At 40.2% G+C, this 115,343-nt stretch carries 101 protein-coding genes, 1 other RNA gene and 3 pseudogenes (2 of these 105 running past the window's edge); 34 read left to right on the forward strand and 71 right to left on the reverse strand.

Features of this window, described 5'->3' with window-relative positions:
* Both CVS89_RS05305 and pbpC read right to left on the reverse strand, forming a co-directional pair.
* A protein-coding gene (locus CVS89_RS05305) for an alpha-2-macroglobulin family protein (RefSeq protein WP_107847905.1) crosses the window boundary here: on the reverse strand, nucleotides 1-549 show its start. Its footprint begins 4,575 nt before the window's first position; only the first 549 of its 5,124 coding nucleotides appear in the window; its start codon is at nucleotides 547-549; its stop codon lies off the left edge, out of view.
* Between the two features lies 1 nt (nucleotide 550).
* A complete protein-coding gene (gene pbpC, locus CVS89_RS05310; protein ID WP_107847906.1) occupies nucleotides 551-2,719 on the reverse strand; it encodes a penicillin-binding protein 1C in 2,169 nt (722 codons plus the stop codon).
* Nucleotides 2,720-2,784: 65 nt separating this feature from the next.
* On the opposite strand from pbpC, the gene CVS89_RS05315 reads away from it, so the two are divergent.
* From CVS89_RS05315 to CVS89_RS05335, 5 genes are read left to right on the forward strand one after another with little or no spacing between them, the layout of a single operon-like run.
* On the forward strand, nucleotides 2,785-4,818 hold the full coding sequence (locus CVS89_RS05315; RefSeq protein ID WP_103586094.1) for an ATP-dependent helicase: 2,034 nt from the start codon (nucleotides 2,785-2,787) through the stop codon (nucleotides 4,816-4,818).
* Between the two features lie 53 nt (nucleotides 4,819-4,871).
* Nucleotides 4,872-6,068, forward strand: coding sequence for an efflux RND transporter periplasmic adaptor subunit (locus CVS89_RS05320; RefSeq protein ID WP_107847907.1), 1,197 nt, complete (start codon nucleotides 4,872-4,874; stop codon nucleotides 6,066-6,068).
* Nucleotides 6,069-7,997, forward strand: a complete 1,929-nt coding sequence (locus CVS89_RS05325; protein WP_103649623.1) for a MacB family efflux pump subunit — start codon at nucleotides 6,069-6,071, stop codon at nucleotides 7,995-7,997.
* Between the two features lies 1 nt (nucleotide 7,998).
* Nucleotides 7,999-9,345, forward strand: a complete 1,347-nt coding sequence (locus tag CVS89_RS05330; protein WP_107847908.1) for a TolC family protein — start codon at nucleotides 7,999-8,001, stop codon at nucleotides 9,343-9,345.
* Between the two features lie 4 nt (nucleotides 9,346-9,349).
* Nucleotides 9,350-9,841 carry a flagellar protein gene (locus tag CVS89_RS05335; protein WP_103606570.1) on the forward strand — a complete coding sequence of 164 codons (492 nt, stop codon included), beginning with the start codon at nucleotides 9,350-9,352 and terminating at the stop codon, nucleotides 9,839-9,841.
* Between the two features lie 814 nt (nucleotides 9,842-10,655).
* On the opposite strand, the gene CVS89_RS05340 is transcribed toward CVS89_RS05335, so the two are convergent.
* Both CVS89_RS05340 and CVS89_RS05345 read right to left on the reverse strand, forming a co-directional pair.
* The gene (locus tag CVS89_RS05340) at nucleotides 10,656-11,087 is read right to left on the reverse strand and encodes a GatB/YqeY domain-containing protein (protein ID WP_107847910.1); all 432 of its coding nucleotides are present in this window, start codon (nucleotides 11,085-11,087) and stop codon (nucleotides 10,656-10,658) included.
* Between the two features lie 30 nt (nucleotides 11,088-11,117).
* Complete coding sequence (locus tag CVS89_RS05345) at nucleotides 11,118-12,020, reverse strand: disulfide bond formation protein DsbA (protein WP_107847911.1); 903 nt, start codon at nucleotides 12,018-12,020, stop codon at nucleotides 11,118-11,120.
* A gap of 130 nt (nucleotides 12,021-12,150) precedes the next feature.
* Here CVS89_RS05345 and CVS89_RS05350 point away from each other — a divergent pair, with 130 nt between their 5' ends.
* A complete protein-coding gene (locus CVS89_RS05350) occupies nucleotides 12,151-13,689 on the forward strand; it encodes an inorganic phosphate transporter (protein WP_107847912.1) in 1,539 nt (512 codons plus the stop codon).
* A gap of 104 nt (nucleotides 13,690-13,793) precedes the next feature.
* Here CVS89_RS05350 and CVS89_RS05355 read toward each other — a convergent pair whose 3' ends face one another.
* Nucleotides 13,794-16,367, reverse strand: a complete 2,574-nt coding sequence (locus CVS89_RS05355) for an ATP-dependent Clp protease ATP-binding subunit (protein ID WP_107847913.1) — start codon at nucleotides 16,365-16,367, stop codon at nucleotides 13,794-13,796.
* A gap of 252 nt (nucleotides 16,368-16,619) precedes the next feature.
* Between CVS89_RS05355 and CVS89_RS05360 the strand changes: the two genes are divergently transcribed.
* Genes CVS89_RS05360 through CVS89_RS05385 form a run of 6 tightly spaced genes read left to right on the forward strand, consistent with a single transcriptional unit; the run spans nucleotide 16,620 to nucleotide 21,484 of the window.
* Entirely contained in the window at nucleotides 16,620-17,894 is a 1,275-nt protein-coding gene (locus CVS89_RS05360; protein WP_223227319.1) for a S41 family peptidase, read from the forward strand.
* Nucleotides 17,895-17,910: 16 nt separating this feature from the next.
* Nucleotides 17,911-18,621, forward strand: coding sequence for a phosphoribosylaminoimidazolesuccinocarboxamide synthase (gene purC, locus CVS89_RS05365; protein ID WP_009293856.1), 711 nt, complete (start codon nucleotides 17,911-17,913; stop codon nucleotides 18,619-18,621).
* 8 nt (nucleotides 18,622-18,629) lie between these two features.
* Nucleotides 18,630-18,866 (forward strand): phosphoribosylformylglycinamidine synthase subunit PurS, encoded by a 237-nt coding sequence (purS, locus tag CVS89_RS05370; RefSeq protein WP_009293857.1) that lies wholly within the window; start codon nucleotides 18,630-18,632, stop codon nucleotides 18,864-18,866.
* Nucleotides 18,863-19,528 (forward strand): phosphoribosylformylglycinamidine synthase I, encoded by a 666-nt coding sequence (gene purQ, locus CVS89_RS05375; RefSeq protein WP_107847914.1) that lies wholly within the window; start codon nucleotides 18,863-18,865, stop codon nucleotides 19,526-19,528. Before purS ends, purQ begins: the two co-directional genes overlap by 4 nt.
* On the forward strand, nucleotides 19,522-20,829 hold the full coding sequence (locus CVS89_RS05380; protein ID WP_107847915.1) for an SH3 domain-containing protein: 1,308 nt from the start codon (nucleotides 19,522-19,524) through the stop codon (nucleotides 20,827-20,829). The genes purQ and CVS89_RS05380 overlap by 7 nt, the downstream gene beginning before the upstream one ends.
* A complete protein-coding gene (locus CVS89_RS05385; protein ID WP_009293860.1) occupies nucleotides 20,816-21,484 on the forward strand; it encodes a lysophospholipid acyltransferase family protein in 669 nt (222 codons plus the stop codon). The genes CVS89_RS05380 and CVS89_RS05385 overlap by 14 nt, the downstream gene beginning before the upstream one ends.
* Before the next feature lie 143 nt (nucleotides 21,485-21,627).
* Here CVS89_RS05385 and CVS89_RS10300 read toward each other — a convergent pair whose 3' ends face one another.
* Both CVS89_RS10300 and CVS89_RS10305 read right to left on the reverse strand, forming a co-directional pair.
* Nucleotides 21,628-22,332, reverse strand: a complete 705-nt coding sequence (locus CVS89_RS10300; protein WP_430393992.1) for a methyl-accepting chemotaxis protein — start codon at nucleotides 22,330-22,332, stop codon at nucleotides 21,628-21,630.
* Between the two features lie 153 nt (nucleotides 22,333-22,485).
* Nucleotides 22,486-23,598: pseudogene (locus CVS89_RS10305) on the reverse strand (Cache 3/Cache 2 fusion domain-containing protein); the annotation flags it as partial.
* Nucleotides 23,599-23,838: 240 nt separating this feature from the next.
* Here CVS89_RS10305 and htpG point away from each other — a divergent pair.
* Entirely contained in the window at nucleotides 23,839-25,695 is a 1,857-nt protein-coding gene (htpG, locus tag CVS89_RS05395) for a molecular chaperone HtpG (protein WP_103644249.1), read from the forward strand.
* Between the two features lie 53 nt (nucleotides 25,696-25,748).
* Here htpG and CVS89_RS05400 read toward each other — a convergent pair whose 3' ends face one another.
* From CVS89_RS05400 to mltG, 12 genes are all read right to left on the reverse strand, one after another.
* Nucleotides 25,749-30,452, reverse strand: coding sequence for a hypothetical protein (locus CVS89_RS05400; RefSeq protein ID WP_107848413.1), 4,704 nt, complete (start codon nucleotides 30,450-30,452; stop codon nucleotides 25,749-25,751).
* 319 nt (nucleotides 30,453-30,771) lie between these two features.
* Nucleotides 30,772-31,629, reverse strand: a complete 858-nt coding sequence (sdhE, locus tag CVS89_RS05405; protein WP_103574011.1) for an 8-methylmenaquinol:fumarate reductase membrane anchor subunit — start codon at nucleotides 31,627-31,629, stop codon at nucleotides 30,772-30,774.
* A gap of 2 nt (nucleotides 31,630-31,631) precedes the next feature.
* Nucleotides 31,632-32,597: an 8-methylmenaquinol:fumarate reductase iron-sulfur subunit gene (sdhB, locus tag CVS89_RS05410; RefSeq protein ID WP_107848414.1), complete on the reverse strand. Its 966-nt coding sequence runs from the start codon at nucleotides 32,595-32,597 to the stop codon at nucleotides 31,632-31,634.
* A gap of 9 nt (nucleotides 32,598-32,606) precedes the next feature.
* Nucleotides 32,607-34,469 carry an 8-methylmenaquinol:fumarate reductase flavoprotein subunit gene (gene sdhA / locus CVS89_RS05415; protein ID WP_107848415.1) on the reverse strand — a complete coding sequence of 621 codons (1,863 nt, stop codon included), beginning with the start codon at nucleotides 34,467-34,469 and terminating at the stop codon, nucleotides 32,607-32,609.
* Nucleotides 34,470-34,899: 430 nt separating this feature from the next.
* The gene (locus CVS89_RS05420; RefSeq protein WP_107848416.1) at nucleotides 34,900-35,322 is read right to left on the reverse strand and encodes a heat-shock protein; all 423 of its coding nucleotides are present in this window, start codon (nucleotides 35,320-35,322) and stop codon (nucleotides 34,900-34,902) included.
* 39 nt (nucleotides 35,323-35,361) lie between these two features.
* Nucleotides 35,362-35,913 carry a 2-oxoacid:acceptor oxidoreductase family protein gene (locus CVS89_RS05425; RefSeq protein WP_021085834.1) on the reverse strand — a complete coding sequence of 184 codons (552 nt, stop codon included), beginning with the start codon at nucleotides 35,911-35,913 and terminating at the stop codon, nucleotides 35,362-35,364.
* A complete protein-coding gene (locus CVS89_RS05430) occupies nucleotides 35,910-36,755 on the reverse strand; it encodes a 2-oxoglutarate ferredoxin oxidoreductase subunit beta (RefSeq protein ID WP_021091283.1) in 846 nt (281 codons plus the stop codon). Before CVS89_RS05430 ends, CVS89_RS05425 begins: the two co-directional genes overlap by 4 nt.
* Nucleotides 36,745-37,875: a 2-oxoglutarate synthase subunit alpha gene (locus CVS89_RS05435; protein WP_021087604.1), complete on the reverse strand. Its 1,131-nt coding sequence runs from the start codon at nucleotides 37,873-37,875 to the stop codon at nucleotides 36,745-36,747. The genes CVS89_RS05430 and CVS89_RS05435 overlap by 11 nt, the downstream gene beginning before the upstream one ends.
* Nucleotides 37,872-38,183, reverse strand: coding sequence for a 4Fe-4S binding protein (locus tag CVS89_RS05440; protein ID WP_107848417.1), 312 nt, complete (start codon nucleotides 38,181-38,183; stop codon nucleotides 37,872-37,874). The genes CVS89_RS05435 and CVS89_RS05440 overlap by 4 nt, the downstream gene beginning before the upstream one ends.
* Before the next feature lie 8 nt (nucleotides 38,184-38,191).
* Complete coding sequence (locus CVS89_RS05445; protein WP_103570403.1) at nucleotides 38,192-39,085, reverse strand: lactate/malate family dehydrogenase; 894 nt, start codon at nucleotides 39,083-39,085, stop codon at nucleotides 38,192-38,194.
* Between the two features lie 3 nt (nucleotides 39,086-39,088).
* Nucleotides 39,089-41,263 (reverse strand): NADP-dependent isocitrate dehydrogenase, encoded by a 2,175-nt coding sequence (locus CVS89_RS05450; protein WP_107848418.1) that lies wholly within the window; start codon nucleotides 41,261-41,263, stop codon nucleotides 39,089-39,091.
* A gap of 63 nt (nucleotides 41,264-41,326) precedes the next feature.
* Complete coding sequence (mltG, locus tag CVS89_RS05455; protein ID WP_107848419.1) at nucleotides 41,327-42,271, reverse strand: endolytic transglycosylase MltG; 945 nt, start codon at nucleotides 42,269-42,271, stop codon at nucleotides 41,327-41,329.
* Between the two features lie 73 nt (nucleotides 42,272-42,344).
* On the opposite strand from mltG, the gene CVS89_RS05460 reads away from it, so the two are divergent.
* A complete protein-coding gene (locus tag CVS89_RS05460; protein ID WP_107848449.1) occupies nucleotides 42,345-44,810 on the forward strand; it encodes an AsmA-like C-terminal domain-containing protein in 2,466 nt (821 codons plus the stop codon).
* Between the two features lie 223 nt (nucleotides 44,811-45,033).
* Here CVS89_RS05460 and hypA read toward each other — a convergent pair whose 3' ends face one another.
* The 15 genes from hypA to flgH form a co-directional block, all read right to left on the reverse strand.
* A complete protein-coding gene (gene hypA / locus CVS89_RS05465; RefSeq protein ID WP_021085088.1) occupies nucleotides 45,034-45,375 on the reverse strand; it encodes a hydrogenase maturation nickel metallochaperone HypA in 342 nt (113 codons plus the stop codon).
* Nucleotides 45,375-46,367: a hydrogenase expression/formation protein HypE gene (hypE, locus tag CVS89_RS05470; RefSeq protein ID WP_107848420.1), complete on the reverse strand. Its 993-nt coding sequence runs from the start codon at nucleotides 46,365-46,367 to the stop codon at nucleotides 45,375-45,377. Before hypE ends, hypA begins: the two co-directional genes overlap by 1 nt.
* 8 nt (nucleotides 46,368-46,375) lie before the next feature.
* The gene (gene hypD, locus CVS89_RS05475) at nucleotides 46,376-47,464 is read right to left on the reverse strand and encodes a hydrogenase formation protein HypD (protein WP_107848421.1); all 1,089 of its coding nucleotides are present in this window, start codon (nucleotides 47,462-47,464) and stop codon (nucleotides 46,376-46,378) included.
* The gene (locus CVS89_RS05480; RefSeq protein WP_009293878.1) at nucleotides 47,464-47,703 is read right to left on the reverse strand and encodes a HypC/HybG/HupF family hydrogenase formation chaperone; all 240 of its coding nucleotides are present in this window, start codon (nucleotides 47,701-47,703) and stop codon (nucleotides 47,464-47,466) included. Before CVS89_RS05480 ends, hypD begins: the two co-directional genes overlap by 1 nt.
* On the reverse strand, nucleotides 47,703-48,515 hold the full coding sequence (gene hypB / locus CVS89_RS05485) for a hydrogenase nickel incorporation protein HypB (RefSeq protein ID WP_107848422.1): 813 nt from the start codon (nucleotides 48,513-48,515) through the stop codon (nucleotides 47,703-47,705). Before hypB ends, CVS89_RS05480 begins: the two co-directional genes overlap by 1 nt.
* 124 nt (nucleotides 48,516-48,639) lie before the next feature.
* Nucleotides 48,640-49,263 carry a GDYXXLXY domain-containing protein gene (locus CVS89_RS05490; protein ID WP_107848423.1) on the reverse strand — a complete coding sequence of 208 codons (624 nt, stop codon included), beginning with the start codon at nucleotides 49,261-49,263 and terminating at the stop codon, nucleotides 48,640-48,642.
* Entirely contained in the window at nucleotides 49,260-50,525 is a 1,266-nt protein-coding gene (locus tag CVS89_RS05495) for a DUF2157 domain-containing protein (RefSeq protein WP_107848424.1), read from the reverse strand. The genes CVS89_RS05490 and CVS89_RS05495 overlap by 4 nt, the downstream gene beginning before the upstream one ends.
* Nucleotides 50,526-50,886: 361 nt before the next feature.
* Nucleotides 50,887-51,300, reverse strand: a complete 414-nt coding sequence (nikR, locus tag CVS89_RS05500; RefSeq protein WP_107848426.1) for a nickel-responsive transcriptional regulator NikR — start codon at nucleotides 51,298-51,300, stop codon at nucleotides 50,887-50,889.
* Nucleotides 51,301-51,345: 45 nt separating this feature from the next.
* A complete protein-coding gene (gene hypF, locus CVS89_RS05505) occupies nucleotides 51,346-53,571 on the reverse strand; it encodes a carbamoyltransferase HypF (RefSeq protein ID WP_107848427.1) in 2,226 nt (741 codons plus the stop codon).
* Complete coding sequence (locus CVS89_RS05510; protein ID WP_107848428.1) at nucleotides 53,555-55,027, reverse strand: hypothetical protein; 1,473 nt, start codon at nucleotides 55,025-55,027, stop codon at nucleotides 53,555-53,557. The genes hypF and CVS89_RS05510 overlap by 17 nt, the downstream gene beginning before the upstream one ends.
* Entirely contained in the window at nucleotides 55,024-55,566 is a 543-nt protein-coding gene (locus CVS89_RS05515) for a HyaD/HybD family hydrogenase maturation endopeptidase (protein WP_021093168.1), read from the reverse strand. The genes CVS89_RS05510 and CVS89_RS05515 overlap by 4 nt, the downstream gene beginning before the upstream one ends.
* Nucleotides 55,566-56,246 (reverse strand): Ni/Fe-hydrogenase, b-type cytochrome subunit, encoded by a 681-nt coding sequence (gene cybH, locus CVS89_RS05520; RefSeq protein ID WP_103597678.1) that lies wholly within the window; start codon nucleotides 56,244-56,246, stop codon nucleotides 55,566-55,568. Before cybH ends, CVS89_RS05515 begins: the two co-directional genes overlap by 1 nt.
* 9 nt (nucleotides 56,247-56,255) lie before the next feature.
* A complete protein-coding gene (locus CVS89_RS05525) occupies nucleotides 56,256-57,974 on the reverse strand; it encodes a nickel-dependent hydrogenase large subunit (RefSeq protein WP_107848429.1) in 1,719 nt (572 codons plus the stop codon).
* Nucleotides 57,975-57,983: 9 nt separating this feature from the next.
* Nucleotides 57,984-59,129 carry a hydrogenase small subunit gene (locus CVS89_RS05530; protein WP_021085837.1) on the reverse strand — a complete coding sequence of 382 codons (1,146 nt, stop codon included), beginning with the start codon at nucleotides 59,127-59,129 and terminating at the stop codon, nucleotides 57,984-57,986.
* A gap of 347 nt (nucleotides 59,130-59,476) precedes the next feature.
* Nucleotides 59,477-60,184 (reverse strand): flagellar basal body L-ring protein FlgH, encoded by a 708-nt coding sequence (gene flgH / locus CVS89_RS05535; RefSeq protein ID WP_002940928.1) that lies wholly within the window; start codon nucleotides 60,182-60,184, stop codon nucleotides 59,477-59,479.
* 66 nt (nucleotides 60,185-60,250) lie between these two features.
* On the opposite strand from flgH, the gene pta reads away from it, so the two are divergent.
* Both pta and CVS89_RS05545 read left to right on the forward strand, forming a co-directional pair.
* Nucleotides 60,251-61,618, forward strand: a complete 1,368-nt coding sequence (gene pta / locus CVS89_RS05540) for a phosphate acetyltransferase (RefSeq protein WP_107848430.1) — start codon at nucleotides 60,251-60,253, stop codon at nucleotides 61,616-61,618.
* 1 nt (nucleotide 61,619) lies between these two features.
* Nucleotides 61,620-62,816, forward strand: coding sequence for an acetate kinase (locus tag CVS89_RS05545; protein ID WP_107848431.1), 1,197 nt, complete (start codon nucleotides 61,620-61,622; stop codon nucleotides 62,814-62,816).
* 79 nt (nucleotides 62,817-62,895) lie between these two features.
* Here the strand turns inward: CVS89_RS05545 and lpxD are convergent, their stop codons facing one another.
* The 13 genes from lpxD to CVS89_RS05610 form a co-directional block, all read right to left on the reverse strand.
* Nucleotides 62,896-63,849: a UDP-3-O-(3-hydroxymyristoyl)glucosamine N-acyltransferase gene (gene lpxD / locus CVS89_RS05550; protein ID WP_103634176.1), complete on the reverse strand. Its 954-nt coding sequence runs from the start codon at nucleotides 63,847-63,849 to the stop codon at nucleotides 62,896-62,898.
* Nucleotides 63,849-64,310, reverse strand: a complete 462-nt coding sequence (gene ilvN / locus CVS89_RS05555) for an acetolactate synthase small subunit (RefSeq protein ID WP_223227413.1) — start codon at nucleotides 64,308-64,310, stop codon at nucleotides 63,849-63,851. The genes lpxD and ilvN overlap by 1 nt, the downstream gene beginning before the upstream one ends.
* A 2-nt stretch (nucleotides 64,311-64,312) precedes the next feature.
* Nucleotides 64,313-66,007 (reverse strand): acetolactate synthase large subunit, encoded by a 1,695-nt coding sequence (locus CVS89_RS05560; protein ID WP_233091271.1) that lies wholly within the window; start codon nucleotides 66,005-66,007, stop codon nucleotides 64,313-64,315.
* 144 nt (nucleotides 66,008-66,151) lie between these two features.
* A complete protein-coding gene (locus CVS89_RS05565; protein WP_196376802.1) occupies nucleotides 66,152-66,661 on the reverse strand; it encodes a hypothetical protein in 510 nt (169 codons plus the stop codon).
* Between the two features lie 195 nt (nucleotides 66,662-66,856).
* On the reverse strand, nucleotides 66,857-67,864 hold the full coding sequence (gene mnmH / locus CVS89_RS05570; protein WP_107848433.1) for a tRNA 2-selenouridine(34) synthase MnmH: 1,008 nt from the start codon (nucleotides 67,862-67,864) through the stop codon (nucleotides 66,857-66,859).
* A complete protein-coding gene (locus tag CVS89_RS05575; RefSeq protein ID WP_087582184.1) occupies nucleotides 67,851-68,336 on the reverse strand; it encodes an HIT family protein in 486 nt (161 codons plus the stop codon). Before CVS89_RS05575 ends, mnmH begins: the two co-directional genes overlap by 14 nt.
* Nucleotides 68,336-69,121 carry an indole-3-glycerol phosphate synthase TrpC gene (gene trpC / locus CVS89_RS05580; protein ID WP_107848434.1) on the reverse strand — a complete coding sequence of 262 codons (786 nt, stop codon included), beginning with the start codon at nucleotides 69,119-69,121 and terminating at the stop codon, nucleotides 68,336-68,338. Before trpC ends, CVS89_RS05575 begins: the two co-directional genes overlap by 1 nt.
* Nucleotides 69,118-70,380, reverse strand: a complete 1,263-nt coding sequence (locus CVS89_RS05585) for a tetratricopeptide repeat protein (protein ID WP_103570478.1) — start codon at nucleotides 70,378-70,380, stop codon at nucleotides 69,118-69,120. Before CVS89_RS05585 ends, trpC begins: the two co-directional genes overlap by 4 nt.
* Nucleotides 70,359-70,724 carry a YkgJ family cysteine cluster protein gene (locus CVS89_RS05590; RefSeq protein WP_107848435.1) on the reverse strand — a complete coding sequence of 122 codons (366 nt, stop codon included), beginning with the start codon at nucleotides 70,722-70,724 and terminating at the stop codon, nucleotides 70,359-70,361. The genes CVS89_RS05585 and CVS89_RS05590 overlap by 22 nt, the downstream gene beginning before the upstream one ends.
* Entirely contained in the window at nucleotides 70,721-71,428 is a 708-nt protein-coding gene (locus CVS89_RS05595) for a tRNA1(Val) (adenine(37)-N6)-methyltransferase (RefSeq protein WP_107848436.1), read from the reverse strand. The genes CVS89_RS05590 and CVS89_RS05595 overlap by 4 nt, the downstream gene beginning before the upstream one ends.
* Entirely contained in the window at nucleotides 71,425-73,677 is a 2,253-nt protein-coding gene (locus CVS89_RS05600) for a vesicular transport factor Uso1p (protein ID WP_107848437.1), read from the reverse strand. The genes CVS89_RS05595 and CVS89_RS05600 overlap by 4 nt, the downstream gene beginning before the upstream one ends.
* Entirely contained in the window at nucleotides 73,674-74,636 is a 963-nt protein-coding gene (locus CVS89_RS05605; protein ID WP_002942343.1) for an NAD(P)/FAD-dependent oxidoreductase, read from the reverse strand. The genes CVS89_RS05600 and CVS89_RS05605 overlap by 4 nt, the downstream gene beginning before the upstream one ends.
* 24 nt (nucleotides 74,637-74,660) lie before the next feature.
* On the reverse strand, nucleotides 74,661-76,001 hold the full coding sequence (locus CVS89_RS05610) for a class II 3-deoxy-7-phosphoheptulonate synthase (protein ID WP_107848438.1): 1,341 nt from the start codon (nucleotides 75,999-76,001) through the stop codon (nucleotides 74,661-74,663).
* 142 nt (nucleotides 76,002-76,143) lie between these two features.
* Between CVS89_RS05610 and rarD (CVS89_RS05615) the strand changes: the two genes are divergently transcribed.
* Genes rarD (CVS89_RS05615) through CVS89_RS05635 form a run of 5 tightly spaced genes read left to right on the forward strand, consistent with a single transcriptional unit; the run spans nucleotide 76,144 to nucleotide 81,294 of the window.
* Nucleotides 76,144-77,031, forward strand: a complete 888-nt coding sequence (gene rarD / locus CVS89_RS05615; protein WP_009293763.1) for an EamA family transporter RarD — start codon at nucleotides 76,144-76,146, stop codon at nucleotides 77,029-77,031.
* A 16-nt stretch (nucleotides 77,032-77,047) separates the two neighbouring features.
* Nucleotides 77,048-77,902 carry an EamA family transporter RarD gene (rarD, locus tag CVS89_RS05620; RefSeq protein WP_265094334.1) on the forward strand — a complete coding sequence of 285 codons (855 nt, stop codon included), beginning with the start codon at nucleotides 77,048-77,050 and terminating at the stop codon, nucleotides 77,900-77,902.
* The gene (locus tag CVS89_RS05625; RefSeq protein WP_107848440.1) at nucleotides 77,895-78,347 is read left to right on the forward strand and encodes an aryl-sulfate sulfotransferase; all 453 of its coding nucleotides are present in this window, start codon (nucleotides 77,895-77,897) and stop codon (nucleotides 78,345-78,347) included. The genes rarD (CVS89_RS05620) and CVS89_RS05625 overlap by 8 nt, the downstream gene beginning before the upstream one ends.
* 39 nt (nucleotides 78,348-78,386) lie before the next feature.
* Complete coding sequence (locus CVS89_RS05630; protein WP_232523956.1) at nucleotides 78,387-80,129, forward strand: AAA family ATPase; 1,743 nt, start codon at nucleotides 78,387-78,389, stop codon at nucleotides 80,127-80,129.
* A complete protein-coding gene (locus tag CVS89_RS05635; protein ID WP_107848441.1) occupies nucleotides 80,101-81,294 on the forward strand; it encodes an McrC family protein in 1,194 nt (397 codons plus the stop codon). Before CVS89_RS05630 ends, CVS89_RS05635 begins: the two co-directional genes overlap by 29 nt.
* A 15-nt stretch (nucleotides 81,295-81,309) precedes the next feature.
* Here the strand turns inward: CVS89_RS05635 and CVS89_RS05640 are convergent, their stop codons facing one another.
* The 14 genes from CVS89_RS05640 to CVS89_RS05705 all read right to left on the reverse strand — a co-directional run bounded on the left by CVS89_RS05640 (nucleotide 81,310) and on the right by CVS89_RS05705 (nucleotide 92,772).
* A complete protein-coding gene (locus CVS89_RS05640; protein ID WP_107848442.1) occupies nucleotides 81,310-82,365 on the reverse strand; it encodes a glycoside hydrolase family 3 N-terminal domain-containing protein in 1,056 nt (351 codons plus the stop codon).
* Nucleotides 82,362-83,252, reverse strand: a complete 891-nt coding sequence (locus CVS89_RS05645) for an NAD(P)H-dependent glycerol-3-phosphate dehydrogenase (RefSeq protein WP_103613839.1) — start codon at nucleotides 83,250-83,252, stop codon at nucleotides 82,362-82,364. The genes CVS89_RS05640 and CVS89_RS05645 overlap by 4 nt, the downstream gene beginning before the upstream one ends.
* A gap of 12 nt (nucleotides 83,253-83,264) precedes the next feature.
* Complete coding sequence (gene gatB, locus CVS89_RS05650; RefSeq protein WP_103613838.1) at nucleotides 83,265-84,686, reverse strand: Asp-tRNA(Asn)/Glu-tRNA(Gln) amidotransferase subunit GatB; 1,422 nt, start codon at nucleotides 84,684-84,686, stop codon at nucleotides 83,265-83,267.
* Between the two features lie 164 nt (nucleotides 84,687-84,850).
* Nucleotides 84,851-85,534, reverse strand: coding sequence for a F0F1 ATP synthase subunit A (locus CVS89_RS05655; protein ID WP_002942300.1), 684 nt, complete (start codon nucleotides 85,532-85,534; stop codon nucleotides 84,851-84,853).
* A gap of 65 nt (nucleotides 85,535-85,599) precedes the next feature.
* Complete coding sequence (locus CVS89_RS05660; RefSeq protein ID WP_107848443.1) at nucleotides 85,600-86,361, reverse strand: TSUP family transporter; 762 nt, start codon at nucleotides 86,359-86,361, stop codon at nucleotides 85,600-85,602.
* Nucleotides 86,362-86,504: 143 nt separating this feature from the next.
* The gene (locus CVS89_RS05665; protein ID WP_107848444.1) at nucleotides 86,505-87,041 is read right to left on the reverse strand and encodes a superoxide dismutase family protein; all 537 of its coding nucleotides are present in this window, start codon (nucleotides 87,039-87,041) and stop codon (nucleotides 86,505-86,507) included.
* A gap of 66 nt (nucleotides 87,042-87,107) precedes the next feature.
* The gene (locus tag CVS89_RS05670) at nucleotides 87,108-87,875 is read right to left on the reverse strand and encodes a TIGR02757 family protein (RefSeq protein WP_107848445.1); all 768 of its coding nucleotides are present in this window, start codon (nucleotides 87,873-87,875) and stop codon (nucleotides 87,108-87,110) included.
* Complete coding sequence (gene flgK / locus CVS89_RS05675) at nucleotides 87,872-89,743, reverse strand: flagellar hook-associated protein FlgK (RefSeq protein ID WP_103571899.1); 1,872 nt, start codon at nucleotides 89,741-89,743, stop codon at nucleotides 87,872-87,874. The genes CVS89_RS05670 and flgK overlap by 4 nt, the downstream gene beginning before the upstream one ends.
* A gap of 3 nt (nucleotides 89,744-89,746) precedes the next feature.
* Entirely contained in the window at nucleotides 89,747-90,178 is a 432-nt protein-coding gene (locus CVS89_RS05680) for a flagellar export chaperone FlgN (RefSeq protein WP_012001657.1), read from the reverse strand.
* A 16-nt stretch (nucleotides 90,179-90,194) separates the two neighbouring features.
* On the reverse strand, nucleotides 90,195-90,398 hold the full coding sequence (locus CVS89_RS05685) for a flagellar biosynthesis anti-sigma factor FlgM (RefSeq protein WP_196088125.1): 204 nt from the start codon (nucleotides 90,396-90,398) through the stop codon (nucleotides 90,195-90,197).
* A gap of 58 nt (nucleotides 90,399-90,456) precedes the next feature.
* Complete coding sequence (locus CVS89_RS05690; RefSeq protein ID WP_002942304.1) at nucleotides 90,457-90,756, reverse strand: rod-binding protein; 300 nt, start codon at nucleotides 90,754-90,756, stop codon at nucleotides 90,457-90,459.
* Entirely contained in the window at nucleotides 90,756-91,808 is a 1,053-nt protein-coding gene (locus CVS89_RS05695) for a flagellar basal body P-ring protein FlgI (protein WP_107848446.1), read from the reverse strand. Before CVS89_RS05695 ends, CVS89_RS05690 begins: the two co-directional genes overlap by 1 nt.
* Before the next feature lie 56 nt (nucleotides 91,809-91,864).
* Nucleotides 91,865-92,431 carry a 16S rRNA (guanine(966)-N(2))-methyltransferase RsmD gene (gene rsmD, locus CVS89_RS05700; protein ID WP_103609121.1) on the reverse strand — a complete coding sequence of 189 codons (567 nt, stop codon included), beginning with the start codon at nucleotides 92,429-92,431 and terminating at the stop codon, nucleotides 91,865-91,867.
* Nucleotides 92,428-92,772 (reverse strand): hypothetical protein, encoded by a 345-nt coding sequence (locus CVS89_RS05705; RefSeq protein ID WP_021089777.1) that lies wholly within the window; start codon nucleotides 92,770-92,772, stop codon nucleotides 92,428-92,430. Before CVS89_RS05705 ends, rsmD begins: the two co-directional genes overlap by 4 nt.
* Nucleotides 92,773-92,891: 119 nt before the next feature.
* On the opposite strand from CVS89_RS05705, the gene CVS89_RS05710 reads away from it, so the two are divergent.
* Genes CVS89_RS05710 through CVS89_RS05725 form a run of 4 tightly spaced genes read left to right on the forward strand, consistent with a single transcriptional unit; the run spans nucleotide 92,892 to nucleotide 95,651 of the window.
* Entirely contained in the window at nucleotides 92,892-93,287 is a 396-nt protein-coding gene (locus CVS89_RS05710; RefSeq protein ID WP_103602454.1) for a FlaG family protein, read from the forward strand.
* A 2-nt stretch (nucleotides 93,288-93,289) separates the two neighbouring features.
* Nucleotides 93,290-95,050: a flagellar filament capping protein FliD gene (gene fliD, locus CVS89_RS05715; protein WP_107848447.1), complete on the forward strand. Its 1,761-nt coding sequence runs from the start codon at nucleotides 93,290-93,292 to the stop codon at nucleotides 95,048-95,050.
* Nucleotides 95,051-95,059: 9 nt separating this feature from the next.
* Nucleotides 95,060-95,431 carry a flagellar export chaperone FliS gene (gene fliS / locus CVS89_RS05720; protein WP_009293744.1) on the forward strand — a complete coding sequence of 124 codons (372 nt, stop codon included), beginning with the start codon at nucleotides 95,060-95,062 and terminating at the stop codon, nucleotides 95,429-95,431.
* Nucleotides 95,424-95,651: a hypothetical protein gene (locus tag CVS89_RS05725; RefSeq protein ID WP_107848448.1), complete on the forward strand. Its 228-nt coding sequence runs from the start codon at nucleotides 95,424-95,426 to the stop codon at nucleotides 95,649-95,651. The genes fliS and CVS89_RS05725 overlap by 8 nt, the downstream gene beginning before the upstream one ends.
* A 100-nt stretch (nucleotides 95,652-95,751) precedes the next feature.
* On the opposite strand, the gene rnpB is transcribed toward CVS89_RS05725, so the two are convergent.
* Nucleotides 95,752-96,078: RNase P RNA component class A (rnpB, locus tag CVS89_RS05730), an RNA gene on the reverse strand.
* 570 nt (nucleotides 96,079-96,648) lie between these two features.
* On the opposite strand from rnpB, the pseudogene CVS89_RS10310 reads away from it, so the two are divergent.
* The 3 genes and pseudogenes from CVS89_RS10310 to CVS89_RS05740 all read left to right on the forward strand — a co-directional run.
* Nucleotides 96,649-97,476: pseudogene (locus tag CVS89_RS10310) on the forward strand (Cache 3/Cache 2 fusion domain-containing protein); the annotation flags it as partial.
* Nucleotides 97,477-97,503: 27 nt separating this feature from the next.
* Nucleotides 97,504-98,556, forward strand: a pseudogene (locus CVS89_RS10315) (methyl-accepting chemotaxis protein); the annotation flags it as partial.
* Nucleotides 98,557-99,014: 458 nt separating this feature from the next.
* On the forward strand, nucleotides 99,015-99,635 hold the full coding sequence (locus CVS89_RS05740; protein ID WP_107848524.1) for a Type 1 glutamine amidotransferase-like domain-containing protein: 621 nt from the start codon (nucleotides 99,015-99,017) through the stop codon (nucleotides 99,633-99,635).
* A 233-nt stretch (nucleotides 99,636-99,868) separates the two neighbouring features.
* On the opposite strand, the gene truD is transcribed toward CVS89_RS05740, so the two are convergent.
* Both truD and CVS89_RS05750 read right to left on the reverse strand, forming a co-directional pair.
* Nucleotides 99,869-100,993, reverse strand: a complete 1,125-nt coding sequence (gene truD / locus CVS89_RS05745; protein WP_107848525.1) for a tRNA pseudouridine(13) synthase TruD — start codon at nucleotides 100,991-100,993, stop codon at nucleotides 99,869-99,871.
* On the reverse strand, nucleotides 100,971-101,792 hold the full coding sequence (locus CVS89_RS05750) for a thiamine-phosphate kinase (RefSeq protein ID WP_107848526.1): 822 nt from the start codon (nucleotides 101,790-101,792) through the stop codon (nucleotides 100,971-100,973). The genes truD and CVS89_RS05750 overlap by 23 nt, the downstream gene beginning before the upstream one ends.
* A gap of 63 nt (nucleotides 101,793-101,855) precedes the next feature.
* On the opposite strand from CVS89_RS05750, the gene CVS89_RS05755 reads away from it, so the two are divergent.
* A complete protein-coding gene (locus tag CVS89_RS05755) occupies nucleotides 101,856-102,869 on the forward strand; it encodes a hypothetical protein (RefSeq protein ID WP_107848527.1) in 1,014 nt (337 codons plus the stop codon).
* A 48-nt stretch (nucleotides 102,870-102,917) separates the two neighbouring features.
* On the opposite strand, the gene CVS89_RS05760 is transcribed toward CVS89_RS05755, so the two are convergent.
* The 7 genes from CVS89_RS05760 to CVS89_RS05790 all read right to left on the reverse strand — a co-directional run bounded on the left by CVS89_RS05760 (nucleotide 102,918) and on the right by CVS89_RS05790 (nucleotide 109,392).
* Entirely contained in the window at nucleotides 102,918-103,367 is a 450-nt protein-coding gene (locus CVS89_RS05760; RefSeq protein ID WP_107848528.1) for a hypothetical protein, read from the reverse strand.
* A complete protein-coding gene (locus CVS89_RS05765; protein WP_107848529.1) occupies nucleotides 103,364-104,788 on the reverse strand; it encodes a Mur ligase family protein in 1,425 nt (474 codons plus the stop codon). The genes CVS89_RS05760 and CVS89_RS05765 overlap by 4 nt, the downstream gene beginning before the upstream one ends.
* The gene (locus CVS89_RS05770) at nucleotides 104,785-105,570 is read right to left on the reverse strand and encodes an alpha/beta fold hydrolase (protein ID WP_107848530.1); all 786 of its coding nucleotides are present in this window, start codon (nucleotides 105,568-105,570) and stop codon (nucleotides 104,785-104,787) included. The genes CVS89_RS05765 and CVS89_RS05770 overlap by 4 nt, the downstream gene beginning before the upstream one ends.
* Entirely contained in the window at nucleotides 105,560-105,790 is a 231-nt protein-coding gene (locus CVS89_RS05775; protein WP_002942153.1) for a type II toxin-antitoxin system Phd/YefM family antitoxin, read from the reverse strand. Before CVS89_RS05775 ends, CVS89_RS05770 begins: the two co-directional genes overlap by 11 nt.
* 64 nt (nucleotides 105,791-105,854) lie before the next feature.
* Nucleotides 105,855-106,895: a D-alanine--D-alanine ligase gene (locus CVS89_RS05780; protein WP_107848531.1), complete on the reverse strand. Its 1,041-nt coding sequence runs from the start codon at nucleotides 106,893-106,895 to the stop codon at nucleotides 105,855-105,857.
* Between the two features lie 11 nt (nucleotides 106,896-106,906).
* Nucleotides 106,907-107,461, reverse strand: coding sequence for a Holliday junction branch migration protein RuvA (gene ruvA, locus CVS89_RS05785; protein ID WP_103607897.1), 555 nt, complete (start codon nucleotides 107,459-107,461; stop codon nucleotides 106,907-106,909).
* Nucleotides 107,461-109,392 carry a flagellar assembly protein A gene (locus tag CVS89_RS05790; protein WP_107848532.1) on the reverse strand — a complete coding sequence of 644 codons (1,932 nt, stop codon included), beginning with the start codon at nucleotides 109,390-109,392 and terminating at the stop codon, nucleotides 107,461-107,463. The genes ruvA and CVS89_RS05790 overlap by 1 nt, the downstream gene beginning before the upstream one ends.
* A gap of 122 nt (nucleotides 109,393-109,514) precedes the next feature.
* On the opposite strand from CVS89_RS05790, the gene murJ reads away from it, so the two are divergent.
* The 5 genes in view from murJ to CVS89_RS05815 are tightly spaced (at most 53 nt apart) and all read left to right on the forward strand, a layout consistent with a single transcriptional unit that may run on beyond the window.
* The gene (gene murJ, locus CVS89_RS05795) at nucleotides 109,515-110,915 is read left to right on the forward strand and encodes a murein biosynthesis integral membrane protein MurJ (RefSeq protein WP_103570419.1); all 1,401 of its coding nucleotides are present in this window, start codon (nucleotides 109,515-109,517) and stop codon (nucleotides 110,913-110,915) included.
* Complete coding sequence (cysS, locus tag CVS89_RS05800) at nucleotides 110,902-112,296, forward strand: cysteine--tRNA ligase (RefSeq protein WP_107848533.1); 1,395 nt, start codon at nucleotides 110,902-110,904, stop codon at nucleotides 112,294-112,296. The genes murJ and cysS overlap by 14 nt, the downstream gene beginning before the upstream one ends.
* Nucleotides 112,289-114,013 (forward strand): ABC transporter ATP-binding protein, encoded by a 1,725-nt coding sequence (locus tag CVS89_RS05805; protein ID WP_107848534.1) that lies wholly within the window; start codon nucleotides 112,289-112,291, stop codon nucleotides 114,011-114,013. The genes cysS and CVS89_RS05805 overlap by 8 nt, the downstream gene beginning before the upstream one ends.
* 53 nt (nucleotides 114,014-114,066) lie before the next feature.
* Nucleotides 114,067-115,140, forward strand: a complete 1,074-nt coding sequence (locus CVS89_RS05810; protein WP_107848535.1) for a quinone-dependent dihydroorotate dehydrogenase — start codon at nucleotides 114,067-114,069, stop codon at nucleotides 115,138-115,140.
* An 11-nt stretch (nucleotides 115,141-115,151) separates the two neighbouring features.
* On the forward strand, nucleotides 115,152-115,343 hold the 5' portion of the coding sequence (locus tag CVS89_RS05815) for a M16 family metallopeptidase (protein ID WP_107848536.1). It continues 1,050 nt past the right edge of the window; 192 of the gene's 1,242 nt are visible here — the first part of the coding sequence; it begins with the start codon at nucleotides 115,152-115,154; its stop codon lies beyond the right edge, outside the window.

A 115,343-nucleotide genomic window follows, 5' to 3' on the forward strand; every position in this document is an offset into this window, starting at 1 on the left:
AAATTTAATCGCGCCATCGCCTGCTAGCTTAGCGCCAAATTTACTCTCAAAATTTTCTCCAAGATCAAAAGTAGGCTCGCTTATATTTTTATCAAGATCAAGCTCAAAGCTGTTTTGAGAGAGCTGCAAGGCATTAAAGCTTGCACCTTTTACGGCTATTTTTTTTACAAGCTCGTCACTAACTTCGTCATTAAATTTAAGGACAAATTTGCTATCAGAGAGCTTTTCTATCTTCTCAAGTGCAAATTCTTTCGTCTCAAAGCTAGCGCTGCTGCCATTTTCTAATTTGCAGTTATACTCGGTGCCTGCGTGCATATCTTTTGTAAAGAGTGTAAGGCTTTGAGCGTTAAATTTCACCGTGCCACTTAGCGCTGGCTCGCACGAGATAAGCTTTTTCTCGCTTAGCGTGCCTATGAGATTTTTGCTAACATCATCTTCTAGTCCAAATTCCACGCTTAAAGGTGACTTTACCTCGGCGGTGCCATTTAGACTTAAAGCATATAAATTTACTGCTCCTAAAAGTGCTAGAAGTAGCGCTTTTTGCTGCATTTTATCTCCTTAGTTTTATTGTTATTTCACTTTGATTTGAGTTTTGATCAAGGCATTTTAAAGTGTGCTCGCCAAGAGTTAGATCTAGCCTTTTTTCACTTGCATTTTCTGTCTTAGAAAAGTTCAAATCATCCACTTTCAGGTAAATTTCATCACCTAAAAACGCGTAGCATTTTAGCACAATTTGTGTTACATTTTCATCTGTCACGATCTCTTCGCCGTCATACGGATAGGCAAAAACTGGTTTTTTATCTTTAAAAACTTCAGCACAAGGGCTATTTTTGACCTCGTCTTTGTCTAAAAAGCCATTTTTTATCAAGAACTCAAGCTCTTCGCCTCTTAAACTCTCGCACTTATCTTGCAGTTTAACTCCAACTATCCTATCATCAAGCGCCGTTTTTTTGCATGTTTCATAACTAAAAGCATCAAGGCAGGTTGGCACTTTCTCAATGCCCTCTGGCTCGCTCATAAAGCTTAAATTTCTTTTTTGAGCGATAAGTTTAAACATATCAAAAACGATCTTTGAAACGTCATTTAGCCCAGTTAGTTTGTCAGTTTTTTCGGCGTTAAAGTTGCCCACCCAGACGGCTATTGTGTAGTCCTCATCAACTCCTATGGCGTAAAGATCGCGTGAGTTTGCACTTGTGCCTGTTTTAAAGGCGATCTTTGGCGTGTTTTGCGCATATTGCCAAGCATTTTTTAGATATGACCTTGAGGCCTCGCTCATCATTTTGGCGGTTAGATATGCGCTTTGAGGCGAGATGAGGGTTATGTTTTTGTCTTCATTTTTGTAGTTTTTGCCCGCAAACTCAAGTGGCCTATAAACCCCGCCATTTGCGTATATCGTATAAAGATGCGCAAGATCAATCAGGCTCATCTCAGCGCTACCTAAAACTATCGAAGAGCCGTAAAATTCCTTGTTTTCATCAACTAAATTTACCTTTTCAAGTAGCTCATAAAGCGAGTTATCTTTTAGCTTTAAGTCTAAATTTATAACTGGGATATTGAGGCTAAAATTTAGAGCGTCCTTTGCGCTTACAAGCCCCAAAAAGTCGTTACTAAAGTTCTTTGGTACATATTCATTCAGATAAATTTGCGTGTCTATCAGCTGCGAGCTTGGCGTGATAAGCCCGCTATCAAGCGCTAGCGAGTAGATAAAAGGCTTTAGCGTGCTGCCGGTGTTTCGCTTCATATTTAGGGCTGAGTTTTTGCCGTCGCGTGCGCGCTCATCGTGCGAGCCTATGAAAGCAACAACGCTCATTTTTTTATTATCAATAACCACGGCTGCGGCATTGTTTGCGTTTTTAGCCTTTAGCGAAAACATCGCATCTTTTAAAATTTTAAGCATATCTTTTTGTAAATTTAGATCCAAACTCGCCTTTAAAATTTGGTTTTTAAAAGCGACATTTGCGTAGTCGCTAGCATTTACGACGGCTCTTATCCTTACATTTTTAAATGGCTCAGCCTGCGCTCTTTTAAAGGCGCTAAGATCGATTAAATTTGCCTTATAAAGCATCTTTATGACCCTGTTTTTTAGCGCGTTTATGTTTGAGACGCGGTCAAGTCTATTTTTATTTGGATTTTTAGGGATCGTGCTTAAAAGTGCGGCCTGAGCGTAGCTAAGCTCGTTTAGCTCCTTGCCAAAGTAAAAGAAGCTTGCCGCCTTTGCACCCTCGATATTGCCACCATATGGGGCTAAATTTAGGTATAAATTTAAAATTTCATCCTTGCTAAAGTGCAGTTCAAGCTGAAATGCTCTAAAAATTTCTCTTATCTTATTTTTATAGCTTCTATCACTTGGCTCAAGCATCCTAGCTACTTGCATCGTGATAGTGCTAGCGCCTATGCGGTTGTCGCTTCTTAGGTTGTGAAAAAATGCTCTAAAAATGGAGGCAAAATTTACGCCAAAATGGTAGTAAAAGTACCTATCTTCAAAGAGTACGACGCATTGTTTTAGTGAGTTTGGGAAGCTTTGCTCGTGAAATCTCCAAATTCCGTCGCTACTAAGCTTCATATTTATGATCTCGCCATTTTTATCAAGCAAAATTTTGGCTTCATCTTTTTTGAGCGCATCTAAATTTAGTGGATAAATTTGATCAAGTATCAAAAAAATAGCGACTAATAGAGCCAAAAATAGGGCAAGGAATTTTAAAAATTTAAACTTTTTCATCGGCGTGATTATAGCTGTTAAAGTTTAAGTAGCTATAATTAGACCTTTTTAAAAAAGAGGAAACAATGCCCTTATCTAGGTTAAACAAAGAACAATACACCGCCGCAACTGCGCCATTTGGACACAATCTCATCATCGCTTCAGCTGGCACTGGCAAGACTAGCACGATTGTCGCTCGCATCGCACATCTTTTAAATTTAGGCGTAAAGCCAGAGAAAATTTTGCTTCTAACATTTACCAACAAAGCAGCCAGCGAAATGATAGAGCGCTTAAATAGGTATTTTGACAAACAAATCACCTCCAAAATCACTGCAGGCACCTTCCACTCGGTCTCATTTTCGCTTTTAAAAAGCCTTGATAAAGGCGTCACGCTAAAGCAGCCAAGCGAGCTAAAGACGCTTTTAAAAAGTCTTGTTGAGAGGCGTAAATTTTACCACTTAAGCGACGTCAAGCCTTACGGCGGAGCCTATCTATACGACCTTTACTCGCTCTTTCAAAACAGCGAACAAGGCACCACTTTTGGCAAATGGATAAGCGATAAGAGCGAAGAGCAGGGCGTTTATGCTGAAATTTATGAAGATGTCTTAGAGGAGTTTGAGGCCGAAAAGGCTAAATTTTCTTACGCTGATTTTAACGATCTTCTCATAAAAATGCGCGACGAGCTAAAAAATGGGGCAAATTTAGCTTATGATGAAATTTTGATCGACGAGTATCAAGACACAAACACGCTTCAAGGCAGCCTAATAGACGCATTTAAGACAAAGAGCCTCTTTTGCGTGGGCGATTTTGACCAGAGCATCTACGCATTTAACGGCGCAAATATCGAGATCATAGGCTCATTTAAAGATCGCTTCCCAAACGCAAATATCTACGCTTTAAATGTAAATTACCGATCAAGCTCAAGCATACTTGCCCTTGCAAACAAGGTGATAAACAATAACCCAAGGCTTTATGAAAAGCACCTAACAGTTAGCCGCGAGGGAAATTTCAAGCCTCCAAGGCTGCTTGTCTATAACGAGCTTTTTGATCAGTATCAAAATATCGCTGATATCATCTCGCTCTCGCCATTTAATAGAGAAAATATCGCCATAATTTTTAGAAATAACTCATCAGCCGACGGCATCGAGGTCGCGCTAAAAGAGCGAGGCATCGGCTCAAAGCGAAAGGGCGGGGTGAGCTTTTTTGAGAGCCGTGAGATCAAGGCACTCATCGACATTATGGGAATTTATGTCAATCCAAAAGATATAATGGCATTTATCCACATCTGCGAATACGCAAAGGGCGTTGGCAGCGCAGTTAGCAAAGAAATTTTTGACGCACTGCTTAAGCTTGGGCATGGAAATTTGATAAAAGGGATAGTTGAGCCAGATGAGAGCGTAAATATCTCATCAAACAAGAGGCGAAACTACCAGCTAGGCCTTTTTGACGACCTTGACGAATTTGCCGAGGTTTCGAGGTTTTCTAAGCTTGGCTTTAGCGATAAATTTCTGGGCCACCCTGTGCTAAAACTACAAAAGCTAAGCGAGAGTGGAGCGCAATTTTTATATGAAATTTACAACTTTTTAAGAGGTATGAGAAATATCTCAAAGCCAGCCACGATGATAAACGAGATAAAAACTAGCAAAATTTACTCACTAATCGTTGAAAACATCAGCACAAAAAGGGCAACTCTAAAAAACGGCAACGTCGATCTGGCACTCAAAGAAGAGGTCAAAGAGCGCATAATGGCAAAGAGCGTGGTGCTAAGCGAGCTAGCTAAAAAATATCAAGATATCAGTAAATTTTATAACTTTTTAGCCCTTGGAAGCAACGAGATGAGCGAAGGGCAGGGCGTTAGCTTGCTTAGCGTGCATGCGAGCAAAGGGCTTGAATTTGACCAAGTTTTCATCGTCGATCTCGCACAAAATCGCTTTCCAAATTTAAAGCTAATGAGCATGGGTGGCAGCCTTGAAGAGGAGAGGCGTCTCTTTTACGTAGCAGTAACAAGGGCTAAAGACGAGCTTTATCTTAGCTACGCAAAATACGACAAGATAAAGAAGGTGACCTACCAACCAAGTAGGTTTTTGATAGAGGCTGGCATGGCAAAAGAGGAAGCTTAAAGAGTATTTACTCTTGTGAAGTAGAATTTACCAATTTTTTACAAAGAGAAGCGATGAAAAAATCTAAAATTTTAATAATCCTGCTTATTTTAGGCGTCGGTGGATACTTCGTCTATGATAAATTTTTTAATATAAAAGATGAAAAGGTGGAGTTTATCACCAAAAAGGCAAAGAAGGGCTCATTTAGCAAAAAGGTCGATGCGACTGGAGAGATTTTCGCCACCGAGCTAATCGACGTGGGAGCTCAGGTGAGCGGTCAGATAAAAAAGCTATATGTTAAGCTTGGAGATCAGGTAAAAAAAGGCGATATGATCGCAAGTATCGATAGCTCGACCCAGCAAAATAGCATAGATAATAAAGAGGCTCAACTTGCCATCTACAAGGCTCAGCTTGAAAGCGCAAAAGTGGCTCTAAATATCGCCAAAACGCAGTTTGATAGAGAAAACGCGCTCTTTTCTAAAAACGCCACCTCAAAGCAAGAATTTGAAAGCGCAAAAAACACATATAGTGCAAATAGCGCAAAGATAAAAGAGCTTGAAGCTCAGATCAAGCAGACAAATATCGAGCTAAGCACCGCTAAGATAAATTTAGGCTACACAAAGATCACCGCTCCAAGAGATGGCACGGTTGTAAGCGTGCAGGTTGAGGAGGGCCAGACTGTAAATGCCAACCAAACTACGCCAACTATCGTAAATATCGCTGATCTTAGCCATGTAAAGATGAAGATGCAAATAGCAGAGGGCGATATCACAAAGATCAAAGTCGGCACGCCAGTTGAGTACTCGATCCTCTCTGAGCCAACGAAGAAATTTCAAACGACTGTTAGCTCGATCGATCCTGGGCTTACCACACTAAGTGATGGCAGCTACGGCTCAAGCAGCAGCAGTAAGTCTTCATATTCGAGTAGCTCTAGCAGCAGCTCGGCGGTTTATTACTACGCGCAAAGCATCGTTGATAATAAAGATGGAATTTTAAGAATAGGCATGACCACACAAAACGAGCTTTTAATAGCAAACGTCGAGGGCGCCATCATCGTGCCAAGCATCGGCATCAAAAAAGATGAAAACGGCACTTTTGTCTATGTGCTAAAAGATGGTAAGCCAGTAAAAACAGCGGTCAAAACTGGCATAAAAGACAACCTCGATACGCAGATCATTAGCGGCATAAACGAGAATGACGAGATCATCACATCTCAAGGCTCATCAAGCGAGATCGCCAAGATGATCGCAAAAGAACATAAGAAGTTTTAAGTGATAAGCCTAAAAAACATCACCAAAAGCTTTAAGCTAGGTGACAATGAGATAGAGATCCTGCATGGCATAAATTTAGAGATAAAAAAGGGCGAATTTATAGCCATCATCGGTCAGTCTGGCTCTGGTAAATCAACCCTGATGAACATCCTTGGCTGCTTAGACAGCCCAAGTGGCGGGCAGTACCTGCTAGATGGCAAAGATATATCAAAATTTGATAGCGACGCACTTGCTAAGCTTAGAAGGGATAAATTTGGCTTTATCTTTCAAAGATATAACCTGCTTAGCACGATGAATGCCCTTGAAAACGTAGCGCTGCCAAGCATCTACGCAGGTGCAAACAAGAGCGAGCGAGAGAAAAGAGCTAATGAGCTTCTTGGCTCACTTGGACTTAGTGAAAAGGCGAAAAATTTACCAAACAAACTTTCAGGCGGACAGCAGCAAAGGGTCTCCATAGCAAGGGCTCTGATGAATGGCGGCGAGATCATTTTAGCAGACGAGCCAACTGGCGCGCTTGATAGCAAAAGTGGGCTTAGGGTGATGGAAATTTTAGTTGATCTTTACAAAAAAGGCCACACCATTATCATCGTCACGCACGACCCAAAGATCGCAGAGTATGCGAGTAGGGTGATCGAGATAAAAGATGGCAACATCGTAAGTGACAATGTAAAAAATAGCAAAATTTATGAAGCTAGCAAGCAAACTCAGCCAGAAAAGAGTAAATTTACCTACTATAAAGACCAGCTAATAGAGAGCTTTAAAATGTCGGTAAATGCGATGCTAGCGCACAAACTAAGATCGCTTTTAACGATGCTTGGCATTATCATTGGCATTACAGCGGTCATTAGCGTCGTAGCTCTTGGCAAAGGCTCGCAGGAGCAAATTTTAGCTGGTATCAGAAAGATCGGCACAAACACGATCGACATCATGCCAGGTAAAGGCTTTGGCGATATGCTCTCAGGCAAGGTAAAAACGCTCTCCATAAGCGACGCAAACATGCTTGCTAAGCAGTCCTTTTTAGACTCAGTCACGCCAAATACAAGCACTTCAGGCGTGCTAACATATGAAAATATCTCGCTAAGTGCGAGCTTAAAAGGCGGTGGAGTAGGGAGCTTTGATGTAAATGGGCTAAAGCTAGAAGAGGGCAGAATTTACGATGATGACGAGGTTTTAAACTCCGCTTCAGTCGCACTAATCGATCAAAACACCAAAAATAGCATCTTTAAAAATGAAGATCCTATCGGGAAGATCATACTTTTTAACAAAAAGCCACTTCGCATTATCGGCGTTTTGCAAAAGGATGATTTTAAGATGGGCGACTCAAGCACGCTTAAAATTTACGCCCCATACACGACCGTGCTAAACAAGGTCACAGGGGATAAATTTATAAGCTCGGTCACAGCTAAAGTAAATGAAGGTGTCAATGCGCAAATCGCCGAAAAAACACTAACTGAGCTTTTAGAGATCAAGCACGGCAAAAAAGACTTTTTTACAAGAAACTCAGACAGCATCAAGCAAACTATCGAAGAGACCATCTCAACCATGCGCCTTCTCATCTCAAGCATCGCCGTCGTCTCGCTCGTAGTTGGGGGCATAGGCGTCATGAACATCATGCTAGTATCAGTCACCGAGCGCACCAAAGAGATAGGCATAAAAATGGCGATCGGAGCTAGACAGAGCAACATCTTGCAGCAGTTTTTGATAGAGGCGGTGCTACTTTGCCTTATCGGCGGAGCTATCGGCATCGTCCTATCCTACGCCATTGGCTACATCTTTAACAACTTTTTAAACGGCTTTAGCATGATCTTTTCAAACGGCTCGATCGTGCTTGCACTTGTCACGTCGATGGCGATTGGCATCATCTTTGGCTACATGCCAGCTAAAAACGCCTCAAAACTAAATCCAATAGATGCGCTTTCAAGGGAGTAATATGAAATTTCTAAGCCTAGCTTTAGTGCTCGTTTTAAGCGGCTGCGCTGTTAAAAATATAGATGAAAACTACAAACAAATTTTACTTGAAGATAACGCCAGCGGCGAGCTAAATTTAGACACCTCTTGGTGGAAGCAGTATCAGCAAAGCTACCTTGATGAGCTTGTAGAACTTGCTCTTAAAAACAACACCGACCTTGCAAAAGCTGCGATAAATGTAAATAAAGCGCTCGCTCAAGCTGGCGTTTTGCAGGCAAATCTCATCCCAAGCTTTAACGCTGGCATCGAGGCAACAAGTAGCAAAAACATAAAAGAGGGCGGCGCGGTCACTAGAAGCTTTGGCTCAAGCATAGGGCTTAGCTATGAGCTTGATCTTTGGCAAAAGCTAGCAAACAGCAAAGATGCAGCGATGTTTGAAGCAGATGCTACTAAATTTGATCTGGAGGCTAGCAAACTAAGCGTGATAAACTCCGTGGCAGACGCTTATTTTCAAATTTTATATCTAAACGAGAGCATCAAAACTTATGAGCAAATTTTAGAAATTTATAACAAGCTAAATGAGATAGTTGGGCTTAAATTTAAGCTTGGCAAAGAGGAGGCGCTAAGCCTAAAACAGATAAACTCACAGCTTTTAAACGCTCAAAATAAGATAGAAAGTGCCAAAAAAGAGCTAGTGAGTGCTAAAAAAACGCTTAGGATTTTGCTAAATGAGAGGCCAGAATTTGAGCTTAAATTTGAAGGCCTCACGCTAAGTCCCGTTAAAAGAGTGGGCGTTGATCTAGATGTGCCAACAAGCGCCATAGCAAACCGCCCCGATCTAAGAGCGGCCATTTACCGCATAGAAGAGGGCATCTTAAACTACAAAGCGAGCCAAAAAGAGTTTTATCCAAGCATCACGCTAGGAGCCAGCCTCAAAAACAGCACCGACAAAAAAGAGGAAGCGTTTAGCCTTAAATTTCTAAATGGCAACATCGCTCTAAATTTACCATTTTTAAACTACCACAAACTAAAGTCAAATTTAAAAGTTAGTGAGGCAAATTTCGAGCTTGCAAAGCTAAACTACATAAGCACTCTAAATAGCGCATTAAACGAGATAGACGCATTTTACAAAGGCTACTTAAACGACGAAGCACTACTTGCAAACTACCAAGAGCAGATAAAAAACTACGAGGAGATTTCAAAAATTTACGAGCTAAAATACTCTTACGGTAAGGTTGAGCTAAAGCAGTTTTTAGAGGCTAAAAATAGCGAACTAGAGGCCAAAATAGGGCTACTAAAAGCAAAATACACACTTTTACAAGATGAGCTAAATATCTACAAAGCCATGGCTGGCAAATTTAATAGGTAAATTTATGAGCTCGGCTTGGGACTACGAGGCAAATGCGTGTAGCAGTGATGGCAAATTTAGCGCCAAATTTGAAGGCTGCGAGGTAGCTATGGGCGCTCCAACCCTTGGAGAGCTACGACTTTTTATAAATAGCAAGCACTGTCTAAATTTAAAAAATGAGCCTTCAAACCACGCAAAAAGACTATCAAATTTGGATCAAAATTTAGTTAAAGATGGCAGCACCCATCAAATTTTACTTAGTGAGAGAGCAACAGCTTGCTTTTTATTTTCAGACGACTCCAAATTTCTAGCTTTTTCTGAATGGACGGCAGATAAAATGCAGATCATAAAAATAGTGCGCCTAGCTGATATGAGCATAAAAACTGATAATAGGCGCAAAAGAGTAGTGGAATTTCTCTCATTTGATGATGGCTTGCTTGAAATTTTAGACTCACCGATCTTTATGCCTAAAAACTACACACTGGATATCCGCACACTTTTTAACGATAAAATTTAATTACGCACTTTAGCTTGAAAAATAGTTTTCATGCGTGTTTTCACAGCAAATTTAACTGCTAGATCTTAAATTTAGCACGTAGGATCGCTTAAATCTAAAATTTAACACAAATTTTGGTTTTATAGTTGCCTTTGAATGCTAAATTTAACACCTTGCTTCAAAATTTAACGCACAAGATAACTTTTTGGCACTCAAAAACAAATATCACGCATTTATTCTATTTTATGCTGCTCTTAAATTTTACATGCATAAGATCGCCTTATTAGCTTTTAAAAAGCACTTGCTTTGGATTAAATTTGCATCCAAAAATGCCATATCTCAAGCAAGTACTTTATTTACATTTATCGCCGCTTTTGCAAGATCGGTGCTCTGCGTTTAAAAGCAAAAACCACAAACTCCAAAGATAGCTCTTACTCAATTTTTCAAAATAGTGTAGATTAAATCTTAAGTTATATATAAGCTAGATGCAAATTTCACAATTTTTGAAAAGTGTAAAATTTAACTAATTTTCTTACAAATATTTTTACGCCAAATTTAATGGATAAATTTAGATCACACAAAAGATAAAATCCAAAACATAGCCAAATATAGCCATTTAAAACTCTCAAAAGAGCAGAATAAAGATTTTAAAATATCAATTTGAAAATTACAGTTTTCAATACAAAATATATAAAATACCTTGCATTTTACCTTTTGTCATATTATAGATGTTTTTGCTACTGTAATATTTTTTTAAAATAAACAATTAAGAAAAAGCTTATGTGACCAATAGACACACAAGCTCTATTTATTATAAGGAATAGGAATTTGCAGATTATGCCAAAAGCTCTTTTGCGATCATGCTTATGCGTTTTGCTTCAGCGCTCGCTCCGATCTCATCTTTTGCCGTTTTCATCACAGCGCCTAAATTTTTACCAACCTTTTCAATTATGCTTTTTATCTTCTCTTTTAACTCATCATCACTTAGCTGAGCTGGCAGATATGTCTTGATAAGCTCGATCTCGCTCTGCTCTTTTTTGGCTAGATCCTCTCTTGCTCCCTTTAGATAGAGTTCAACCGAGTCAGCTCTCTTTTTGATCTCTTTTTGAAGTAGCGGGAGCACGACCTCGTCGGTCATCTCGATCCTTTGATCGACTTCAACCTGCTTAAGTGCCGCATTTAGCGTCCTTAAAGCGTCTCTTTTAAACTCATCTTTTGCTTTCATAGCCTCTTTTATGTCGGCTAAAATTTGCTCTCTTATGCTCATTTTTTCTCCTTTAAATTTTTGAAATAATAACTAAAATTTTGTGATAATTTCTTGAAATATGCCCTTTAGATAAGCCTCCCCAACGCCCTCTCTAAGCCCATCATCGATAACTATAAATTTCGCTTCTTGCCCGTTTAGTAGCTCCTTTAAAAGCAGCGTTCCAGCGATGAGCGGATACTTTCTACTTCTTCCAACCGCCACATCAGCGCTTTTGTCATCCATCTTTAAAAGCTCATTTATAAACCAAGCAAGATCGTCATTTTTAAGCTCATATCCGCTCACTTTTTTTGGATCGTAGCTTTCGTAGTTTAGCCCAAGCTTTAGTGTTGCGATAGTGGTCGGCACGCCAGAAGTTAGCACGATAAGCCTGTTGTTAAGGCTTGTTAAAAATTCCCTTGCCTCTTTTGTATAAATTTTTGCATTTTCTTGCATCAGATCAAGCATTTTAAACCTCTCGTAAAAGGTGATGATGCCAAATTTAAAGCTTATAAATTTTCCATCTTCGCCTATCTCTGAGCTTGCACCACCGATGTCGATCAGGCTAAATTTATCATTTATGCCAAGCTTTTTTAAGGCATTTTGCACGCCTAAAAATGTAAGTTTTGCTTCAGCTTGCCCGTCAATGATATGAAAATTTATGCCAAATTTCTCTCTTATCTCGCTAAAAATTTCTTCGCTATTTGACGCCACTCTAAAAGCCTCGGTCGCGACTGCCACGCATTTAAATTTAGTAAAGTCAAATTTGCTTTTAGCCTCCGATATCGCTTCAAAAAGCCTATTTTTAGCCTCCAAGCCTATCTTGCCACTTTCGTTTAAGCCCCTTGCAGCTCCAACTATCTTTTCATAAATTTGCTCGTTACTAAAGCCATTTTGCTCTTTTTTTATAAGTGCCACACGAAAGGTGTTTGAGCCAAGATCGATCGCTATAACCAAAATTTATCCTTAATATTTTTGCCAAATTCTAACATATGATAATTTAGTATCATTTAAAGTGAGAAAATTCTAAAAACTTTAATAATTTTCAAGATATAATTTTGCCAAAAACTCTTACAAGGGGGCTTGATTGCTTCGAGATAACTTCTTGGCGTTAGTTATTTTTGCGATTTGCAGCGTTGGATTTTTCGTTTGGGGCTATCAATACATCCCGACAAATAACTACTTTTTATTCTTGATCGCTGGCATGTTTGGCCTTTTTATGGCGTTTAATATCGGCGGAAATGACGTTGCAAACAGCTTTGGCACAAGCGTTGGCGCAAAAACACTCACACTAAAACAAGCTCTTGTAATCGCCGCCATTTTTGAGCTTAGCGGTGCGATATTTGCAGGATCTGAGGTTACAAATACCATTAGAAACGAGATCGTGAAATTTCCAAGCGATCTAAGCCCGATGAAATTTGTCATCATCATGATCTCAGCCCTTCTTAGCTCTGGTCTTTGGCTATTTTATGCGTCCAAAAAAGGTCTGCCAGTCTCGACCACTCACTCGATAGTTGGTGGCATCGTTGGCGCAGGACTTGCTATGGGATTTATGATAAAAGATCCTGAGCCATTTAACATGGTCTCTTGGGGCGAGATCGGCAGGATCGCCGTTAGCTGGGTCATCTCGCCACTGCTTGGCGGCGTGATGTCTTACATTATATTTGGCTATGTAAAAAGCAAAATAATCGAGCCAACGCACGAGCTAAAGACAAATTTAAAAGCGTTAAAAGCTGAGAGAAAAGCTTATAAAGAAAGCTTCATAAAAGCGCTTAAAACAAAGCCAGCTGAGGAGCAGATAGCCACTCTTTCAAAGATCGCAGTTATCGATGAGGACGAGATCGAAACCACTGAATACAGCGAATACCGCTCAAAAATTCGCATCATGAAAGATAGCGAAAAAGAGATAGATACCTTTAAGGCGATGAAAAAGCACATCCCGATCATCGCTGGATTTGCCGCAATGGTCATCTCATCAATGATGCTTTTTAAAGGGCTTGAGCATATAAATTTAGCCTTTAGCATCATCCAAACAGTCTGGATCATCTTCGTCATCGGAGCTCTAGCGTATCTTGCAAGCCTTGCTATCATAAACGTTATGAGTAAAAACGATAGCGAAAAGAGCATCAATAGAATTTTCTCATGGTTTCAAATTTTTACCGCTTCATCTTTTGCATTTTCACACGGCGCAAACGACATTGCAAACGCAGTTGGACCATTTGCTGCTGTGCTTGATGTGCTAAAGACTGGCTCTATAAATGAAAGCTCACCCATACCAAGCATCGCAATGGTAACCTTTGGCATCTCGCTTGTCGTCGGACTTTGGTTTTTAGGCAAAGAGGTGATCACTACTATTGGCTCAAAACTAGCTGAAATTTTACCTACTACTGGCTTTAGCGCGGAGCTTGCCTCAAGTATCGTCATACTTCTAGCTACAAAGCTTGGTATACCAGTTAGCTCGACGCATATCCTAATAGGCGCGGTTTTGGGCATAGGCATCGTAAATAAAAACGCAAACTGGAAAATGGTAAGACCTATCATCCTAGCTTGGCTCATCACGCTTCCAGCAGCTGCTATCTCATCGGCTATATTTTATTTTGCCCTTGCTAAATTACTAGGCGTTTAGTCATATTTTTAAATAGCTAAATCACCCTATTCTTTTGATGTTTTTTGTATAAATTTTATATGAAAGCTTGGCAGGTTGGATCAACCTGCCAAGTAAATTTGAAGTTATTTTTTATTAATGACGATCTTCTCGCCGTCGCTATCAATGGTGATCTCATCGCCACTTTCAAGCTCATCTTTCAAGATCATATCAGCGATCTTATCTTCAACTAGCTCATAAAGCGCTCTTCTAAGAGGTCTTGCGCCATAAACTATGTCAAAGCCAGCTTTTGCGATAAATTTCTTAGCCTCTTCGCTTAAAACTACCTTTATGCCGCGGTTATGAAGAGTTTTTTCAAGCTCTTTAAACATGATCTCAACGATAGATATCAAGCCTTGCTCGTTTAGAGGATTAAAGATGATAGTATCATCAAGCCTATTTAAAAACTCAGGCTTAAAGTAGTTTTTAAGCTCGTTTTTAACAGCCACGTCACGGTCTTCACCCTTTAGCTCCATTATGAAATTTGAAGCGATGTTTGAAGTTAAAATGATGATCGTGTTTTTAAAATCAACCGTTACGCCTTTGTTATCAGTCGCGCGTCCATCATCTAAAATGCCAAGAAGTATGTTAAATACATCCTTGTGAGCCTTTTCAACCTCGTCAAAAAGTATGACTGAGTAAGGTCTTCTGCGAACTGCCTCTGTTAGCTGACCGCCCTCATCGTAGCCTACATATCCTGGAGGCGCACCAAGAAGCCTGCTCACGCTATGTTTTTCCATATATTCGCTCATATCAAAGCGGATAAGTGCCTTCTCATCGTCAAACAAGAATTTAGCCAAAGCCTTAGCTGACTGAGTTTTACCAACGCCTGTTGGTCCAAGAAATAAAAATGAACCAATCGGCCTTTGACCCTCATTTAGCCCAGCCTTATTTCTCTTAACAGCACGTGCAAGTGCGTGTAGTGCGTCATCTTGACCGACAACGCTCTCTCTTAGATGCTCTTCGATGCGCAGATATTTCTCTTTTTCGCTTGTTAGCATCTTTTTAACTGAAATTCCAGTCCATTTGCTCAAAATTTCAGCTACAAGCTCTTCATCGACCTGATTTTTAAGAAGCACGCCCTCTTTTTTCATGTGTTCCCATTTTTCTTCAAGCTCGTGTTTGTGCTTTTTAGCGTCTGCTATTTTGCCGTATTCTATCTCGGCAGCTTTTTGAAGATCGCCATTTCTTTTTGCTATCTCGGCTTGTGATTTTAAGCTATCGATCTCTTTTGTTGCTTTTGAAATTCCGCCAAAAACGGCCTTTTCATTTTCAAATTTAGTATCAAGCGCTAGCTTTTTCTCATTTAGATCAGCTATCTCTTTTTCGATCTCGCCAAGTCTCTCTTTATTTTTATCCGCATCCTCCATCTTTAGTGCTTCTTTTTCTACTTGAAGCGTTACGATCTCGCGTTTTATCTTTGAAAGCTCGTATGGCTCGCTCTCTATTTGCATCTTAAGCTCAGCTGCTGCCTCATCTATAAGATCTATCGCCTTATCTGGCAAGAAGCGGTTTGCGATATATCGGTCGCTTAGCCTTGCAGCGGCAACTAGCGCGCTATCTGTTATCGTGATGCCGTGATGAACTTCAAGGCGCTCTTTTATACCACGTAAAATTTGCAATGCCTCATTTACACTTGGCTCTTTAACGTCTATAGGCTGAAAACGTCTTTGAAGCGCTGCATCTTTTTCAAAGTATTTTCTATACTCTTTTAATGTTGTCGCACCAACAGCGTGAAGCTCTCCACGTGCAAGAGCTGGTTTTAGGATATTTGCAGCGTCCATTCCGCCCTCGCTCGCACCAGCTCCAACTATGGTGTGAATTTCATCTATAAAAAGTATGATATTGCCAGCTTTTTTGACCTCGTCAATGACAGCTTTTAGCCTATCTTCAAACTCGCCTCTATACTTTGCTCCAGCTACAACTGCGCTCATATCAAGCGCGATGACACGCTTGTTTGCAAGGCTTGTTGGCACGTCGCGAGCAACTATCTTTTGAGCTAGGCCCTCAACGATGGCTGTTTTACCAACGCCTGGTTCGCCAAGCAAGATAGGGTTGTTTTTGCTCTTTCTTATTAAAATTTGCATCATTCTAGTGATCTCTTCATCACGACCGATGACTGGATCAAGCTCTTTATTTAGCGCTTTTTGCGTTAGATCGATACCAAATTTCTCTAAGCTATCAAGAGTATCATCGCCGGTTTGGCTATCTATCTTTTTACCACCTCTTATGCTCTCAAGGTTCTTTTTGATCTCTAAGATATCGCAAAATTTGCTCAAAATTTGTTTGATCTCACTAAGCTCAAGAGCCGAGATGATCCATGTATCAACAGCTATGTAGCTATCGCCCATGCTTACCATTAAAGCTTTTGCATTTTCAAGCGAATTTATAAGCTCTCTTGAAACTGAAACGTTATCTTTTGTGACGTTTGAACTGCTTGGGAGTGACGAGATCTTGCTTTTTATCTCAAGCTCGACTGCGTCTTTGCTTATGTTCATCTTATTAAATACTTGATTTAAAATAGAATTACTATCAGCAAGCAAAGCCCAAAAGACATGAAGTGGCACAACTTGTGGATTTTTAGAAAAGATCGCTAAGCTAACGCCTTTTTCAAGTGTCTCTTGCATCTGCGCTGTTAAATTTTCTGTTATGTCAGCCATTAAAGCTCCTTAAGTTATTTTATAATGGCGGCATTATATAACTTTAGTCTTATATTGTCAAGTATTTTTATAACATTTGTCACTCTTTTTATTTAATTGCTAAAATTTGCTGTTATAAATTTGTGTTAAAAATAGACAAAAGCTAAAAATATAAGGCTAAATTTATGCTTTTTTTAGCCAAATGTTAATAAAATTGAGCCAAAAAATATAGGAGATATTTTGAACAAATTTACTAGATCTTTTGCGCTAAAAATAACAGGCGCCCTACTCATCTCAAGCGTAGCAGTAAATGCGCTTTTTGCTAAAACTGAAGATGAGGCGAGTGCGAAACTTGAAGCACTTTCAAAACTTACAAAAACCATCTCAACCGTTGAAAAATACTACGTTGATGACATTAAATTTAAAGAGATAATTGACAAAGCCATCGCTGGTTTGATGCAAAATTTGGACGCTCACTCAAGCTTTTTAAATGAAAAAGCATATAAAGATATGCAGGTGCAAACAAGCGGCGAATTTGGCGGACTTGGCATAACAGTTGGCATGAAAGATAGCGCACTAACCGTTATCTCGCCTATCGAGGACACTCCAGCTGATAAAGCAGGCATAAAAGCCGGCGATATCATTTTAAGGATCGATGGCAACTCAACTATCGGCACAACGATAGATGAAGCTGTGAATAAGATGCGCGGCAAGCCAAAAACTCCGATAACAATTACGATCTTAAGAAAAGGCGAGCAAAAGCCATTTGACGTAAAAATCATAAGAGATCTTATAAAGGTTGAGTCTGTCTATGCAAAAATGATAGAAAATGAAAACATCCTTTATATACGTGTCACAAATTTTGACAAAAACGTCGTCACAAAGGTAAAAGATGCGATCAAAGAGCATCCTAAAGCAAATGGCATCATACTTGATCTTAGAAACAACCCTGGCGGTCTTTTAAATCAAGCTGTTGATCTAGTGGATCTTTTCGTAGATAACGGCATCATCGTCTCTCAAAAAGGTCGTGAGGCATCTGAAAATGTAGAGTATAAAGCAAGCGCTAGCAAAACCTTATCAAAGCTCCCACTTGTAGTGCTGGTAAATGGCGGAAGTGCAAGCGCTAGCGAGATCGTAAGCGGTTCATTACAAGATCATAAGCGTGCGGTGATAATCGGCGAAAACACATTTGGTAAAGGCAGCGTTCAGGTGATCTTACCAATAGACGATACAGAAGCGCTAAGACTAACCATCGCAAGATACTACTTGCCAAGTGGCAGAACCATCCAAGCTGTTGGCGTAACGCCTGATGTAGTTGTGCATCCTGGCAAAGTACCACAAAGTGATGATAGCGCATTTAGCATCAAAGAGAGCGAACTAAAAGCGCACCTAAAGAGCGAGCTAAACAAGATAAATCCAACAAGCGAGGGTAATAAAACTGAAGCAAAAGATGATAAAAATATAATCACACAGAAAAAAGTCGATGAGGATATTCAGTTAAAAACAGCGATTGATACGATCAAAATTTTAAAGATAAAACAACAATAATCTAAAGGAGAACAACATGCAAAAAAGAGAGCTTATCTACGAGGGAAAAGGCAAGAAAATGTACGCCACAGACGATCCAAATCTACTTGTGGCTGAATTTAAAGACGATCTAACAGCGTTTGATGCTCAAAAAAGAGGCAACGAAGCTGGCAAAGGCGCACTAAATAACAAAATCTCTACTCAGCTTTTTAAACTACTAGAGAGCAAAGGTATCGTCACTGACCTTGTTGAGACCATCAGCGACACTGAGCAAGTGGTCAAAAAATGCGAGATCATACCTCTTGAAGTTGTTGTGAGAAATATCGCAACTGGCTCACTTAGCAAAAGGCTTGGCATAAAAGAAGGCACAGTTCTACCTTTTACACTTGTTGAGTTCTACTACAAAAACGACGATTTGCACGATCCGCTAGTTACTGACGAGCACTGCATCATCATGGGTCTAGTAAAGAGCGAAAAAGATCTTCAAACCCTAAGACACACAGCAAGAGAGATCAACTCTATATTATTTAAATTCTTTGCAGAGAGAAATTTAAAACTAGTTGATTTCAAAGTCGAATTTGGTATCGACAAAGATGGCAACATCATCTTAGCTGACGAGATAAGCCCTGATAGCTGCAGATTTTGGGATGCAACAACAAACGAAAAACTTGACAAAGATAGATTTAGACAAGACCTTGGTAGCGTAAAAGTAGCTTACGAAGAAGTTTTAAGAAGAATTCTTTCTTAAGGACAAAGATGAAAGCTGTCGTAAATATAGCATTAAGAAGTGGGGTCTTAGACCCTGCTGGTAAGGCAGTGGAACATGCGCTAAATTCACTTGGATTTAGCGGTGTTTCAAATGTCAGGATAGGCAAACAAATCGTTTTAGATATCGACGAGAGCGATAAAAATAAAGCAAAAGAGCAGCTAAAAGTTATGTGTGAAGAGCTTCTAGCAAACACTGTCATCGAAGACTACGAGATCGTGCTATGAAAGTAGCCATCATACTTTTTCCTGGCACAAACTGCGAAGAAGACACAGCTCACGCTTTTAAGCTACTTGGCTGCCAAACGCATATCATCTGGCACAAAGAGGATAAGATCGATGCTGATCTAGTCGTTTTACCTGGTGGTTTTAGCTATGGCGACTATCTAAGAACGGCTGCGATAGCTAAATTTAGCCCAGCTATGCAGGCTGTAAAAGAGCATGCGAAAAAAGGTGGCTACATCTTGGGAATTTGCAATGGCTTTCAGATGCTTCTTGAACTTGGACTTTTAAAAGGTGCGATGAGAAGAAATGAAAATTTAAATTTTGTCTCAAAATATCACCATCTAAAAGTGATCTCAAATAACAATAAATTCCTAGCAAATTTAGCTAAAGACGAAGTGGTAAATATACCTATCGCTCACGGCGAGGGCAACTACTACACCGACGAAGATACGCTAAAAAGCCTATATGATAACGAGCAAGTCCTGCTAAAGTACTGCAACAGCCACGGCAATGAGATAAATCCAAATGGTTCAGTTGATAGCATAGCTGGGATTTGCGATGAGAGCAAGAGGATCTTTGGTCTTATGCCTCACCCAGAGCGCGCTTGCGAGAAAATTTTAGGCACAGATGATGGCATGAAGATGTTAAAAGGGCTAGTTTGGTAAAACGAACACTTTTTATCGCCCTACTCGCGTTAAATTTATTTGCTGCAAACACTGATGAAGTCAGCGTTTTTGACATGATGAATGAGGCAAGAGAGGATAAATTTGTAAATAGCCCAAGTTCAAAGCCACAAACAAAGACTCCAAGCGAAGAAGAAATATCAAGAAAGCTCGTATCTCCACGCTCTATCGCCCCACAGCCAGAGCGTATCACTCCAGAGCAGATGCGAAATATCGTGCCGACAAACGAACCAGACATCAGCGTCCCTGATAATCAAGTCTATGACAAGATAAAAATAAAAGACCTCCTTTTAAAAGCGACAAATATCCCTAAAAATGTCGTCGTAGGAGAAATTTTTAGCGTTGAGATCGTAGCTGATACGCAAAGCGACCTTGAGTTTGAGTTTGAGACACAGCTTGATGAGACAAATATCAAATGGCTAAATAAGAAGAATTTTCAATGGGTAAAAGGTGAAGAAAACAAATATATCGGCACTTTCTACCTTGAAGCAACAAGCATTGATGCAAAGACTTTACGAGTTAGCTTGGATCTAAAAAGAAATGGCGAGAACTATCAAAACTCAAACATAAACATCTTTTTACCAAAGCTAAAAGAGCTTAGAAGTGACGAGAACTACAATCACATCGTCGCTGACAACCTTGAGGTAAAGAAATTTAAAACGACTAAATTTGATGATATAAACAACATCATGGTCGTTGAAATTTACGGCAACAATGTCGATCTAAGCGCCTTTAATATCGAAAACAAAACGATCCTAAAGCAAGGCGTAGATACGATAAACGGCGACTTTAACTCACAAAGTGCATATTATTTTGCGGTATTTAAGCCAAACAAAAAGACACTTGACTTTAACTACTACAACCTAAAAAAAGCTAAATTTGAGAGCTTTTCACTGCCTGTGAGCGTCGAAGAAGACGAGGTTAGCACGCAAATCGGTCTAAATCCAAAACAAAGTGAATTTAGCACTTACAAAGATATCACGATCTACTCTTTGGTCGCTATCTTTATCTTACTAGCGATCTGGCGAAGAAAGCTAAGCTACTTCTTTGTGGCAGCTGTTTTTATCGCACTTGGGATTTACACTTACAATCCTTTTGGCAAAGCAGTGCTTAAGCCAGATGTGAGCGTCACTATCTTGCCGACTAAAAATTCAACCGTTTTTTATGCATCTCGTAAAAACGAAAATGTTGAAATTTTAGACACAAAAGACGACTACTCAAAAATTTTATTCGCAGATGGCAAAATCGGCTGGGTAAGGAAGGGTGATCTTGTCAAAAATTAGAGCTTTTTTCTTTTCTATTGAATTTGTGATAAGTGTCGTTATTGTCGTATTTTTTATGTGGCTCTTTAACTCTAAAAATAGAGCCATAAGAAAATTTTGGGGCAGATCGCAGAGATTTTTTGGCGGATATAAGCTAGAAGTTATCGGTAAATTTAGCGACGAAGCAAATATCTTGCTGATAAATCACCAAAGCATGCTTGATATCATCGTGCTTGAAGAGATCCACCCTAAAAATATCTGCTGGATCGCAAAGGCGCAAATAGGCAAGATCCCGATCATCGGTAAAATTTTGAGCCTCCCAAAGATGATAGCAGTTGAGCGAGAAAACAAACACTCGCTAATAAAACTTTTAAGCGAAGCAAAAGACAGAGTAGAAAATGGCCGTGTTTTAGCGATATTTCCTGAAGGCACAAGGTCTCAAACTAAAGAGCTCTTGCCATTTAAAGGTGGCGCAAAACTGCTAGTTGAAAAGCTAAATTTAAAGGTTCAGCCTATCGTAATCGTCGGAAGCGATGCGATGAAGGTGAAAGAATTTAGCTTTAAAAAAGCTGACATCAAGCTCTTTTGTCTTGATCTAGTCGATACATCAAAACAAAACTGGCTAGAGGCGACTAGAGAGAGCATGCAAAAAGTCCTAGACGAAAACAGAAAATAAATTTAGCTTTGTAAATTTACAAAGCCCTACTCTATTATTATTTATAAATTTTTTGTTTTATATACGAGAAATTTTTGTCCATAAATTTAAAAAGGTCTAGCTCTCGCCAGACCTAAAAACATTAAATTTTAAGAGGTAAAAACTTAAGTTCTAAAGACGCTTAGTTTTGTATTTAGTGCATCTGTCATCTTATTTAGATGTTCAGCCGCAGAAGCTATCTCTTCGACGCTTCTCGCATTTTCAGATGAAATTTGATTGATCTCTGAGATACCATCCATGATCTCATTTACGTTTTTACCAGTTGCGATGTAGTCTTGCATAGTCTTATCAGACATCGCTATGGCGTTATTCATCGTTTCGCTCATATTATTTATAGTCTTTTCAACGTCACTTGCCACATGGGTTAGCTCTTGAATTTGTTTAGAGTTGATGCCCATTTGCTCGCTGCTATCATTGATCGCTTGAACGATAACGTTGATAGTTGCATTTATCTCTGTTAGAGATTTTTGAGTTCTCTCAGCTAGCTGTCTAACCTCGTCGGCTACGACTGCAAAGCCACGTCCATGCTCGCCAGCACGTGCCGCTTCGATAGCTGCGTTAAGAGCTAGTAGGTTTGTCTGATCAGCGATGTCATTGATAACAACAAGGACTGATTTAACCTGCTCAGCATCACGGCTAAGCTGCTCGATCTTACCAGCCATTTGATTTTCAACATTAGCAGAATCAACTATCTGAGACGATAGAGATTTAATAGCTTCAGTAGCTGTTTTTATATGAGTGCTTGCCTTTTGAAGGTCATCTTTACCAGCTTGAGCAACTGCTAGTGACTCTTTCATATTCTCTTGCATTACTTTACATCTTTGATTTGTCTCTTCAACGATCTGGGTTGATTCTTCTACGCGTTTGCCTGTTTGAAGAGATGTAGAGCTTAGCTCATTTGCAACTGAGCTGTTTTCATTTGAAAGATTTTTAGTGTCGCTTATAAGTACTCTTATTCTCTCTATAAAATCATTTATATCATTGCTTATCTTAGCAATCTCATCTTTGCCGTAGATTGGGATTTTAAGCGTAAAGTCAGATGTTATAGCATTTAAATTTGCTCCTAATCTATCAATAGGATTTGCAACCATCTTTTTAAGTAGTAATATAGATACTATTATAAGAAGCAATGTAACTATAATGCTTGCAATAATGAAGTTTTTACTAACCACTTTTAGAGGTGTTAAAAAATCATCTGTAATAGCTGAACCAAGTAAAATCCAGTCTAGTTTGTCAAATGGTTTAAATGCCGCTATTCTTTCAACTCCATCAGCTACAACAAGCTTGGCACCTTCTCTCTCTTTTGTGATGTTATCCATAGTAGCTTTTAGCTCACTGCTTAGCTCTTTGCCAGCTTGAGTTGGGTGGATATCAAATTTATTAGTCTTTGTATTAAAGATAGAGAAGTATCCATGCTCACCTAGCTTCATAGAAGCAAATGTCTTTTTAAGATCCTCTAGACCGTTTGTGAAGTCGTAACCTATAAATAAAACTGCTACAACCTCGCCATCTTGAATGACTGGTTCGTAAACACACATATAGTTTCTGCCAAAAATGTTTATAGCTCCTATATATGTCTCTTTATTCATCATCTTTGGATATATCGTTTTGTTTAATGCTCCAAGCGCTCTACTGCCATCATCTAGCAAAAGTGAAGTAGAAACAGCAACAAAGTCATTGCCAGATTTAGCAAAAATTGTTGGTACTCCGCCATTTGTTAGCTTTTTGATCTTATCAGATACTTCATGATCATTATTTAATATGCCCATTTTTTCTGAGATAAGCTCTACAGCATTGTCATTTTCTGTCTTTATGGTTTGGCCATTGGTTCTTATATTGCCTAGGCTTTCTTTTAAGATATGCATAGAGAAAACGGCGCTTTTGTAGTTGTCATCATTAAATAGCTTAACCGTATCCATTGCAAGTGCGACATTTTGTTTAACGGTAGTTACTACTCCATCCTTGATCTCACGCTCTAAGACGTGTGACGTGTAGAAAACAAAACAAGCCATACAGACCGCCAAGACTACAGCAATCGTTGCTGAAACTTTTACCAAAATACTTCGTAAATTCATTTGATTCCCTCCTATGGATTTATGGCTTGATTATACTACTATTTTAAATGAAAACTATACAAATAGCCATAATTAATAATAATTTTTAAATATGTATTATTATTTTATTTATAAAATATAACTCTTTTAGAATATTTTATAAAATTTATAAAAAAACTTGATAGCACTACTATCAAGGTTAAGTATATTTTTATCACTTTGTGTTATAATCTGCCAAAAATTTTAAAAAAGGAAAAGAAAATGGCAGATAAATTTGAATTTCAGACCGAGGTCAATGACCTTTTAAATTTAATGATCCACTCTCTTTACTCAAACAAAGAGATATTTTTAAGAGAGCTCATATCAAACTCAAACGATGCACTTGACAAGCTAAACTACCTATGTTTGACCGATGAAAAGTATAAAAGCTTAAGCTACACTCCAAGGATAGATATCAAAGTAGATGAAAAAGCTAAGACTTTAACCATCAGCGACAATGGTATCGGCATGGATAAAGATGAGCTCATCGCAAATTTAGGCACCATTGCAAGAAGCGGCACAAAGGGCTTTATGCAAAGCTTAAGTGGTGACGCAAAGAAAGATAGCTCGCTGATCGGCCAGTTTGGCGTGGGCTTTTACTCAGCATTTATGGTGGCAAACAAGATCGAAGTCATAAGCAAACGAGCACTAAGCGAGAAGGCCTATAAATGGACATCTGATGCAAAAAGCTACGAGATCGAAGATGCTAAAAAAGATGGCTTTGGTACGGATATAATCCTTCATTTAAATGACGATGAATTTGCAAATTCTTGGCGCATCGAAGAGATAGTCAAAAAATACTCAAACCACATCCCTTATCCTATTTTTATGGATAAAGAGAGCTACGTCGCACCAAAAGAAGGCGAAAAAGAGGGCACTTATGAGACCAAAAACGAGCAGATCAACAAGGCAAATGCGCTTTGGAGGCTAAATAAAGCCAGCTTAAAAGAGCAAGACTACAACGACTTTTATAAGCAAATTTCACATGACAGCAGCGATCCGCTACTTTATATCCACACAAAGGCCGAGGGCAAGATCGAGTACTCGACACTATTTTATGTGCCAAGCACTGAGCCGTTTGATCTCTTTAGAGTTGATTATCAAAGTGGCGTGAAGCTCTATGTGAAGAGGGTTTTTATAACTGACGATGCAAAAGAGCTTTTGCCGCCATATCTAAGATTTATCAAAGGTGTGATCGACGTTGAGGATCTGCCGCTAAACGTTAGCCGCGAAATTTTACAAGAAAATGCGATCATGCGAACCGTTAAAGAGCAGAGCGTGAAGAAAATTTTAAGCGAACTTGCAAAAGTAAAAGATAATGACCGCGAAAAATACATAAAATTTTACAAACTATTTGGCAAGGTTTTAAAAGAGGGACTTTACGGCTTTAACGCTGAAAAAGAGCAAATTTTGGATCTTTGCCTATTTAAAAGTTCAAAAAGAGACGGACTTATCAGCCTAAAAGAGTATAAGGAAGCGATGAAAGAGGATCAAAAGTCGATATACTACATCAGCGGCAACAACGAAAATATGCTAAGAAATTCGCCGCTTCTTGAGAGCTTTAAGAAAAACGACATCGAAGTGTTAATAATGGACGAAGAGATCGACACGATCGTAATGCCAATGGTTAATGAATTTGAAAAAACACCTCTAAAATCAGTCTCACACGCTGATATAAATGACGAGATCAAAAACGATGAGAAGGTCGATGAGAGCAAGATTGCAAACACGCTTGTTAAGATGAAAGAGATCTTAAAAGACGAGGTAAAAGATGTTAGGCTAAGCTCAAGGCTCTCAAGCTCGGCTGCGGTGCTAATATATGATAAAAACGACCCTGACTACGCTATGCAAGAGATGTTAAAACAGATGGGACAAGGCGCAAATGCTCCAAAAGTTAAGCCGATCTTGGAGATAAATGCTGATCATGAAATTTTCGCAAAACTTGAGAAAAATGAGGCGATGGTTTATGACATAGCACCTTTGCTTCTTGATATGGCAAGGCTAAATGAAGGCATGAGCCTAGAAAATCCAGCTAAATTTTCAGAGCTTCTAACAAAAGTGATAATAAAAGCTATATAAAATTTGTAAGCCCAAAGAAATTTGGGCTTTACCTTTTTAATAAATTTAAATTTCTATAACAGATCAACTTGCACGCCGTCTTGGATCTCGATAAAAACAGTGTGTGTTGATGGTATCAGTCTTCCATTGATGGTTTCTTGACGATCAAAAGTCGCTTTGTAGACTTGATTTACCGCGTCTCCATCACTTGTAACATCTACTTTGTTATAAGTATCGCCAACAACGCTATGTTTATTATTTAGCGTGGTGATATCTGCTTTTGTGGCTTTTACAAAATCATGCGTAAGCTGTACTAAATCTTTGCTGTCGCCTATAACCTTTAGCACGGTATTTACACTCTCGCTGGCCGCACTGTTGCTCGCATCTCTTGTATTTCTACTATCTACGATGTCAAAGATGCCATTTGGGCTAAATTTTATAGAAACAGCCTGATCTGCACTACCAAGTTGTACTTTTTCAAAGTTATTTATCTTTTTAACATTGTCTAAATTTGAAAAATCCACATCATCAACTACTATAAGCGTATCTACTCCGCCTTTGCCGTCTATCGCCCTGCCCTTACTATAAACAAAAGCATCATCTAGGTTACCGCCTTTTACGTCGCCTTCTTGTTTTAGATAGATTGGGTCTCCAAAATTTGCCTCGCTATATTTGCTTGTATTTATCTCGTAAGAATTTGTAGCTCCTATTTTTTTAATAAAATCATTTTGAATGAGCGCTTCAACATAGTTATTGCTAAAGAGGCGAGTACCACTATGCTCTGATCCTACTAAAGTGTCTATCGGATAAGGTCCACTAGCTGGCGCACTATTTTTTTGCATTATATACAAAGATAAATTCATCTCGCCAGTTCCGTCCATATACTCCATATCAAATTTATAAAAGCCAGCCTTATTAAATGTAAAATCCCTACTCCACCATTGACCATTTTTGCCATATGATACCTCTGTGGACGGCTGTATAAATGTTGTTGCACTTCCAAATTTTTGTGTATTGCCATTTATAGTTAGCTCTACATAGTTGTGTAGGTCGGCTGCTCTTACTGAGTATGTTCCAGGAGCATTTACATATATCCAACCATCCATTTTCATGACAAGGTCAGAGCCAACAGGGTTTGACTCACCAAGCGTGTAGTTGCCAGGCTTGCCTTTTAATGTGCCATTTGCAAAGCTTATATTTTCTCCTGTGCCAGCAGTCGTATCTACGCCGTTTCTAAATTTCTTTGGTGCGTATGGGTTAGATGCGCTATACAAGGCATCGTTTCCATATCTACCCACCCTTGCTAGATCTTCTGCGTGCATATTGCCTGGGTCAGACAGGGTCTTATAGTGCGTCCCAGAGGCAAACTGCACAACGTCATATGTAGTAGAGGCGCTTGGAGAGTAAATTTTGATATAGTCTTTATAGATGGATTTGCCCCCTCGCTGCGAGTAAACACCAGAGTTGTTACTGCCTACCCTAGCCGTCCAAGATGGATCTACATAGTTATAAAACCACATATCAGCATCAAGGCCGCTGTTGCCGATAAAAGTTACTGTGCTAACAGAGACGTTTCCTGCGGTGTCGGCATTTTTTATCATGAAATTTGCTCCAGTGCTGTTTGCTGGCAGGGCAAAATTTTCAGAGTAGCTGTGCGTATCATCAAGGGCTGAACTTTTGTGGACGGAATTTAGCAGATCATAAAGATCTACTTTGTTTATAGTGTTTTTATTTAGCGTGTTGTTGCCGCCCGCATCGGTGCCAACACTACCTGAGATATCTACGCTAGTTACATGTGAAGTTGCCGTTGGAGTGCCGATCGCATCAGGGGTGGCGTCTAGATCTACGTGAACTATCAGATCATCATCCTTTGTATCATCACTCTTTAAAACGGTCGCTCTTATGTTTGAGTATCTCTCATCTAGCTTTATACCAAGGGCCTCAAAGTCCATATTTACACGTTTATCTGCGCCGACTGTTAGATCTATATATGTTTGCCCGCTTGGTAAAATTTTGGCATTGCCATGATCATCCTCAAGTGCTAAACGAAGCTTTGTGCCAGGGTCGCGGTCCACGCCAAATATAATATTTGGCTGTTCGTCGTTAGTAAGTGAGATGTTGTACTCTTTTATGGTTTTTGTCTCATCATCAAAGTTATTTTTCTGGATAACCTTCTCATAGTCTTCTACCCTAAGGTATTTAGCGATATTTATAGCTCCTCCATCTATCTGCGTGGCAAGCTTGACGTCATCTATGTAGCTTAGAATTCCAAAGTCAAAGAGCCTACCGCGAACGCCATCAGTTGTGGTGACCTCGTTTGGTGTCGTGATAGTGGCTCTAACAGGCGTAGAGTGATCGACCGAGATAGGGACATTTGGTATGCTAAATTTACCATCTACTATAGGAAGTGGCGCTGAGCCGTCACTTGGCAAGGCGGTTAGTCCGTCGTCGCTTATTGTGTATTTGACAGTTGTAGTTACAGCTGGTATGGTAGGAGTTGAGATAGTGACGCTTACGTTGCTTCCTGGTTTTGCGTTGCTAGGCACGTAGATATCAAGGTCGCTTTGGGTTGATGGTGAGCCAGAAGGCGTGGTGATGCTATCAATTAGCCCGTCTCCGTCATTATCCCTTGCAAACTGCACCTTTATGCTGTTATCTACGGTGATCTCGTCTGTGACTGGGTCTGCTTTGTTGCCAGCTTTGTCGGTAAATGTGGTCGTGAAATTTGTCGTAACGCCATAAAGTTTTGTCGTGGTCTCTATGGTGCCATTATTTACATTGATAGCTACGCCATCATCTCTTGTGGCGCTATATGTGCCGGATGCGTTTTGAGAAATTTTAATGGTTATCTTATCTGTCTTGCCGTCGCTTCCTGCGATATCTATCTCAAATTTATCGCCATCTCTTGCGTCGTTTGGAATTTTCATCTTTATAGAGGTTTTCGCACCATCAGGGCTAAAGCCACTCTCTTTACTAGTTAGCACACCGTCTTTATCGCTATCTTTTGCAAACTGCACGTGCGGAGACCTAACAGGTGCGACCGTATCGCTTGAAATTTCACTCACGCTTGAAGCTTTTAAAGCTCCAGTCGTGCCATCAATGATCGTCGTGCTTAGTTTTTTCCTACTTGGATCAGTTGAGCTTGTAGGGTCAGTAACTGTGATCTTGCCATTTTGGATAGAGATAGTCTCACTACCTCCATCAAGCGTGGCAGTAAGTCCGTCAGGTGCGATAGTATAGGTCTTTGTGACGCTTGTTGGTGTGCTAGCTGGATCATCGACCTTTATGCGGATCTTGTCGCCAACTGCGGCGTTGTTTGGCACATAGATATCGATAAGCGACGCCGTGCCGCCACTTTTAGCTAGTTCGGCTGCATTTATAATGCCGTCTTTGTTCTCATCAAGTGTAAAAACAGCGATCGGATCGTTATTATTTGCTATAGTTACCGTATCTGTCGCACCTGGATTGCCTGATTTACTTATCATTTGGATATTTACATTTGTTGGCGTTGATGATGAAATTTTAACAGCACTTGCCACATTAAAGCCGACATTTCCGCCGCTCTCACTTGTGAGTGGATAGCTCTCACCACTATCTTTATCCACAAGCGTGCCACTAGATGTTTTAACAAGCGTCTTTTCATGCAAAGTGCCGTCAGGATCGGTGGTAGTGAGCTTTATCTTATCGCCTATTTTCATATTTGGTGATAAAACGATCTTCGCATCGTCGCTTGGGGTACTGTTGGCTGGATTAAAGCCATTTTCGCTAGCGTCTATCACGCCATCGCCGTTTAGGTCTTTTCCTAAAACCACCTTTGTAAAGCTAAGAGCTGGCGTAACGGTATCAACGCTTGCGGCTGCCTTTGCTGGAGCTGAGCTAGCGCCATTTGCTAGTGTGATGCTAGAGCTTACATTAAATGGAGCATTTGGCGTTATAGCAACGCTTGGGATGATAAATTCTTTTTGATCTGGATTTGTTGCATTTGGCGTGATAGGCAAAATTTCGCTTGGATTGTTTTCATTTATCACGCTTGTGCCTGCAGGATCTACCTTGTAAGAAAGCGTGGTCTTTGTGCCGTTATTTACAACTTCTAGCGTCACTTTGTCGCCTGGCTTGAAGTCATTGTTAAAAGCAACAGCCATGCTTGTGTGATTAGGATCGCCGCCTGCTTCTGCGATATTGATATAACCATCGCCGTCAAGGTCTTTTAAAAGTGCAATGCTAGGCGCTGGTATAGCTGGAGCACTCTCTTTTTGTTCAGCCGCTACTGGCGCTGCTCCGCTAATAGAACTAACCGGCATTGCTGGCTCGCTTGAGATGATAGCTGGTAGCTCTAGCGTACCGCCATCAAACCAAACTACGTTTGAGATGTGTCCTTGCGTGTCAAAATTTGATCCATTTATGCTTGTTGCGTCGCTACCATGACTTGAGCCATGAGAGTGGTGGCTAGAGCCTTGAGCGCTTTCGTCGCTGCTTTTGCTACTAGACTCTTCGCTCTCGCCAAAAATCCTTCTCTTGTCTTCTTCTACTTGCGCTTCATTGCCTTGGGCGTCAAATTTTGCATTTGATAGCTCTTTTGTGATGATGATATTTTGTGGTTCAAGTAGTGTGATAGGCGCAGCGTGATCAAAATTTACAACAATAGTGTCGTTGCTGCTTTGCGTGATGATCTCATCGCCCAAAAATATCTCATCGCCCTGCTTTAGCAAGATCAACTTTCCATTGCGTTTTACAAAAACTTTTCCACTTATCTTTGCGACGACACCAACGCTTTGCATCTTTCATCCTTTAAATTTAAAACTAAAACATCCATTTAAATTTTCACGCGATTATAGCCAAAAGTATTACAAAATAAATAAAGTGATTTTATATAAAAAATTGTCATTTTGCACTCTTTTTTATATCTAAAATTTAGTGTGATTACCTGATAGTGCGCTATTTTTGCAATGATATAAAAGAGCAAATTTAAATAAATTTTATCAGTAAGAAAATTTCTATATCACAAAGTAAATTTTAAAACTATTTTGTTATCAAATTTTATTTATTTTGAAAAATTTATGTTTGAAATCTCCCACGCCAAAAGACGTGGGATAAAATTTACGCTATCTTGCTAGCGTCGATGATGTTTAGATCAAGTCCTAGCTCTTCCACAGATAGGCCAAGTGCAAGACCTACAAGCTGAGAAAGGTGGATGATAGGTTTTCTAACATCTGAGTGGTTCTCATCTTGGTATCTCTCTTGATAGATGTCAAGTTGCATTTGACAAAGTGGGCACGGAGTTACAACTACGTCTGCGCCATTTTGATCAGCGTTATTTACGATCTGGCTTGACATTTTTCTTACTGATTTTCCAGCTGGATAGCTAGCGTGGAAGCCGCAGCAGTCAAGTCTTTTCTCAAATGGCACGATAGTAGCACCAAGTGCGCTTACAACAGTTTCAAAGCTCTTTGGATTGACTGAGCTTTCTCTGTTGTGTAGATCTTTTTCAGGTCTTAGGCTGTGGCAGCCGTAAAATAGCGCTACTTTTAGTCCGCTAAGTGGCTTAACGACCTTTGCTCTTAGCGTATCAACATTTTGGTAAAGCTCCCAAAGAAGGCTTGTGATCTCTGTTGAGCCGTTATATTTCATATTACCTTCAGCTAAAAATGTATTGATACGATCTTTTGCGCCCTTATCAAGTGTGCTTTTAGCTCTTGTTAGAGTTAGCATACAAGTTGAGCATGTCGTAAGCATCGGCATATTCATCTGCTCTGCAAGCGCTATATTTCTAGCATTTGCTACAAGTGCAGCCATAGGATCTACGTCTTGTGCTTGTTGAGCACCACAGCAGCTCCAGCCCTTTATCTCGTGAAGCTTCCAGCCAAGCACTGGAGCGATGGCCTCAAGCGACATCTTAGCCTCTTTAGCTGCTTGAGTGAGTACGCATCCTGGGAAAAAAGCGAATTCATTTTGCATAATTACTCCTTACTAGCAGCTTTGCGAGCCGCATTTATCATTTTTACTAGATCGTCATGACCTTCTATGTCTTCTTCGCCAAATACATGAAGCGGATTCATCTTGCCAGCAAGCATTAAATTTGCAGCGATGTCTAGTTTGCCCATATTTTTGATAACGCCTTCTGAACGAAGTGCAAGTCTAACCTCATTTAGCCTGCCTGAGCCATCAACTAGATCAGTTAAAAACGCCTCAGCGTGATCTGGCCCCATGCCCTCATTAAAGCCTTTTTGTATAGCCATGATACGAAGATCTGTTATGTCGCTGCATGCGCTTATGCCTTTTGGACAGCGGTCAGCACACTCTTGGCACTTTACACACATCCAAAGTCCGTTGTCGATAGCTGGTTTTAGGTGCGGCATAGGATCTTTGCTACGTGAGTCAAAGGCAGCTCTATAAGCATGAACAAATACAAACGGCTGCATATAATCACTCGCATCTGCTTCAAGCTTATTACACTCGCTAGCGCACGCACCACAAAGTATGCAGTCCCATTCAAGTGCTACTTTATCGTACTCTTTTTGACTTTGCTTACAGCCTTTTTCGGCGCTAAATCCTGGCTTAGCTGTGATGCTTGGTCTAATCTTGCGTAAATTTTCTATACTTGGCTCCCAATCCACCATAAGGTCTGAGATAACCTTGAAATTTCCAAGTGGTGAAATTCTAATAGTATCTGGGTTGCCATACTCAGCCAAAAGCTCGTTCATCTTTGTGTCGCAAGCTAGATATGAGTGACCATTTACTCTAACAGCGCACGCACCGCATATCGCTGAGCGACAAGATGCTGTGAAATTTAATGTCGCATCTTTCTTTTGTTTGATATCAAAAAGCACTGTTAAGAGCGTTTTGCCTTTGACCTCTTCATTTGTTAGCTCATAAGTTGATTCATATTTTTTAGTTCCGTCAAAACGGTCAATAATAATTTTCATCCTAGCTCCTTACTCTGGCTTCTTGCCGTCAAGTGAAAATATGCCTGTCACAACATCTTTGTAGCCAAGCTCCAACTTGCCGTCTTTTAGTGTGACTATGCTGTGTTTTAAGAAATTTACATCATCTCTTTTTGGATAGTCCTCTCTTGTGTGAGCGCCACGGCTCTCAAGACGATTTTGCGCTGCAAGACATGCTGCACGAGAAAGAAGTATAAGGTTGCCAAGCTCGACGTAGTCGGTAAATGCTGTGTTCATGACTGGATTTTGATTTGGCACTTTGATGGTGTCATATTTTGCTTGGATGGCTTCTAGATTTTTAGAGAGCTGATCTAGTTTTGCGCCAGTTCTAAAGATACCCATTAGATCCCAATTATTTTTACCAAGCTCTTCACGAAGTGCGTACATATCATTTACGCCACCCTCACCTGTTGCGATAGATTTAAATTTATCTTGCCACATTTTTGCTAGCTCAGAAGTTTTCTTGCCGCTTGCAAATTTTGCATTTTGAGCATAAGCACCAGCACCTTTGCCAGCTAGATCGCCAGTTACAACTGCGTCAGTTAGGCTGTTTCCGCCAAGGCGGTTTGCGCCGTGGATAGATACACATGAAGCCTCACCACCTACGTAAATTCCAGGGATTTTTGTGCTCATATCATCGAATTTAGCTACCTCTATGCCACCCATTGAGTAGTGAGCTGTTGGGCGGATAGGCACTGGTTGCTCGACTAGGTCGATGTCTTGAAAGAGCATCGCTGTGTGGCGAATTTTTGGAAGCTTTTTCATAATAGTATCTTTGCCAAGGTGACGAACATCGCAAAGCACATAAGCGCTCATACCCTCGCCAAAGCCTCTACCCTCGCGAATTTCTGTCTCGATAGCACGAGCGACGACGTCACGAGGAGCTAGCTCCATCTTTTCGTGATAGTTTTTCATAAAGCGCTCGCCCTTGTTGTTTAACAAGTATCCGCCCTCGCCACGAGCAGCTTCTGTGATTAGCGTGCCGCCATTTTGAACGCCAGTTGGGTGAAACTGAAGCATCTCAGGGTCTTCAAAACCAAGACCTACTTTAAGCGCAGCAGCTATGCCATCTCCTGTTGCTATAAATGGAACTGAAGTGCGGTTGTAGAAAATTCTAGTGTATCCGCCAGTTGCTATGACTAGAGATTTGCAAAGAACTGGGTAAATTTGACCATCTTGGATGTTGCGAAGAACGACGCCTTCAACTTTACCATCCTCAAGACCGATCTCAAGTAGCTCATGGTCCATTAGAAATTTAACGCCAGCTGTGATAGCGTCGTCAAGACAGGCGTGCATCAAAACGTGACCAGTTTTATCGGCTGCATAGTTACAGCGTTTTTTGCTAGCGCCACCCATGAAGCGAAATGCAACATCGCCATTATCTTTACGGGACACGTCACCATTATCTTTACGAGAAAAGAGCATGCCGTTATAATCTAGCTCGTGAATGACTGCGCCTGCTGCCTCGCAAAATTTCACTACCGCATCTTGATCAGCAAGATATGCTGCACCTTTTACGGTGTCATAAGCGTGAAGCTTGAAGCTGTCGCCGTTGCTAAAGTCAGTAACGCCGTTTATGCCACCCTCTGCCATACAGGTCGCGTTACGTGATGGCATCATCTTTGTAGCGACAACGACGGTTGAGTTTGGATATTGCTTGCGAACGGCTGTTGCTGCACGAAGTCCAGCACCGCCAGAGCCGATTATTAGCACATCAACAGATGGCAAGCCATTTTCATTGCCTTTTGGCAACTCGCCAGCAAAAACATTGGTCGCACCAGCTGTTGTAGCTAGCGCACCTACGCTAATACAGGCGCTTTGTAGAAATTCTCTTCTGGTAAATTTTTCACTCATTGATAACTTCCTATTTTAATAAGTTTATTAGCGTCAAAAAACGCACCGCCAGTTCATTTCTTAACATTTTTTAAAACAACTATATTAATAAAAAAATTAATAATAAAACTTTACATAAAATTTACTTAAAAGAAACATAAAGATTTATTTTAGGTTATATAGTGAGATTTGATAGCTAAAATCATTTAGCAAAAGACCATTTTATCGTGTTTGCAGCAACTACTTATAAGTTTATTATTTTGATAAAGATAAAAATAATATTATCTCGCAATATATTAATAAAAATAGATAAAATGTTATAAAATAGCCAATTTTACGTATCTTTGAGGATATTTCTTAAAATTAAATAAATAATTAAAACTAATAAATTTAAATGGGATAAAAATCGTATGATTATCATGAATCATATAAATTTGTAAATTTTTGATAGCTAGAGAGTAAAATAATAGATAGCCCCGTAGTGTTTGACTGAGAAAATGAAACTTAAATTTATATCAAATATCTCAATGTCATCAAGTGACGGATACCAGACATCGCTAAAAAATTTATCTAAATCATCAAAGCGCAAAATATCAATGCTCTCAAATTTATTAAAATTTATGCAAATTTCATTTGGCGTGGCGATACCAAGCTTGCTAAAAGCGGTCTTTAGATCAAAATTTTCTTCGTCCGCATTAAAGCCATCAAGCTTGCTAAATTTATCTATTTTAAAAAACTCATCTATATCATCTAGGCTAAATTTATGAAGTAAATTTTCTCTTATCTTTAAGCACTCATCATATGGCAAGCTTCTAACGATCGGCATCTCAAAGCCATATTCTTTGCGGAAATTTTCTAGTTTTATCTGATCCATTTTGGGAGGTTTTGGCTAAATTTAAATTTAGCCAAAAATTTATTTTAAAAGCTCTTTTGCGTATTTTAGGCCTAGCTCGTAAGCTTTTGCGTTTGCCTCTTTGACCTTAGCTGGCACGCTTGCTAGCATCTCTTCACGCACTAAATTTTCATCCATGCACCCACTCATCGCCACAGCCACACCAAGGGCTACGACGCTTTGAGTGATGACGTTACCGACCTCGTCTTTTGCGATAGAGATGATAGGGATTTCATAAATTTTCCAGCGCTTTTTGTCTTCATCGCTTACTTTTACCAAATTTGGCTCGACAACGATCGCACCGCCCTCTTTCACGCCGCTTTTAAAGGCGTTGTAGCTTATCTGCGCGGTAGCAAGCATAAAGTCTATCTCGCCCTCGTTTGCATAAGGGTATAAAATTTCTTTCTCATCAAGTATGATATCGACCTTCGTTGGACCACCACGCACCTGAGATGTGTAGGTAGAGGCCTTGACGCCGTATCCGCCTGCTTTTATCTTGGCAGCTGAGAGGATCTCGCCAGCTAGTATGACGCCCTGTCCGCCAACGCCGACAAATCTTAGTTGTGACTTCATGCTAGCTCCTCAAAATTTATCGCTTCATTGCTCATTGCAGCCCTTCTTACCTTGTCGTAAGCCTTGGTGTATTCGATCTTTTCTTCATCTTTGTGCAGCACGCCAAGTGGGAAAATGCCCTTTTTCTCTTCGTCACTTAGCATGTCAAATTTGACCTTGCTAGTCGTGCGGCCTTTTATCCACTCTAAATTTTTTACCGCCTCGCCCATTTTGTTCTTGCGACCTAAATTTATATGGCAGTTTGAAAATACATCAAAAAAGCTGTATCCATCGTGGCTAAAGCCCTCTACAAAGAGCTTTGTAAGCTTCTCTGGCTCGATGACGCTACCACGTGCGACAAAGCTAGCACCTGCGGCGGTTGCGAGCTTACAGGCGTCAAAACTAGGATCGATGTTGCCGTATTGCGCTGTGACCGTCCACATGCCCTTTGGCGTGGTTGGGCTGGTTTGTGAGTTTGTTAGCGCGTAGATGAAGTTGTTGATTAAGATGTGATTTAGCCCGATATTTCGGCGGCATCCGTGTATCGTGTGGTTGCCCCCGATCGCTAGTCCGTCGCCGTCGCCAGTTACCACGATGACGTGCTTATCTGGGTTTGCCATCTTTACGCCAGTCGCGTAAGCTACGGCTCTGCCGTGAGTTGTGTGGATGGTGTTGCAGTCAAGATATCCGCTAAAGCGACCAGAGCAGCCTATGCCTGAGACCACGCAAACGTCGTTCATGTCCCAGCCCATGGTATCGATAGCGCGGATGAGCGCCTTTAGTATGACGCCGTCGCCGCAGCCCCAGCACCAAAGAGTAGGCATTTTATCTGTTCGTAAATATTTATCATAATTAAAAGCCATAAATTTCTCCTATCTTCGCCTCGATCTCGCTTGGGCTTATTGGTCTGCCGTTTGCTTTTAGCAGTTTTGCAAAGTCATCTCTTAAGATGATCTTTGAAATTTCGCCACTATATTGACCTAAATTTAGCTCGCAGACCAAAATTTTCTTAAATTTATCTGATATCTCTTTTAGCTTTTTAGCTGGAGCTGGAAAAAGTGTGAGTGGCTTAAATAGCCCTACTTTTAGCCCTTTTTCACGTAAATTTAATATCGCTTGCTTAGCCGAAAGCGCCACACTACCAAAGGCGATGATGCAAATTTCAGCGTCATTTAGCATAAACTCTTCAAATTTCTCGCACTCATCAGTGTGTAAATTTATCTTGTTAAACAGCCTATTCATCGAGTATTCAACTATCTTGCCATCTTCTGTTGGAAAGCCAGTAGCGCCGTGATGAAGCCCAGTTATGTGGTAGTGATAGCCTTTAAAGAAAGGATTTAGCGTGGCTGGCGCGTCTGGTGCCGCCTCGTATGGTTTATACTCTTTTGGCTCGCCATTAAATTCTCTTCTTTTATAAATTTCTAGCTCGCTGATTTCTGGCAAACTAACTCTTGCTTGCATGTGGCCTATCGTCTCATCAAGTAGCAGCATAACTGGTGTCATAAACCTAGCTGCGAGGTTAAATGCACGAACCGTCTGCGTATAGCACTCCTCTAGGCTACTAGGGGCCAAAACTATCATATTTACATCGCCGTGAGTTGGATTTTTAGCCTGCAAGATATCGCCTTGTGCGACACGGGTTGGTAGGCCAGTTGAAGGGCCACCGCGCATGACATTTACGATGACAAGCGGTATCTCAGCGATAAAGCCAAGGCCTATTTGCTCAGCCTTTAGCGAAATCCCAGGACCAGAACTTGCAGTCATCGCCTTAGCACCGCTCGCACTTGCTCCAAGAGCTACTGAAATTCCAGCTATCTCATCCTCCATCTGTATAAATGTGCCGCCATGTTTTGGCAAAAGCACGCTTAGCTCATGGGCGATCTCACTGCTTGGAGTGATAGGATATCCACCAAAGAAGTTACAGCCACACTCGACTGCAGCCCTTGCTACTAGGGCATTTCCAGTTGATACTACCTCTCTCATGCGCTCTCTCCAAGTTTTGCAAATTTATTTGCCTTTACGGCTGCAGCTCGCTCTTTGCTCTCAGGCGTTAGCTTTGCAAATTTAAAGCCTTTGTCAGCCACATAAATGGCAAAATCAGGACAGTGAAGCTCACAGTCACGGCAGCCTATACAGGAGTCTGGGTGGACGACCTCTATCATCTTACCAAGCACGGCATTTGGCTCGAGCCTCATACCTAGTACGCCTGCTGGGCAGTAGCTCACGCAGATATCACAGGCCTTACACCTGCTCTCATCGACCCAAACTGGGACATTTTCTTTTACGATCATATATCTTCCTACTCTAAGTTTTCTTTTAAAAATTTGATATTTTTTCTGATCTCAGCTTCACTTTTGTTTAGTTGCTCTTGCTCGTCTTCGTCTAAATTTAGCTCTAAAATTTCTTTCAAGCCATCACGTCCGAGCCTTACTAGCCTGCCACAACTTAGTTCATCATCGATTAGCACGCTAGCGCTTATTATCTCATCGCTCTTGCCAACGATCATCTCGCACATTTTCACAGCTGCGGCCGCTGGTGCGTAGTAAGCTGAAGTGCCAAGAAGCTTAACTATCTTTGCGCCACCAGTGCTTGTCTCTTTTTTGAGCACTTTGAGCTCATTTTCATTTAAATTTTCGCTTATATTGCTAGCTGATACGATCATCTCGTCATTGTGAGCGCCGACGATCTTTGCTCTTAGCTTGCTAGCGTCCTTATCTTTTAAAAGCGCTAGCTCATATCTGCACCTTGCGCTATCTAGCTCGCCAGCCATGCCGATCACTTTGTTTTTGCTAAAACCGCTAAATTTATGAGCCGTCCAAACCATCACATCAAGCGGATTTGTGACGACTATTATCACTGCATTTTTGGCAAATTCAGCTATCTTTTGCGCTGTTTGCTTTACGACAACGGCGTTTTTAAGCAGCAGATCTTCTCTAGTTTGACCCTCTTTTCTTGGGCTTCCAGCTGTGACTATGACGATGTCACTGCCCTCAATTAACACAAAATCATCGCCACCACAAACGCTAGTTTTAGCGTTAAAGACGCAGCTTGACTGCGCTAGATCGATAGCTTTTGCGCGCGCCACGTCGCCAAATATATCTACAAGTGCGATCTCGTCGCAAAGCTCTCTCATGCAAAGCGCATAAGCTATGCTCGCACCGACGTTTCCAGCTCCAACTACACTTATTTTCATCTCTTATCCTATTATTTTATTTAAAATTTCACTTGGTCTCATGACCTCATTTGCTCTTGCTTCATCTAGCAGGTAGTATCCGCCAAATTCCACGCTTGCACCATCTTTTTCTCTGATCTGCTTTAGAATTTCGCTCTCGTTTTTCTCTAGCTCGTCTGCTAAATTTTCAAAAATTACGCTTAAAATCCCGTCACTTTTTGCCATCTCTCTCGCCCAAAATAGCGCTAGATAGAAGTGTGACTCTCTGGTATCAAGAGTGGCATTTGGCGTTTTGTTTTCGTCTAAATAGCTAGCAACAGCTCTATTTAGCGCGTCACTTAGCTCTTTTGCCTCTTTTTTTTGCCTAAAAAACGATAGATGTTCAAGCGATGCACTAAGTGCTAAAAACTCGCCTAAGCTATCCCAAAGCAGGTGATTTTTCTCTTTTAGCTCTTTCACAAGCGTCGGAGCCGTCCCACCAGCACCAGTCTCAAACATCGCTCCACCAGCAAGTAGTGGCACTACTGAGAGCATTTTTGAGCTGCCACCTAGCTCAAATATCGGGAAAAGATCAGTTATATAGTCTCTTAAAACGTTGCCGGTGACGCCTATGACGTCTTTGCCGGCTCTTATTGCCTCAAGCGATTTTTTAGTTGCTTGCTCGTAGTTTAAAATTTCAAATTTCACGCCAGCATTAGCAAATTTATCTCTAAATTTATCAAATTTAGCTATCAAATTTCTATCATGAGCACGGCTGCTATCTAGCCAAAATATAAGCTCATCTTTTGAAATTTCGCCTCTTTTTAAAGCAAGCTCAAACCACGCATTTATCGCATCTTCTTTTGCCTGCGTCATTCTAAAGATATCGCCTTTTTTAACACTAAATTTAAAGACGCTCTCGCCTGCCTCATCAAAAACAGCAAATTCTCCGTCCTCTTTTGCGATAAAAGTCTTATCATGGCTGCCGTACTCCTCGGCCTTTTTAGCCATTAGTCCAACATTTGCCACGCTGCCAATGTTGCTCACATCAAGCGCGCCATGCTCCTTAAAGTCCGCCACGCAGGCCTCATAAACTCTAGCATAAGTCCTATCTGGGATCATGCAAAGTGAGAAATTTAGCTCGCCGTCCTTATCTTTTACCTTGCCAGAGTTTCTAATGAGCGCAGGCACTGAGGCGTCGATGATGACGTCATTTGGCACGTCAAAGTTGCTGGCACTTTCATTTAGTGTCCAAATTTTTGCCTTTTTGCTCAAAATTTCATCAAATTTAGCCAAAATTTCATCTTTATTTTTAAGAGTTGAAATTTTAGCAAACATATCTTTTAAGCCGTTTTTTGCCTCAACACCGTGAGCCTTAAATTCATCGCCAAATAGCTCAAAAACCTCTTTAAAGTAGCTCTTTATCGCGTGAGCAAAGATGACTGGGTCGCTAACCTTCATCATCGTGCATTTTAGATGCAAGCTCAAGGTCAAATTCTCTTTTAGCGCGCTCTCAAAACAGCTTTCATAAAATTTATCCAGCTCATCTGCGCTTAAAAAGGTAGCATCTACGATCTCACCACTTTGGACAGCAAGCTCTTTTAAAAGCTCTTTTTTGCCATCCAAGCTTATGAAATTTATATAAAATTTCTCATCTTTGCTAGCGATGATTGAGCGCTCATTTTCATAAAAATCGCCCTTTTGCATGTAGCAAATTTTAGTTTTATTTGCCTTGTCCCAGTTGCCGTTGCTATGTGGATGCTTTTTGGCAAATTCTTTAACCGGTGGCAAAACTCTTCTGTCTGAGTTGCCTTGTCTTAGCACTGGATTAACAGCACTACCAAGCACTTTTGCATATTTTTTAGCGACCTCTTCGTCGTAGTCCGTGATGATCTCATCTGGATAAAATGGCACGTTTATGCCCTTGCTTCTAAGCTCCTCAATAGCCGCTTTTAGCTGAACGAGCGTGGCTGAGATGTTTGGCAGTTTTATGATATTTGCCTCTTTGTGCGCGGTTAGCTCACCCAAAAGCTCCAGTTCGTCAGCCTTGTTTAGCCCAAGCTCTTTGCTAAAAAGAGATAAAATTCGCCCTGCTAGGCTTATATCAGCCCTAGTTATACTAATGCCAGCGCGTGATAAAAAGCTCTTAACGATAGGAAAGAGAGAGTAGCTTGCAAATAGCGGTGCTTCGTCGGTTTTAGTCCAGATAATGTCACTCATTTTAGCCCTTTTGATTTTTTGAAATTTATCACGTTTTTTATTAAAGCTAGTTGTATTTTAGCCCTATTTTGCGATATTTTGATTGTGCTCGCTTAAGGTTTTTGAAAAAATGTGTTTTTTTGCCTTTTTATCAAGCACAAAGTATAGATAATCGCTCTTTGCAGGGTTTATCGCCGCTTTGATCGCACTTATAGAGACGCAGCAGACTGGACTTGGCGGTATGCCGTCGTTTAGATAGGTGTTAAACTCGCTCATGTCGCTTCTTATGCGCTCAGCCGTGATCACATCGTGCGAGTAGATGCCATAGTTTAGCGTGCCGTCCATCTGCAGCCTCATGCCCTTATCTAGGCGGTTGTAGATGACTGAGGCGACAAGTGGCATCTCAGCGTCGTTTGCGGCCTCTTTTTGGATGATTGAAGCGATGGTTAAAATTTTAAACCACTTTTTCTCGTTATATTCGCCAAAAATTTTTCTGCTGATCTCGCTTTGCGCCTTTTTAGACGAATTTACAAGGTAATATGCCAGATGCCTCTCGCTGATGCCAACTGGGATCTTATAAGTATTTGGCATCAAAAAGCCATCAGCGACTGGTGCAAGGGCGTTATACTCGCTATTTAGTTTTGCTCCGTCAAGTCCAAGCTGGGCAGCGATTTGATTTAAAAAAACGATAGTAGTTTCGCCAGGGATGAGCGTGATCTCGGTCATCGCAGCCTTTGCTTTGGCTAATTTTTTTAAAAAATCAATCCTTGAAATTTTATCTTTGCCTATCTCGATCCAGCCAGACTGAGGCGAGCCGATGAAGCGCATGGCGTATTTGTCGATCGCACTTAAGTTAAAGTTGCGATTAGCTAAATAAGATATAATCTCGCCCACACTCCCTTTTGGCACAAAGACGACTTTGCTCGTGTTTATGGGGCGTGCCAAATAGACAAATACACTTAGGACGACGATGAGTACGATATCAAAGAAAATATCTAGGTATGGCTTTTTTATAAAATTTTTTATCATTTTGATTCTTTCGCTTGTTTTGCTTTTAAAATACGGCATAAAAATTAACGATTTCGAGTTTTACGGCGTAAAATTGGAGCAATTATATATAAAGTTAGATAAAAAATTAATTGTAAGAGCAAAGCAGATCAAGCTACCAAGCTTCAAAAAAGACGTGGCGCAAAAAGCTAGCGACAAGCAACTTTTAAACCTTAGTCAAGGCGTTGATTATCTTGAGACCTTTTTTCAAGAAATTTCACTTGAGAGCGTGCAAATCGGCGATGATTTTAAGATCAAAATTTTATTTTTAGATGATATATTTTTCGTTGATAGTCCTTATCTAAACATCGATATCAAATTTCAAAAAGAGCAGCAAGATGGCATAGACCACTTCATAGTAAAAAATTTAAGCCTTAAAGACTTTAACGTCAGCATTAGCGGCGAGGGCAGTGCAAATTTTGACAAAGATGACTATAAATTTGATGGAAATTTCACCTCGCACGAGTTAAATGGCAAGCTTAGCTTTGCCTTAAAAGATACACTTTTAACCTACAAAGCCTATGACGTAAATGCTGGCAGTATCAAGGACTTCATCGCTGAGCTTGATAGTCGCATACACCTAAACAGCGAGGTTAAAAACTGGATATATGGCTACATCGTGGCTGATGACTATCACCTAAATGAGATAAACGGCAAGGCTGACCTTAAAGAAAATGATCTTTTCTTAAACGAGCTAAACGCGACTGCAAATGCCAAAAATTTACTTGTTAAATTTGATAAAGGCTTGCCAGCCGTAAATGTCGCTGAGGCAAACATCACGCTTAATAACTCGAAGCTTAAATTTGACCTTACAGCTCCAGTTTATAAAGGCAAAAAGCTTGATGGCTCAAATGTTGCTATAAACAACATCTTTGATGAAAAAAGTGCAAATTTAGAGCTTTTTATAAAGACAAATTCTATTTACGATGAGGCAATAAATGAGATATTAAGAGCTTATAAGATCAACGTGCCAGTTAGGCAGCTAAGTGGTAAAATGGATGCTGGCCTAAAAATTTTGATAAAACTAGACGAGAAAAGCTTAGAAAATTTTGATGAAAAAAGCGTCATCGCAAATGGCGATTTTAAGATAAGTGACGCGGTTTTAGATATCGCTGGGAGTAAATTTAACGCTAAAAGTGCCCTTGTAAAGCTCGTAAATACTTCTGTGCTAAACATCGATGCAAGCGGCTTTGGGCTTGATTTTTTCAGAGCAAATGCAAAAGCAGATATAAATTTACAAAAAAGCACCGGCGAGATAAAAGGCGTCATAGAAAGCTTTGATCTAAAAGAGAAAAATGATGAAATTTTAGCCTTTAAAAATGAGCCATTTACCGCGCTTCTTGACTTTAGTAAGCCAAGCGAGACTACGCTTAGCATTGAGCCTTTTGGGCTAAATTTAAGCTTTGGCGATGAGAGCGTGATAGCTACGAAAAATAGCAACTTCATCATGCAAAACTCCCCAGTTTTAAAGCAAAATGGCGTGCTTGGCTTTGGTGATGTGAGCATAAAGAGCAAGGACTTTGTTAATCTTGAAATTTTGGCAAAAGGGCTTAAATTTGACATGCCGTTTTTGGATAAAAATGGCTCAAAATATGATAATGACGACTTTTTGATCACGGTCTCAAAGGCTGGCGTAAAGGTGCAAAGTGCGAGCAAAAAACTCTCTTTAAATATCGCCGAAAAAGGCATAGAGGCTAAAAGCAACGATCTAAATTTGCTTGTCCTTGATGACAACAGCACAAAAGAGCAAAGCACGCCACTTGAGCTCTTTGCAAAAAATGGCGACATCATCTTGCAAGACCTAAACAAAACCTTGCCATTTACTAGCTTTAGTGCCGAAAAAAAGGGCAAGAGCGTCTCGCTAAATGGGCTAGCAAAGCAAGGCAGAGTTGGATATTTTAGCGATGAGAAAAGCATAAATTTAGACGCAACTGATATAAGTGGCGAGTTTATAAATGGTCTTTTAGGCACCAAGAGCTTTGAGGGCGGTAAATTTCGCCTAAAAATGCTTGGAGAGAGCTCGAAAAATTTCAAGGCTGAGGTGAGATTTTTTGGCACGTATCTAAAAGACTACATCTTTTATCAAAGGCTTTTAAGCTTTTTAAACTCGGTGCCGTCGCTTCTTAGCTTTAAAACGCCTGACTTTAACGACAAGGGCTTTACTGTTAAAAACGGCAAAATTTTACTTACAAGAAAGGGCGACTTGATCGAGTTTTTAGCCATAGAGATGATAGGCACGAGCGCAGATATCGGCGGACGCGGCACGATCGATCTAAAGAGCAAAAAGATAAACATCGATCTTGAGCTAAAGATACTAAAAGACGCAAGCGGTATCATCGACAAGATCCCGCTTATCAACCAAATCATCCTTGGCAAAGACCGCTCGCTCTCAACCGTCATCGCCATACGTGGCACGACTGAAAAGCCAGAGTACTCGACGCAAATATTGCGAGATGCCCTACTCTCGCCACTAAAGATAATAAGAAACGTCCTGCAAGCTCCGTTTTTGATATTTGAGTAGTTTAAATCTGTAACGCACGAAAATTATAGAAAAAAATTATTGGCTGCTTCTAAAGCCAAGAGTGGCGCTCATTTTTGATTATTTATATTATCCCAGGCTCGTAAAGTGCGTAAAGATATCAAAAGCTAGAGATCAAGGTTTTGGTAGCTATTTTTTACTACTACCACTATTAAAATATTTTAATAAAAAAACATAAAATTTTACATATAAAAATATGTAAAATTTACTTCATCTCAAGGCGCATAAGATACATATCTTCGCCGTCAGTCACCTTTAAATTTTGGCTTTTACACTTTGGACAAGTAAAGTCATTTTCGCTAAGCTCCCCGCCAAATCCACAGTCCAAACACTCTACGACAATGCCTTGTAAATTTATGACAAGCTCAGCGTTTTCGCAGATCGTGCCAGCCTTATAAACATCAAAGGCACTCTCCAGATAGTGTGGCTCCACTCCGCTTAAGCGACCAACTTTTATCTCGATCTTGCTTATCTCTTTGGCATTTTCTTTGGCGGCATTTTTCTCGCAAAGGCTGACTAAATTTTGAACGATACTAAGCTCGTGCATTAGCAGATCCTTGGCAGTAGCTCGCCCTTTGGCGGCTCGAGAAATCTTCTTGATTTATAGGCGTTTTCGATGATGACACATTCGTTTTTAGCTTCCATTACCGTGCCAATTATCATCGCGTTTTTATCAAATTCTCTTAAAATTTTAAGTGCGTCCTCAGCTTGCTTCTCATCTACGGCCATCACAAAAGTGCCCTCATTTGCAAGCTCATAAGGCTCAAAACCAAATAGCTCACAAACGCCCATCACTTCATCTGCGACCTTGATATTTTCTTCAAAAACTAGGATGTCAAATTTGCTAAATTTAGCCCACTCATTTAGCACCGCACTTAGTCCGCCTCTTGTCGCATCGCGCATAGTTTGCGGCTTTATGCCAGCACTAAATAGCTTTAAGACAACCTCTTTTAGGCTTTTGCAGTCACTTTTTAGATCAAGCCCAAGCTCAAATTCTTCTCTTGCAGCAAGCACCACACCGCCGTGTCTGCCAACATCTCCAGAGATTAAGATTTTTGCCCCTGCTTTTAAATTTTTAAGCTCCACGCCCTCGCAAACTATCTCGCCGATGCCTGCTGTGTTTATGAAAATTTTATCGCATTTGCCCTTTGGCACGACCTTCGTATCGCCACAAACTACGCTCACGCCGCTATCTTTGCAAGTTTTTGCAAGCGAGCCAAGCACACGCTCAAGCTCTTCTATACTAAGCCCCTCCTCGATGATGAGCGAGCAGCTTAGGTATTTTGCGCTTGCTCCAACCATTGCTAGGTCGTTTATCGTGCCGCAAGCTGCGATCTTGCCGATGTCGCCGCCATTAAAAAAAATGGGAGTTACCACAAAGCTATCGGAGCTAAATGCGATCTTGCCGTTTAAATTTAGTATCGCTGAGTCGTTGCTCTGCCTTAAAATTTCGTTATCAAAAATTTTAAATATCGTCTCATTTATAAGCGAGTTCATCTCCTCGCCGCCGCCGCCGTGGCTTAGCATTATCTTTTTCATTAAATTCCTTAACCAACTCTTGCGTATTTAAAGTATGCCGCACAAGCGCCCTCGCTTGATACCATGCACGATCCTATCGGATTTTGTGGGTTGCAGACCTTGCCAAAGACCTTACAATCAGTCGGCTTTGCTAGCCCTCTTAAAATTTGCCCACAAATGCAAGCCTTGCTCTCGCCAGCGCTCTCTACGCTGCAGTCAAACTGCACTCTGGCGTCAAGATAGGCAAACTCATCTTTTAGCTTCATGCCGCTTTGTGCTATCTCGCCAAGGCCTCTCCAGACAAAGTCACACGGCTCAAAGTACTTAGCTATGAGCTCTTTTGCCTTGACGTTGCCCTCTTCTTTGACCGCCCTTGCGTACTCATTATAGACTTCATATGTGCCTGCGTTTTGCTGACGGACTAAATTTAGCACACTTGCCATGATGTCAAGCGGCTCAAAACCACTAATGGCGATGGGTCTTTTAAATTCGCTCGCTAACTCTTTGTAAATTTTACTACCCGTGATGACGCTCACGTGACTTGGACCCAAAAATGCGTCTATCCTTACGTTCTCATCGCTCATTATAGCTCTAACTGGAGCTGGAACGGTTACGTGATTTATATGAAAGTATAAATTTTTAATGCCCTCTTGCACCACTTTTTCAACTAAATTTGCGCTCATCGGAGTCGTCGTCTCAAAGCCGATCGCAAAAAATATGACTTTTTTGTCTGGATTTTGCTTAGCGATATTTAGCGCATCAAGTGGCGTGTAAAGTGCCCTTATATCGTGTCCCTCGCCGCGAAGCTTTTGCAAGCTTGTCTTTGAGCCAGGCACTCTTAGCATGTCAGCTAGCGTGCAAAAGATCACATTATCCATACTAGCAAGCCTACAGGCCTCGTCTATGCGGCTCTTTGGCATCACGCAGACTGGACAGCCTGGGCCGTGGACGAAATTTATATGCTCCCCAACTAAGCTTGGCAGTGCAAATTTCATAATGCTATGCGTGTGGCCACCGCAAATTTCCATGATATTTAGCGGTTTTACGCTCTCTTTTTGTATCAGTTTTGAAAGGGCAAGGATTAAATTTTTATCGCGAAAGTCATTGATAAGATCCATCAAATTTTCCCCGCGTCCATATCCTCAGCGATCTTTTGATAGACCTCCAAGCTCTCAAGCGCAAACTGCGTATCGATCTTTTGCATGGCGTATCCAACGTGGATTAGCACGTATTCGCCAACCTTTACCTCTTCAGAAATGAGATCTAGGCTTACCTTTCTAGTAACGCCCAGAGTCTCGACGGTAGCAACGTTGTTTTCATCTATTTCTATTACTTTTGAAGGGATCGAAAGACACATTATCTTAGCTCTTTTTTAAATTCCAAATAACTTATCCATTTATCGATGCCCTCGCCTGTTTTGCTATCTACCACAAAGATATCAACCTTTGGATTTAGCTTTCTAGCGTCGTTTTTCACGCGCTCGATGTCAAAGTCAAAGTGCGGCGCAAGCGAAGCTTTTGTGATTAAAAGCACGTCAGCAGCCCTAAACATCACTGGATATTTACTCACCTTATCATCGCCCTCTGGCACTGAAAGAAGCACAACATTAAAGTGTGAGCCAACATCGTAGCTTGCAGGGCAAACTAAATTTCCAACATTTTCTATAAAGACTAGATCAAGCTCATTTAGTGGCAGGTGATGAAGCCCCTCATGCACCATAAATGCGTCTAAATGGCAGGTCTGACCTGTGCTTATCTGATGAGCTTTTGCGCCAGCTTTTACTATGCGGTCGGCATCTTGATTGGTCTCCAAATCGCCCTCGACAACGCCTATTTTAAATTTACCAGCCTTTATCGTAGCCTCTAAAAGCGTAGTCTTGCCAGCGCCTGGGCTACTCATCAAATTTACACAAAGTATCTTTTTCTCATCAAGATGCGCTCTGTTGTGAGCTGCCTCTTTGTCGTTTTCAGAAAGAATTTTCTCTATCACGTCTATGGTTTTGCTCTCGTTTAGCACAGGGTGCGCGTGAGCCTCGTGGCTATGCTCGTGTGCGTCATGAGCGTGGTCTGTATGCCCATCGTGAGTGTGTGGGTGTGAGTGAGTAGTGCCATCAGCGTGAGTGTGAGTGTGGGCGTGATTTCCCATTGAACAACCGCAATCTTTACACATTTTATTATCCTTTTTTATTAATTTTCAGAGATTTTAACGCTTAAATTTAAAAATAAAATTAAAATTTAAGGGCATTTTATGCAAATGAGATAAATTAACCCGTTTTTTAATCATCCCTTTAAATTTACCTTTGATCTTGCAAGCGAACTGGCTCTTCAAAGCTCTCGTTATCATCTGTGTAGCCATTTTCATCAAAATTTTCATCACTGCTTCTTTTTTTGCCATTTGGTGTGATGATGATATCTTTTAGCCTTGCTCTGCCATCATCCATCACCATCAAAACAGCAACAGCATCCACGTCTTGATCCATCATCTCTCGCTCAGTTTGCTTTGCCTTTTTAGTTGGCATGTAAAACTCTTCGATGCCATATTTTACAAATAAATATCCATCAAATTTGCCAGCTAAGAAAAGAGCGTCTTTTGGCTTAGTAAAGCTAAATTTATCAAAAGCGTAAGTAGCATTAGCATCTTGCTTTAAAATGGCGTAAATTTCATCATTTTTTGAGATATTTCTATCATATATATATATCTCAACGCCAGTTTTTTCATCAAATTTAGACTGCTGTAAATTTGAAAAATCATAGCTCAAGCTCACGTAGTTTCCGCGAAAGAGATCCCTTGGATCGTAAAGATTGACCCTCACTTTTACCTCTTTTCCAAGATAAAGTGGCATGAGCGCGTATGCAAGCATCGCAATTATTAGTAAAATTTGAAAGATTATGGCTAGTATTAGTGATCTTATCTTCATTTTGTACGTCCTTTTTTAGCTGCAACTGCGAGCACGACGAAGGCAAAGACGATAAATAGCGCCGTAGCCCCCAAATAATCGCCTATTAGCTCAAAGTATCTAACCACCGCAACTAAGAATATCATGCATAGTCCAAGCGTTAGCTCGCCATTTTTGATAAGCGCGGCTGCAACGATGATGTTTGCTAGCGAGAAGAAGATATTTGCATATCCAACGCCTAAGCTAAAGACAAATGGCAACGCAAAGAGTATCAAACCAAGAAGCAGGCCGCTTTTGTTTTTCTCTTTGAAAAATAGCGCAATGCTAGCAATGCTAAATACGGCAAAAACCTTGCCAAAACTGCTATAAAAAAATGCTTTTGCAAACCAAAATTTATCTTCTTCTAGCTCGTAGATATCGCCATTTGCATAAGCTATCAGGCAAACGATCAAGATAACGATGCCAAGATACTTGCCAAAGCCTTTTACAAGGTGCGCTAGCCTATCTCTAAAGCCAGCTAAAGTGCTAAAGAGCGCGACAAGTAAAAGCGCGTATGAGAGCGATAAAGTAGCAGCCATCGGCGCTCTAAACATAAGATCATCATAGCCATAAAATTCATTAAACCCGCTGATCTTAGCGCAAAGCGAAACGATGTAGAAAAATATATCCGCTAAAAGCACAATCGCAAGAAATGCCGAGTCACTTTTATAAAGCATGTAGGCGCCAAGGGCTATAAAGACGATAAATTCATAAGCAAACTCGCCACCCATGCCCTTTAAAACAAACCAGATCGTCGCAAAAACAATGCTTTGAGCCACTAGCAAAGCCTTTTTGCTAGCAAAAGAGAGCGCCATAGCTCCAACGCTCCAGAGCAAAACTCCACCGCTTGGCTCGTCGCTAATATTATAAATTTGAGCGATAAGCGCTATGGCTGCTCCGTAGCAGAAATTTCCCAAAAAGAGCATAGCCGTGCCAAGCTTATCTTTGCCATTTTTGAGATAATAAACTCCACCAAAATTTACAAGTCCAAGCGTAAATAGCACAAGCACCAAGCGCATCAGCCTTGGCATCTCCTCCCAGTTTGCGCCAACTAGCGTAAAAAATGCCAGCGCGAAAAAGAGATAAGCAACCAACTTTAAGATAAAGCTAGTCTTTTCGCTATGAGCGTTTAGATCTATATCATATAAATTTGCTATCTTTAAAGCGGTGGCCTTATCGATCACATCCTCTTTTTGCCAGCGATCTAGCTCTTTGGCTAGAAAATTTCTATTGTAAAAATTCATCTTTCATTCTCTTTAAATGACATTTTTTTGTGGCTAATGATAGCATACAAGCGCCAAAAATGCTAGAACAAAAATAAAGCAAAAAAAGGAGAAATTTAAAAAGCCAAAAAACTTGGGCGGGCTTTTGCAAATTTAGCTTTAGCCAAAGCCCAAGTAAAAAACAAACGGTCATCAAACTTTCGCCACAAAAAAGATATCAGGCAAGCAAGAAATAGCAAAACCCGCTATCAATTTGCAAAAATGGATCACAAAAACTGCTAAAAACTACCAAAAAGACAAAATAAGACAAGCTCTGCAGCCAAGTAAGCGCTGCTAGCTATTTACAAAAAACCTAAATTTAAGAGCCAAAAAAGCTTTTAGCTTAAAATTTAGGCACAGCGGCCTTTGTAAGTTTAGAAAACTTAACACCCTTTAAGCCAGCAATCCTGTCAGCAAAGCGCTCTATCTTGCTAGCCTCACCTCTTATCGAGATCGTTTCTAAGCAGTTGTGGTGATCGACATGAACGTGATTTGTGCAGATGATCTTCACATCAGAGTCATGCTCGATATCCATTTTTTTATTCACCAAATCGTTGTGATGATGCACATAAATGAGCGTCAAAACCCCAATCAACTCCTCGTTAGCGTCCTTCCAGCTATCGCTTACGATCTTTTCACGGATCAAATCCCTTGTAAATTCACTCCTAGAAGCGTAGCCTTGTTCGCTAACTTTTTTATCTAGTTCGTCTAGTAATTGACTAGGCAAAGAAACACTAAAACGTATAACACTATCCATTTTTTGCTCCTTTCTCGTTTGATTACCGTTTATAATCATTATACATCACTTATTAGAAAATGTGGATAAATAATAATAAATTTGCCCTAAATTTACGTTAGAATCGTTACTGCAGAATTTCTTATTGATATAAAATTTCAAATTTGCTTCAGTAAATTTTTTGTAAATAAGCTCAAGCAAAGTCTTATTTTGAAAAACTCCGCCACTTAGTAAAATCTCTTTTTTCTCATTTTTGGAAATTTCAAAAATAATATCAGCCATGCCATTTATAAATGCCGTTGCCGCCACTCTTGGCTCATCTTTTAAAGCACTTTTAAAGGTCTCTTTAAAGCTGATAACTCCGTCATTTAGGCTAAATTTGTAACACACATCTAAATTTTTATCATAAAGTGCCTCAAGCCTCATGCCGCTTTCGCCCTCAAAACTCGAGTGAGAAATGCCACATATTATCGCACCAAATGCGTCAAATATCCTACCAACCGAGCTAGTTTTTACTAAATTTAGCCCCTTTTGCTCCATCATCTTGAAATTTCTAAGCACCTTTTCATCAAAATTTACTAAAAATTTACGCCCTTCGTCCTCAAGCTGATACTTCAAAATAATCGAATAAGCGATGAGGTAGATATTTTTTATGCTATTTTCGCCGCCAAATAAGCTAAATTCATCAAAGTGATAAACCCTTTTGTAGCTATTTTTATCTAGCCTAAAGACCTCGCCACCCCAAATTTTGCCGTCTTCCCCATATCCTGTGCCATCAAAACAAAAGCCAAGATACTCTTTATCTGGTAAATCATTTTCAAAGATCACGCTTAGCAAGTGCGCGTAGTGATGCTGCAAATGAACTAGCTCAAAGCCCTGATCCTTCGCCCATTTTGTATTTAAAAAATTTGGATGCAGATCGGCTATAACCTTATCTATTTTTAGATCATAAGTCGTTTCAAAAAGGGTGAAAATGTCCTTAAACCTATCAAAAGTTGCCACGTTTTTTAGATCGCCGATATAAGGGCTAACCATCAAAAGTCCGTCTTTGTAGATGCAAAATGAGCTCTTTAGCTCCGCTCCAAGGGCTAAAAATGTCCCTTTTTGCTTAAAATTTGTATGGATGAAATTTGGATTTAGCCCACGACTTGTTCTTGTAAAAACAACTTCTTCACCAACGCAAAATGCGATACTATCGTCACTTGGCGAGTAAATTTCTCGGTCGTGATCAAGGTAAAAGTCTATAACGTCACCTAGTTTCTCTCTTAGCTCACTCTCATCTTTTATCACGACTTCGCCTGAGATGTTTGCGCTAGTTGCGATGATGTCGTGCTCTAAATAATCAAAAAGCAAAAGATGTATGCCGCTAAATGCGAGCATGACACCAAGCTTATTTAAATTTGGCGCAACACTTTTTGCGATATTTGAGCCGTTTTTTGCTTCAAGCAAGACGATCGGCTTTAAATTTGAGCTAAGAAGCTTCGCCTCCGCCTCTGAAATTTGCGCTATTTTTCTAGCGTTTTGTAAATTTTTACTCATCAGCGCAAAGGGCTTGCTTGGGCGGTGCTTTCTAGCTCTTAGCTCGCAAACTGCGGCTTCATTTGTCGCGTCGCAAACTAGATGAAAGCCACCAAGACCTTTAATGGCTAAAATTTTACCCTCGTTTATGAGCCTAGCCGCCTCTTTGGCTGCTTCGTTCTCGCTAGCCAAGACTTTGCCAAATTTATCTTTTAGATAGAGTTTTGGCCCGCAGTTTGGGCAAGAGATCGGCTCTGCGTGGTAGCGGCGATTAAGCGGGTCTTTGTATTCGCTCTCACAAAACTCGCACATCTTAAACTCGCACATCGTCGTATTTACCCTGTCATAAGGCAATGCTTTGATGATGGAAAATCTCGGTCCGCAGTTGGTGCAGTTTATAAATGGGTATTTGTAGCGTGGATTTGTGGGGTCATAAAACTCGCGCAAGCAGTCATCGCAAAGTGCGTAATCAGGCAAGATAGGCGCTTGTTTGGTCGCTGATTTTGAAGCGATGATCTCAAGTTTTTCGTAAATTTGATCTATCTTAATCTTCTTTAGCTCATCGATCCTAGCAAGGGCTGGTAGCTTCTCATAAAGCTCTTTTTCAAAAGCCAAAAAGCTAGCCTCTTCGCCGCTAAAATTTAGCTTCACGCCCTCATCGTCGTTGTAAATTTCGCCAACAAGCTTAAATTTATGCGCCAAAGTATAGACAAAAGGTCTAAAACCAACGCCTTGAACTAAGCCTTTGATCTCATATCTAAAGCTTGATCTCAACGCCAAATCCGGGGTCAAAATTTGTTTTTATATTTGGGTTTAGGTGCTTTTTTATCAAGTTGCTAACTACCTTATTATAAAATAAATCCCCGCTTAAAGTAACATTTTTGATCTTAAATTTATCTCGTTTTTCATAGCTAAAATCGCTCAGAAAATGCGCCAAAGACTCGGTGCAACCAAAGCTGATGTTCTTCTCTCCAGCGCCAGCAAGGATAAATGAAATGATACTTTTTACAAACTTAACCCCGTCTAAACCAAAGTCATCTTTCATTTTGTAATCTATCCTAACGCCCTTTTGACCGCTAAAATCACTTGCCATAAGGAGCAAATTCTCCCCTGCTTTTTTAAAGTCACTGCTTGTGCCAAGCAAGCGTCCAGCTATGCAAAATAGCGAGAAAAAGCTAGCGTTTGAGCTAAATTTACCACTTGGCAAGACGTGCTCTTTACTGAAGTTTTCAAGTAGCCTTTCGCCGCTCTCATCAGCTCTTATGAGCTCATAAATTTCTTCAAAGCTACTAAATTTTGGCAAAAATAGAAGCTGCGTTTTGCTTGATTTTGAAAGCAGGCAAATTTCATCATCGCTAAATTTGCTAAATTTTAGCCCCAAAGCCACTTCGCCCAAATAGCTAAGCTCAAATTCCTCATCTTTTGTGTAAAAAAATGGGCTTAAAAGCGCACTACTTTCAAGCAAAGCAAGCCTTGAAAGAGCGCTTTTTTGCTCCTTTGCAGTAACGCTTACAAAGCTAAAACCATCTTGATTTAGCTGCTCGCAAAGGGCGTAAAGAAAAAGATCATTTGGCGCTATCACGTCAAAAAATAGCGGTGCGCTCTCGTGATTTTGCCTATAAATGGCTGTCGTTTTTAGCGATAAAAGTGGCTTTTCAAAGCTAGCAAGCGCGATCTGCGCCCTATCACCAGCTATAAAAATTTTTGGTAGCTGCTTTAAATTTACAGGCATCAAGAAATTTGCATCAAATTTCACCCCAAGAGAAATTTCATATAAATTTTCATCTTGCTCTACGCAAACGCTCTTGCCGTTTTTTAATAAATTTAGGCAGGTTTTTAGCTTTTCATTAAAATTTTCAAGCGTTATCTCGCCCTCAAATTTACTCCAAGTAAGTACGCCACTTTCATTTAAAATAGCCTTGCCATTAGCCAAAAATGCCGCCGCTTGAGATGGGCTAAGCGTGCCAAATTTTACCTTCTCAATTTCGCCCGCCACGTCAAGCTCATCTGCCACATCAACCTCGCTATGCTTTATAAAAAGGCTATAGGGCAAAATGGTGCTTGCTCTGTCTGCTAGGGCGCTAAGCTCCTCATTTGATCCACTTACTTTTAGGTAAATTTGATCATTTTTGCAGCTTATAGAGTGCTTAAGCTCCCCAGCTAATGAGCGTAAAAAAGGTGCAAAAAAGGCTGGGTCTTTAAAGCAGTCAAATTTAAAAGCAAGTATCATTTTAAACCTTTTTTAGCGTAGTCATCGAGGGTGTCGTTTAGGGTGAAATTTGCCACCTTTTCGCACTTAAAATCAAGCTCTTTTAAGTGTTCAAGTAGCGTTTTTTCTAGGATGTTAGAAGCTTTTATCACTTCATCTGAGAGGCTAAAATTTGATGACTCTATGCGGCTAGGCACGATGCCTAAGATTTTGGTTGTCGGTCTATCGCCTGCAAGCTCCATTAGATGAAGGGTTTGAAGCATCTCGATTTCGTGAGCCGAGCCGTCCCAGCTGATAAAATTTGGTACGTTTAGAAAGTCGAAAAAATAAACATCGCCCACGCTTGCGCCATTTGCGCTAATGCAATCAACGACGATAAGATAGTCAAATTCGCTTATTATGTGAGTTAGAGCGAGGGCTAAAGTGCCCCCGTCCATTAGAGTAAGCTCGTTTTTAGAACTTGTAAATTTATAGTTTTTAGCCATCAAATTTACAAAATGAACACCTATGCCCTCATCAGCAAACATAACGTTGCCAATGCCAAGAACTAGCACTCTCATCAGTGTTCTTTTACAAATTTATAGCCACTAACGATGGCGTCCATCGCTCCATTTTTGCCTTTAACGGCGTTAAATATCGCCATATAAACGTGAATAGGCACAAATATCATGATGATCCACATGCAAATTCTATGTATCGTTCTAACATTTGCTAGTCCGCCCATAAGCTCTTCAAAGTATCTCGCTGGCTCGTAGATCGCTCCGCCAAGTCCCTCGTGATAAACGTGAGCGTAAAGCACTAAGCCAGTTAGGCATATGAGTGCCAAGATGACGTAAAAGAAAAAGTATGAGGCAAACTGCAATGGGTTATAAACGCCCCTTAAATGCGGGTGTGGCCCCATAAAGATGTAGTATTTTATCTGCGCTATCCAAACTTTTGGACTTAAAAAGTCAAGCACGCTCATCCACTCTTTTTTGCTGTGCTTATCAAAGACAAATAGATAGAATTTAAAGATAAATACCGCTATTAGCACAAAGCCAGCGACCTGGTGCGCCAAACGCCACTTTGCTTGCATGAAATTTGTAGGCTCGCTCGTGATCTCTGGACTCATAAAGACATAAGAGATGTAGTAGCCGCTCACAATCAAAAGCGTGATAGCTATAAATCTAATCCAGTGTGTCAGCCTAACGCCGATGGAGAATTCGTATTCGCTGATCCTGTCAGGATTTTTATGTGACATCTTTTCTCCTTACAAATTTGGATTTATCTTATAAGTACTCAAATCATTTCCCTTCGTGTCCATAACATGCACGGCACACGCGATGCAAGGGTCGTAAGAGTGAATTTTTCGTATTATCTCAAGTGGTTTTGAAAGATCAGCGATCTTCATACCAACTAAGCACGCCTCGTAGCTTCCCATTTGACCTTTAGCGTCTTTTGGTGAGGCGTTCCAAGTGCTTGGCACGACCGCTTGCCAGTTTGAGATGACGCCATCTTTTATGCGGCACCAGTGGCTAAGCGCGCCTCTTGGAGCATTGCCTTTGAAGTGACCTTTGTACTCTTTGCCATTATCTATGACATATTTTGCGCAGGTCTCTTGATCTGTCTTTAAATTTTCGATCAAGGCATTAAATGCGTCCATAGTGTGCTCTGCGACCACTTTTGCTTCAAGCATACGAGCAGCGGTTCTGCCTAGAGTTGAAAAAACTGCACTTAGTGGCAAGCCACTCTTTGCTAAAAACTCATCGACTACTTTTTTAACTCTCTCGTTGCCTTTAGCGTAGTTTATGACGATGCTTGCGATCGGTCCTACTTGCATAGGCATGCCGTCATATCTTGGTGCTTTGATCCAGCTATATTTGCCCTTTGTGTCAAAAAGCTTGCTGTGAGCTAGCTTGCCTTCGCCGTCTATACTCTCGCCATCAACAAGGCCTGTGTAGTTTGCCTCTGTCTCGCCGTCGTATGGGTGAAGTGCTTTGTCATTTTTATACCAAGCTCTTGTCGCCTCTTCTGTGATCTTGTCTTCGTCTATGTCATGAACCTTGCTAAGATCGCCATTTAAGATGATACCGCCTTTAAATAGATGGTCATTTTTGCCGATCAAAAACTCATCGTAGCAAAGTAAATTTGATACGCCAACATCGTTTAGAACGCTTGGTTCGTTTGCATAAGCCTTAGCCGCCATCAAAATGTCTGGGTAGTAAGCTCTACCTACAAATTCTTTGATCTCAGCAAATTTACTCATATATTCGCCCATTCTAGCTGGATCCATAAGGTCCATCACGCAGGTCACGCCGCCAACTGTTAGGCTTTGTGGGTGTGGGTTTTTCGCGCCAAAGATAGCCATCATCTGAGCTGCTGTTCTTTGGATTCTTAGGCACTCAAGATAGTGAGAGAGGACGATTAAATTTTGCTCTGGAGTAAATTTATATGTGCTATGTCCCCAGTATGCGTTGGCAAATGGTCCAAGGTTGCCCTTTTTAACAAAGGCTTCAACCCTCTCCTTTACCTCTTTTAGCTTGTCAGCTCCCGTGGCAAATGGCGTGCTTGTGTATTTAAATGCCTCCTCGCTAGCTTTATGTACATCAGCACTTAGCGCAGAGACGACGTCTGCCCAGTCCATGCCGTGGAGCTGATAAAAGTGCACGATATGATCGTGAAGATATAAAGCTGCGTTCATGAGCGTTCTAGTTAGCTCTGCATTTAGCGGAGGCTTGATGCCAAGGGCGTCCTCAACTGCGACTATGCCTGCTCGGTAGTGTGAGTATGTGCAAACACCGCAAATTCTTTGCATAAAAAAGCCAGCATCTCTTGGGTCTCTGTTTTTTACTATCTGCTCTAAGCCCCTCCAAAGAGTTGAGCCAGAGTAAGCCTCTTTTACAACGTTGTTTTCATCGACTACGACTTCTATTCTTAAGTGCCCTTCGATACGTGTTATAGGGTCTATTACTATTCTTTTTTCACTCATTTTTTCGCCTTATTCTTTATCTTTACTCATACAAGCTAGTGCAGCGTGAGCCGCTATGCCAACACCAGCAAGTGCTAAAATTCCAATGCCTATTTTATCACTTACATTATCAGCGCCAAGCCCCAAAACAGTGTCAAATAGCCTATCAGCCATAGGCTCTTCAAACGGCCCCATCGTATCCCAGAAGTCTGGCTCTGAGCAGCCTATACAGCCGTGACCTGCTTGAACTGGCCATGATGTGTGTTGATTAAATCTCTCGCGTGAGCAGTTGTTAAATGTATATGGGCCTTTACAGCCTACTTTGTATAAACAGTAGCCATTTTTTGCGCCCTCGTCGCCAAAGCTTTGGACAAACTCGCCTGCGTCAAAGTGACCGCGTCTCTCGCAAAGATCGTGAATTCTTAAGCCATAAGCCCATTTTGGTCTGTTATAAACATCAAGTGCAGGCAAAGTGCCAAATAGCAAGTAGTGAAGCACGTTGCCAACGATGTTTTTCTCACTTGGAGGACAGCCTGGTACGTTTATGACTGGCTTATCAGTCACCTTTGAAAGACCGACTGAATTTGTTGGATTTGGCTTAGCTGCTTGGATACCGCCAAAGCTAGAACAGGTGCCAATGGCAAAGATAGCAGCCGCGTTAGCAGAGGCATTTACAGCGTGAGTTTTGCCGCTTGTGCCGTGAGGTCCGACTGTTAAAAAGTGCTCAGTTGCTCCTGTTGGGACGCCACCCTCAACTAGCAGGATATATCTGCCTTTATATTTTTCTATCGCATGCTCTAAATTTTCTTCAGCTTGCCAGCCAGCAGCCGCCATGATAGTTTCGTGGTATTCAAGGCTTATGTAGTCAAATATAAGGCTATCTATGCTTGGAGCGTCAGTTCTTAGCAAGCCCTCGCTACAGCCAGTGCATTCTGCCATGTGAAGCCATATCACAGGGAGCCTATCGCTTAGCTCAGCAGCACGAGCAACCATCGGTGTCATCGCACTTGGCAATGCCATAAAAGCTGTCATCGCACCAGCCCACTTCATAAAATCACGCCTAGTAAAGCCCTTATCTTTTAAAAGCTGCGCAATACTAGTGTCATTTTTCATTTTAGGCAATGCACTAAGTTCGCTTAAGCGTCTATTTATCTTTTGACGCAAGTCATTATTCATATAAGCTCCTTCATTAGAAATTTGTTTATTTTGTATCTTATCTTTTTTAAAGAAGAGAAATATTATTTTATTTCATTAATAATTATATTTAAATAAATTTTAAAGACTAAATTTTTAAACGCCTTGTTATCAATAATCTTAAAATATGCTAAAAAATAATATTTAGTGAGAATTTATCCCATTTTTACAAAAGATAAAGCAAAAATCCTATTTTTCTGAAAGTAAATATCAATTCAAATTTTTAATAATTTTTAAAAAATATAATTTAGTATATTTAAGAAGAATGGGCTTTGAAGTATAAATTTTTAAAAGCCTAAATGGGTTAAATTTAGGCTTTTAAATTTGCATTAAAATGGCCAGATAGCCTCCATAAGCCTTGTGCCCCAAGGTTTTTTGGTTGATTTGTCTAGCTCGCCCTCAGTTTTATACAAAATTTTGGCGTCAGCTATGTATTTTGAGTCGATTTCGTTGTTTTGCGAGATGTCGTAAGGTCTGATGACGCCACTTACTTGCATGATCTGTTTTTCGCCGTTTATAAGTAGCTCGCGGCTGCCCTCGATGAAGTAGTTGCCGTTATTTAGGATCTTGATGATCCTAGCTGAGATGGTCGCGGTAAATTTCTCGCTTCTGTTGCTAGTGCCACTACCTGTAAATTTATTGCCGCCACCTGCTTTAAAGCCGATGTCGCCGTATTTGTTTAGATTATCAGCCACGGTTGAGAGCGGTGCAGCCCCAGCTGTGAAAACGCCACCACCAAGCGAAATGGTGCTATCTTTGTTGGTGCTTTTGCTGCCGCTTGAAATTTGACTTGCATTTTCTGAGATGACGATGGTTACGATGTCATTTACATTCATCGCCTTTCTATCTGAAAAAAGAGGATTTTCGCCCTTGCCAAAGAGGCTGCCGGCGTTGCTTTGACCGCTGCCACTATCTTTTGAAGGGAGTTGCTCGACATAAACTGGAGGTTTCATATTGATATGAGGATCTGCACTTGGGGTGCAACCTGTGTAAAAAATGCCCGCAAATGTGACGAGCCAAATCTTTTTATAGTTCATAAAATGCCTTAAAATAAGTATCTTTGTGCTAAGATTAAGCAATTTAAGTTCCCAAAAAGGTCACAAATGAAAAGTTGTTACATTTTTTCAGACAAAAATCTAGCATATTTGCAGGAAATTATAGCTACAAAATTCAAAAAAGTTGAGATCTTTAAGATAACTCCAGACGAAAACGACAAAAAAAATCTAATAAATTTAAATGAAAAGGAGTTTTTTTTAAAATTTATAGATAAATTTGAAGAGCTAAAGGAGGGAAGCGACTTCGTCATAGTCGTTGGCTACGAGAGCTTTAGCCTCTTTGGCAAGAGCGAGCTAAATTTAAAGCTAGCTAGAAATTTAAACGCGCCTGTTTTTGACGAAAATGCAAGCGAACTAAGGGCGCTAAATTTAAACTCAAAGCTTCTAATAACTGATAAATTTGATGAAATTTTGAGTTACAAGACTGACATCATCACGCCATTTAAATTTCAAAGCTTACTTCTAAAAAGAGCCAAAGCGGCAAACAAGACAGTCGTTTTGCCAGAAAGTGATGATGAGAGAATACTAAAAGCAGCTCACATCGTGCTAGAAAAAGGGGCAGCAAATATCATCTTGCTAGGGCTTGAGAGTGAAATTTCAAAAAAAGCAGCCACTTTGGGGCTAAATTTAAGCAAAGCAAAGGTGATAAACCCAGCACAAAATGAGCTAACAGATGAATTTGCAAAGAAAATTTATGAGCTAAGAAAGCACAAAGGCGTTGATGAAGCCAAGGCAAACGCACTTGCAAAAGATAAAATTTACTTTGCCACAATGCTAATACATGAAGGCATAGCAGACGCCTTGGTAAGTGGCGCTACGATGAGCACGGCTGATACGATCCGCCCAGCCCTTCAGATCATAAAAACAAAGCCAAATGTAAGTGTGGTAAGCGGGGCATTTTTCATGGCGCTTGAAGAGGAAATTTTACTCTTTGCAGACTGCGCCGTCACGCCAAACCCAAGCGCAGACGAGCTAGCTAGCATCACGCTAAGTAGTGCTCAAACAGCAAGTGCTTTTGGACTTAGCCCAAAGATCGCCATGCTAAGCTACTCAACTGCTGATAGTGGCAGTGGGGCTGATGTGGAGTTTGTAAAAGAGGCTGCCAAAAAGGCGAGCGAGCTTGATGCAAATTTAAAAATAGCTGCGCCCATTCAGTTTGACGCGGCAGTTGATCTAAGCGTGGCTAGCAAAAAGATGCCAAATTCCGATGTCGCTGGGCAGGCAAATGTATTTATATTTCCAAATTTAAACTGCGGAAACATCTGCTACAAGGCAGTTCAGCGAAGCGCAAACGCCCTAGCAGTGGGTCCGATACTTCAAGGGCTAAAAAAGCCAGTAAATGACCTAAGCCGCGGCTGCCTCGTCGAAGACGTGGTCAATACCATCTTAATAAGCGCGATACAAGCAGGAGAGTGATATGAGAATTTTAGTTTTAAACTCAGGTAGCAGCTCGATAAAATTTCAACTTTTTGAAATGCAGACAAAAACAAGCCTAGCAAGCGGTCTAGTCGAGCAAATCGGCAGCTCTAGCTCAAGGGCGGTGCTAAAAGCAAATGGCGAAGTTTATGAGATAAAACGCTTCATAAAAGACCACCACGACGGACTTGAGGCGATGAACGAACTCTTTACCACCTCGCATACGCTGCACGATCTAAGCGAGCTTGACGGCATCGGACACAGGATAGTGCATGGCGGCGAGAGCTTTTTTAGCTCGATGATCGTTGATGAAAGCGTCATCAAAAAGATCGAGGATATAAGCCCACTAGCCCCACTTCACAACCCAGGGCACCTTGCTGGCATCAAAAACGCGATGAAAGAGAGCAAAAACGTGCCTCACGTGGTCGTTTTTGACACTGTGTTTCATCAAAGCATGCCAGAGTACGCCTACCGCTACGCCCTGCCCTACGACGTTTGCAAGACCCATCACATCAGAAAATACGGCTTTCACGGCACTTCACACAGATATGTCTGCAAGCAAGCAGCAAAAATGCTTGGCATAGAGTTTGATAAATTTAACGCTATCTCGCTTCACTTAGGCAACGGCGCCTCAGCTTGTGCTGTGCAAAATGGCAAAAGTATCGACACCTCGATGGGTCTTAGCCCACTTGAAGGGCTCATAATGGGCACAAGAAGCGGTGACATGGACCCAGCTGTTGTCATCTATCTGCTAAATATCGGCGTTTTAAAGTGGAACGAGATCGATAACTTTTTAAATAAAAAGAGCGGACTTTTTGGAATTTGTGGCTCAAGCGACATGAGAGAGGTCGTAGCCAAGATGCAAAACGACGAGCGAGCTAAGCTTGCATTTGATATGTTTTGCTACCGAGTGAAAAAGTATATCGGCTCATACTACGCCATTTTAGGACGTGTTGATGCGCTCATATTTACTGGCGGTATCGGCGAAAATGCACCAAATACAAGGCAAAAAATTTGTGATGATCTAAAGCATCTTGGCATCCACATCAACCACGAGCTAAATTTCTCAAACGAGCGAGGCGAGAGGTGCATAGATGAAGAATGCGCTAAGATAAAAACGCTCATCATCCCAACCAACGAAGAGCTAGAGATCGCCATAGAGACAGCCAGAGTGATAAAAGAAAATAGTAAAAAATAACTTCTTTTTTTATAAATAAATATTTTAAAATTTTATAGTTACGAAGCTTTTGCAGATAAAGTCCGCAAAAGCTTACAAATTAATTCTTTTTAAAAAATCTTACAATTTTTGCTTGTAGTTTAAACTGCTCTGAAAGCTCCATTATCGGATAAGCTCCAGCGTATTTTTTGCCGCCAGGTAGGTCTTTGCTCACGCCTCCACGTGCAGCGATCTGAGCAAAGTCTCCAACGCTTACGTGACCAGCCGAGCCGCTTTGTCCGCCCATTACGACGTTTCTGCCTAGCACTGTTGAGCCAGCAAGTCCAGTTTGTGAGACGATGAGGCAGCCATTTCCAAGCTCACAGTTGTGACCTATTTGAACGAGATTGTCTATCTTTGTGTAGTTTGCGATCATCGTGCTTTCAAAAACGCCGCGATCTATCGTCGTGCAAGCGCCGATCTCGACAAAATCGCCCAAAACAACGTTGCCATTGTGATAAATTTTCACATGCTCGCCAGTTTTTGTATGCGCATAGCCAAAGCCGTCGCTGCCTATAACGCAGTTTGCTAGCAGATGGCACTCATTGCCGATAACGCAGTCATTATAGATGACGACGTTTGGATGGATGATGCAGTTTTTACCGATAGTTACGTTATCGCCCAAAAACGCTCCAGCCATCACTATCGTGTTTTCGCCAACGCTCACGTTTGAGCCTATATAGACATTTGGCATTATAGTGGCACTCTGGGCGATATTTGATGGTTTTGGCTCGCAAAAAAGCGGCTTAGCGTAAATTTTACTAAGGATAGCAAAAGCAAGGTGCGGGTTGTCACATACAAGCGCTACCATGCCAGCTGGCACTAAGTCCAAAAGCGATTTTGTTACCAAGATAGCTCCAGCGTTTGAAGTGCTTATAAATTTAGCATTTTTCTCGCCGTCGCAGTATGTTAGCTCAGCTTTATTTGCATTTTTTAAAGAATTTAGAGCAAAAATTTCAAGATCTTCTCCGCTAAAAGTAGCATCTACTTTTAAGGCTATTTCGCTTAGTTTCATCATATATCCATTATCACAGATCCGCCGCGCACGACATCAACTGGGTTAAATTTCTTTATCGATTTTAAAAAGCTCTCTACCCTGCTCGCATCATCAGCCACCATGACGACGATGTAGTTTTCATTTGTGTTTGTGACGATGCCATTATATGTCTTTAGTATCGCCTCAAGGCCGGCAAAATTTTCACCAAGCGGGATTTTAACAAGCGCCATCTCTTTTTCGACAAATTCGCCACTTTCTATGACCTTATACGTTGGGATGAGCTTATGAAGCTGCTTTACGATCTGCTCCAAAACCCTCTCATCGCCGCTTGTGACGATGCTTAGCCTTGAGAAGTTGCTCTCAGGTATCGGAGCAACCGTGAGCGTGTCGATATTGTAGCCCCTGCCCGCAAAAAGCCCAGAAATCCTAGCCAAAACGCCATGTTCATTTAAAACTATAACCGAAATCGTTCTTCTGATACTCATTTTTCTTCCTTGCTCTTTAATATCATATTATAAATCGCAGCCCCAGCTGGAACCATAGGAAGCACGTCCTCAAAGCGGTCGATCCTCACGTCGATAAGAGCTGATTTTTTACTCTTGATCGCCTCTTTTAAAGCCTTTTTAAACTCATCTTTGCTCTTGCAAACAAAGCCAACACCGCCAAATCCCTCAGCTATCTTTACAAAATCAGGCTGCAAGCTAAGATCAGTTGATGAGTAACGCTTTTCATAGAAAAATGTCTGCCACTGGCGCACCATGCCTAAGAAGTTGTTGTTTAAGATGATGTTTATGACAGGGACATTTGTCTCATAAGCGGTCATTAGCTCTTGGATATTCATAAGTATTGAGCCATCGCCTGTAAAATTTACAACCAAATGCTCAGGCATCGCACACTTTGCTCCGATCGCTGCAGGCAGGCCATATCCCATCGTGCCAAGGCCGCCACTTGTGACAAGCTGCCTTGCGCGGTTAAATGGATAAAACTGCGCTACCCACATCTGGTGCTGACCAACGTCAGTTGCGATGATAGCCTCAGGACCAACTATCTTTGCAGTCTCTTCAACCACCCATTGAGGCTTCAAGACCTTGTCACTATCTGTGTAGCCAAGTGGGTTTAGCTTTTGATATCTATCTAAAATTTCTCTCCAAGGCGCATAGTTTTTAGGCTCACCTTTCACCTCTTCATAAAGCTCGCTTAGCACGTTTGTAAGGTCGCCAACTATCGGATAGTGAGCGTTTATGATCTTTGAGATAGAGCTTGGATCGATGTCGATGTGGATGATCTTAGCGTGTTTAGCAAACTCATCCGTTTTGCCTGTGACCCTATCGCAAAATCTAGCGCCAAGCGATATGAGAAGGTCGCACTCGCTAAGAGCCATATTTGAAGCGTAGCTGCCGTGCATGCCTGCCATGCCTAAATTTAGCTTATCTTTTGCATCAAGCACGCCAAGAGCCATAAGCGTCTCGACCGCTGGGATGCCAGTTTTTTTCATAAATTTACGTATGATCTCGCTAGCATTTGACGCGACTGCACCGCCACCGATGTAAAGAAGTGGTCTTTTTGCCTCATTTATCGCAGCTGCTGCTTTTTTGATCTGCTTAGAGTTGCCTTTATAGGTCGGCTTGTAGCTTGGGATAGAAATTTCTTTTGGATAGACAAAGTCGCCAAGCCTTGAAGTGACGTTTTTTGGGATATCGATATGAACTGGTCCTGGGCGGCCTGATCTTGCGATGTAAAACGCCTCTTTTATGATGCGAGGTAGCTCCTCGACGCTATTTACTAAAAAGTTATGCTTGACACAGGGGCGTGAAATGCCGACTGCATCGATCTCTTGAAAGGCATCTGTACCGATCATAAAGGTTGGTACTTGACCGCTTATAAGCACAACTGGGATGCTGTCGCTGTAAGCTGTGGCAAGACCAGTGACCGCGTTTGTAAAGCCAGGGCCACTTGTCACAAAAGCCACGCCAACTTTGCCGCTAACCCTAGCGTATCCGTCTGCTGCGTGAACGGCTGCTTGCTCGTGGCGAACCAAGATGTGCTTGAAATAAGTTTGTTTATATGTCTCGTCGTAGATATTTAAAGCTGCACCGCCAGGATAGCCAAAAACTATCTCAACGCCCTCTTCGTGCAAGGCTTCGCTTATCATCTGTGAACCAGAAATTTGTTTTATCATCACTTTAGCCTTTTGATAAATTTATCGCAAATTATATCCCAAAGCATTTTAAATCCATTTTAACTTTTTAGCGAAATTTGGGCGTTATCTTAAATTTTTTGAAAAAATTTTGAGTTAAAAAAGTAAGAAATACAAAATATTTTACATATATTTATGCATATTATTTTTAGTATTTTTGATAAATTTGGCAAATTTAGAAAATAGGTAGAGGGGCGCCAACCAAGCCAACCAAGCCAACCAAGCCAACCAAGCCAACCAAGCCAACCAAGCCAACCAAGCCAACCAAGCCAACCAAGCCAACCAAGCCAACCAAGCCAACCAAGCCAACCAAGCCAACCAAGCCAACCAAGCCAACCAAGCCAACCAAGCCAACCAAGCCAACCAAGCCAACCAAGCCAACCAAGCCAACCAAGCCAACCAAGCCAACCAAGCCAACCAAGCCAACCAAGCCAACCAAGCCAACCAAGCCAACCAAGCCAACCAAGCCAACCAAGCCAACCAAGCCAACCAAGCCAACCAAGCCAACCAAGCCAACCAAGCCAACCAAGCCAACCAAGCCAACCAAGCCAACCAAGCCAACCAAGCCAACCAAGCCAACCAAGCCAACCAAGCCAACCAAGCCAACCAAGCCAACCAAGCCAACCAAGCCAACCAAGAAAATTTAACTAGAAATTTTCACAAAATTAGCAAAAAAATTTATGTCAAAGCATAAAAATAACCTTAAGCTAAGCTATTTCTAAGTGAAAAAACGATCTATATTAAATTTAAAAGTAAATTTGACCAAGCCAAAAAGAATAAATTTAAATTTAGAGGTGAAATTTACCCCAAACAAAACACCAAAAGGATTTAAAATTTAGCCTCGGCCCTTATCAAATTTAGCTTTTTAACAGCCTCTTCAAAGTCGTCAGAGCTTACAAAAACATCAATGTTTTCATTTTTCTTATAGACTTTGTCGTAGTATTTTGTGAGTAAAATTTCAGCTACTTTGGCGATGTCGTTTTCGTTAAATTTAGCCACCGCCTCATCTCTGGCCTCTTTGTCGATGAAGGGTGAAATTTTCTTTATGCACTCATCAAAAAAGGCTTTATCTACGCTTTTATAGTCGCTTGTAATGCATGAAATTCTATTTTCTAAACTTGCGCTAACCTCGACGCAGATGCCACAACGCATCGCCTCATAAAGGCTTTTTGGAAGTGTTAGCGAGCCGATCCTTCTACTCTCGCCCTCGATAAAGCAAATTTGATCTTTTAGCGTGATGAGCTTTTCAAAAAGCGCGTCTTCAAAGCTTTTTTGACTAGGCTGCGCGCCGTTTATCGCGCCAAAGACTGAGCCTAGGTGATTTGCCATCGCTTCAAGGTCGATTGATGGCGAGAGTGCCCTTATCAGCTTACTTTTATAGCAGCCAGTGTTGCCAAAAAGAGTGATAAATTTCGTGCTTAAAGGACGCTCTAAAAACTCCAAAACGTGATTTCTATAAGCCTTATAGCCGCCATTTAGTCTATAAATTCTATATCCGATCATGCTTAGCACATAGGCAACCGAGCTTGATCTAAGTCCGCCCTTTGCGCAGTAGATGCCAACTGCTGAGCCAACCTTAGCCCTTTTATAGACCTCATCGATGATATTTTGTAAATTTTTGCAGATGTATTTTGCTCCAAGGCTCTTGGCTAGAGCCCTGTCACTTTTGTATATCGTGCCTACCTCTTTGTGCTCAGCGTCATCAAGTGCGTATAAATTTAGAGCATCTTTTATGTGCGAGTAGGCATATTCGTGCGGCGATCTAACGTCTATCAGGACTTCAAACTCGCCTCTTTTTTCAAGCCACTGCTCGATATCAAGCTCAAATAACGCCACTAAAAGCCTTTTTTAGCTTTTGATAAAGCGGATGAAACGGCGTGCCATTTACCCTGACATCAGCGATCGTTGTGATGAAATTTGTATCCCCGCTCCACCTTGGCACAAGGTGATAATGCACGTGCTCAGCTATGCCAGCACCTGCTGCCTTGCCTAAATTCATACCGATATTTACGCCCTGAGCGTGAAGCTCGCGCTTTAAAATTTCGACCCCAAGCCTTACAAATTTACTCATCTCAAACCACGTCTGCTCGTCAAGCTCCTCGATCTTGTCGGTGTGGTGGTTTGGTATGATCATAAAGTGACCTGGCGAATATGGGTATAAATTCATGATCCCAAAGCAGTGCTTAGCACGAAAAAGCACGCCATTTTTCTCGTCATCCTCTTTTGAATTTATGATCTCGCAAAAGACGCAACTATCTTTTTTTGCGCTGAAATACTCACTTCTCCAAGGGGCACAAAGGTGCTGCATCACTCGCCCTCCTTTATCTTTTTAACGGCATTTTTTATATCATCTTGCCTCATAAAATGCTCTCCTATTAAGAAGGCATCGACTCCGATCTTGCTTAGTTCGCAAAGCTGCTCATGCTCATAAAGTCCGCTTTCAGCGACTATTATCTTGCCGTTTGGCAAAAGTGGCACGAGCTTCTCACAAAGGCTCATATCCATCGTAAAATCATCTAAATTTCTATGATTTATCCCTATTATATTTGCTCCTGCAAAGACTGCCTTTTTCACATCGCTCGCGTCATGGGTCTCTACTAAGACCTCAAGCCCCAAGTGGTGCGCATACTCAAGTAGCTCTTTTAGCTCGCCTTGTGTTAGCGCCTTGGCGATGAGCAGGATGAAGTCCGCTCCATAAACAAGCGCTTCTAAAATTTGATACTTATCGACGATAAAGTCTTTTCGCAGGATAGGCCTTGAGGCGTAGCGGCGAACCTGCGTGATATACTCTATGTTGCCCTTAAACCAGTGAGGCTCGGTTAGGATACTAAAAGCATTTGCGTACTGCTCGTACTCCTGAGCGATCTTGATCGGCTCGAAGTCCTCTCTTATCACGCCCTTGCTCGGACTTGCTTTTTTTATCTCGGCTATGATCTTTATAGGCTCGCTCTTGCTTGCTCTAAGTGCGCCCAAAACGTCTCTTGGCACGTATGGGTTGTATGCGAGCGAGCGACCTAACCACTCCTGTGGATAGTCAGCTTTTCGCTTTTTTAGATCCTCTTTTGTCTTTTTTATGATCTCATCAAGTATCATTTTTTAAGCCTTTTGTTTAAATTTATTATGCAGCGCTCGATTAGATGTAAGTGCTCTTTTGCCTCTTTTGAAGTCCTAAAATCAACATCTTTCATCGCGTGAATCATTATGCCCTTTGCCTTTTTGCACTCGCCAAGCTTGAAGTATCCCCACGCTAGCGAGTCCTCGTAGTAAGGCGAATCTGGCGAGATCTCAAGTGCTTTTTGCACCATCTCCACGCCCTTTCTAGGGTCTATCTCGTGATCAATGAGCAAGTAGCCATAGTAGTTAAAAAACATATCGTTATTAAGCTTTGGCACGCTAGCTTCAAATTTATCTAAGATATCAGTGATCTTTTTCTCATCTAGGCTATCTTTGTTCATCTCGTACTCGTAGATGGCGGCCTTTGCTAAGAAATTTAGATCCCTACTATCGTTATAAATTTTAACCGCCAAAACGTATGCATCGCCAAAATTTCCAGTAGCAGCGTAGAGGTCCATAAGCGTGGCGTCGTTGTAGCCATATTTTTTCAAAATTTCAATAGCCGCTTTGTAATTTTTAGCATAGACAAAATACTGCACGATCTTGTCAAGATAAGAGGTGTCGTGAGTGATGTCGTAGATCTCTTCAAAAAGTTCGATCACCTTTGGGAAATTTCTTTGCTGAGAGTAAATTTCAGCCAAAAGCTCACATGTCTTTTGAGTGCAGCCCTGCTCCTCGCGGAATTTCTCTAGGTATTTTGTCGCATCATTTACATTATCCATGCGGTTTAAAAGGATATCAACGATGCGGAGTAAATTCTCCTCTTCAGGCTTTAGCGAGTATGCCTCCTCAAAGTATTTTAGCGCCGTTACCGTATCATTTTGCATCATGCAAATAGTGCCAAGCATGAGCAAATTTTGGGCGTTTGGCTCTTTTGTGGCAAGCTCTTGCATCAGCTCTTTTGCCTCGTTTAGCTTAGAGAGATTGACTAAATTTGCAACCTTGATCCTGATAAAATCGCTATCATCTTTTAAGCTCTTCTCGCCATCACTCATGAGGCTATCTAAATTTTCATTTTTTGTAGCAAAGGCTAGCTTGATCGCCTCTTTTAGATAGGTCTTTTGATTTGTCTCTTTAAAAAGTCCAAGATAGGTCTGGATGCTAGCATTTACATCGCCACTATCTTGCGAGATGAGAGCTTGCATTAGGCGTAAATTTACACTTTTGTTATCATCTGCAAGTAGATGCGTGCTAAAAAATACGCTTATAAAAATTATTAAAATTTTACGCCAATGCATTCTGCTCTTAGCTCCTTTAAATTTTTTTTAAAATAATCCCAAAACGGAAATGTCCTGCACTGCTTAGGTCTTAACCCATAAACCGAGCAGTTTTTATTTTTCTCATCAAAAAATATGCAAGCAAAACCGTCATCATAAGGCTTTTCTTTGATGCTTCGCCTAAGCCCGACACGTATTAAAAATTTGCTCTCAAACTCATCTTTTGGCATATCAAAAGCGGCGCAAAATTTTAAAATTTCACCCTCATCTATCCAGATGTAGCCGCTCTCGCCAGTGCAGCATTTGCCTCCGCAACTCTCGCAAAAGCTAGGATCAAACTCATAGCTAAAACCATCAGCCCTCACGCTATCTCCTTGTAAGAGATGCTGTTTGTATCTGCTTTTTTAAAGATCTCGCTTGCCTCTTTCGTGTGCGCGCCATCTTCGCTCATCATAAGAGGCGGCAGGACTTTTAGCTTTGAGTTTGAGTTATTTCGTACTTCAAGCAAAGCCAAATTTGCAGGCTTATCCTTTTTAGTATGGACAAATTTTAAGCTCACCAAATTTAGTTTATACTCTTTTAAGCATGCCACTATCTCGCTAAGATCATCTGGTGCATAGCAAAAAAACGCCCTTTTATGTGGCTTTAAATTTACGCTTATGCCTCTTATAAAATCCTTTAAATTTAGCGAGCTTGCATATCTGCTAACTTTTATGTGCTCATTTTGGCTTTTTGTAACACCGTCATGATAAAAAGGCGGATTTGAGATGATTAGATCAAATTTCTCACTATCTTTAAAATTTGCAAAATCAGCCGTTATGGCTCTAGCCTCTAAGCAGTTGCTCTTTGCGTTAAAGCTAGAAATTTCGCTATTTAGCTCCAAAAGATCAAGCATGCTTAGATCTATCTTTTGAAAGTCACGCTTAAGCAAAAGTCCAAGTATCCCGCACCCTGCTCCAACGTCCAAAACTCTGCCATAAATTTCGCCAAAGCTTGCGCAAATAAAATCATAAAGAACGAGCGTATCGCTGTTGTAGCGATAGCCATTTTCAAGCTGAGCTAAGATCATCTATAAACCTTGATGATAAAGCCGCGTGTCACATCTTTTACGATCACTTCGGAGCTAAAGCTGATCCTTGCAAAGTCGCCAAATTCCTCTTTTATAAGCTCAGCAGCTGCCTTTGCACGCTCTTTACCAACGCCGTAATTTACGTAGTTATTTAGCTTGCCAAGGTCATCTTTTTTGATATTTTGAGCGACATTTGATGGGATGACAAAATTTTTCTTATCCACGATCGGGATGATCTCATACATATAGTTTGAGTTAAATCTCTGTAAAAACTCGCTCACTCTGTTTTTGCACATTATGCTCACCTTGTCCTTTGCGTCCATGTCGTCACACTCGATGCTAGAGATGAGGACGAGCTTTGTTGGGGTCTCAGGCTTTGTCGTAGCTTGTAAGATATTTTTTAAATTTACATTTTCATTTTCAAGCTCATCTTGCCTGTTTAAATTTTGCTCGATATCTTTTTGAAGCTCGATGATCTGGGCATTTACAGCTCCGCCTTTATGGCCGCTCGAGCTTAGCTCGCTTATCTTTGAATTTAGCCGCTCGATCGTCTTGTTGCTCTCATTTAGCTTTTGCTTTGCATTTTCTAGCTCATTTTGCAAGCTTAGTAAATTTTTGCCGCCGCTTTTGTTGTTGTCGGTTAAAAAGGTTGAGGTATCGACTATCTTTTTTTGTAGCATATTTATCTGCTGGCGTAAAATTTCATAGTTTTGCATATCGATCTTTAGCGTTCTTTTTTGCGTTTCTAGCTCGTTTTGCTTGGTGATTAGCATCTGGCTTGTCTTTGTGACATTTTCTTCAAGCTCTTTTATCTTCGCATCTTTTAGATCAAGCTTAGCGCTTAAATTCTTTAGCTCGCCCTCGTTTGAGCCAAGTTTTTGTGACTGCAAAGAGATGGTTTGGTTTTGATCAAATAGCGTTTTTAGAAATTTAGTTGTCTTTGTATCGAGTGCTTTTAGCTCTTCTTGGCTCTTTTTAAAGCTCTCTTCGCTTAAACTTAGCTTTTTACTTAGCTCATTTAGAGTTGAGTTTGCGTCTAAATTTTGCTTTTCAAGCTTTTTATTTAGAGCATTTGCCCTCTCAAGCTCTTTTTTAAGCGAGCTTATGTTTTCATTTGCAAGCTTGTTCTCTTGCTCGCTTTTTAAACTCTTTTGCTTTAGATCATCAAAACTCTTATGAAGTGCCGCAAGCGAGGCATTTAGCTCTAAATTTTTGCCATTATAGCTTTGTGCCATTAGATCTTTTGAGTTTAAGTTTTTCTTGATCTCTTCAAGCTCGTAAATTCTATCTTTTAGTGCAGTCTTGTTTGACTCAAGAGCCTCCTGCAAGTCGATTATCTTATTTGCCTTTTTAGAAAGCTCATCCTCCATAACGCTCTTTTGCGTCTCAAAGCCATCATTTAGCGCATTTATCTCTTTTTCGTAGCTAAATTTTTGAGTGTCGGCGTCATTTTTAACTCGCTCGATCTCCTCTTTTAAAAGCAAAATTTCTTTTTTCTCGCCTCTATCTTTTTCGCTTTGAGCTTTTTCATACTCTTTTATAAGAGCTTCTTTTTGCGCAAGCGTCGCGTTTAGCTCGTTATTTTGCTCTTTTAAAGCGGTGTAGTTTGCCTCGAAGCTCTCTTTAAATTTATTAAAGCTGGCCTTGGCATCTTTAAGTTTGCTCTCATCGCCATTTCTAGCATCATTTATCGCATTTTCAAGGTCGATTATCTTTTTCTCGTAGGCCTTTGAGCTCTCTATCATATCAGCTTGCGCTTCATTTAGGCGCTTTGTCAAAGCTTGGATATTTTCAAAGTGTTGCGCCTCAAGCTCGCCAAGAGCCTTTTGATTTTTTTCTACTATCTCGTTTTTTTCATTTTCGATATTTCTTTTCATCTCTGAAATTTTGCTTATGAAGTCTAAATTTTTCTCGCTCATATCGACATTATCAGCGGCTAAAATTTCATTTTTTTTGCTTAGCTCGCGCACTTGCTCTTGAAGCTCATTTACATTGTTTGATAAATTTAGATCCTTATCATCGACAAAATTTTGCATGTAGCTCTTTGGCGTGATGTAGCCACCATACTCGTAAAGATCGTCTTTGCTTACATATCTTTGCTTCTCTTCTTCTGGGAGATCATCAAAATTTATAGAGTAAATCGTTTGATTAGTATCTTTTGGCGCTTCGTCCTCTTTTTGAAATTTCAAAAACGAGAGAGAAAAGCCAGCTATCAGACAAACAATAGCTAGTGCGATTTTATTTATCAAGCTTGTGCCTTGCCTTTTAAGATATCTTTGATAACGCTATGAGCGTGATTTAGTCCGACCACGATAGAGCCACCATTTTTTAAAACGATGTCGCCTCCCACATATAGCCCTGGCACGCTACTTTGGTAATTGCTATCAACTATCGGAGTGCCTTTTTCATCAGTTTTTATCTGGCATTTTTGTAAAAAATCAACCGGACTTGAGCCACCGATCGCATAAACAACCCTGTCATAGACACGGATCTTGCCATTTTCATAATGCACTCTTACCTTGCCTGATTCATTATCGATCTCGGTTATATCGTGATTTAGCCTTACTTTTATCTTATTGTGCTTCTCAAGCTCCCAAAGAGCGCTTAAATTTGTCTCATTTACACGGCTAAATTTATCTTTTCTGTAAGCGATCGTAGTTTTGTTATACTGACAAAGCTCGATAGCGTACTCAACCGCAGAGTTACCACCGCCCACAACTAGCACTTTTTCGCCGTTTGTGCAGTTATCAAGGTTAAAATTTACAACTGAATTTAGTGATGGCGGGATCTTATAGTCAGGTTTGTTTGGTCGTCCCATTTTGCCGATAGAGACCATCACGTTTTTGGCTTCATAGACAGCTTTTGAGGTAGTTACTTTAAAGATTTCGCCCTCTTTTTTTACGCTTTCGACCTCAGAGTTAAAAAACGCCTCGATATTCTCAGAGTCAAGTAGCTTGTCAAAATAATCAAGCGTGCTCTCTTTTGTGCCATCTTCAAACGAAACTAGCCCATGTATCGTGCTATCTTGACCTTTATACTCTTTATCAACGCGTTTATTGTCTTTATAAAATTTTCTGATCGTTTGGCTGTGGTTGTCGCCTTTTTCAAGGAGCAAAACATTACTTAAGCCATTTCTTTTAGCCTCTACTACGCTAGCTATGCCACAAGGTCCGCCGCCAACTACTATTAGATCATAAATATTTGCCATATTTTTCTCCAAATTTTATAAATTTTAAGCTTTTTTAACTAGATCAGCCATCAAAAATGCAAGCTCTAAAGCTTGATCAGCATTTAGTCTTGGATCGCACTGCGTCTCATATCTCTCTTTTAGCGAGCTTTCAGTGATGTTTAGCGCGCCACCAGTGCATTCTGTCACATCTTTGCCAGTCATCTCAAGATGCACACCACCTGCTCTTGTGCCCTCAGCTTTATGAATTTCAAAAAAGCTTCTAACCTCGCTTAAAATTTTACTAAATTCACGAGTTTTGTAGTTATTTGAGGTCTTAACGGTATTGCCATGCATCGGATCAATGCTATAAACGATATTTAGCCCCTCGCGTTTTAGCTCTCTTAAAATTTTTGGTAAATTTTCGCCGATCTTATCAGCACCCATTCTGATTATCACATTTAGCCTGCCAGCTTCATTTTCTGGATTTAGCTTATTTGCAAGCGCTACGACGTCTTCTGCCTTTGCACTTGGTCCGATCTTTACACCGATAGGATTTTTCACGCCACTTAAAAAATGCACGTGAGCGTCGTTTATACCGCGCGTTCTCTCGCCTATCCAAAGCATATGAGCCGAGCAGTCATACCACTCGCCACTAAGGCTATCAACCCTGGTTAGTGCCTCTTCATAAGGCAAAAGCAGTGCCTCGTGAGATGTATAAACTGCGGTTTGATTTATCGCTGGGGTATTTGCCGAAGTGATGCCACAAGCTGCCATGAAAGATAGAGTCTTGGTTAGATCATCGGCTAGTTTTGCGTATTTCTCGCCGATCTCTGGCTTTTTAACAAAGCCTAAATTCCACTTATGCACCTGATGAAGATCAGCCAAACCCCCTCTTGAAAAAGCCCTTAAAAGGTTCATCGTCGATGCGCTTTGATAGTAGGCCTCTATCATGCGTTTTGGGTCAGGAACTCTTGCCTGCTCGTCAAATTCAAAGCCATTTATGATGTCGCCTCTATAGCTTGGCAGCCTAACGCCATTTACCTCTTCATAGTCGCTACTTCTAGGCTTTGCAAACTGCCCTGCTACGCGGCCTACTTTGACCACTGGACAGCCACCGCCAAAGGTTAAAACTATCGCCATTTGAAGTAAGACCTTAAACATATCTCTGATGTTGTTTGCGTTAAAATTTGTAAAGCTCTCAGCGCAGTCGCCACCTTGAAGCAAAAAGGCCTCGCCACTACAAACTTTTGCAAGCTCATTTTTAAGACTTCTAGCCTCACCAGCAAATACCAAAGGCGGAAGTGCTTTTAGTTTTTCTTCAGCCTCTTTTAGCTCTTTTAAATTTGGATAAGTTGGTTGTTGCAAGATGTTAAATTCTCTCCAACTATCTCTGTTCCAAGTCATAAATTTTCCTATCTTTTACCTTGATTTAGCGCAGATTATATCACGCAAAACTTAAAAAATAAAAGCCATTAATGGGTTATTAAAGATATTTTGCATACAATCGCTACTTTAAATTTACCCAGAAAAAGAGAAGATTTTTTTCATGATAAAAGGCATTTTTTATTCGCTTTTGGCATCAGTTTTATTTAACTGCATCTACTACATGTCAGTGCTCATGAACCCCATCAGCACGCAAGCTCTTATTGGATACCGCATGATCTTTGCCATGCCTTTTGTCATCGCCGCCATTTTTTTGTTAAAACAGCAGCGAAATTTCAAATTTTTACTTCTAAAAATAAAGCTAAAACCTAAAATTTTACTAGTTTTGCTTGCTACCTCGCTCATCGTCTCATTTCAGATGTGGCTCTATCTCTGGGCTCCAAGTAACGGCGCAGCGCTAAAAGTCTCTATCGGCTACCTCATCATGCCAATAGTCATGGTCCTTTTTGGACGGATATTTTTCAAAGAGCACCTCTCAAAAACAAAGCTAGCATCGATCTTTTTCGCTGCCATTGGCGTCTTTAGCACAGCAGTTATAAGTGGCGGCATCTCGTGGGAGAGCGCTGTAGTTTTTTGCCTTTATCCAGTCTATTTTACCATTAGAAAGTACTACAACCTTGCAAATTTCTCAAGCTTTGTTATCGAGATAATTTTTATGTTTTTATTCTCATTTTATTTTGCGCTCACAGCCGATATGGACTACGTAATGAGCCAAAATCCAAACATCTACTATCTGCTCATCTTGCTTGGTGCTATCAGCGGCATAGCCCTCATCGCCCAGATCCTCTCAAGCACGCTCGTGCCGATAAATGTACTAGGTTTGCTTACATATTTTGAGCCTATAATGATGCTTTTTGTCTCATTTGCCATCGGCGAGAGACTGGAGAAAAGCTCATACTTTTTGATGATCTGCCTAGCCATCTCTGTCACGCTTTTGATGATAGATAGTATAAATTCTATAAAAGGCGACAAAAATACCAAGACTAAATGAGAGCCAAAAAGGCATTATTTTCGCGCTTAGCGCCTTTTTTATGTGGGGATTTTTGGCGGTTTATTTCAACCTATTTAGCAAAGATGTCGATGCTTATGAAATTTTAGCCCACAGGATCATCTGGTCATTTTTCTTGATGGCGGCAGTGCTTTGCATTAGCGGCAAAATGGGCGAAATTTTTGCGCTTCTTAAGGATATCCGCTCGCTAAAGGCTCTATTTTTAAGCGGTATTTTTATCACCATAAACTGGGGCGTTTATGTCTATGCGGTGGGTAGCGGCAAAATTTTAGACACGAGTTTGGGCTATTTTATAAATCCCTTGATAAGCATGCTCCTTGGCGTCATCATCTTTAAAGAGCGCCTCAGCAAAGCTGGTGCCATAGCCATTTGCATCGTCATCGCAGCCGTCTGCGTGCAAATTTATGCCAAAGGCGGTCTGCCACTTGTCTCTATCATCTTGCCACTTTCATTTGGATTTTACGCGATGGTTAGAAAGATGGCGAAGATTAGCGCATTTAATGGGCTTTTTATCGAAACATTTTTTATGTTTCCATTTGCACTTGGCTACGTTTTATGGCTGGTTTTTCACTCACAAAGCCACTTTGGACTAAACGAGGACTCACTTTTAATGATCGCTTCAAGCATCGTAACCATCGTGCCACTTGTCGCTTTTAACGCAGCTACGACAAGGATAAATTTAACGACTATCGGCTACTTGCAATACATCTCACCAACCATCGCGATCCTTTGCGCGGTCTTCATTTATGGCGAAATTTTAGATGGCTACAAAGTCGTCTCATTTTGTATGATCTGGCTGGCGCTTGCGATAATTAGCGTGGATAAATTTAGAAAAAGGAGTAAAAATGAATAGCGTTACGATTTATTTGCTGCTTGCATTTTTTGCGGCGCTTATTTTATATTTTCAGATACAAAAACTAACCAAAAAGCTTGACGATGAAGGGGCGGTACCTGCCTATCAAAAGGCTGCACAAGAGGTTTTAGAAAATTTAAGCAACGCTGAGAAATACCCTAAATTTTGCAATGTCATCTTAAAAAAGATAAACGCTCTAAGACAAGACATACTCTTTGAAGATGCGCTAAACGAGGCTAGCGACAAGGACAAAGCTCTTGATCAGCTCGAGCAGACAAGAGATAAGCTAGAGGCGCTTTTGAAACAAGAAAATGCAAACTGGGAGAGCAAACTGGTTGAAATTTTAGACGAGATCGATGGCTTTGTAAGGGCAAATTTCAAAAACGGCGAAGATAGAGCCGAAGAGCTAAGGGACGAACTAAAAAAAGAATTTGATGGGTTGTGAGAGTGGCTTTGCTAAATTTTAAAAATTAAAGGAGTAAGCGTGTTTGAATTTATAGATTACGATGGTTTTCAGGACTACTGCGATAAGAATAAATATATGGAGAATAGCTCCGTTAAAGCCTATCATTCTTACTTAAAAAACTTCATTAGTTTTTTGGAAGATAATAAAATTTATTCGTTTACTGACTATGATAATGCGGATATAAAATATTTAGAACAAGAATTTACAAAAACTGGCAGAAACGAACAAACTTTTAATAAGTATATGCGTGCAGTAAATTATTATAGAGATTTTAAAAAAGGTAAATTAGAGATGATTCCAACAACAAACAATGAAATACAAAAGAGACAAATAAATTTCTCACTAAATCAAATTTTATATGGTCCTCCAGGAACTGGAAAAACCTATAAGCTTTCAAAACTCATGGGTAAATTTACTCAAGATCTCAATGTAAAATCAAGTGGTGACACTGATGCGTTATATGAAATGTTAAAAATAGAAACCTACACTTGGTCTCAAGTAGCAGCAGCCATCTTGTATGATGCAGCTATGTCAAATGTTAATGGCGGTTGGCTTAAGTTAAACAACGGCATAGTAAATCATATTTTATTTAAATTAAAATCAATAAAATCTGGCTCAAAAAAACCAAACCAGACAATATCTACAGTTTTACTGTCTCATACAAAAATGGATTGTAAATATGTAAATATTAAAAGAAAAGACCCTCCTTTTATATTTGAGAAAAATGAGAAAAGTGAATGGTGTGTAGATACAAAAATACTTAATGATGAGTGTCCTGAAGCCATAGATCTTTATGAAAAATACAAAGAGATAAAAGATAAAAAGGTAGGCACAAGCTACACTAAAGAAAATTTTAAATTTATAACATTTCACCAAAGCTACGGATATGAGGAATTTGTTGAGGGTATAAAGCCCATATTTGATGGCGAAAACGAAGATGGCGATATAACTTATGAGATATCAAAAGGCATTTTTTATCAGTGCTGCGAAAATGCTTTGCTTCTTAGTGATTACAAAGGCAAACTTAGGGACTTTTGCGATTTGCCAAAAGATGAGCGACAAAAGTTTTTTAATGAAAACACACCAAAATATGCCATCTTTATCGACGAGATCAACCGCGGGAATATATCTAAAATTTTTGGTGAGCTCATAACTCTTATAGAGCCGTCAAAAAGGCTAGGCGCAGATGATGAGATAATGGTTGAGCTGCCATACTCAAAAGAGAAATTTGGAGTGCCGTCAAATTTATACATAATAGGCACGATGAATACAGCAGATCGAAGCATAGCCCTTATGGATACGGCTCTTAGAAGAAGGTTTGAGTTTGTAGAGATGATGCCAGAATACGACACGCTAAATGAAACAATCATTGAAGACATCAATGTAGGAGAAATGCTAAAAACGATAAATGAGCGCATAGAGTATCTTTACGATAGAGATCATACGATAGGGCATGCTTATTTCATAAATGTGTCAGACTTAAAAACGCTTGCAAATGTCTTTAAAAACAAAATTTTACCGCTACTGCAAGAGTATTTTTACGACGACTGGGAGAAAATCAGGCTTGTTTTGGGTGATAGTCAATTTATCAAAGAAAAGAAGCCAGAAAATGCTTTATTTAAAAGCGGCACTGACTATATAAACGATAAAATTTTATACGAAATAGACAAAGAAGCTTTTTATGACAAGCAAAACTATCTAAAAATTTACAATTCAACAAGTAGCCAAGTAGATGAAGCAAAGTCAGCTAACGATAACTGAGTTTGAGCGTGTATATCAGCACGATATAGGCAAAAAAGACTTTGGCGATATAGAAAATTTTATTCTTAAAAATAGCGATGAAAATGCGCCGTTTTTAAGGATAGCAAGCGGAGTTGGCGGGAAATTTATACAGGCCAGAAACTATGTCGGCGTCTTGCAGACAAAAAGTGGTCTAACGATAGAAATTTTGCCAAAAATAGCAAACAAAAACGACACTGATAAATCAAAAGCAGTTTTTATAAAAATGCTAAGAGCGCTAAAAAATTTCCCATTTAAAAGCTCAAATTTAGCCAGTTTAAAAACACAAAATTTACCGCTTTTGGAAATTTTCATCTCTATGTTTTTATGTGAGCTTGAAGCTCTTGTAAAAAAGGGGATAAAAAGCGACTATGTGGCGCTAGAAGAGAACCTAAATTTTCTAAGAGGAAAGCTTAATATAAACGAGCAGATCAAAAGAAATAGCATCCACAAAGAGCGGTTTTATGTAGGATACAGTGAATTCTTAAGCGACATAAAGATAAATAGGATCATAAAAACAACGCTTAAATTTCTGTACAAAAAGTCAAATTCTAGTAAAAATCAGCAAAAAATACGCGAACTTTTGTTTATATTTGATGAGGTTTCGGAGTGTGAGGATTATCAAAATTTCTTTGCAAAGCTTGTCATAAACCGCCAAGTAAAGCACTATGAGCAAACTCTTTTATGGTGCAAGATCTTTTTACTTAACAACTCTTTTACACCACACAAAGGCGATGATCTAGGCTTTGCCTTGCTATTTGATATGAATGCACTTTTTGAAAGCTATGTTGGAAATTTTATAAAGAAAAGCTTTCCAGGCACAATATTACAACACTCAGAAAAACACCTCGTTGAAGATCCAAAAAGTTTTAAACTAAGGCCTGATATATTTTTAAAAGGCAAATTTATAGCCGACACAAAATGGAAGATCGTAAGCTCAAGAGATGATATCTCACAAGCCGACTTATATCAGCTATATGCTTACGGCAAAAAGCATCCGTGCGACGGCAAGCTACACCTCATCTATCCAAAAATAGATGACATAAGACAAAAAACTATGAAATTTAGATACGACGATGAAATGTGGCTTGAAATTTTATATTTTGATCTTGAAAAAGACGAAAATAATGCAAATTTACTAGCGTAACTTTAAAGGCCAAATTTAAATCTTCGCTTTTAGAGCCATTATCCTCTTGTATGATGCGTCGATTCGCTCTTTGCTGATCTTTTTCTCATTTACAGCATCGATTATGATCTGAGTGATCAGATTGGCCGTTCTTTGGTTGTTTATCTTAAACTCACTAAAGAGCAAGATATCGCCACCAGCGTTTATAAATTTCACCACTTTTTGTGCTAAAGCTTCGTCGCCAACGCCTTTCATTAGCATATCATCGCTAATGACCACGCCATTAAATTTGAGCTCATTTCGCAAGAGATCGGTTATTATTTTTTTAGAAAGTGTGGCTGGATTGTCCTCGTCGATGCCCTTTACAAAAAGATGTCCGACCATGATGATCTGCGCTCTACCTGTGCTTATAGCGTCTTTGTATGGCAGTAGCGCATCTTTGCTTAGCGTGACCTCACTCTTATTTTTATGCGAATCCTCTTTTGAGCTGCCATGTCCCGGGAAGTGCTTGAGTGTCGTTAGGATGCCCTGCTCTTTAAATGCGTCCATAAAAGCATCAGCGTAGATCACCACCTTGCTTGCATACTCGCTAAACGCCCTTTGCTTAGCGGCGATGATCGGCGAGTTTTCATCGTGCAGATCGACCACTGGGGCGAAATTTAAATTTATGCCGCACTCTTTTAAATTTATAGCCATTTTTGAGTAGAGATCGTATGCGCTTTTGATATCAAGCGTGCTTGCGACCTCGTATGCGCTAGGATATGGACCATCAAAGCTCTTATCCTTCATACGGCTTACATTGCCGCCCTCTTCGTCGATAGCGATGAAAATTTTAGGACTTTTCTCTTTGATTGCCTTTATGCTAGCTTTTAGTTGGGCTTTGCTAGTGACATTTCTGCCAAGTAGCATCACTCCGCCAAATCTCTCGTATCCAGCGTCGCTTAACATCGCGCGAAACGCAGCGTCTTTTGTGCTAGCTCCGTTAAAGCCAACCATTATCATCTGCGAGACCTTGGCTCTTAGGCTCACCTCTGCGCCGTTTAGCCCCATAGCAAAAATAGCCACAAAAAGTATAAATTTAAAAGCTCTCATCTTCTTCCCAAAAGCGATTTTACGCTCTCAAAAACGTCTTTACCATTTAGCATATTTTCAACCTCACTAGCAATAGGCACATATATGCCCTTTTCTTTAGCGATCTTGCTAATAGCCCTTGCAGTATCGACACCCTCTGCCACCTCGCCAAGCTCATTTAAAATTTTCTCTAATCTCTCGTGCCTTGCGATGCCAAGACCTACGCGGTAGTTGCGCGAAAGTATCGAGGAAGCGGTTAAGAAAAGATCCCCTGCGCCGCTTAGCCCCATAAATGTCTCATCTTTTGCACCAAAAAATTTGCCAAATCTAGCCATCTCGACAAGCCCCCTCGAAATGAGACTTGCCCTTGCGTTATTGCCAAGGCCAAGTCCGTCGCAGATACCACCAGCTATGGCGATCACGTTTTTATACGCTCCGCACACCTCAGCGCCGATCACATCATCAGAAGTGTAGGCTTTCATATAGCTTGGGAAAAATGAGGCAAATTTTAAAGCTAAATTTTGGTTTTTAGAATTTACCACCAAAGCGCAAGGCAGCTTTTGCATGATCTCTTTTGCAAAGGTCGGCCCTGAAAGAAAGGCCAAATTTTCTCTATCAACAAAATCCTCATAAATTTCATTTAAAAATTTGAGATTTGCCGTGTCTATGCCCTTGCTGGCGACTAGGATCTTTTGACCTTTGTTTTTGTAGTTTTGCTTTAGCCATAAATTTGTAGCTTGCGTTGGGATCGTGCAGACTAGATATTCGCACTCCAAAGCTTCATCCAAGCTTACAAAATTTAGCATCTCTCTTGGCGTTCTTGAACTGATAACGCACTCGTTGTTCTCGCTAAATGCGTGAAATAGTGCACTGCCCCACTTGCCAGCTCCGATGACTGCTATGCTCATTTTAGCCCTTTTTTAGCCTATTTTGGCCTTTAAAAGCTCATTGACCTTGCCTGGGTTAAACGCACCCTTGCCCTCTTTCATCACCTGACCGACAAAGAAGCCAAACATCTTATCTTTGCCGTTTTTATACTCTTCTACTTTGTCGGCGTTTGCAGCTAAAATTTGATCTATGATCGCGATGATCGCTGAGTCGTCGCTCACTTGTTTCAAGCCAAGCTTTTCGATGACGCTATCGACGTCTACGTCATGCTCCATTAGATAGTCTAGCACCTCTTTTGCAGCCTTGCCACTTATCGTGCCATCTTCTATGCGTTTTAGTAAATTTATCATCTTAGCGCTGCTAACTGGGCTTGTCTCGATCGTTACGCCGTTATTTAAACGGCCAAGAAGCTCGACTATGAGCCACGTAGTAGCAAGCTTTGGCTGAATTCCAGCAGCGATTAGCTCTTCAAAATATCTAGCCATCTCAACGCTTTGGGTTAAATTTAGCGCATCGCTCTCTTTTACGCCTAGCTCGCTAACATATCTTGCGACCTTTTGCTCAGCAAGCTCTGGAATTTTGATCGCTTCGTTATACATCTCTTCTGGCACTTCAACAGGGAGCAAGTCAGGGTCAGGAAAGTACCTATACTCCGCGCTATCCTCTTTGCCACGCATAGATCTTGTCACTAAATTTGTCGTGTCAAACAGCCTTGTCTCTTGATAGACCTCTTCGTCATATTTGCCATCTTCCCACGCTGCACTTTGGCGTTCTACCTCATAATCGATCGCTTTTTGGATAAATTTAAATGAGTTTAGGTTCTTTATCTCAACCCTTGTGTAAAGCTTGGTATCGCCTTTTGGACGGATAGAGACGTTTGCGTCGCAGCGGAAGCTACCTTCTTGCATATTTGCGTCACTGATGTTTAAAAAGCGAAGGATTGAGTGCAGTTTCTTAAGATAAGCCACCGCCTCGTCGCTACTTCTAAGGTCTGGCTCGCTAACTATCTCAAGAAGCGGCGTGCCAGCTCTATTTAGATCGACCAAACTCTCGTTTTCTTCGTGGATGTTCTTGCCAGCGTCCTCTTCAAGGTGCGCTCTAGTTACGCCGATGCGTTTTTTAGTGCCGTTTACGTCGATGATGAGCTCGCCACCTTCTACGATAGGTATCTCAAACTGTGAAATTTGATATGCCTTTGGAAGGTCTGGGTAGAAGTAGTTTTTTCTATTAAAGACTGATTTTTTATTTATCTTAGCGTTTATTGCTGTGCCAAAGCTGATCGCCTTTTTGACTGCCTCTTTGTTTAGTACAGGTAGCGCTCCAGGCAGAGCTAGGCAGGTCGGACAAACGTGAGTGTTTGCCTCATCGCCAAAGCTAGTTGAGCAAGAGCAGAAAATTTTAGTTTTTGTATTAAGCTGAGTGTGAACTTCTAAACCGATAACGACTTCAAACATATTTTTACCTTTAAATTTATGCAAATTTTTAGTGCGTATTTTAGCGATACTTTCTTTTAAAATATCTAAAGGGGAGCTTTTGTGATCTATTTATATAGGTTAAAAATATTTTTGGAGAATAAATTTAAAAAGAGAAAAGCCATATAAAAATATGGCTTTAAATTTTAATGCTCATGCTCGCTAATAGCGACTGCGCCTGCTAGATAAACGTAAGTTAGCATCATGAAGATAAATGTTTGCAAAACAGCCATAAGTGTTAGAAGTGCAAATGCTGGAAGTGGAGCAAACCATGGTGCAAGTGTAAGCATCGCAAGCAAGAACAAGTCATCGCCCTTGATGTTACCAAAAAGACGGAAAGATAGCGAAACTACACGTGAAAGATGTGAGATGACTTCGACTGGAAACATAATAGGAGCTAGAAATTTGTTTGGTCCCATGAAGTGTCCAAAGTATTTGAAAAAGCCATTTTCTCTAATGCCCTCAAAGTTGTAGTAAATAAATACAACCAAAGCCAAAACTAGAGTTAAATTTAAGCTTGAGCTTGGTGACTCAAAGCCAGGGATGATGCCGATGACGTTTGAGAAAAATACGATAAAGCCGATAGTTGCGACAAGTGGGAGGTATTTTCTAGCTAGCTTTTCGCTACCTAAAGTATCCTTGCCCATAGAGATAACACCCTCTAAATAAGCCTCAACTATGTTTTGAAGACCTCTTGGCACAAGCTGCATTTTGCTCCTTGCGATGTAGGCAACGATAAGGATGATCAAAGCTACAAGGCAAAAGTGAAACGCATAGACAAAGGCATGTGAATGGTTTAGCAAATTTGAGAATAGAAACAAATCTTTCATTGATTTACCTTAGATTTAGAATTTTGCGTGATTGTAACAAAATTATTGTTAAAACATTTTTAATTTTAAGCCTTGAAGTAGTCAAAAAGCAGTTTGCAAATGGTCGCTGCGACAACTATCAAAAACATCGTTCTAATAAATTTGACCTCTTTTTTGATGACTAAATTTGAGCCAAAATATGCTCCTAAAATTTGTCCCACAGCCATCAAAAAGCCAACTAGCCAAAGTATCTGTCCACCGGCTATAAAAACGCCAAGTGCTACGATGTTGCTGGTGAAATTTAAAGCCTTTGTGTGAGCGACCGCCTTTTTTAAATTTAGCCCAATTAAAGCCACCATCGCAAACATCCAAAACGAGCCTGCTCCTGGGCCAAAAAAGCCATCATAAAAGCCAAGAATTAGTCCAAAAATGACATAAAATAGCCTCTCATTCATCTTTGCAGCCCTGTCGCTCTCGCCTATTTTTGGCATAAAAAGTGTGTAGATGAAGATAGCGATTAGCAAAAATGGGATGATTATTTTTAAGAAATTTGCATTTAAAAATAAGATGAGCGTTGCGCCGATGGCTGCTCCAATAAATGTAAAAACTATGCCAACAAAGCACTCTTTATAATTAATCAGTCCTTTTTTAGTGAAATTTAGCGTTGCCGTGAAGCTGCCAAAGACGCCTTGAAGCTTGTTTGTGCCAAGGGCAAGATGAGGTGGCACGCCCATAGCCATGATGGCTGGCAAAGTGATCAGTCCGCCACCTCCTGCGATCGCGTCGATAAAACCACCCAAAAACGCGGCGACAAAAAAGACAGTGTAGCTAAGTAGGTCAAATTCCATTTTTGTTCTTTGTAAATTTAAGTTAAAAAGCGGATTGTAGTTTAAAATTTTGAAATTTCATCTTAGAAATGGAGGTTAAAATTGAGCGCGAAATTTAAAAAGCCTTTAAACATTAAATTTAAAGGCTTTTTGTGGTGGCTTAATTATTTAATAACGCCGCAAAGCATTCTAGCGCCGCCACCGCCAAGTGCTTTTGGCTGGTCGCTGTGGTTGTCACCACCGACGTGAACCATTAGTGAGTGACCTTTTAGCTCGTCAAGGTTTTTTATCTTTGGAGCTAGCACTGGGTAGTTTGCATTGCCCTCAGCATCTACGTAAAGCGCTGGTAGATCGCCTTTGTGACCCTTATCGTCCCATGCAAATGAGTGCATCTTTGTTTCAGCTGGATCCCAGTGACCGCCTGCTTTCATACCAAGACCTTTTTCAGTCGCGCCACAATCAGCATTTTGATGAACGTGAAAGCCATGAAGTCCTGCAGGAAGACCTTTTAAATTTGGAAAAAACGCAACGCCGTAGTTTGTCTTAACAGCTACTACTTCGCCAACGCTCTTATCGCCTTTTTCGCTTAGCTCATTAACAGGTATGACTAGATGTTCGCCAGACTTTGGATCAAAGTGATGACCCTCGTGAGCAAAAAGCAAAGTTCCTAAAACTGCACTTAGTAAAACGATTTTTTTCATACAAGCTCCTTATGGATAAAATTGTATGGTAAGTCTATCCTAAATTTAAAAATTTAGCAATAATTTTTATTTTTTAAGATTTTTTACGATAGTTTCTAGCTCTTTGCTCTGCCCTATCCTGTAAAGCGCAAAGTCATATTTTATCGGGTCTAGCTCGTCAAATTCTCTAAGTTTTTTTGTAAGCTCCATCACCGCTTTGAAGTCGTAGCTCTTTCTATTTATAAGTCCTAAATTTAATGAAACCCTATGCGTATGCACGTCAAGCGGCATCAAAAGTCTATCTTTTGGCAAATTTTTAAATAGCCCAAGGTCGATGTCGCTATCTCGCACCATCCAGCGAAGATACATATTGTAGCGTTTATATGGACTTTGTGGCTCCCTCTCAAAACTCTTACCAAAGAAAAACTCATATCCGTCTGAGCGGTAAGAATTTAGCCCATAAATAAATTTAATAAGCTCATTTACGCCCTCTATCATCTCGCCGTTTTTTGCAAGACCTTGGCGCAAAATTTCTTCTATGTCAGCCTCTTTTTTCAGGCGTGAAAGTGTGATGAAAATTTCTTTTACGTCATTTTCATTTTGAAAGCGGTATTTGAAATTTGACAGATTTTTCTTGATATTTTGCTCACTCTCATCAAGCAGGCTAAATTCAAGCGAATTTAGAAATTTCACTATCATTTTTGCGTTACCATAAGCAAATAACGCACAAATGAGTGCTATGTTTGGCTCTTTAAATTTAGTAGCTACTTGAAGTGGGTCCGGGGCGTCAAATAGCCCCGAATTTGTATTTTTACTAAGTACGTGTGAGTCTAAAAGGCTCTTTAGTTCGCTCATTGTTTTAGTGAAAGAAGCGTGTCAAGCATCTGATCAACTGTCGTGATGATCTTTGCTGCTGCACCGTAGCTTGCTTGAAAGCGGATTAAGTTTGTAAGCTCTTCGTTGGTATCTACGCCACTTGTTGATTGAAATTCCTCTTCAGCAGTCCTTTGCAAAGATGTGTTTGTGTCGTGGATAGTGTTGTTCGCCTCGGTATCGCTCGCCATATCGGTTGTGAAATATCGGTAATATCCCTCAATAGTCTCATCTCTATCAAGCGCAGTACCACTTGAGTAAAATGTCTGCTTTTGGTACTGAAGCTGTATCATCTTGTTTGCAACTTCGTTGTTTCCCACGACTGGTTTTGAGTAGGCACGAAGCTTTGTGTGATCTTGAGTGAAATTTTGATTGATGCCTATTGTATTTGAGTTTGTGCCAGAAAAAAATCTGTTGATACCAACAACGCCTGGGAAATTTGTGCCGTGATCGACTATTGAGATGCTATAAAGCCCTTGAGCTTGCTTTGGTATGAGCGCAAATGTGCCTTGATGCGTGTTTTTATCATAAAAATACGACGCTTCAAAGAAGTCATCGACGTCATTTAGCATGTTGTTGTCATTGTTGTCGTCTGAATTTGAGTTAAAATCCTGCACAACAGAGTTGCCGTATTTTGTATCGTTCATCGTCGTTGTGCCGTTTATCTCGATGGTCTTTTTGGCTACGACGTTGCCCTTGTTATCATAAACTATGGCTTCAAAACTGCCATTTCTTATGCTGTTGTCGTGGTTCATCAGCGTCTTGTCGTTTTCTAGATAGCTGATCGGATCTGAGTTTGAAATTTCAACCGCAGACTCGGCATAGACGTTGTTTGTGCTAGTTATTAAAGTTTTTGAAAATGTATTTAGATTGTCAATATATTTTTGGATGATACCATCGCTAAATTTATCATTATCTGGCTCGTAGTTGCGGCCTCTAAGATCAAGCGCAGCGCCTATCTTGCCATTTGTGATCTTCTCCTCCATAGGGATGCGTCTGCCATCTTCTCTTTCATAATAAATTTTCGTGTATTGCCCACTCTCGGTTGAGCTCATAGAAATTTCATGAAAATTTACGCCATCAACGATGCTCACACCGCCGATATTTAGGTTGTAGTATCTTCCTTGATCGCTTATGCCTGTATCTATCCTTGACTCGCTTTTTAGATCGCTTTTATAAACGGCTGTATTTACCAGCTTTGACATAGCAAGCTCTAGCTCATCGCGCTTGTCACGAAGGTCATTTGCATTTATCTTGATGCCAGCGTCTGCGCCAGATTCAACTCTTTGAATTTGCTTATTGATATTTGCTATTTGCTTGCCAAGTGAGTTTATCTCGTTTATGTTTATCTTTATAGTCTCATCTATCTGCGTGTGCATATCATAAAGCATCTTTGATGAGCGGTTGATGCTAGCTGTTAAAACGCTAGCTTTGTTTATCAAATTTACCTTTTGAGCGCCCTCATCTGGGTTTGAAGCAAAGTTGTTCCACGCAGCAAAATACTCCTGTATATCTTTTACCATGCCGTTATCTTTTAGATCTGGGAAGTATTTTGTCGCCTCTTGTAAAATTCTCTGTTTATAGCCTGTATTTTCTAAATTTGACGATGAGTACTTTAGTCTTTGGTAGGCAAACTCATCGTGAAGTCTTGTCACGGTATCTACTTGCGTACCTGTGCCAACGCCACCAGGGACAGTGTTCATCGCTGGAGATGCTGACTGGACTACACGTTGTCTTGTGTAGTAGTTACTATCGGCGTTTGTGATGTTGTTTCCAGTTGTGCTTATTTGCACTTGGGCTGCATTTAGCCCTGAAACGCCTGTGCCTAATGACATAAAGATATTAGCCATTTGTTAAACCCTTGATTTGTAAAAATTATTATCTGTGCCGCTGCCGTCTTGGCCGTATTCATTAGTCTGAGTACCAAAGACTTTTTTGCTAAGTGAGTCAAAAAACTCCTTAACAACAACGACGTGTCTTGCATATTCTTTATTTACTTTATGCAAAATTTCAAGCTTTGAACGCATAAGCACTAGCTTTGACTTCACTTCATCATCTAAAACATTTGCAAGTGTCGTAGTACCACTCTCTTTTGAGACCCTTAAAAGCTCTTTATCCAAAGCTCTTTTGGTATCTTCAAAAGCACGCACGAGAGCATTTTTCTTCTTCACACTCTCATCAACGCTTGAGTGCTTCGCCTCTTTTATGTTGGCGATATCTTGCATCGTTAAATTTATAAGCTCGTCTAGCTCGCCTATGGCCTCGTCCAAAAGCTTCTTTATCATTTAAATTCCTTTAAATTTAGAGCAACGCATCAGCCACAGCTTTTGCTGTTTTAGAGATATCTACCTGATAGGTGCCATTTGCTATTGCATCAGCTATCTCTTTTACTCTTGCGTTTTCATTTGTTTTTACTTCTTTGTTTTCATTTTCAACTCTAGCATCGCTATTTTTATTTAGCATATTTGCCTGGTAGTTTGGTCTTTGGTTCAAAGGAGTTATCATATCCATACCTCTTAAAATAAAATGTTTATATCACTACATCGGCAAAATATAAATTTACTTAAGAGTCTCTCTTCAAAAAATCGTATAAAAGTTCTGAAAAACCTAAATTTCCACTCAAAGCTTTGCTCATAGCGTCGTTATACATGGACCTGTAAATGTCGCTGCCAGCGGCTTTTGGATAGAGTGAGTTCTTGTCATCTTCTTTTAAAGCGATATCAAGAACAGCTTTTACCATAAATGCTTCAAAAGCATCAGTTTGCTCTTTTAAAAGTGCATCTTGTTTGGCATTTGCATTTTTTATCTTGTTTGCTGAGATGTCATTATATGAATTTAGTGCTAAGGTGTTATCTATTTGCATTATATTATCTCCAGATCGACTTGTATCGCGCCAACTCGTTTTAAATTTTCAAGTATCGAGATGATGTCACTTGGTGTTGCTCCAAGCTTGTTTAGCGCTCTTGTTACGTTTGCAACGGTTGTTTTTTCGCCTGAAATTTTAAGTAAATTTTGACTAGGAGCCACCGAGGTGTCGCTACCTATATTTACATCATTTTGCACCGCCTCTTCGTAGCTGTTTGGCTCTATCTTTATTGTAATTGCGCCATGAGTTATCACGACTGGACTAACTACCGCGTTTATACCGCTAACTATCGTGCCAGTTCTCTCATCAACTACGATCTTCTCATCTGGCTTATACTCCACGTCAAGATCAAGCACAGCGCTTGCAAGCTCGATAATGCTAACATCATCTGGCTTTTTAACGATGACCGTTCTTGGATCGATCGCTTTTGCAGTGTCATCTGAGATGTTTGCATTTATAGCGTTTTGGATATCAAGAGCGGTTTTAAAATTTGTATCTTTTAGGCTTAGCTTTATGCTGTCTTGGTTATAGATATCGTAAGTGACCTCGCGCTCCACAAGTGCGCCATTTAAGATAGTGCCAACGGTTGGGTGATTGCCGCCAGTTCTTCCTGCGCTCTTGCCACCGATACTTAGAGGTCCTTGAGCCAAAGCGTAGATATCGCCATCAACGCCCTTTAGTGGGGTCATAAGAAGAGTGCCACCTTGCAAGCTTTTTGCATCGCCGATAGATGAGATCTCGATATCAAGCTTGTCGCCATGTCTTGCAAATGCAGGCAATTTTGCTGTCACCATAACAGCGGCTGCGTTTTTAGACTTGATATCATCTGGATTTATCTTGACATTTACGCCTTGAAGCATGTTTGATAGCGACTGGATCGTAAATTTTGACGTTGAGCCATCCCCTGTGCCGTTTAGTCCGACGACTAAACCATAGCCTATTAGCTGATTATCCCTTACGCCAACGATATTTGCGAGCTCTTTTATCTGCGTAGCAAAGGCTGAAGTAGCTATCACTGAAGCTGCTACAAAAGATAAAAATTTATTCATATTTTTTCCTAAAATTTAGCTATTTTAGGTTTTAAAAGCAAAAGATGTTCCAAATTTTACTGAAAATAAGAGAGAGAAGTGGCTCCAAATTTTTTAAATTTAACAAGCTTATACGCAGAAATTTCATCGCCAAATTTAAAGTCGCTGTTATGCTCAAAAACTATCATATAAATTTTCTCTTTTTTTAGCTGCGAGATCAAATTTACTAGCTTTTCGTAGATATCATCAAAGCCAGCCCTTATGTCAAATGGCGGATCAAGATAGAGCAAAACCTTGCCATTTTGCGAATTTACAAGATCAGGCAAAAGCGCAAAGCTGTCGCCATTTATCGCTTTTAAATTTGGACTTTGCAGGCTTGCAAGGTTGCTTTGCGTGATCTTAAAAGCAGCCCTATCTTTTTCGATCGCGATAGCCTCGCGCGCTCCGTTACTAACAGCCTCGCTTGCCATCACGCCACTTCCGCCAAAGCCCTCTATAAATGTAAGTGAGCAAATTTCATCTCTAATGACGTTAAAAAAGGACTCTTTTACAATGCTTTTTGTGCTTCTTGTCGTGCTTAGACTTGGCAATTCAAGCCTTTTGCCTTTAAATTTACCACTTGAAATTTTGGTGCAAAGCTTCACTGATTTGCCCTTAAAATTTCAAGCAGATCAGCTTTAAATTTATCTATCAAATTTGAGACTTTTTGTTCCAAACTCTTTTCATTTACTATCTGATCTGGCTCTTTTGCCTTTGAAATTTGCGTGGCTGAGTAAAACTCCTCGAGCGTATCAAGAAGAGTGGCTCTTGTGAATGGATGAGAAAGATGAGCGTTCTTACCTATTATAAATAGCGGTTTTTTTGTGACGATCTCGCGGTCACTTACTACAAAATCACAATCCTTATGATGAGCGGCCAAATTTCCACAAAAAAGCAGCAAGGTCTTTTGCAGCAAAATGCAGTCGCATTCAAATGAAATTTTCATATCCCGTCCTATAAATTTTGCTCGATTTTAACCTAAATAATCAAAAATTTATATAAATACTAAAGGAATTTAAAATTTTACCGATGTAGAAGCTAGCGTAAGTTTTAAGGAGTAAAACTATGGAAATTTTCAAAGCAGCGGCAAATCAAACACTTGATGCAAACATGAGCACGTCGGCTCAGCGTCAAATCGATAGCAGACCTATCGAGCACTCAGATGTCAAAGTAAATGCCGATAAAAACGGTAAAGCAAAAGGTGCAGATGACCTAGACAAGCTTAGTAACGAGGATCTTGCTAGAAAGACAAGAGAGGTTACTGATAGGCTAAACTATCAGATGCAACAGCTCGATACAAATGTAAGATTTGCTTACAACGAGAAGTTAAATTTAATGGTAGTGCAAGTAAAAGACGCCAAAACAGGCGAAGAGATAACACAGCTTCCGAGCAAAGAAGCTATAAAAATCAGCGAGTATTTCAAAGAAAGTATCGGAATACTTTTTGACAAGGAGAGTTAAAAATGGCAGTAGGTAACGTAACAAATTTAGGCATCGGTACAAAAAATAGCGGCCTAAACGATGAGCTTATCAAGAAACTAAAAGAGGCTGATGAAGCTGGACAGATCAAACCACTTACAACAAGACTAGAGAAAAATGAGCTTAAGCAAAAGGACCTTGCGGCGCTAAAAACTCTTGTTAGCAACGTAAATGTTAGTGGTAAAACACTTGGTGGCGAGGCACTTTATCTAAAAAGAAATACAAATAACGCTGGCAAAAGCGTCACAGCTTCTGCTGCAAATGGCGTTAGCGTGCAAAGCTTTAGTATCGACGTGCAAAAACTTGCTCAAAAAGATACATTTCAAAGCAAGAATTTTAAAAATTCTTCAAGTATGGTGGGTGCGACAAATACTGGCTCGTTTGACATTGAGATCGATGGACAAAAATTCTCTATCGGTGTGACAAGATCGACAACATATCAAGATATCGTTGATAAGATAAATGACGTAAGTGGCGGGAAATTGCAAGCTAGAATTTTAAATGTTGGCGGCGATAAACCAAATCAAATAATGCTTCAATCAGGCAGCACTGGCGCTACGCAGACTATCAAATTTTCAAACGACACTGCTGGCATCTTAGACAAGCTTGGCTGGGATGATACACAGTTTCAAGATACAGACGAGCACGGCACAGCGCTAACAAATCCTGATGGCACGCCAAAGATGACATCAAATTTGGAGAAAAATAGAATTCTAAAAGCACAAGATGCAGAATTTACATATAACGGCGTAAATATCAAAAGAGATAAAAACAGCTTTGATGATCTAAGACCGGGTGTAAATATCACGCTAAATGAGACTGGCAGAACAAATGTCAGCGTCTCTCAAAACACTGAAGATGTCGTAAAAGCGGTTGAAGAGTTTATAAAAGACTACAACCTAATGACCATGAACCTTGAGATCGCTACAAAATATGATGAAGAAAAAGGCGCTGGTACTTTTCAAGGCGTAAGTGAAATTTCAAGCCTTAGATCAAACATCGGACGTCTAGTAAATGGTCAAGATAGCGAAGGCAAAGCGCTAAGTAAATTTGGCATAGTGCCAGATAAAGACGGTCAGCTTCAGCTTGATCTAAATAAATTTAACGCAGCTCTTAGCAAAGATCCAGAAGAAATTCAGAAATTTTTCATGGGTTCAAGCAAGACTGAGCCAATAAGCTACATGGGTAACTCAACCGTTAGCTCAGGTGTGTTAAATATCCAAGCTGGCGATCTAACGATAAATGGTAAGTCAGTTATATTTTCAACCGCAGCTGGTGGGACAGCTGAAGATAACGCTCTAAAACTTCAACAAGCTATCAATGACGCTGGCATCGACGGAGTCACAGCTAGCCTTGATCAAAGCGGCAAGAGGATCATATTAAAAAGAAGCGATGGCGAAAACATCGAAGTAAAAGGCAAAGCTTCTGCACTAGCAACTATTGGTATGAGCGAAGCCACTGTAAATCCAGTGACTAAAAAAACTGATGGACTTTTTACAAAGCTAGCTAAGATGCTTGATGGTGCTGTTGGTAAGAAAGGCACTATGATCGCTATGCAAAATCAGCTAAAAGACGAGAGTGAGTCTATCACTAAAAATAAAGAGAGCACTCAAAAGCTTTTAGATGAGAAATATACAACGATGCAAGAGCGCTTCATCAAGTATAACTCTATCATCGCAAGTTTAGAAAATCAGTTCTCAACTCTAAAATCAATGATAGATGCTGAGATAAACAGTAGAAAATAAGAGAGAAAAATGAATCAAAGTGCATATAGTGCATACGCACAGTCGAGTTTCGGGGGCATCGAGTCCCCGACTAAATTAATAGAAATGCTTTATGACGGAATTTTGAAATTTATATTTCGCACAAAAAAAGCGATCGAAGCTGGAGATATAGAGAAAAAAGTCTATTATATAAACAGAGCAAACGCTATCTTTGTCGAGCTTTTAAACTCGCTTGATTATTCTCAAGGCGATGTGGCTCACTATCTTAGCGGACTTTATACAAGACAGATGCAGCTTCTTGCTATGGCAAATATCCAAAATGATATTAACGCGCTAAATGAAGTAACAAATGTCGTAAAGCAGTTATCAGAAGCATGGAGGGAGGTAACATCAGGTGAATAGCTGGATCAATGAATTTAAGCTAGCGTTAATAAACGAAGATACAAGAAAGCTAGCTGCACTATCACAAAGCTTTAGCGAAGATATGTTTAAAAACTTAGCTTCAGCTCAAGAGGCACAAGCGCTAATAGGCGGTGCGATAGAGCTTTTTAAAACTAAATCTTCACACATCCAAAACGAGCTTACAAAACTACAAAAAGCTCAAAAATACGTAAAAAATTAATCTAATCTCAAACTTTCAAGGCACGGCATATTTGCCGGTTTTGTCTTGAAAATCTTTTAAATTTACTAACTGCTTGCTACTTGAAATTTGCTCTAAATTTAAGGGAGGCACAGCGTTAAGCCGAGTTCTGTCTTGAGCGATCATTTATCTACGCTTGCTTTTACAAACAAGCTCTAGCGAAGGGTTTTAATATAAGACCAAAACCATCCCTTCTTACTGCAAGTTGGGTTTATATGGCCACGCAAGTTACCAAGCGCGCCGGTGGGCTCTTACCCCGCCGTTTCACCTTTACCGCCAAGGCGGAAGTTTGCTTTCTGTTACACTATCCCTTAGGTTTCCCTAGCCATCCGTTAGATGGAACTTTGTCTTATCGCAGCTCGGACTTTCCTCTTTTGCAAGATGCAAAAGCGACCGCTTACCGTGCCAGAGCGTGATTATATTTAAAAATATATAAATTTACCCTGCGACCAAATTTTTCATCAAATTTTGCAAATTTATCTAAGAAATTTTTTTGATTTTTGAGCATAAATTTTGTCACAACTTGGTATGAAATTAATTTTTTTATTTAATCTTTTTAAATTTTCTTTACAAAAACAAGAGTAGAACACTCCAAATTTCACTTTTTTGTTATTTTGCTTTGAACCTTAGACCAATATAATAAAATAGACTACAAATCAACAAAACGATACAAATTTAAATTTTGATCCCTTAAAAGCGCAAATTTCTTGCTTTTGCCAAACTATAAATTTTACTTAAAAAGCTAAATTTAAATAGCAATTTTTTATAAAATTTTACTCCAGTTTCATAAAAGTTATAATTATAAACACAAAGCAAACAAAAATTTAAAATTCGTTATTTTTCCCTAAAATTCTATATGTTTTACGAGAAAAAATTTGTATAATAAGCTCAAAAATCTAAACCAAGGAGGATATAGATGAATTTGCGTAGCATCTTAGTCAAGGTCTCAGCGATCATCGCTTTAGTTCTTGCCATTTGTATGGCTTGCTTTGTTTTCTACACGTCACACGTCTTAGAGCGTGAGATCAAGGATGGAGTAGTAACTACCGTTAAACAAAATGTCGCACTTGCAATGGATACGGTTAAGCTATTTAATGATGACAACTACAAAAGCGCCGTTTTCTCTATGCATATCTTAAAAGAAAGCCTAGGCAATATAAGAACCAATGGCCAAACCATAAAGACAGAAAATGACAATGCTGTAGAGCTTATCTCAGAAAAAATGGGCATATTAAATAATGATCATGAAGTATCTGATAAGATCAAAAAGCTAACAAATGGCGGAGTACCAACAATTTTTGCTAAATCTGGCAATGACTTTGTTGCTGTTTCTACTTCACTTTTGCTAGATGATGGCAGTAGAGCGCTTGGAGCATTAAACAAAACGATATATCCAAAGATGATGAATAAAGAGACATATATAGGAGCTATAAACATTTTTGGCAGAAACTATATGTGTGTTTACGAACCAGTCATTCAAGATGGCGAGGTTGTAGCAGTTTTATTTATAGGTTACGACTTCACAAACGGTCTAGAGGATCTTAAAAAGACATTTGCTTCTATGAAGCTAGGTGAGCATGGATACTTCTCTATCTTTAATACAAAGACTAATAAATTTGATATCCACCCAACTCAAGCTGGCAAAGAGCTAAGCAGTGAGCTAAAAGCTACTATGGATAACATCACAAAAGAGAGAGAAGGTGCCAAGCTTGTTGTAGCTGATGGAGTTGAAAGAATAGCGGCATTTAAACCATTTGACAAACTAGACTGGATTTTACTTGGTTCAGCTATTACAGATGATTTTTTAACACCTCTAAAAGTGGTTAGTAAAAACTTCATTATTGCAAGCATTATAGTTACATTGCTTCTTATAATAGTATCTATATTACTACTTAAAAAGATGGTTGCAAATCCTATTGATAGATTAGGAGCAAATTTAAATGCTATAACATCTGACTTTACGCTTAAAATCCCAATCTACGGCAAAGATGAGATTGCTAAGATAAGCAATGATATAAATGATTTTATAGAGAGAATAAGAGTACTTATAAGCGACACTAAAAATCTTTCAAATGAAAACAGCTCAGTTGCAAATGAGCTAAGCTCTACATCTCTTCAAACAGGCAAACGCGTAGAAGAATCAACCCAGATCGTTGAAGAGACAAATCAAAGATGTAAAGTAATGCAAGAGAATATGAAAGAGTCACTAGCAGTTGCTCAAGCTGGTAAAGATGACCTTCAAAAGGCAAGCACTCATATAAAAACAGCTACTGAAGCTATTAAATCTCTATCGTCTCAGATAGTTGATTCTGCTAATGTTGAAAATCAAATGGCTGGTAAGATCGAGCAGCTTAGCCGTGATGCTGAGCAGGTTAAATCAGTCCTTGTTGTTATCAATGACATCGCTGATCAGACAAACCTACTAGCTCTTAACGCAGCTATCGAAGCGGCACGTGCTGGCGAGCATGGACGTGGCTTTGCAGTCGTAGCCGACGAGGTTAGACAGCTAGCTGAGAGAACTCAAAAATCTCTAACAGAGATAAATGCAACTATCAACGTTATCGTTCAAGCGATCAATGATAGCAGCGAGCAAATGGGCATCAACTCTAAACAAATTCAAGAGCTAACCCATGTGGCAAGTGACGTTGAAAAGACTATAAATAATATGAGCGAAACGATGAATAACGCCATAGCGATGTCTGATAAGACTATGCAAGACTACATCGCAACTGGTAAAAACGTAAATGAGATCATGGATGGTATCTCAGAGATCAATCAAATTTCATCTGAAAATGCGAGAAGCGTCGAAGAGATAGCTTCTGCGGCTGAACATCTAAATAAGATGACAGATGCGCTAAATACTAAACTTAGCGTCTTTAGAACTTAAGTTTTTACCTCTTTTACTTCTTAAATTTAATGTTTTAGGTCTAGCTTTGGCTAGACCTTTTTAAATTTAAACCAACTAAATTTAGCCAGCCCCACTTTTAAAACTATCTTTATAAAACTAGTAAAAATTTGGCTTGATAGATTATATCTCTTATCTTCGCTAAATTTTTACGTTGTTTCTACTTGAAGTTGCGATCACAAGAGAAAAAACTCTTAAAAAATATTGCGATACTTTGCCTTAAATTTTTGCATTCAAATTCATAATTAAATTTTTAAATTTTACTTACTCAACCATGTATACTAAAAATACAAACCATATAAATCTCTAAATCCTAAGCTGTAGTGCAAGATATGGAAAGCTTGTGAGCAACATGACGATTGCAAAATGCAGATCTTTTAAGCTTATTTTCGGATATAATTGGCTCTTAAATTTAAATATCTTTTAAAAGGAATAAAGGAATGGCAAATATTTTTCTTTGCTCCTACTTCGCGGAGATTGCGAGCAAGATCAATGAAGTGGTAGATTTTCAAGGTAAGCATGTTGCTTTTATCGATACGGCAGCAAAATTTGAAGAGGTGAATTTTTACGTAGATGAAGCGGTGAAAATTTTGGAAAAATTTAGTGCGAAGCTGACTCGTATTGATATTTCTTGTGTTAAAAACTTGGTTACGCAGATTTCTGAATGTGATGAGTTTTGTGTTGCAGATGATAAAATTTTAGCTACTATTAATAAGTGCGACATCATTTATGTAAGCGGCGGAAATACATTTTATCTGCTTAATGAGCTGCGAAAATCGTGCGCCGAACAAGCTATAAAAAACGCGGTTAAAGCTGGTAAAATTTACGTCGGTGAGTCAGCAGGGGCGATCGTGGCCGCACCAGACACGAGATATGCTACGCTTATGGATAAAAGTAGTGTAAACATGAGTGATTTTACAGGATTAAATTTGGTTGATTTTTGCGTAGTGCCGCACTTTGGCTGTGAGCCTTTTGTGGAGGCTACTCACGAGATAATGGAGAAATTTGGGGACTTGTACGATTTGCGACCTATAAATAATGCTGAATTTATTGCGCTTTGAGATAAAAATTTATGCGATCTCTGATAAAACATACGCCAAATATTTACTCAGAGCATTTTCCCTATAAAATCACTTTTTGTCTGCAAATCTTCCTTATAAATAAAGAAAATAATTAAAACGCAAAGTTTAATTTTTAAGGCTAGAAAATTAAGCAAAAACCGCTATAATTTCGCTCTGGCACGGTAAGCGGTCGCTTTTGCACTACGCAAAAGAGGAAAGTCCGAAAATTTACCCTACTCAAATATATTTTTATGCAAAATTTCTTCTAACACAACTGTGGCGTATGAGCCCTTTTGAAGTGTGAAATTTAAGCTAAAATGAGCGCTTTCTTCGTTGTATTTGTAGCTTGTATTTTCAAGATACGCCCAGTTAAAGCGCCTTGAGCCAGCGATCTTTGAAGTAAGCGAAAATGCCTCAGCGAAAATTTCATCCTCAAGCTCTTTTGCCAAGCCGCTTGCCTCATAGGCCTTTGCACCGACTATAAGTCCAAGGCTTGTGATATCGCGCTTAGTAAATCTTTGCGCCTCTTGATCTAAATTTTCACACAAAAAGAGCTTGCCAAACGGATAGTGCCCCAAAACCTCTCCTGGCAAAAGCTTAAAAAAGCTCTCCTGCGCCTTCATCGCCTTTAGATCGTTTTTGCTAAAGTTTTTATAAATTTCGCCTAGCTCATTTAGGCTAAAGTCGCTTACAAACCTTGAAATTTCAACCCTTTTACTAAGATGGCGGTTAAAAAGATCGCTTTGATAGGCTGAGATCAAAAAGTCATTTAGCTTTACATTTTTGCTCTTTTTGCCATTTATCGTGCCGTTTTTAAGTAGCTCAAGGCCAGTTGTAGCATTGTCGCCAAATTTACCAAAGCGTTGGTAGCCAAAGTAGTTTGCATAGCCCATTTTATCGATGCTGACAAATGCCTGCTCTAGCTTTTTAGCGCTACTTGGCAGCACCTTTTTTAGGCGGATGAAAAAGCTATTGCCTTTTAGGTGTCCGATGCGAAGCTTGTTTTTATGCACGTTTAAATTTAAAATTTTCATCTTTTCATGGCTAAAGTTTGCAAGCGCGCTCTCAAATTTACGAGGCATCGAGATAAACTGCGTTGTCATGCCCTGCTTGTCTTTTAGCCCAGCATAGCCAAAGTCGCGCATCTTAGCCCCTGTAACCTCGCTTAAGGCATGCAAAGCGTCGCTTGTCATCATATCTTTTTTAGAAATTTCAACGATCAAGTGCTCGCCGTCACCACTAAATTCATAAAGTGGTATCTCGCGCACGACAAAATCATCTGAATTTTTAGAAAAATATGCCTCGATGGGCGCATGAGTAAGCGCATAAAGCGGCTTAAAAGTGGTGGCTTCTTGCATTTTGTCTTAACCTTTTGTGTGAAATTTTTGCAAAGATGTTGATCTTTGTCCTAGTTTTTGCGGCGATCCTTTTTATAGCGCTTAAATTTTTAGGACTAAAGGTAAATAAAACCTCATACTCCTCGCCGCTACTAAGCTCAAATTTGCTTAGTTTTTTTGTAAATTTAGCGCCCTTTTTGCTAGCCTTTAAAAGCTTGCCAAGGTCGGTATTTAGCCCGTCTGAGATATCCATGGCGGAATTTAGCAGATGAGCTGCTTTGTAAAAAAATTTATCTCTTAAGATAGGTCTTTTAAAGCGTGAGTTTTTAGAAATTTGAGCCAGTCTTAGAAGCGAGTTTAGTCCCTTTTGGCTGCCTCCAAGCTTGCCTGTAAATGCAACAAGATCGCCAAATTTAGCATTTTTTCTAAGCACTGCCCTGCCCTTTAGCTCGCCGATCACGCTGACGCTTATGTTTAAAATGGGGCTACTTATCGTGTCACCGCCTATTATCTTTACGCCAAACTCCTCGCACGCCCTATTTATGCCCCTACTTAGCTCGCTGATCTGCCGAGGCGTGAAGCTCTTTGGCAGACTAAGCCCAAGAAGGGCAAATTTAGGCTTAGCATTCATCACGATCGTATCTGAAAAATTTACGATCATCGCCTTGTAGCCGGTCTCTTCAAGGCTTAGCCAGCCAAGCTTAAAATGCGAATTTTGCGCAAAAATGTCCTTGCTAAAGACCATTTTGCCGGCAACCGCCGCGTCATCGCCGATATATGCGTTACTAAAGCGTTCAATCGTGAAATTTTCTTTATCCATTGAGCTATTATAATGAAACTCCTTTTAAATTTAGGATAAAATAAGCCCAAAAAAAGGATACAGATGCAAAGAGTTGAGATTTTTAGATTTGACGCAAAAAGAGATGTTTTGGCATATTTTAAGCCCTATTTTTTAGAGATTTCAGACTTTGCAAACTTAAACGAGCTTTTTGCCCACGTAAAGAGCATAGACCCCTACTTTAGCCCATTTGAAGGCTTTGTCAAGGTAAATGACGTCGTAGTTAGCACCGACCAGCCGCTTGCAAATTTAGCTCAAAAATTTGGAGACGAGCTTTGCATCGCCCCGCTTGATGAAAAAAGAGCGGTTTTAGACCTTGCTATAAACGATGATGACTTTTGGGCGAAATTTGAGCCATTTGCTAGCTTTTGCAAAAGAGCTGACAAAGAGCTTTACGCTAGCTTTAAGCCCTATTTTTACGCTGATTTTGTGAGAGAGTATGAGCCAAATTTTATAGGAGCTGCCGCGATAATGCTAGCTCATCATCTTTACAAAAACGAGAAAAACGATGAAATTTTAAAGCTAGTTAGCGATAAAAACGGCGTTTTGATAGCCTGTGAGCTTTATGATTTGCTCTTTGAAGGTAGCGAAATTTATAGTGAGGCGATTAAATTTTTTAAAGAAATTTTAGGCATAGAAGCTACACAAAAATATGAAAACGAGCTTGAAAAGATAGAAAAACTTAGCAAATTTAAAGATTTTAAGATAGCTATAAAAGACAGACTGCCTGCAAATTTAAGCGCATACAAGGCAAATTTTATAGAGCTAAACGCCAAAATGCCTTGTGGATATGATCTTTTAAAGATTGATAATGAGCTAGCTTGCAAGCTTGCTAGCAAAATAGTTTTTGCTGCATTTGATAGTGGGGCTGATTTTTTACTAACTAGCAACGAGGCTGAATTTTATATCTTTGACACTCTAGCAAAAAAGCTTGAGAAGTCTGCCAACAGAAGCTTGCAAGACTTTTATGTCTTAAGAGCGAGCGAGCTAATGGCGCTTGAAAATGGCGAGATACCAAGCGGACTAAAAGAGCATGTTTTGAAGGTTATTATTATTTAGACTTGCCTAAATTTAACATTACAAAGCCAAATTTAAAAGCCTTAAATTTTACTTTTTAGCCCTCTCTTTTGGCTCTTCTACCGTTTTATTTGCCTCTTGCTCTTTAAACTCTTCAAAAAGCTCGTCATACCTAGCCTTAGCGTTTTCGTATACGCCAGATGGCAAAGTGATGTTTAGATCGTCCTTTAGGCTTATGACATCATCGCAGGCGTTTTGATAGCCAAGGTCGCAGCTTTTCATAAAATAACTCACTCCAAGCTCGATATTTGAGTGCTTTTTTAGATCACTATCCATCTGCTCGTTTATCTCTTCATTTACAAACATATCGCCCAAAGCCTCGCACGAAAGCACATCTTTTTGCTCACAACCATCGTAAAAAATTTCATACGCAGTTGCGTAGTCTCCGGCATTTAGGGCTTCGTTGCCCCTGTCGTAGTCATCGATGTCAAAGCCTAAGGCTAAGCTTAAGATTAGAGCTAAAAAAACTATCTTTTTCATATAAAACTCGGTGCGTCGTTTGAAAATAGTATAAGATCGCCAGCGTGCGTGTTTTGGGCTAAAATTTCTTGCATTTTGTTCTTGTCCTTTAGGATGATGATCTTTGGCTTTACGATGTGTTTTAGCAGAGTTTGGGCGTTTAGCGAGCTTGTGATGATGACTAGGTCGAAAATTTCATTTATCACCTTGGCCAAATTTGCATTTTGCTCCGCATCGCTCTCGACGATACCAGGTGTTAGCAGCACTTTTCTGCCAGCGTAGGTGCTTACAAGCTCGTAGCTTGCGCTCATGCCTGAGAAATTTCCATTGAAGCTATCGTCTATTATCAGCTTGCCGCCAGCCTCGATCTTGCTTAGACGGTGCTCGACGTTTTTCATCTTAGATAGCGCACCATTTATCGCTTCATCGCTCATTTTTAGGTATCTTGCCACCTTGACGCAGACGGCCAAATTTGTAGCGTTAAATTTGCCAAGTAGCGGCGAAGCGTAGTTTTTGCCATCAAGCGTAAATGAAATTCCATCTAAATTTGCGTTTATATCTTTTAGGTTCTCATCGTAAATTTCTATATTTTGGCTTGGCTCTTTTTTTGTCGAGCTATGTAAAAATGCCATTTGCAAGCGAGAGCTTTGAAGTGCTTCAAGCTTTGTCGCACGGATATTATCAAGCGTTTTAAAGTACTCAATATGTTGCGCGCCGATCTCGCCAACGATTACTATTTGTGGATTTAGAAATTTAGTGATCTCTATGATGTCGCCCTTTAGCCTAGCGCCTGCTTCTGCTATGTAAATTTGTGTTTGCTCGCTTAAATTTTCATTGATATCTTTGATGATGCCAGCCATTGTATTTACGCTGCGTGGCGTTTTGTAGCAGACAAAGCTATCTTTTAAAATTTCAAATAAGAAATTTTTGATGCTCGTTTTGCCGTAGCTTGCGGTGATTAAAATGATCTTTAGCTCTTTGTTTGCGCCAAGTTTTTTAAGCGCCCTGTTTTTAAAGCCTTGAAATTTGATCTTTTCTAAAATTTCACTAAAAAATAGGCTCATGACCAAGACAAAAAGTGGCATAGGAGCCAAAAACGCCTTGTGGATGATGAAATTTAAAGCGTAGTTTAAGATGATAGCGCAAGCAAGGATGGCAAAAAAGTGCTTTATCCTAGCGGTAAAGACTAGCTTTTTATCAAGTTTTTTATGCCAAAGATAAAGAGCTGGCAAAAGCGCAAAGTAAAAATATATAAAAAACCACTTGCCAGTCGTGTAAAATAGCACCAAAGGCACGATGAAGAAAAGGACGTGCCAAGCGGGCTTTGTGAAGTGAAAGAGCACGCGCTCAGGCCTATATGAAAACCACTGAAAGCAAGTGATCACATAAAAAGCAAGCGCAAAGATAAATAAAACTGTGCTTATGCTTAAAAATATACTCATCTTATCTCCTCGATCCCGCTCTCATCGTCATCTAGCACGACATTTTTTGCCTCATTTGGCTCAAATTTTATCCCTTTTTCTATCTCGTCGCTTATAAATTTAGCGTGGAGCAAAAAGAAAAAGTGATCGCCACTAAGTGGGAAAAATGAGCTATTTTTGATAAGTCTATCTATGCTCTCGCCGCTTGTTACAGGCGTTGCCTTGTCATTTTCTCCCCAAAATATAAAAGCCCTGCCGTCAAAGTCAGCAAAATGCTTTGTAAAATCCTCATCAACGACGTTTTTTAGGGTTTCATACATCACTCTGCTCATGCCGCTCACATCTTTTGTGGCAAAGAGTTTGTAAAATTTACCAAAGCCAAATATCTTTAAAATTTTAAATATCGCTATCTTTGCTCGCACGATAAATGGCTTTTTGACGACTATGCCAGCTGAGCTTAAAAGCACTAGATATGGTGGTTTTAGAAGCGTTGCGACCTTGCCGCCAAAGCTATGTCCTGCGATGATGTCTGGTTTTATTTGTAGCTCGTCACAGAAATTTGCAACGATTTTTGCGTAGTCACTTGTTCTTAATGGCTTAAAAATGGAGCTTTTACCAAAGCCTGGCATGTCGATATATACGTGGCAAAACTCGCTTAGATAGTGCCCAAAAGCCTTTTTCATTATCTCTTTGTTTGCGCCCCAGCCGTGCAAGAAAAGCACTACTTTTTTGCATTTTGGATTTACTACTTCGTAGCTGATCTCGTACTCGTCTGAGCCGTATTTTACCACCCTACTCGCCATCGTTTTCTCTCTTTTTAGCAGCATAAATGCTCTCAAGCACGCTTACTGCCTCGCAAAGGCGCTCGTACTCCTCCATATTTAAAAGGACTGCTTCAAATTTATTGTTTTTAACGATGACAGCGCGCTTTAGCTCGCTAGCTCCCACGCGTGAAAGGACAGAGCTAAAATTTCTAACCACCTCGGTTGCTGTATAAATTTCATCTTTTGTAAAAGTTACCATTGTCGCTCTTTATGTAAAATTTTACGTAAAATATCACAAACTACTTTATATATCGCTAAATAAACTAGAGCTTACCGCTACCTTTTACCGAAGTGATAGAGTTTATAAATTTATAATCAATCTTTATCTCACGCTCTTTTGGAAGTGAGTTTGCAAGGGCATTTAGCGTGCTTTCAAAGTCATCAAATAGATAGTTTGCAAGGCTTCCTGGGTTTGGATTGATCTCATTTAGATAGACCTCGTCATCTATCACGAAAAAGTCGCATCTAATGATCGCTCCGTCAAATCCACAATCATAAATTTTAGAAAAGTTAAATTTAAGCTTTTGCTTTAGCTCTTCAGAAATTTCTGCCTCTTTTACCTTATTTTCATTTGAAAAACTTAGATATTTTTGCTCGTAGTCAAGAAATTCTTTCTTTTTTGGCTCTTCGACGATAGAAAATTTGATCTTTCCATCGATCCTGCAGCCTGCAAGGTTATACTCTTTGACGCCTTTTATAAAGGGCTCTACTAAAACATCTTTGTCAAATTCAAACGCCACGTCTTTTGCGTAGGCAAGCTCACTATCATCATGCACGACGCTCACGCCGATGCTGCTGCCTAGCCTTGCTGGCTTTAATATAATAGGATAGTGAAATTTTGGCTCGCTTTGACGAGTTAGCATCTCGTAATCAAGCGCCTTCACACCAGCCTTTTGCGCTAGAAATTTAGTAAGCTCTTTGTTGTAGCTAAGCGCGCTTGCTTCAAGTCTTGGACCTATGTATTTGACCCCGTAAAAGTCAAAAAGTGCCGCTATCTTGCCATCTTCGCCGTCCATGCCATGGATCAAATTTATAATGACGTCACATTCAACTTTGTTTGCGCCAAAAAGCGAGTGTGTATAAAAGCCGCCTTTAGATAAAAATAGCTTTTTTGAGTTTTTGTATTTGCCAGAGCTAAAGAAATTTGCTCTCATATCTTTTTGCTCGATCAGGTAAAAGTCCCTATTTGCATCGCAAAATATAAATTTTAGCTCCTGTTTTAGGACGTTTTTTAAAACTATCGCGCTTACTATGCTTATCTCATGCTCAAAACTCTTTGCTCCAAATATCACGCCTAAATTCATCTTTTTTATCCTTATCCTAGTTTTTTAAGTGCCTCTTTTATAAGATCACTCGTGTTTTCACTCTTACAATCAGGCAAAATTTTCACTATCTTTTCACGCTTAAAGCCAAGCGCCTCAAGTGCCAAAAGTGCCTCATTTTGGTAGCTTAGCACGCTCTCGTCACTTATTAGTTTTGCGTCACTTAGCTCAGCTATTATGCGCCTAGCTGTCTTTGGTCCGATGCCTGGCACGCTTTTAAAAGTGTCCGCATCGCCGCTTATTATGGCGTTTGTAAATGCCTGAGAGCTAAGGCTTGAGCAAACCGCCATCGCTGTGCTAGCTCCGATGCCATTTAGCTTTATAAGCATCTCAAACATCTTTTGCTCGTTTGCGTCTAAAAAGCCGTAGAGCAAATTTGCGTCCTCTCTTATGATCTGCGTTATGGCGAGCTCGGCCTTTTCGCCTTTACTAAGTTTTGCTGAGCAAAAAAGCGAGATGAAAATCCCATAACTTACGCCGCTATTTGTCTTAAGTATGGCAAATGCAGGCTCTTTTTTTGTAACGACGCCTTCGATTGCTTTTATCATCATTTAACCTTTTGTTCCATGAAATTTATATCCGCGTAGTCTTCAAGTTTGTTTGACTTTTTGATCTTGTACTCAACCTCGCCGCCGTTATCAAATTTATCTAGCGTGATGACGTGAGCAGTCTCGTTTTGCTTCGATATGTAGGTGACATTTTGCGGAGGATCGACGATGACAAATCTTATCTCATTTAGCTCGATCCAGTTTCCTCTGTTTATCACTTTGGCTGAGAATATGCCATTTTGCATGATCTCAAGCTCATCTTTTAGATCAGCCAAAAGCTCTTTTTTCTCTTTGAAAATTCTAAGCAAGGTGTTATATTCATTAACGAGCCCTTGATACTCTTTTAGCTTTTTCATAAACGTAACTGGCGGTATCACCTTTGCCTTTGAGAGCTCCTCGATCTTAGCTTTTATCGTATAGATCGAGTCTTTGTTCTCGTTGATGACATTTTTCTTGCTCTCTATGTTTTTTAGAAGCGTAGCTAGCTCAGACTTGGTGCTTTCGATCTTGCTTAGCTGATCTTGCGTAGCCTCCGCACTCTCAGGCATCTTGCTAGCGTCAATTATAAATTTATTATCAGTGCCTCTTAGATATCTAACGTCGATTAGGTGCGAGGCTGTGATGGTGCAGTTTGAGCCAAGCGTGTCTATCTGGATATTTTGAGCTGTTATAGAGCCACCAACTACGCTATTTATCTTCACTCTTTTTGCTATAACAGTGCCACCTTCAAGCCTATCTATCTCGACGCTTTCGGCCTCTACCTTGCCGATGTGGATAGAAATTTTGGCGTGTTTGGCGTAAATTTTAGCCTTTTGGTGAGTTTGTCCGCCGATATTTACATCATTTGCCTTAACCATCGCATTTGCGCCGACGTTTCCCTTTACTTCGATCTCGTCAGCCTCGACGATGATGCCAGTGCCGATAGCGTCTTTGATCGTGTCAGTTTCGCGAACTACTAATGTGACGTTTGTGTCGGTGCCTGCTTGGATCGAGCCAGTCGTTTTAAAATTTGCTTCATTTATCTCTATGCGCTCTTCTATGTCAAAAGAGCCGTTTTTCTCGACCACGTAACCTGCTTTTTTAGCGATATATTTTACACTCTCATCATTTTCTACGCGCTCGATATTTTCGCTTATGCTTATCTCTTTTTCGCTCTCTTCTTTTGGCTTTGCAACCTCTATGAGCTTGCCTCTTACGTCACGTCCATTTGCGCCCTCGTGTGACTTTTTCTCCTCCATTATCACTTCATCTTTTGCCACGCCAAAGACAAAGCCCCTATCAGCGTAATCAACCTTATCCTCGTCTTTTAACCCATCAAGCTTATCTTTGTAGTAGTAGATGATCTTAGCATCGATCGCTTTTTTAGGGTTGATGCCTTGGGTTAAATTTAGCGTGTAGTCCTTGTCAAGCTCGCCTTTTACGTGGATTATTGAGGAGATTTGCTTTAGCTCCTCTTTTAGCTTGCCGATCCTTATGCCTATTAAAATTTGAGCTTTCATGAGCTGCTTAGCAATGTATTCATAAAGCTTATCTTCGTAGTGCTGCTCGTATTCGCACTCTTTGCTCGCTCTAACCTTTGCGATGACCTTTGTTATGGTTGAATTTACGCCGATATCGATCTTTGGTAGCTTTGGCGTGGCATTTAGCCTAACGTCAAAAAACTCCACGTCATAGACCTGCTCGATCTCTAGCGTCTCGTCAAGATAAAATGTGTTGTCATCAAAAAAGCTTAAATTTTCCTCAGGGACAAAAACTGGCTCGACGTTGTCTTTATTTTTGTAGTAAGTTAAGATATTTGAGAGTTTAAAATCTATAAATTCTACCGGGACGCTATATTGTTTGCTTAGCTCTTTAAGCGATAGATAAGGTGTTGAAGTTTGAATTTGCGTTGGCGGTAAAAATCTCTCGTTTTCTTGCACGTTCTCGCTCAAATTTGATCCATTTCACATAAAATTTTGGCTCTTATTATCTCTAAAACTTTATTAAATTTGGGTTATGTAAGCTTTAAAGCATCTTTTGTTACTATTGCGTTTTTAAATTTACTAGGTGGGCGATGTTTATAAAAGGCTTTTTTTCAAACTCAGTTGGCATCATGACTTCAAGGATTTTAGGGCTTATAAGAGATCTTTTAACGGCTTCTATCCTTGGTGCTGGCATATTTAGCGACCTCTTTTTTATAGCATTTAAGATACCAAATTTATTTCGCCGCATCTTTGGCGAGGGCGCCTTTACGCAGGCATTTTTACCAAATTTTGCAAATAGCAAGAAAAAAGCGATCTTTCAAGCTGAAATTTTCATCAAATTTCTACTTTTTATAGGTGTTTTGACGCTTCTTGTAAATTTATTTACGCCTTATTTTATAAAGATCATCGCAAGCGGTTTAAGCGAGCAAAATATCACAGACGCGGTGCCGCTCGTGCGCATAAATTTCTACTATCTAGCCCTTGTTTATATCGTCACTTTCATGGGTGCGCTGCTTCAGTATAAAGGGCACTTTGCAACGACTGCGTTTTCTACTGCGCTACTAAATTTAGCCATGATCGCTTCACTACTTTTGGCTCGCGGCAAGAGCGAGAGCGTGGTCGCACTTTATCTTAGCTTTGGCGTCGTTGCAGGCGGCATTTTGCAGGTTTTAGTGCATCTAATCGCTATGAAATTTAACGCCTTAAATAAAATTTTTTGGGGCGGTCTAAGCGGATATTTTAAGGGCAAAAGAGCGCAGAGTAAAGGCTTTTTTATAAATTTCTACCACGGCTTACTTGGCTCAAGTGCGATGCAGATAAGCGCATTTATGGACACTTGGCTGGCTAGTTTTTTGGTAAGTGGCTCGATAAGCTACCTCTTTTATGCAAATAGAATTTTCCAGCTCCCGCTTGCCATCTTTGCGATCGCGCTCTCTCAGGCACTCTTTCCAAAGATCACCAGGCTTTTAAAGCAAAAAGATGAAGCAAACGCCCTAGTTTGGACAAAAAAGAGCTTTTATCTGCTTCTTTGCGCTCTACTAGCAGCCACGATCGCAGGCGTAGTGCTAAGTGAGTTTATCATCTGGCTCTTGTTTGAGAGAGGAAATTTCGTAAGGGCAAACACCATTGAATGCGCCAAGGTGCTAAGTGCCTATTTGGTGGGGCTCACGCCATTTGGACTGGCTAAAATTTTCTCACTTTGGCTTTACGCAAATATGAAGCAAAAAGAGGCAGCTAAAATTTCTATCATCTGCCTTGTGATAAATTTGATCCTAGCAGTCATTTTGATGCAGAAATTTGGAGCTGCTGGCCTTGCATTTGCAAGCTCGCTTGGGGGATTTTTACAGCTTATTTTATACATTAGAGCCTTTGGAGCTAAGCGATTTTTAGCTATAATCGAGCCTAAATTTATAGCTGCTATCGCTGTTGCGGCGGTTTTGCTCTATTTTGGTTTAACATTTTTAAAGGATATATTTAATGCGAATTTTTGATACTTCTAAAAGAGAAAAGGTTGAGTTTAGCCCTATTAAAGATGGCGAAGTTAGCATCTATCTGTGCGGTCCAACGGTATATGACGATGCACATTTGGGACATGCAAAGTCAGCCGTTAGCTTTGATCTTTTAAGAAGGGTCTTAAAAGCGCTTGGCTACAAGGTCAAATTTGCAAGAAACTACACCGACATCGACGATAAAATTTTAAATAAAATGGCGCAAACCGGACAAAGCCTAGAGGAGATCACAAACAAATATATAGCGCACTATGAGAGCGACATGGGCGCTTTAAACGTGCTTGATCCAGACTTTAAGCCAAAGGCTACGCAGTGCTTGGAGGCGATCATTAGCTACATCAAAGTGCTTATGGATAGAGGTGTGGCGTATAAAACGAGCGATGGAATTTACTTTGATACGAGCAAGGATAGCGGCTATTTTAGCATCAGCGGTAAGGATAACAACACCGATCTAATCGCACGCGTAGTATGTTTTTGCGAGAAAAGAGATGAAAAAGACTTTGTGCTTTGGAAATTTGACGAGAAATGGTACGAGAGCCCATTTGGCAAGGGTCGCCCTGGCTGGCACACCGAGTGCGTGGCGATGATAAGGGAGTTTTTAAGCGATAAAGAAAATGATAAATTTGAGATCGACATCCACGCTGGTGGCATCGACCTACTCTTTCCGCACCACGAAAACGAGGCAAGCCAGTGCAGATGCGCTTATCATAAAAATTTGAGCAAATACTGGATGCACAACGGCTTTATAAAAGCAAATAACGAAAAGATGAGCAAGAGCCTAAATAACAGCTTTTTCGTAAAGGACGCCCTAAAAAACGTTCATGGCGAAGTGCTTAGATATTACTTGCTTACGAGCCATTACAGAGCTCATTTTAACTATTCAGATGAAGATCTAGTAGCTTCAAAAAAGAGACTTGATAAAATTTACCGCCTCAAAAAAAGAGTTGATAGCGTGCAAGCTGGCATGGCTAATGAGAACTTTAAAAATGAGCTGCTTGAGGCGCTAAGTGATGATCTAAACGCTTCAAAAGCGCTTGCAAGCGTCGATGAGTTTGTAAAAACGGCAAATGAAAGACTTGATAACAACCCAAAAGATAAAGCATATAAGGCCGAAGTGGTGGCAAATTTAGAGTTAATAGGCGAAATTTTAGGCATTGCTATCACAAACTATGTGGAGTATTTTCAGTTTGGTGTAAGCGATGAGCAAAAAGAGCAGATAAAAAGGCTTCTTGATGAGCGCGCGGTAGCTAAAAAAGAGAGAAATTTTGCAAGGGCTGATGAGATAAGAGATGAGTTAGCAAAGATGAATATCTCTATCATGGACACGCCAAATGGCGCAGTTTGGGAGAGAAATAATGAATAATTTTGGCTTAAAAGATGTGCTAAAGCGCTTTGGTCCATATTTTAAAGACTATATCCCACACTTCATCTTTGCCATCATCGGCATGGGGCTTGCCAGTGGCGGAACGGCGGTAAGTGCCTATCTAGTCGAGCCTGTGCTAAATAAAATTTTTGTTGAGAAAAACGAAAAGCTGCTCTACATCTTGCCTTGCGCCATCATCGCGATCTACGTTATAAAAAACATCGGAACCTTTATGCAGGCCTATTTTACGGCATATATCGGGCAAGATACGATTAGGAGATTTCGCGAAAAGATGGTTGCAAACCTTTTAAATTTAGATATGGACTTTTTCAATGAATTTAGAACCGGCGAGCTAATCAGCAGAACAACAAACGACATCGACCGCATAAGATCGATAGTATCAAGCATGATCCCTGAACTTACGAGAGAATTTATAACCATCATCGGGCTTCTTTGCGTCGTCATCTATCAAAGTCCAAAGCTGGCATTTTTCGCTCTTGTCATCATGCCAGTGGCGATCTATCCGATCTCGCGCCTTGCTAAAAGGATGAAGAAAATTTCAAAGCAGTCACAAGAAAAAACATCTGACATCACCTCTGCGCTTAGTGAAATTTTTACAAATATCGAGATAATCAAAGCAAATAATGCCCAAGAATACGAGCATTCACGCTTTGTCGATGAAAATAATAAATTTTTTAGGCTAAATTTAAAAAGCGTCAAGATCGAGCAGCTAGTAAGCCCGCTAATGGAGACCATTGGCTCAATAGGCGTGGCAGCTGTTATCATCATAGGCGGCAAAGACGTCATCGACGGGCATATAAATATGGGCGCATTTTTCTCGTTTTTAACAGCGCTTTTTATGCTCTACACCCCACTAAAACGCATCGTAAATATCTACAACAAGATGCAAGATGCCATCGCAGCAAGCGAGAGGACGTTTTTCTTGATGGATAAGGTAAGCCAGATAAAAGATGGCCAAAAAGAGCTAAACGAAGAGATAAATTTGATCAAATTTAAGGGTGTCCGCCTAAGCTACGGCGACAAAGAGGTCTTAAAAGGGATAAATTTAGAGGCAAATAAGTCAGAATTTATAGCCCTTGTTGGCTCAAGTGGCGGCGGAAAAAGCTCGCTTATGAATTTACTTATGAGATTTTACGATGTAAATGGTGGAGAAATTTTGATAAATGGCATAAATTTAAAAGATATCAAAATTCACTCACTTCGCCAAAATATCGGGCTTGTAACCCAGCGCGTCTATATCTTTAACGACACAGTTGCTAAAAACGTAGCTTACGGCAGAGAATTTAACGAAGATGCCGTTATAAACGCACTAAAACTAGCCAATGCTTATGAGTTTGTAAGCAAGCTAGATAACGGCATAAACACTATCTTAAATGAATTTGGCACCAACCTCTCAGGCGGTCAAAGACAGCGCATCGCCATAGCTAGAGCGCTTTATCAAAACCCACAAATCCTAATCTTTGACGAGGCTACCTCTGCGCTTGATAACGAGAGCGAAAAAGAGATCACAAAAGCGATAAATAATCTAAGAAGCAAAAAGATCATCTTCGTCATCGCCCACCGCTTAAGCACGGTTGAAAATGCCGATAAGATCGCAGTTTTAAGTGATGGCAAGATCATTGATAGCGGAAGCGACGAGGAGCTTAGCAAAAGAAGTGAAATTTATGCAAAACTTAAGGGCAAAGCCTTAGTTTAAGGCGATTTTTGCTAAGATTTGCGTAAATTTTTAGGCATTTTAAAGAGGTTAAAATGAGCTTAAACTACAATACTTTAAAATCTATATTTTTTAAATTTGATCCTGAAACTGCCCACAAGATCGCTGAAATAGCGATGGTTGGGGCAAATAAAATCTTCCCCGGCTCGCTAAGCTTTTTAGCGCACAAATGCGTGGTCGATGACAATGCACTAAAACAAAATTTATTCTCAAGCACCTACCACAACCCAGTTGGCATAGCTGGCGGCTTTGATAAAAACGCCACGATGTTTGAGGCGCTAACGGCTCTTGGGTTTGGGCATTTAGAATTTGGCACATTTACACCAAAACCACAACCTGGCAATGCAAAACCAAGGCTTTTTAGGCTCATAGACGAAGAGAGCATCCAAAATGCGATGGGCTTTAACAACGATGGCTGCGAGGCTATCAAAAATAGAGTTAAAAAGATCTATCCTTTTACCATACCGATCTGGGCAAACATCGGTAAAAACAAGGTTACGCCAAATGAAGATGCGATAAAAGACTATGAAATTTTAGTAAGAGAATTTAGTGAAATTTGCGATACATTTGTCATAAATGTCTCATCACCAAACACGCCAAATTTAAGAGCACTGCAAGATGAGAGCTTTATAAAAGAGCTTTTTAGCGTCATTTTGCCACTTACTAAAAAACCTATCATCTTTAAAATAGCTCCTGATATGAGCCATGAAGATGCGATCAAACTATGTAGCTGTGCGGTAGAAAACGGCGCTAGTGGCGTGCTTGTTTCAAACACAAGCGTTGATTATTCGCTCTCTCACTCGTCAAATTTAAAGGATTTTGGCGGACTAAGCGGCAAGGTGATCGCCAAAAAGTCAAAAGATATCTTTAAAGCCGTGGCAGACGAGCTTTATGGCAAGACGACACTTATCGCATGTGGTGGCATAGATAGCGGTGCAGAGGCTTATGAGCGCATAAAAATGGGGGCAAATTTAGTCCAAATTTTTACAAGCTTTATCTTTAAAGGGCCGATGATCGCAAGAGATATAAATTTAGAAATTTTAGAGCTTTTAAAAAGAGATGGCTTTGCCTCTATCAGCGAAGCAGTCGGCGCAAATGTTAAAAAATAGAGGGCAAGAGATTGATAAAATTTAATAAATTTAAACTAGAAAATGGACTTGAAATTTATCACGTGCCAGTAAATCCTGGCTCAAAAGTGATAAGTGTCGATGTCTTTTATAAAGTTGGCTCCAGAAACGAAGTGATGGGCAAAAGCGGCATCGCTCACATGCTAGAGCATCTAAATTTCAAATCAACCAAAAATTTACGCGCT

The organism is Campylobacter concisus (genome assembly GCF_003048615.2).
GTDB classification, from domain to species: domain Bacteria; phylum Campylobacterota; class Campylobacteria; order Campylobacterales; family Campylobacteraceae; genus Campylobacter_A; species Campylobacter_A concisus_C.

What these genes read in the sequence shown, in the direction of transcription:
- pbpC (WP_107847906.1), bottom strand. Translation starts at nt 2,719, where the DNA reads ATGAAAAAGTTTAAATTTTTAAAATTCCTTGCCCTATTTTTGGCTCTA.
- CVS89_RS05315 (WP_103586094.1), top strand. Translation starts at nt 2,785, where the DNA reads ATGCCCTTATCTAGGTTAAACAAAGAACAATACACCGCCGCAACTGCG.
- CVS89_RS05320 (WP_107847907.1), top strand. Translation starts at nt 4,872, where the DNA reads ATGAAAAAATCTAAAATTTTAATAATCCTGCTTATTTTAGGCGTCGGT.
- CVS89_RS05330 (WP_107847908.1), top strand. Translation starts at nt 7,999, where the DNA reads ATGAAATTTCTAAGCCTAGCTTTAGTGCTCGTTTTAAGCGGCTGCGCT.
- CVS89_RS05335 (WP_103606570.1), top strand. Translation starts at nt 9,350, where the DNA reads ATGAGCTCGGCTTGGGACTACGAGGCAAATGCGTGTAGCAGTGATGGC.
- CVS89_RS05340 (WP_107847910.1), bottom strand. Translation starts at nt 11,087, where the DNA reads ATGAGCATAAGAGAGCAAATTTTAGCCGACATAAAAGAGGCTATGAAA.
- CVS89_RS05355 (WP_107847913.1), bottom strand. Translation starts at nt 16,367, where the DNA reads ATGGCTGACATAACAGAAAATTTAACAGCGCAGATGCAAGAGACACTT.
- purC (WP_009293856.1), top strand. Translation starts at nt 17,911, where the DNA reads ATGCAAAAAAGAGAGCTTATCTACGAGGGAAAAGGCAAGAAAATGTAC.
- purS (WP_009293857.1), top strand. Translation starts at nt 18,630, where the DNA reads ATGAAAGCTGTCGTAAATATAGCATTAAGAAGTGGGGTCTTAGACCCT.
- purQ (WP_107847914.1), top strand. Translation starts at nt 18,863, where the DNA reads ATGAAAGTAGCCATCATACTTTTTCCTGGCACAAACTGCGAAGAAGAC.
- CVS89_RS10300 (WP_430393992.1), bottom strand. Translation starts at nt 22,332, where the DNA reads ATGCAAGAGAATATGAAAGAGTCACTAGCAGTTGCTCAAGCTGGTAAA.
- htpG (WP_103644249.1), top strand. Translation starts at nt 23,839, where the DNA reads ATGGCAGATAAATTTGAATTTCAGACCGAGGTCAATGACCTTTTAAAT.
- CVS89_RS05400 (WP_107848413.1), bottom strand. Translation starts at nt 30,452, where the DNA reads ATGCAAAGCGTTGGTGTCGTCGCAAAGATAAGTGGAAAAGTTTTTGTA.
- sdhE (WP_103574011.1), bottom strand. Translation starts at nt 31,629, where the DNA reads ATGCAAAATGAATTCGCTTTTTTCCCAGGATGCGTACTCACTCAAGCA.
- sdhB (WP_107848414.1), bottom strand. Translation starts at nt 32,597, where the DNA reads ATGAAAATTATTATTGACCGTTTTGACGGAACTAAAAAATATGAATCA.
- sdhA (WP_107848415.1), bottom strand. Translation starts at nt 34,469, where the DNA reads ATGAGTGAAAAATTTACCAGAAGAGAATTTCTACAAAGCGCCTGTATT.
- CVS89_RS05420 (WP_107848416.1), bottom strand. Translation starts at nt 35,322, where the DNA reads ATGGATCAGATAAAACTAGAAAATTTCCGCAAAGAATATGGCTTTGAG.
- CVS89_RS05425 (WP_021085834.1), bottom strand. Translation starts at nt 35,913, where the DNA reads ATGAAGTCACAACTAAGATTTGTCGGCGTTGGCGGACAGGGCGTCATA.
- CVS89_RS05430 (WP_021091283.1), bottom strand. Translation starts at nt 36,755, where the DNA reads ATGGCTTTTAATTATGATAAATATTTACGAACAGATAAAATGCCTACT.
- CVS89_RS05435 (WP_021087604.1), bottom strand. Translation starts at nt 37,875, where the DNA reads ATGAGAGAGGTAGTATCAACTGGAAATGCCCTAGTAGCAAGGGCTGCA.
- CVS89_RS05440 (WP_107848417.1), bottom strand. Translation starts at nt 38,183, where the DNA reads ATGATCGTAAAAGAAAATGTCCCAGTTTGGGTCGATGAGAGCAGGTGT.
- CVS89_RS05445 (WP_103570403.1), bottom strand. Translation starts at nt 39,085, where the DNA reads ATGAAAATAAGTGTAGTTGGAGCTGGAAACGTCGGTGCGAGCATAGCT.
- CVS89_RS05450 (WP_107848418.1), bottom strand. Translation starts at nt 41,263, where the DNA reads ATGAGTGACATTATCTGGACTAAAACCGACGAAGCACCGCTATTTGCA.
- mltG (WP_107848419.1), bottom strand. Translation starts at nt 42,271, where the DNA reads ATGATAAAAAATTTTATAAAAAAGCCATACCTAGATATTTTCTTTGAT.
- hypA (WP_021085088.1), bottom strand. Translation starts at nt 45,375, where the DNA reads ATGCACGAGCTTAGTATCGTTCAAAATTTAGTCAGCCTTTGCGAGAAA.
- hypE (WP_107848420.1), bottom strand. Translation starts at nt 46,367, where the DNA reads ATGAAAAAGATAATGCTAAGCCACGGCGGCGGCGGCGAGGAGATGAAC.
- hypD (WP_107848421.1), bottom strand. Translation starts at nt 47,464, where the DNA reads ATGGATCTTATCAATGACTTTCGCGATAAAAATTTAATCCTTGCCCTT.
- CVS89_RS05480 (WP_009293878.1), bottom strand. Translation starts at nt 47,703, where the DNA reads ATGTGTCTTTCGATCCCTTCAAAAGTAATAGAAATAGATGAAAACAAC.
- hypB (WP_107848422.1), bottom strand. Translation starts at nt 48,515, where the DNA reads ATGTGTAAAGATTGCGGTTGTTCAATGGGAAATCACGCCCACACTCAC.
- CVS89_RS05490 (WP_107848423.1), bottom strand. Translation starts at nt 49,263, where the DNA reads ATGAAGATAAGATCACTAATACTAGCCATAATCTTTCAAATTTTACTA.
- CVS89_RS05495 (WP_107848424.1), bottom strand. Translation starts at nt 50,525, where the DNA reads ATGAATTTTTACAATAGAAATTTTCTAGCCAAAGAGCTAGATCGCTGG.
- nikR (WP_107848426.1), bottom strand. Translation starts at nt 51,300, where the DNA reads ATGGATAGTGTTATACGTTTTAGTGTTTCTTTGCCTAGTCAATTACTA.
- CVS89_RS05510 (WP_107848428.1), bottom strand. Translation starts at nt 55,027, where the DNA reads ATGATACTTGCTTTTAAATTTGACTGCTTTAAAGACCCAGCCTTTTTT.
- CVS89_RS05515 (WP_021093168.1), bottom strand. Translation starts at nt 55,566, where the DNA reads ATGAGAGTGCTAGTTCTTGGCATTGGCAACGTTATGTTTGCTGATGAG.
- cybH (WP_103597678.1), bottom strand. Translation starts at nt 56,246, where the DNA reads ATGTCACATAAAAATCCTGACAGGATCAGCGAATACGAATTCTCCATC.
- CVS89_RS05525 (WP_107848429.1), bottom strand. Translation starts at nt 57,974, where the DNA reads ATGAGTGAAAAAAGAATAGTAATAGACCCTATAACACGTATCGAAGGG.
- CVS89_RS05530 (WP_021085837.1), bottom strand. Translation starts at nt 59,129, where the DNA reads ATGAATAATGACTTGCGTCAAAAGATAAATAGACGCTTAAGCGAACTT.
- flgH (WP_002940928.1), bottom strand. Translation starts at nt 60,184, where the DNA reads ATGAACTATAAAAAGATTTGGCTCGTCACATTTGCGGGCATTTTTTAC.
- pta (WP_107848430.1), top strand. Translation starts at nt 60,251, where the DNA reads ATGAAAAGTTGTTACATTTTTTCAGACAAAAATCTAGCATATTTGCAG.
- CVS89_RS05545 (WP_107848431.1), top strand. Translation starts at nt 61,620, where the DNA reads ATGAGAATTTTAGTTTTAAACTCAGGTAGCAGCTCGATAAAATTTCAA.
- lpxD (WP_103634176.1), bottom strand. Translation starts at nt 63,849, where the DNA reads ATGAAACTAAGCGAAATAGCCTTAAAAGTAGATGCTACTTTTAGCGGA.
- CVS89_RS05575 (WP_087582184.1), bottom strand. Translation starts at nt 68,336, where the DNA reads ATGCAGCACCTTTGTGCCCCTTGGAGAAGTGAGTATTTCAGCGCAAAA.
- trpC (WP_107848434.1), bottom strand. Translation starts at nt 69,121, where the DNA reads ATGATACTTGATGAGATCATAAAAAAGACAAAAGAGGATCTAAAAAAG.
- CVS89_RS05585 (WP_103570478.1), bottom strand. Translation starts at nt 70,380, where the DNA reads ATGCATTGGCGTAAAATTTTAATAATTTTTATAAGCGTATTTTTTAGC.
- CVS89_RS05595 (WP_107848436.1), bottom strand. Translation starts at nt 71,428, where the DNA reads ATGATCTTAGCTCAGCTTGAAAATGGCTATCGCTACAACAGCGATACG.
- CVS89_RS05605 (WP_002942343.1), bottom strand. Translation starts at nt 74,636, where the DNA reads ATGGCAAATATTTATGATCTAATAGTAGTTGGCGGCGGACCTTGTGGC.
- CVS89_RS05610 (WP_107848438.1), bottom strand. Translation starts at nt 76,001, where the DNA reads ATGACTTGGAACAGAGATAGTTGGAGAGAATTTAACATCTTGCAACAA.
- rarD (WP_009293763.1), top strand. Translation starts at nt 76,144, where the DNA reads ATGATAAAAGGCATTTTTTATTCGCTTTTGGCATCAGTTTTATTTAAC.
- CVS89_RS05625 (WP_107848440.1), top strand. Translation starts at nt 77,895, where the DNA reads ATGAATAGCGTTACGATTTATTTGCTGCTTGCATTTTTTGCGGCGCTT.
- CVS89_RS05635 (WP_107848441.1), top strand. Translation starts at nt 80,101, where the DNA reads ATGAAGCAAAGTCAGCTAACGATAACTGAGTTTGAGCGTGTATATCAG.
- CVS89_RS05640 (WP_107848442.1), bottom strand. Translation starts at nt 82,365, where the DNA reads ATGAGAGCTTTTAAATTTATACTTTTTGTGGCTATTTTTGCTATGGGG.
- CVS89_RS05645 (WP_103613839.1), bottom strand. Translation starts at nt 83,252, where the DNA reads ATGAGCATAGCAGTCATCGGAGCTGGCAAGTGGGGCAGTGCACTATTT.
- gatB (WP_103613838.1), bottom strand. Translation starts at nt 84,686, where the DNA reads ATGTTTGAAGTCGTTATCGGTTTAGAAGTTCACACTCAGCTTAATACA.
- CVS89_RS05655 (WP_002942300.1), bottom strand. Translation starts at nt 85,534, where the DNA reads ATGAAAGATTTGTTTCTATTCTCAAATTTGCTAAACCATTCACATGCC.
- CVS89_RS05660 (WP_107848443.1), bottom strand. Translation starts at nt 86,361, where the DNA reads ATGGAATTTGACCTACTTAGCTACACTGTCTTTTTTGTCGCCGCGTTT.
- CVS89_RS05665 (WP_107848444.1), bottom strand. Translation starts at nt 87,041, where the DNA reads ATGAAAAAAATCGTTTTACTAAGTGCAGTTTTAGGAACTTTGCTTTTT.
- CVS89_RS05670 (WP_107848445.1), bottom strand. Translation starts at nt 87,875, where the DNA reads ATGAGCGAACTAAAGAGCCTTTTAGACTCACACGTACTTAGTAAAAAT.
- flgK (WP_103571899.1), bottom strand. Translation starts at nt 89,743, where the DNA reads ATGGCTAATATCTTTATGTCATTAGGCACAGGCGTTTCAGGGCTAAAT.
- CVS89_RS05680 (WP_012001657.1), bottom strand. Translation starts at nt 90,178, where the DNA reads ATGATAAAGAAGCTTTTGGACGAGGCCATAGGCGAGCTAGACGAGCTT.
- CVS89_RS05685 (WP_196088125.1), bottom strand. Translation starts at nt 90,398, where the DNA reads ATGATAACTCCTTTGAACCAAAGACCAAACTACCAGGCAAATATGCTA.
- CVS89_RS05690 (WP_002942304.1), bottom strand. Translation starts at nt 90,756, where the DNA reads ATGCAAATAGATAACACCTTAGCACTAAATTCATATAATGACATCTCA.
- CVS89_RS05695 (WP_107848446.1), bottom strand. Translation starts at nt 91,808, where the DNA reads ATGAATAAATTTTTATCTTTTGTAGCAGCTTCAGTGATAGCTACTTCA.
- CVS89_RS05705 (WP_021089777.1), bottom strand. Translation starts at nt 92,772, where the DNA reads ATGAAAATTTCATTTGAATGCGACTGCATTTTGCTGCAAAAGACCTTG.
- CVS89_RS05710 (WP_103602454.1), top strand. Translation starts at nt 92,892, where the DNA reads ATGGAAATTTTCAAAGCAGCGGCAAATCAAACACTTGATGCAAACATG.
- fliD (WP_107848447.1), top strand. Translation starts at nt 93,290, where the DNA reads ATGGCAGTAGGTAACGTAACAAATTTAGGCATCGGTACAAAAAATAGC.
- fliS (WP_009293744.1), top strand. Translation starts at nt 95,060, where the DNA reads ATGAATCAAAGTGCATATAGTGCATACGCACAGTCGAGTTTCGGGGGC.
- CVS89_RS05740 (WP_107848524.1), top strand. Translation starts at nt 99,015, where the DNA reads ATGGCAAATATTTTTCTTTGCTCCTACTTCGCGGAGATTGCGAGCAAG.
- truD (WP_107848525.1), bottom strand. Translation starts at nt 100,993, where the DNA reads ATGCAAGAAGCCACCACTTTTAAGCCGCTTTATGCGCTTACTCATGCG.
- CVS89_RS05750 (WP_107848526.1), bottom strand. Translation starts at nt 101,792, where the DNA reads ATGGATAAAGAAAATTTCACGATTGAACGCTTTAGTAACGCATATATC.
- CVS89_RS05755 (WP_107848527.1), top strand. Translation starts at nt 101,856, where the DNA reads ATGCAAAGAGTTGAGATTTTTAGATTTGACGCAAAAAGAGATGTTTTG.
- CVS89_RS05760 (WP_107848528.1), bottom strand. Translation starts at nt 103,367, where the DNA reads ATGAAAAAGATAGTTTTTTTAGCTCTAATCTTAAGCTTAGCCTTAGGC.
- CVS89_RS05765 (WP_107848529.1), bottom strand. Translation starts at nt 104,788, where the DNA reads ATGAGTATATTTTTAAGCATAAGCACAGTTTTATTTATCTTTGCGCTT.
- CVS89_RS05770 (WP_107848530.1), bottom strand. Translation starts at nt 105,570, where the DNA reads ATGGCGAGTAGGGTGGTAAAATACGGCTCAGACGAGTACGAGATCAGC.
- CVS89_RS05775 (WP_002942153.1), bottom strand. Translation starts at nt 105,790, where the DNA reads ATGGTAACTTTTACAAAAGATGAAATTTATACAGCAACCGAGGTGGTT.
- CVS89_RS05780 (WP_107848531.1), bottom strand. Translation starts at nt 106,895, where the DNA reads ATGAATTTAGGCGTGATATTTGGAGCAAAGAGTTTTGAGCATGAGATA.
- ruvA (WP_103607897.1), bottom strand. Translation starts at nt 107,461, where the DNA reads ATGATAAAAGCAATCGAAGGCGTCGTTACAAAAAAAGAGCCTGCATTT.
- murJ (WP_103570419.1), top strand. Translation starts at nt 109,515, where the DNA reads ATGTTTATAAAAGGCTTTTTTTCAAACTCAGTTGGCATCATGACTTCA.
- cysS (WP_107848533.1), top strand. Translation starts at nt 110,902, where the DNA reads ATGCGAATTTTTGATACTTCTAAAAGAGAAAAGGTTGAGTTTAGCCCT.
- CVS89_RS05805 (WP_107848534.1), top strand. Translation starts at nt 112,289, where the DNA reads ATGAATAATTTTGGCTTAAAAGATGTGCTAAAGCGCTTTGGTCCATAT.
- CVS89_RS05810 (WP_107848535.1), top strand. Translation starts at nt 114,067, where the DNA reads ATGAGCTTAAACTACAATACTTTAAAATCTATATTTTTTAAATTTGAT.